The sequence below is a fragment of the Mesorhizobium sp. 113-1-2 genome (genome assembly GCF_016756475.1).
Classification (GTDB): Bacteria; Pseudomonadota; Alphaproteobacteria; order Rhizobiales; family Rhizobiaceae; genus Mesorhizobium; species Mesorhizobium loti_C.
Genome location: NZ_AP023242.1, coordinates 1,745,061 through 1,847,500, shown reverse-complemented (window position 1 = coordinate 1,847,500; position 102,440 = coordinate 1,745,061). Strand labels below are relative to the sequence as shown.

General features: G+C 63.9%; 98 protein-coding genes, 1 tRNA gene and 1 riboswitch (1 of these 100 only partly in view). Of the genes, 47 read left to right on the top strand and 52 right to left on the bottom strand.

Annotated features, from left to right (window positions below; translation table 11 throughout):
• Positions 1-1,845, top strand: partial view of a M23 family metallopeptidase gene (locus JN279_RS08910; RefSeq protein WP_202352555.1) — the 3' portion only. The gene continues 126 nt to the left of window position 1, outside the view; only the last 1,845 of its 1,971 coding nucleotides appear in the window; its start codon lies off the left edge, out of view; it ends in the stop codon at positions 1,843-1,845.
• Between the two features lie 25 nt (positions 1,846-1,870).
• Here the strand turns inward: JN279_RS08910 and JN279_RS08905 are convergent, their stop codons facing one another.
• Positions 1,871-3,445 (bottom strand): MFS transporter, encoded by a 1,575-nt coding sequence (locus JN279_RS08905; protein ID WP_202352554.1) that lies wholly within the window; start codon positions 3,443-3,445, stop codon positions 1,871-1,873.
• Between the two features lie 153 nt (positions 3,446-3,598).
• Between JN279_RS08905 and JN279_RS08900 the strand changes: the two genes are divergently transcribed.
• Positions 3,599-4,231 (top strand): TMEM175 family protein, encoded by a 633-nt coding sequence (locus tag JN279_RS08900; RefSeq protein WP_202352553.1) that lies wholly within the window; start codon positions 3,599-3,601, stop codon positions 4,229-4,231.
• Here JN279_RS08900 and JN279_RS08895 read toward each other — a convergent pair.
• From JN279_RS08895 to JN279_RS08860, 8 genes are all read right to left on the bottom strand, one after another.
• Complete coding sequence (locus tag JN279_RS08895) at positions 4,205-5,722, bottom strand: L,D-transpeptidase family protein (RefSeq protein ID WP_202352552.1); 1,518 nt, start codon at positions 5,720-5,722, stop codon at positions 4,205-4,207. The genes JN279_RS08900 and JN279_RS08895 overlap by 27 nt on opposite strands.
• A gap of 149 nt (positions 5,723-5,871) precedes the next feature.
• The gene (locus JN279_RS08890) at positions 5,872-6,234 is read right to left on the bottom strand and encodes an MmcQ/YjbR family DNA-binding protein (protein WP_202352551.1); all 363 of its coding nucleotides are present in this window, start codon (positions 6,232-6,234) and stop codon (positions 5,872-5,874) included.
• 63 nt (positions 6,235-6,297) lie between these two features.
• Complete coding sequence (clpB, locus tag JN279_RS08885) at positions 6,298-8,904, bottom strand: ATP-dependent chaperone ClpB (RefSeq protein WP_202352550.1); 2,607 nt, start codon at positions 8,902-8,904, stop codon at positions 6,298-6,300.
• 220 nt (positions 8,905-9,124) lie between these two features.
• Positions 9,125-10,072, bottom strand: a complete 948-nt coding sequence (locus JN279_RS08880) for a DUF4167 domain-containing protein (protein ID WP_202352549.1) — start codon at positions 10,070-10,072, stop codon at positions 9,125-9,127.
• Between the two features lie 310 nt (positions 10,073-10,382).
• On the bottom strand, positions 10,383-11,255 hold the full coding sequence (gene prmC, locus JN279_RS08875) for a peptide chain release factor N(5)-glutamine methyltransferase (RefSeq protein WP_202352548.1): 873 nt from the start codon (positions 11,253-11,255) through the stop codon (positions 10,383-10,385).
• Positions 11,248-12,327, bottom strand: coding sequence for a peptide chain release factor 1 (prfA, locus tag JN279_RS08870; protein ID WP_096450601.1), 1,080 nt, complete (start codon positions 12,325-12,327; stop codon positions 11,248-11,250). Before prfA ends, prmC begins: the two co-directional genes overlap by 8 nt.
• Before the next feature lie 10 nt (positions 12,328-12,337).
• Positions 12,338-14,608 carry a phosphoenolpyruvate--protein phosphotransferase gene (gene ptsP, locus JN279_RS08865; RefSeq protein WP_096450603.1) on the bottom strand — a complete coding sequence of 757 codons (2,271 nt, stop codon included), beginning with the start codon at positions 14,606-14,608 and terminating at the stop codon, positions 12,338-12,340.
• 81 nt (positions 14,609-14,689) lie between these two features.
• Entirely contained in the window at positions 14,690-15,943 is a 1,254-nt protein-coding gene (locus tag JN279_RS08860; protein ID WP_096450605.1) for an aspartate kinase, read from the bottom strand.
• 246 nt (positions 15,944-16,189) lie between these two features.
• Here JN279_RS08860 and JN279_RS08855 point away from each other — a divergent pair, with 246 nt between their 5' ends.
• Positions 16,190-18,031 (top strand): CHASE3 domain-containing protein, encoded by a 1,842-nt coding sequence (locus JN279_RS08855; protein WP_202353669.1) that lies wholly within the window; start codon positions 16,190-16,192, stop codon positions 18,029-18,031.
• A 5-nt stretch (positions 18,032-18,036) separates the two neighbouring features.
• Positions 18,037-18,333, top strand: coding sequence for an antibiotic biosynthesis monooxygenase family protein (locus tag JN279_RS08850; protein ID WP_096450609.1), 297 nt, complete (start codon positions 18,037-18,039; stop codon positions 18,331-18,333).
• Here the strand turns inward: JN279_RS08850 and JN279_RS08845 are convergent.
• Entirely contained in the window at positions 18,330-20,561 is a 2,232-nt protein-coding gene (locus JN279_RS08845; RefSeq protein WP_202352547.1) for a diguanylate cyclase, read from the bottom strand. The genes JN279_RS08850 and JN279_RS08845 overlap by 4 nt on opposite strands.
• 122 nt (positions 20,562-20,683) lie before the next feature.
• Complete coding sequence (locus JN279_RS08840; protein ID WP_202352546.1) at positions 20,684-21,253, bottom strand: putative glycolipid-binding domain-containing protein; 570 nt, start codon at positions 21,251-21,253, stop codon at positions 20,684-20,686.
• 247 nt (positions 21,254-21,500) lie between these two features.
• On the opposite strand from JN279_RS08840, the gene ubiG reads away from it, so the two are divergent.
• Positions 21,501-22,250 (top strand): bifunctional 2-polyprenyl-6-hydroxyphenol methylase/3-demethylubiquinol 3-O-methyltransferase UbiG, encoded by a 750-nt coding sequence (ubiG, locus tag JN279_RS08835; RefSeq protein WP_202352545.1) that lies wholly within the window; start codon positions 21,501-21,503, stop codon positions 22,248-22,250.
• Between the two features lie 43 nt (positions 22,251-22,293).
• On the opposite strand, the gene JN279_RS08830 is transcribed toward ubiG, so the two are convergent.
• Positions 22,294-22,806: a flavin reductase family protein gene (locus JN279_RS08830; protein ID WP_096450617.1), complete on the bottom strand. Its 513-nt coding sequence runs from the start codon at positions 22,804-22,806 to the stop codon at positions 22,294-22,296.
• A 69-nt stretch (positions 22,807-22,875) separates the two neighbouring features.
• Complete coding sequence (locus tag JN279_RS08825; protein ID WP_202352544.1) at positions 22,876-24,000, bottom strand: LLM class flavin-dependent oxidoreductase; 1,125 nt, start codon at positions 23,998-24,000, stop codon at positions 22,876-22,878.
• 110 nt (positions 24,001-24,110) lie between these two features.
• On the opposite strand from JN279_RS08825, the gene JN279_RS08820 reads away from it, so the two are divergent.
• A complete protein-coding gene (locus JN279_RS08820; protein WP_244734452.1) occupies positions 24,111-24,704 on the top strand; it encodes a winged helix DNA-binding protein in 594 nt (197 codons plus the stop codon).
• 6 nt (positions 24,705-24,710) lie between these two features.
• On the opposite strand, the gene JN279_RS08815 is transcribed toward JN279_RS08820, so the two are convergent.
• Positions 24,711-25,619 carry a DMT family transporter gene (locus tag JN279_RS08815; RefSeq protein WP_202352542.1) on the bottom strand — a complete coding sequence of 303 codons (909 nt, stop codon included), beginning with the start codon at positions 25,617-25,619 and terminating at the stop codon, positions 24,711-24,713.
• A 117-nt stretch (positions 25,620-25,736) separates the two neighbouring features.
• Here JN279_RS08815 and JN279_RS08810 point away from each other — a divergent pair, with 117 nt between their 5' ends.
• On the top strand, positions 25,737-26,222 hold the full coding sequence (locus tag JN279_RS08810; RefSeq protein WP_202352541.1) for a MarR family winged helix-turn-helix transcriptional regulator: 486 nt from the start codon (positions 25,737-25,739) through the stop codon (positions 26,220-26,222).
• Between the two features lie 4 nt (positions 26,223-26,226).
• Here the strand turns inward: JN279_RS08810 and JN279_RS08805 are convergent, their stop codons facing one another.
• From JN279_RS08805 to JN279_RS08790, 4 genes are read right to left on the bottom strand one after another with little or no spacing between them, the layout of a single operon-like run.
• Entirely contained in the window at positions 26,227-26,652 is a 426-nt protein-coding gene (locus tag JN279_RS08805) for a DUF1178 family protein (RefSeq protein ID WP_096450627.1), read from the bottom strand.
• Positions 26,649-27,515, bottom strand: coding sequence for a carbon-nitrogen hydrolase family protein (locus JN279_RS08800; RefSeq protein ID WP_202353668.1), 867 nt, complete (start codon positions 27,513-27,515; stop codon positions 26,649-26,651). The genes JN279_RS08805 and JN279_RS08800 overlap by 4 nt, the downstream gene beginning before the upstream one ends.
• A 10-nt stretch (positions 27,516-27,525) precedes the next feature.
• The gene (gene grxC, locus JN279_RS08795; RefSeq protein ID WP_095199655.1) at positions 27,526-27,795 is read right to left on the bottom strand and encodes a glutaredoxin 3; all 270 of its coding nucleotides are present in this window, start codon (positions 27,793-27,795) and stop codon (positions 27,526-27,528) included.
• Between the two features lie 26 nt (positions 27,796-27,821).
• Positions 27,822-28,622, bottom strand: a complete 801-nt coding sequence (locus JN279_RS08790) for a ComF family protein (RefSeq protein WP_096450631.1) — start codon at positions 28,620-28,622, stop codon at positions 27,822-27,824.
• Positions 28,623-28,687: 65 nt separating this feature from the next.
• On the opposite strand from JN279_RS08790, the gene JN279_RS08785 reads away from it, so the two are divergent.
• Complete coding sequence (locus JN279_RS08785; RefSeq protein WP_202352540.1) at positions 28,688-29,560, top strand: methyltransferase domain-containing protein; 873 nt, start codon at positions 28,688-28,690, stop codon at positions 29,558-29,560.
• A gap of 79 nt (positions 29,561-29,639) precedes the next feature.
• Here the strand turns inward: JN279_RS08785 and JN279_RS08780 are convergent, their stop codons facing one another.
• From JN279_RS08780 to argJ, 5 genes are all read right to left on the bottom strand, one after another.
• Entirely contained in the window at positions 29,640-29,822 is a 183-nt protein-coding gene (locus JN279_RS08780) for a Flp family type IVb pilin (RefSeq protein ID WP_095199754.1), read from the bottom strand.
• A 110-nt stretch (positions 29,823-29,932) separates the two neighbouring features.
• On the bottom strand, positions 29,933-30,250 hold the full coding sequence (locus JN279_RS08775; protein ID WP_202352539.1) for a hypothetical protein: 318 nt from the start codon (positions 30,248-30,250) through the stop codon (positions 29,933-29,935).
• Between the two features lie 127 nt (positions 30,251-30,377).
• Positions 30,378-30,800, bottom strand: a complete 423-nt coding sequence (locus JN279_RS08770; protein ID WP_095199658.1) for a (deoxy)nucleoside triphosphate pyrophosphohydrolase — start codon at positions 30,798-30,800, stop codon at positions 30,378-30,380.
• An 8-nt stretch (positions 30,801-30,808) separates the two neighbouring features.
• On the bottom strand, positions 30,809-31,561 hold the full coding sequence (locus tag JN279_RS08765) for a GNAT family N-acetyltransferase (RefSeq protein WP_096450637.1): 753 nt from the start codon (positions 31,559-31,561) through the stop codon (positions 30,809-30,811).
• A 29-nt stretch (positions 31,562-31,590) separates the two neighbouring features.
• Complete coding sequence (gene argJ / locus JN279_RS08760; protein ID WP_202352538.1) at positions 31,591-32,832, bottom strand: bifunctional glutamate N-acetyltransferase/amino-acid acetyltransferase ArgJ; 1,242 nt, start codon at positions 32,830-32,832, stop codon at positions 31,591-31,593.
• A 168-nt stretch (positions 32,833-33,000) separates the two neighbouring features.
• Between argJ and JN279_RS08755 the strand changes: the two genes are divergently transcribed.
• Positions 33,001-34,230 (top strand): caspase family protein, encoded by a 1,230-nt coding sequence (locus JN279_RS08755; RefSeq protein ID WP_202352537.1) that lies wholly within the window; start codon positions 33,001-33,003, stop codon positions 34,228-34,230.
• A gap of 21 nt (positions 34,231-34,251) precedes the next feature.
• Here JN279_RS08755 and JN279_RS08750 read toward each other — a convergent pair whose 3' ends face one another.
• Positions 34,252-35,469 (bottom strand): MFS transporter, encoded by a 1,218-nt coding sequence (locus JN279_RS08750; RefSeq protein ID WP_202352536.1) that lies wholly within the window; start codon positions 35,467-35,469, stop codon positions 34,252-34,254.
• Between the two features lie 135 nt (positions 35,470-35,604).
• Between JN279_RS08750 and JN279_RS08745 the strand changes: the two genes are divergently transcribed.
• Complete coding sequence (locus JN279_RS08745) at positions 35,605-36,204, top strand: TetR/AcrR family transcriptional regulator (protein WP_202352535.1); 600 nt, start codon at positions 35,605-35,607, stop codon at positions 36,202-36,204.
• 66 nt (positions 36,205-36,270) lie between these two features.
• On the opposite strand, the gene JN279_RS08740 is transcribed toward JN279_RS08745, so the two are convergent.
• On the bottom strand, positions 36,271-37,194 hold the full coding sequence (locus tag JN279_RS08740) for a peptidylprolyl isomerase (protein ID WP_096450645.1): 924 nt from the start codon (positions 37,192-37,194) through the stop codon (positions 36,271-36,273).
• Between the two features lie 262 nt (positions 37,195-37,456).
• Here JN279_RS08740 and secA point away from each other — a divergent pair, with 262 nt between their 5' ends.
• The 6 genes from secA to JN279_RS08710 all read left to right on the top strand — a co-directional run bounded on the left by secA (position 37,457) and on the right by JN279_RS08710 (position 46,384).
• Positions 37,457-40,189 carry a preprotein translocase subunit SecA gene (gene secA / locus JN279_RS08735; protein WP_202352534.1) on the top strand — a complete coding sequence of 911 codons (2,733 nt, stop codon included), beginning with the start codon at positions 37,457-37,459 and terminating at the stop codon, positions 40,187-40,189.
• Between the two features lie 449 nt (positions 40,190-40,638).
• Entirely contained in the window at positions 40,639-42,039 is a 1,401-nt protein-coding gene (locus JN279_RS08730; RefSeq protein ID WP_202352533.1) for a lipopolysaccharide biosynthesis protein, read from the top strand.
• Positions 42,039-43,319 carry a GNAT family N-acetyltransferase gene (locus JN279_RS08725; protein ID WP_202352532.1) on the top strand — a complete coding sequence of 427 codons (1,281 nt, stop codon included), beginning with the start codon at positions 42,039-42,041 and terminating at the stop codon, positions 43,317-43,319. The genes JN279_RS08730 and JN279_RS08725 overlap by 1 nt, the downstream gene beginning before the upstream one ends.
• A 75-nt stretch (positions 43,320-43,394) precedes the next feature.
• A complete protein-coding gene (locus JN279_RS08720; protein WP_244734450.1) occupies positions 43,395-44,267 on the top strand; it encodes a creatininase family protein in 873 nt (290 codons plus the stop codon).
• The gene (locus tag JN279_RS08715; RefSeq protein ID WP_202352530.1) at positions 44,264-45,427 is read left to right on the top strand and encodes a YncE family protein; all 1,164 of its coding nucleotides are present in this window, start codon (positions 44,264-44,266) and stop codon (positions 45,425-45,427) included. The genes JN279_RS08720 and JN279_RS08715 overlap by 4 nt, the downstream gene beginning before the upstream one ends.
• Positions 45,428-45,748: 321 nt before the next feature.
• Positions 45,749-46,384 (top strand): hypothetical protein, encoded by a 636-nt coding sequence (locus JN279_RS08710; protein ID WP_202352529.1) that lies wholly within the window; start codon positions 45,749-45,751, stop codon positions 46,382-46,384.
• Between the two features lie 243 nt (positions 46,385-46,627).
• On the opposite strand, the gene JN279_RS08705 is transcribed toward JN279_RS08710, so the two are convergent.
• The 3 genes from JN279_RS08705 to JN279_RS08695 all read right to left on the bottom strand — a co-directional run bounded on the left by JN279_RS08705 (position 46,628) and on the right by JN279_RS08695 (position 48,353).
• Positions 46,628-46,828, bottom strand: a complete 201-nt coding sequence (locus JN279_RS08705) for a hypothetical protein (RefSeq protein WP_202352528.1) — start codon at positions 46,826-46,828, stop codon at positions 46,628-46,630.
• Positions 46,829-47,071: 243 nt separating this feature from the next.
• A tRNA-Leu gene (locus JN279_RS08700) sits at positions 47,072-47,156 on the bottom strand.
• A 123-nt stretch (positions 47,157-47,279) separates the two neighbouring features.
• Positions 47,280-48,353, bottom strand: coding sequence for a DUF3616 domain-containing protein (locus JN279_RS08695; RefSeq protein WP_202352527.1), 1,074 nt, complete (start codon positions 48,351-48,353; stop codon positions 47,280-47,282).
• Between the two features lie 573 nt (positions 48,354-48,926).
• Here JN279_RS08695 and JN279_RS08690 point away from each other — a divergent pair.
• Both JN279_RS08690 and JN279_RS08685 read left to right on the top strand, forming a co-directional pair.
• Entirely contained in the window at positions 48,927-49,514 is a 588-nt protein-coding gene (locus JN279_RS08690) for a YqaA family protein (protein ID WP_096450663.1), read from the top strand.
• Positions 49,515-49,593: 79 nt separating this feature from the next.
• Positions 49,594-50,112 (top strand): disulfide bond formation protein B, encoded by a 519-nt coding sequence (locus JN279_RS08685; protein WP_202352526.1) that lies wholly within the window; start codon positions 49,594-49,596, stop codon positions 50,110-50,112.
• 401 nt (positions 50,113-50,513) lie between these two features.
• Here the strand turns inward: JN279_RS08685 and JN279_RS08680 are convergent, their stop codons facing one another.
• Together JN279_RS08680 and JN279_RS08675 are read right to left on the bottom strand one after the other, a co-directional pair.
• A complete protein-coding gene (locus JN279_RS08680) occupies positions 50,514-51,071 on the bottom strand; it encodes an HNH endonuclease (RefSeq protein WP_010911702.1) in 558 nt (185 codons plus the stop codon).
• Positions 51,072-51,199: 128 nt separating this feature from the next.
• A complete protein-coding gene (locus JN279_RS08675) occupies positions 51,200-51,841 on the bottom strand; it encodes a DNA-3-methyladenine glycosylase family protein (protein ID WP_202352525.1) in 642 nt (213 codons plus the stop codon).
• Between the two features lie 75 nt (positions 51,842-51,916).
• On the opposite strand from JN279_RS08675, the gene gluQRS reads away from it, so the two are divergent.
• Both gluQRS and JN279_RS08665 read left to right on the top strand, forming a co-directional pair.
• Positions 51,917-52,792 carry a tRNA glutamyl-Q(34) synthetase GluQRS gene (gene gluQRS / locus JN279_RS08670; protein WP_202352524.1) on the top strand — a complete coding sequence of 292 codons (876 nt, stop codon included), beginning with the start codon at positions 51,917-51,919 and terminating at the stop codon, positions 52,790-52,792.
• A 146-nt stretch (positions 52,793-52,938) separates the two neighbouring features.
• Positions 52,939-53,850 carry a DMT family transporter gene (locus tag JN279_RS08665; RefSeq protein WP_202352523.1) on the top strand — a complete coding sequence of 304 codons (912 nt, stop codon included), beginning with the start codon at positions 52,939-52,941 and terminating at the stop codon, positions 53,848-53,850.
• A gap of 126 nt (positions 53,851-53,976) precedes the next feature.
• On the opposite strand, the gene JN279_RS08660 is transcribed toward JN279_RS08665, so the two are convergent.
• Entirely contained in the window at positions 53,977-54,828 is an 852-nt protein-coding gene (locus JN279_RS08660; RefSeq protein WP_027047430.1) for a YihY/virulence factor BrkB family protein, read from the bottom strand.
• Positions 54,829-54,886: 58 nt separating this feature from the next.
• Here JN279_RS08660 and JN279_RS08655 point away from each other — a divergent pair, with 58 nt between their 5' ends.
• From JN279_RS08655 to JN279_RS08625, 7 genes are all read left to right on the top strand, one after another.
• The gene (locus JN279_RS08655) at positions 54,887-55,753 is read left to right on the top strand and encodes an SDR family oxidoreductase (protein ID WP_202352522.1); all 867 of its coding nucleotides are present in this window, start codon (positions 54,887-54,889) and stop codon (positions 55,751-55,753) included.
• A 26-nt stretch (positions 55,754-55,779) separates the two neighbouring features.
• Complete coding sequence (locus tag JN279_RS08650; protein WP_202352521.1) at positions 55,780-55,971, top strand: twin transmembrane helix small protein; 192 nt, start codon at positions 55,780-55,782, stop codon at positions 55,969-55,971.
• A gap of 19 nt (positions 55,972-55,990) precedes the next feature.
• Entirely contained in the window at positions 55,991-56,572 is a 582-nt protein-coding gene (locus tag JN279_RS08645) for a cob(I)yrinic acid a,c-diamide adenosyltransferase (protein ID WP_202352520.1), read from the top strand.
• A 31-nt stretch (positions 56,573-56,603) separates the two neighbouring features.
• Positions 56,604-57,404: a rhomboid family intramembrane serine protease gene (locus tag JN279_RS08640; protein ID WP_096450677.1), complete on the top strand. Its 801-nt coding sequence runs from the start codon at positions 56,604-56,606 to the stop codon at positions 57,402-57,404.
• Between the two features lie 235 nt (positions 57,405-57,639).
• A complete protein-coding gene (locus tag JN279_RS08635) occupies positions 57,640-58,389 on the top strand; it encodes an electron transfer flavoprotein subunit beta/FixA family protein (protein ID WP_096450679.1) in 750 nt (249 codons plus the stop codon).
• 20 nt (positions 58,390-58,409) lie between these two features.
• Positions 58,410-59,339 (top strand): electron transfer flavoprotein subunit alpha/FixB family protein, encoded by a 930-nt coding sequence (locus JN279_RS08630; RefSeq protein WP_096450681.1) that lies wholly within the window; start codon positions 58,410-58,412, stop codon positions 59,337-59,339.
• A 116-nt stretch (positions 59,340-59,455) separates the two neighbouring features.
• Positions 59,456-60,334, top strand: coding sequence for a 3-hydroxybutyryl-CoA dehydrogenase (locus tag JN279_RS08625; protein WP_013892834.1), 879 nt, complete (start codon positions 59,456-59,458; stop codon positions 60,332-60,334).
• Positions 60,335-60,361: 27 nt separating this feature from the next.
• Here JN279_RS08625 and JN279_RS08620 read toward each other — a convergent pair whose 3' ends face one another.
• The 3 genes from JN279_RS08620 to JN279_RS08610 all read right to left on the bottom strand — a co-directional run bounded on the left by JN279_RS08620 (position 60,362) and on the right by JN279_RS08610 (position 63,681).
• A complete protein-coding gene (locus JN279_RS08620; RefSeq protein ID WP_244734448.1) occupies positions 60,362-62,272 on the bottom strand; it encodes a PAS domain S-box protein in 1,911 nt (636 codons plus the stop codon).
• A gap of 217 nt (positions 62,273-62,489) precedes the next feature.
• On the bottom strand, positions 62,490-63,128 hold the full coding sequence (locus tag JN279_RS08615) for an NrsF family protein (protein ID WP_202352519.1): 639 nt from the start codon (positions 63,126-63,128) through the stop codon (positions 62,490-62,492).
• Position 63,129: 1 nt separating this feature from the next.
• On the bottom strand, positions 63,130-63,681 hold the full coding sequence (locus JN279_RS08610; protein ID WP_095199684.1) for a sigma-70 family RNA polymerase sigma factor: 552 nt from the start codon (positions 63,679-63,681) through the stop codon (positions 63,130-63,132).
• Between the two features lie 319 nt (positions 63,682-64,000).
• Here JN279_RS08610 and JN279_RS08605 point away from each other — a divergent pair, with 319 nt between their 5' ends.
• The 3 genes from JN279_RS08605 (at position 64,001) to JN279_RS08595 (ending at position 67,835) form a co-directional block, all read left to right on the top strand.
• Positions 64,001-65,008 (top strand): iron ABC transporter substrate-binding protein, encoded by a 1,008-nt coding sequence (locus JN279_RS08605; protein WP_202352518.1) that lies wholly within the window; start codon positions 64,001-64,003, stop codon positions 65,006-65,008.
• A gap of 167 nt (positions 65,009-65,175) precedes the next feature.
• Positions 65,176-66,756: an ABC transporter permease gene (locus JN279_RS08600; protein ID WP_202352517.1), complete on the top strand. Its 1,581-nt coding sequence runs from the start codon at positions 65,176-65,178 to the stop codon at positions 66,754-66,756.
• On the top strand, positions 66,753-67,835 hold the full coding sequence (locus tag JN279_RS08595) for an ABC transporter ATP-binding protein (RefSeq protein WP_096450691.1): 1,083 nt from the start codon (positions 66,753-66,755) through the stop codon (positions 67,833-67,835). The genes JN279_RS08600 and JN279_RS08595 overlap by 4 nt, the downstream gene beginning before the upstream one ends.
• 85 nt (positions 67,836-67,920) lie before the next feature.
• On the opposite strand, the gene JN279_RS08590 is transcribed toward JN279_RS08595, so the two are convergent.
• The 4 genes from JN279_RS08590 to JN279_RS08575 all read right to left on the bottom strand — a co-directional run bounded on the left by JN279_RS08590 (position 67,921) and on the right by JN279_RS08575 (position 72,300).
• A complete protein-coding gene (locus JN279_RS08590) occupies positions 67,921-69,021 on the bottom strand; it encodes a sn-glycerol-3-phosphate import ATP-binding protein UgpC (protein WP_202352516.1) in 1,101 nt (366 codons plus the stop codon).
• Positions 69,022-69,034: 13 nt separating this feature from the next.
• On the bottom strand, positions 69,035-69,949 hold the full coding sequence (locus JN279_RS08585) for an ABC transporter permease subunit (RefSeq protein ID WP_202352515.1): 915 nt from the start codon (positions 69,947-69,949) through the stop codon (positions 69,035-69,037).
• 7 nt (positions 69,950-69,956) lie between these two features.
• Complete coding sequence (locus JN279_RS08580; RefSeq protein ID WP_202352514.1) at positions 69,957-70,841, bottom strand: carbohydrate ABC transporter permease; 885 nt, start codon at positions 70,839-70,841, stop codon at positions 69,957-69,959.
• Positions 70,842-70,947: 106 nt separating this feature from the next.
• A complete protein-coding gene (locus tag JN279_RS08575; RefSeq protein WP_202352513.1) occupies positions 70,948-72,300 on the bottom strand; it encodes an extracellular solute-binding protein in 1,353 nt (450 codons plus the stop codon).
• A gap of 242 nt (positions 72,301-72,542) precedes the next feature.
• On the opposite strand from JN279_RS08575, the gene JN279_RS08570 reads away from it, so the two are divergent.
• Together JN279_RS08570 and JN279_RS08565 are read left to right on the top strand one after the other, a co-directional pair.
• Positions 72,543-73,577 (top strand): endonuclease/exonuclease/phosphatase family protein, encoded by a 1,035-nt coding sequence (locus tag JN279_RS08570; RefSeq protein WP_096450697.1) that lies wholly within the window; start codon positions 72,543-72,545, stop codon positions 73,575-73,577.
• A gap of 152 nt (positions 73,578-73,729) precedes the next feature.
• Complete coding sequence (locus tag JN279_RS08565; RefSeq protein ID WP_202352512.1) at positions 73,730-76,180, top strand: sensor domain-containing diguanylate cyclase; 2,451 nt, start codon at positions 73,730-73,732, stop codon at positions 76,178-76,180.
• A gap of 4 nt (positions 76,181-76,184) precedes the next feature.
• On the opposite strand, the gene tlpA is transcribed toward JN279_RS08565, so the two are convergent.
• On the bottom strand, positions 76,185-76,865 hold the full coding sequence (gene tlpA, locus JN279_RS08560) for a thiol:disulfide interchange protein TlpA (RefSeq protein ID WP_202352511.1): 681 nt from the start codon (positions 76,863-76,865) through the stop codon (positions 76,185-76,187).
• Between the two features lie 37 nt (positions 76,866-76,902).
• Between tlpA and argH the strand changes: the two genes are divergently transcribed.
• From argH to lysA, 3 genes are all read left to right on the top strand, one after another.
• Positions 76,903-78,303 (top strand): argininosuccinate lyase, encoded by a 1,401-nt coding sequence (gene argH, locus JN279_RS08555; RefSeq protein WP_202352510.1) that lies wholly within the window; start codon positions 76,903-76,905, stop codon positions 78,301-78,303.
• A 120-nt stretch (positions 78,304-78,423) separates the two neighbouring features.
• The gene (locus tag JN279_RS08550) at positions 78,424-78,630 is read left to right on the top strand and encodes a hypothetical protein (RefSeq protein WP_096450705.1); all 207 of its coding nucleotides are present in this window, start codon (positions 78,424-78,426) and stop codon (positions 78,628-78,630) included.
• A 69-nt stretch (positions 78,631-78,699) separates the two neighbouring features.
• Entirely contained in the window at positions 78,700-79,968 is a 1,269-nt protein-coding gene (lysA, locus tag JN279_RS08545; protein WP_096450707.1) for a diaminopimelate decarboxylase, read from the top strand.
• Between the two features lie 19 nt (positions 79,969-79,987).
• On the opposite strand, the gene JN279_RS08540 is transcribed toward lysA, so the two are convergent.
• Positions 79,988-80,290, bottom strand: a complete 303-nt coding sequence (locus tag JN279_RS08540; RefSeq protein ID WP_096450709.1) for an ArsR/SmtB family transcription factor — start codon at positions 80,288-80,290, stop codon at positions 79,988-79,990.
• A 50-nt stretch (positions 80,291-80,340) separates the two neighbouring features.
• On the opposite strand from JN279_RS08540, the gene JN279_RS08535 reads away from it, so the two are divergent.
• From JN279_RS08535 to JN279_RS08525, 3 genes are all read left to right on the top strand, one after another.
• Positions 80,341-81,282 (top strand): threonine/serine dehydratase, encoded by a 942-nt coding sequence (locus JN279_RS08535; RefSeq protein WP_096450711.1) that lies wholly within the window; start codon positions 80,341-80,343, stop codon positions 81,280-81,282.
• A 116-nt stretch (positions 81,283-81,398) separates the two neighbouring features.
• The gene (locus tag JN279_RS08530; RefSeq protein ID WP_096450713.1) at positions 81,399-83,990 is read left to right on the top strand and encodes a TIGR02302 family protein; all 2,592 of its coding nucleotides are present in this window, start codon (positions 81,399-81,401) and stop codon (positions 83,988-83,990) included.
• A gap of 53 nt (positions 83,991-84,043) precedes the next feature.
• Positions 84,044-84,415: a glyoxalase superfamily protein gene (locus JN279_RS08525; protein ID WP_096450715.1), complete on the top strand. Its 372-nt coding sequence runs from the start codon at positions 84,044-84,046 to the stop codon at positions 84,413-84,415.
• Here the strand turns inward: JN279_RS08525 and JN279_RS08520 are convergent.
• Entirely contained in the window at positions 84,394-85,275 is an 882-nt protein-coding gene (locus JN279_RS08520; RefSeq protein ID WP_096458001.1) for a LysR family transcriptional regulator, read from the bottom strand. The two genes, JN279_RS08525 and JN279_RS08520, sit on opposite strands and share 22 nt — an antisense overlap.
• 223 nt (positions 85,276-85,498) lie before the next feature.
• On the opposite strand from JN279_RS08520, the gene JN279_RS08515 reads away from it, so the two are divergent.
• Positions 85,499-86,446, top strand: a complete 948-nt coding sequence (locus JN279_RS08515) for a DMT family transporter (protein WP_096450717.1) — start codon at positions 85,499-85,501, stop codon at positions 86,444-86,446.
• Here the strand turns inward: JN279_RS08515 and JN279_RS08510 are convergent, their stop codons facing one another.
• The 3 genes from JN279_RS08510 to JN279_RS08500 all read right to left on the bottom strand — a co-directional run bounded on the left by JN279_RS08510 (position 86,447) and on the right by JN279_RS08500 (position 88,148).
• Positions 86,447-86,818, bottom strand: a complete 372-nt coding sequence (locus tag JN279_RS08510; protein ID WP_010911735.1) for a response regulator — start codon at positions 86,816-86,818, stop codon at positions 86,447-86,449.
• 119 nt (positions 86,819-86,937) lie between these two features.
• Positions 86,938-87,480, bottom strand: coding sequence for a hypoxanthine phosphoribosyltransferase (hpt, locus tag JN279_RS08505; RefSeq protein ID WP_096450719.1), 543 nt, complete (start codon positions 87,478-87,480; stop codon positions 86,938-86,940).
• Between the two features lie 23 nt (positions 87,481-87,503).
• A complete protein-coding gene (locus tag JN279_RS08500) occupies positions 87,504-88,148 on the bottom strand; it encodes a hypothetical protein (RefSeq protein WP_096450721.1) in 645 nt (214 codons plus the stop codon).
• A gap of 189 nt (positions 88,149-88,337) precedes the next feature.
• Between JN279_RS08500 and ftsE the strand changes: the two genes are divergently transcribed.
• The 3 genes from ftsE to JN279_RS08485 all read left to right on the top strand — a co-directional run bounded on the left by ftsE (position 88,338) and on the right by JN279_RS08485 (position 90,819).
• Positions 88,338-88,997 carry a cell division ATP-binding protein FtsE gene (ftsE, locus tag JN279_RS08495; RefSeq protein WP_010911739.1) on the top strand — a complete coding sequence of 220 codons (660 nt, stop codon included), beginning with the start codon at positions 88,338-88,340 and terminating at the stop codon, positions 88,995-88,997.
• Complete coding sequence (locus tag JN279_RS08490; protein WP_096450723.1) at positions 88,990-89,982, top strand: cell division protein FtsX; 993 nt, start codon at positions 88,990-88,992, stop codon at positions 89,980-89,982. Before ftsE ends, JN279_RS08490 begins: the two co-directional genes overlap by 8 nt.
• Before the next feature lie 111 nt (positions 89,983-90,093).
• On the top strand, positions 90,094-90,819 hold the full coding sequence (locus JN279_RS08485) for a YdcF family protein (protein ID WP_096450725.1): 726 nt from the start codon (positions 90,094-90,096) through the stop codon (positions 90,817-90,819).
• A gap of 8 nt (positions 90,820-90,827) precedes the next feature.
• Here JN279_RS08485 and JN279_RS08480 read toward each other — a convergent pair whose 3' ends face one another.
• The 3 genes from JN279_RS08480 to JN279_RS08470 are packed head-to-tail and all read right to left on the bottom strand — an operon-like array spanning position 90,828 to position 92,565.
• Positions 90,828-91,460, bottom strand: coding sequence for a pyridoxamine 5'-phosphate oxidase family protein (locus JN279_RS08480; protein WP_096450727.1), 633 nt, complete (start codon positions 91,458-91,460; stop codon positions 90,828-90,830).
• Between the two features lie 24 nt (positions 91,461-91,484).
• Positions 91,485-91,955 (bottom strand): nuclear transport factor 2 family protein, encoded by a 471-nt coding sequence (locus JN279_RS08475; protein ID WP_202352509.1) that lies wholly within the window; start codon positions 91,953-91,955, stop codon positions 91,485-91,487.
• Between the two features lie 58 nt (positions 91,956-92,013).
• Complete coding sequence (locus tag JN279_RS08470) at positions 92,014-92,565, bottom strand: carboxymuconolactone decarboxylase family protein (RefSeq protein WP_095204035.1); 552 nt, start codon at positions 92,563-92,565, stop codon at positions 92,014-92,016.
• A 100-nt stretch (positions 92,566-92,665) separates the two neighbouring features.
• Between JN279_RS08470 and JN279_RS08465 the strand changes: the two genes are divergently transcribed.
• Positions 92,666-93,571, top strand: a complete 906-nt coding sequence (locus tag JN279_RS08465; RefSeq protein WP_202353666.1) for a LysR family transcriptional regulator — start codon at positions 92,666-92,668, stop codon at positions 93,569-93,571.
• Between the two features lie 77 nt (positions 93,572-93,648).
• Positions 93,649-94,437 carry a lysophospholipid acyltransferase family protein gene (locus JN279_RS08460; RefSeq protein WP_202352508.1) on the top strand — a complete coding sequence of 263 codons (789 nt, stop codon included), beginning with the start codon at positions 93,649-93,651 and terminating at the stop codon, positions 94,435-94,437.
• Between the two features lie 19 nt (positions 94,438-94,456).
• Here the strand turns inward: JN279_RS08460 and JN279_RS08455 are convergent, their stop codons facing one another.
• The 3 genes from JN279_RS08455 to JN279_RS08445 form a co-directional block, all read right to left on the bottom strand.
• Positions 94,457-95,083, bottom strand: a complete 627-nt coding sequence (locus tag JN279_RS08455; RefSeq protein WP_202352507.1) for a LysE family translocator — start codon at positions 95,081-95,083, stop codon at positions 94,457-94,459.
• Positions 95,084-95,172: 89 nt separating this feature from the next.
• A complete protein-coding gene (locus tag JN279_RS08450; RefSeq protein WP_202352506.1) occupies positions 95,173-96,120 on the bottom strand; it encodes an aldo/keto reductase in 948 nt (315 codons plus the stop codon).
• Positions 96,121-96,243: 123 nt separating this feature from the next.
• On the bottom strand, positions 96,244-96,765 hold the full coding sequence (locus tag JN279_RS08445; RefSeq protein WP_202352505.1) for a gamma-glutamylcyclotransferase: 522 nt from the start codon (positions 96,763-96,765) through the stop codon (positions 96,244-96,246).
• A 152-nt stretch (positions 96,766-96,917) separates the two neighbouring features.
• Here JN279_RS08445 and JN279_RS08440 point away from each other — a divergent pair, with 152 nt between their 5' ends.
• Both JN279_RS08440 and JN279_RS08435 read left to right on the top strand, forming a co-directional pair.
• On the top strand, positions 96,918-97,916 hold the full coding sequence (locus tag JN279_RS08440; RefSeq protein ID WP_202352504.1) for a DUF2125 domain-containing protein: 999 nt from the start codon (positions 96,918-96,920) through the stop codon (positions 97,914-97,916).
• A 6-nt stretch (positions 97,917-97,922) separates the two neighbouring features.
• Positions 97,923-98,852 (top strand): sugar kinase, encoded by a 930-nt coding sequence (locus JN279_RS08435; RefSeq protein ID WP_202352503.1) that lies wholly within the window; start codon positions 97,923-97,925, stop codon positions 98,850-98,852.
• Here the strand turns inward: JN279_RS08435 and JN279_RS08430 are convergent.
• Together JN279_RS08430 and hisC are read right to left on the bottom strand one after the other, a co-directional pair.
• A complete protein-coding gene (locus JN279_RS08430; RefSeq protein ID WP_202352502.1) occupies positions 98,849-99,784 on the bottom strand; it encodes a prephenate/arogenate dehydrogenase family protein in 936 nt (311 codons plus the stop codon). The genes JN279_RS08435 and JN279_RS08430 overlap by 4 nt on opposite strands.
• A 21-nt stretch (positions 99,785-99,805) precedes the next feature.
• Complete coding sequence (gene hisC / locus JN279_RS08425) at positions 99,806-100,915, bottom strand: histidinol-phosphate transaminase (RefSeq protein ID WP_202352501.1); 1,110 nt, start codon at positions 100,913-100,915, stop codon at positions 99,806-99,808.
• Positions 100,916-101,074: 159 nt separating this feature from the next.
• Positions 101,075-101,152, top strand: a riboswitch (SAM riboswitch).
• A gap of 106 nt (positions 101,153-101,258) precedes the next feature.
• Here hisC and metX point away from each other — a divergent pair.
• The gene (metX, locus tag JN279_RS08420; RefSeq protein WP_202352500.1) at positions 101,259-102,428 is read left to right on the top strand and encodes a homoserine O-acetyltransferase MetX; all 1,170 of its coding nucleotides are present in this window, start codon (positions 101,259-101,261) and stop codon (positions 102,426-102,428) included.
• The last annotated feature ends 12 nt before the right edge of the window (positions 102,429-102,440 follow it).

Here is a 102,440-nt window from a genome sequence, read left to right as displayed (position 1 = left end):
GGCGTGACCTCGAGCGTGCTGATGGGCGTGGCGCTGTTCGCCGCCCTTGACGGGCGCCAGCAACTGGCGACCCCACCCGAGATCGCGGAACTGATCGGCCTTACCAGCAATGGCGATTCCGGCGAGGTGGCCAAGACGACCAGGCTGGTGGCGCCGCGTCAGATCGCCAAGGCCAAGGACCGCCGCCGCATGGAAGTGTCGATGGTCACCAAGGTCGGTGACCGTGATGTCATCCACACCATGCCTTTCGTGCAGATCAAGATGGCGCTCGCCGCCGGCCACACCACCAGCCGACCCTACCCGCCCTTCGACCCGATGCAGGTGTTCGGCGACGACGGCGACGATACTCCGGCGCAACCGGCGACGGCCTCCGCTGCCTCCGGCCAGATCTATGGCGCCAAGGTCGAAAGCGAGATGAGCCTGAAGACCGTCGATTTCCCCATCGAGACGGCCTCCTTCGACGAAAAGAGCGACCTGTCCGCCGACGAGGTGGAAAAAGTGGTGCGCGAAGCCGGCACTGACCTCAGCGACGGCGCCGTGCAGGTCGCTTCACTCCATTATGTCGATCCGCAGCGATTCGGCGAAGCCTTTGCCGAGTCGATGGCCGGCTCCTACGATGTGAAGATTGTGCCGGAAAACGTCTCGGTGTCGCCACGTGCTGCCACCGACGACCAGGCGCCGGCTTTCGCCGAGGAAATCATTCCCTTCACCAAGGACACCGACCTCACCGAGGCCTTTGCCGATTCGGGCTACACAGGCGACGACGCCACCGGCATGGCCGAAGCGATCGCCAAGCTGTTGAACGCGCCGACGCTCAAAGCCGGAACGGTGCTGCGCGTCGGCCTCGAGGTTCACGGCGATGCCGCCAAGGTCGTGCGCACCAGCGTCTACGACAAGACCACGCATATCGTCACCATCGCGCTCGACGATCGCGGCCAATACGTGCCGGCGCAGGAGCCGGACCCGAATCCCGAATTGCTGACCGCATTCGATGATTCGTCGGCACCGGTGGTGGTGCGCGGCAACCTGCCCAATGTCTATGACGGCATCTACCGCACTGCCTATTCCTACGGCATGTCGAAGAAGATGACCCAGCGGCTGATCAAGCTGCTGGCGTCTGGCGTCGACTTCCAGTCGCGACTCAATCCGTCGGATCGCCTCGAAGTGCTGTTCTCGCAGCCCGACGGCGACGACCAGACATCAGACGATTCCGAGCTTCTCTATGTCTCGGCGACCTTCGGTGGCACAACGCGCAACTTCTACCGCTTCCAGATGCAGGACGGCAGCACCGACTATTTCGACGAGGATGGCTCGAGCGCCGAGCAGTTTCTGCTGCGCAACCCACTGCCCAACGGGAGATTCACCTCCGGGTTTGGTGCGCGCAAGCATCCTATCCTCGGCTACGTCCGCATGCACACAGGTACCGATTGGGCCGCCCCGATCGGATCGCCAATCATCGCAGCCGGCAATGGTGTCGTCGAGAAAGCCGGCTGGGCCGGCGGCTATGGCAAGCAGATCATCCTGCGCCATGCCAATGGCTACGAGACTTCATACAATCACCAGAGCGCCTTTGCCAAAGGCATCGCGCCGGGCGTCCATGTTCGCCAAGGCCAGGTCATTGGCTATCTCGGCCAGACCGGTCTCTCCACAGGTCCTCACCTCCACTACGAGCTGATCGTCAACGGCACCAAGGTCGATTCGATGCGTGTCCGCCTGCCGGTCGGCAAAGTGCTGAAGGGCGACGACCTCGTCGCCTTCAAGCGCGAGCGCGAGCGCATCGACGATCTGCTGAAGCAGGAAGATGGCAATTCGCTGAAGGTTGCCAGCGCCAAGATCGAAGGCTGATCTCCGACCGATCCGACATGGAGAATCAGCTCCGCGACGAATCGGCCGACGATTCATCGGTGCGGCGCGACCAGGGCAATGCCTGACCCGAAACGGTCATCCAGGCGATGATTGCGGCAAGCAGGCAGAGCACAGCGGTCGTCAAGGATATGGCTGAAAAAGCCGCGTCGCTGGCGGCAAGCCGCGTTGCTTCAAGTTCGGGCGGCAAGCCTGTCGATACCGGTTCGCCAAAACCCGGAATACCCGGCCTGACGCTGGTGTCGAGCATCGTCGAATAGACCCAGGCCGCCAGCGATCCCATTGCCGCCACGGCGATCAGGCCGGCAATGCGCGAGACGGCATTGTTGATGCCGGACGCGGCCCCCGTATCCTTGTCTTCCACCGCCGTCATGATCGCGGTCGACAGCGGTGAGACGACCAGCGCCATGCCGAGCCCCATCAGCTCCATCAGCGGAAATGTCCCGGTCCAGAAATGGTGAATGCCGGAATGGGTGAGCAAGGCAAGTCCGGCGAAGGCGAAAGCCACGATCAGGCTGCCGCAGGCGATCGGGAAACGGGGTCCGATCCGATCGGAAAGCTGGCCGACCGGACCCGATAAAAGTGCAATCGATGCCGACAGTGGCAGGAAGATGAAGCCCACCTCGGCCGTGCTCAGCCCCCAGCCGGCAATCAGCAGCATCGGCAGGTAGAAGAGATTGGCCGAGAGTGCGAAATAAAGGAAGAATGTCGCGACGTTGACGCCGGCGAAGGCGCGGATTCTAAACAGCGACAGGTCGATCATCGGCTCGCGCTGCCACCGCTCGAAGGCGATGAAGGCGACGAGCAGCACAAGACCGGCGACGATGCTCGGCCCCGACATGTGCCCGCCACCCTCGGCGCTCATCGAGGTCAGCCCATAGGCCAGCGCTCCGAATGCCAGCGTCGCCAGCGCCCCGCCGCCGAGGTCGAGGCTTCGCCTTTCCGTCGCCGCGTCGGCCGGAACCCTGGTCAGCAGAAGATAGATCGACAGCAGTCCAAGCGGCAGGTTGACGGCGAAGATCGCCCGCCAGATACCGTCGCCGAAAGTCGACAGGACGAAGCCACCCAGCACCGGCCCGAGCGCCGTCGTCAGCGCCGAGGCGGCGGCCCAGATGCCGATCGCGCGGCCGCGTTCTTTTTTCGGATAGGCCTTGGCGATGATGGCGAGGCTGCCGGGCACCATGATCGCCGCACCAATGCCCTGAAGGGCGCGAAACGCGATCAGCACGACAGCATTTGGCGCGAGCGCACAGGCGAGCGAAGCTGCGACGAACAGCACAATGCCGGCCACGAAGGCGCGGCGCAGCCCGAACCGGTCGCCGGCGGCCCCGCCGGCCAGGATCAGCGCCGACAACGTCAACGCATAGGCATTGGAAATCCACTGCGCCTCGGCAAGGTTGGCACCGAGGTCGACGCGGATCGCCGGCATGGCGATGGCCAGGATGGAACCATCGATGAAGCCGAGCGCCGAGGCCAGGATCGCTGCGATCAATACGAACCGCCGCTGCGATTGCGAACAGAAGGTGCCGTTCGTGACTGGACTGATCAGCGGGACTGCGGCGGCTTCATCTGGCGAATGCATGGCACTCTGCTTAGACCGCCGCAGTGCTGGCAACAACCAGCCAGCAGCCTGCAGTCCTTGAAACCAGCCATATTGCCAGGAGACATCCTATCGGGATGCAAATGGCGGCGGCCATGCTAAGTTTTCCGGAACTCGGCAGGCGGGGAGAAATCAATGAAGCGTCCACTTGAAGCATCGCCGGAAGGACGCGGCCGCATTGTCGGCATCACCGACGGCGTCTTTGCCATCGCGCTCACGCTCATCGTGCTCGAGATCAGGGTGCCTGCGCATGAGGTTGTTCATTCCGAGCGCGATCTGCTTGCCGCGATCGCAGCACTGGCGCCACGCTTCCTGACCTATGCCCTGAGTTTCCTGACGCTGACCATCTTCTGGTTCGGCCAGCAGGCGCAGCATGGGCTGATCGCCAAATCCGACCGACGGCTTGCAACGCTGAACCTCTGCTTTCTTGCGTTTATCGCGCTCTTGCCGTTCTCGACCGATCTTCTGGCCGATTTCCTCGAATTCAGGACCGCGGTGCTGGTCTACTGGCTCAACCTGCTGATGCTCGGCGTCACCCTGTTCGCAAGCTGGTACTATGCGGAGAAGAACGGCTTTGTCGCGGAAGATGTCGACGCTGAAACGACGCGCACGGTCTATCAGCGCATCGTCAAGGCGCAGATCTTGTGGGCGATCGGTGCCGCACTGTGCCTGATCAACCCGTTGCTCAGCGTCGGCTTCATTCTGGTCGTGCAGTTGATCTATGCCGCCGCGCTGCGCGGCTCATTGCTGCGCAACGTCATCGGCTGAAGGTCCGCCGACGAACTCCACGGTGACGCCTGGCGACACCAGCTTGGCGAGTTCGCGCGCGTCCCAGTTGGTCAGGCGCACGCAGCCATGGCTTTCGGTCTTGCCGATCTTCGACGGCTCGGGCGTTCCGTGGATGCCGTAGGTCGGCTTGTCCAGGGCGATCCAGACCGACCCGACGGGTCCGTTGGGGCCTGGCGGAATGGTCAGGATCTTGTCGTTCTGGCCCTGCTTGAAATTGATGTTCGGGTTGTAGGTGTAGTTCGGGTCGAGTGCGATGCGCGACACAGCGTGAATGCCGGTGGGCGACGGCGTGTCGGCCGAGCCGATGGTGGCGGGATAGGCTGCGACCAGCTTGCCGCCCGCATCGTAGGCGTACACTTCTTTCTTGGTCTTGTCGGCGACGATGCGCGCGACCGGTGTCGAGACCAGCTTGCCGAAATTGGCGACCTTGACGATCGTGCCGGGGCTATTGAAGTCGAGGCCCTTGTTGATCGACTTCAGATAGTTCTCGTCCATGTGGAAGCGCTCCGCCAGCGCTTCGGTGACAGAGGTGTAGCACATACAGTTGAGCTGCGCCTTCTGGCCGTAGTCTTCCGGGATCGAGGCGACATAGGGGCCGGCCGCATCGTCCGCAGTGATCGTGTAGCTGGCAAAGGCGTCGCCACCGGATTGTGAAAGTGCCGCCTGGATACCGACCGTATCGGTCGACTTCAGATTGCTGCCGGTGATCTCATTATAGGCGGCCAAAGCCTTGTCGACGTTAGAGCCGAAGCGCCCGTCGATCACGCCTGGCGAAGCACCACCACGGTCGAGCAGCACCTGAAGCGCTGCGACATCCTGGCGGGCTCCCAGCGTAAGCGACGGATCGACGGCGGCCTTGCCGCCAGTGTCCGGCGGCAGGGACGACTGCGACTCCGGATTGGCCTGCTGCACGTCCGGCTGCGCTTGATCAATCGAAGCCTCGTTCAGCGGCTGGCGCTTGATGGTGCCCGGCTTTGCCGGCTGCGGCGCATCCGGATAGGTGTTGTCGTAGCTGCCGTCGTCCTGCGGCGCCGGCGGATAGGCGTCGACGGAGTTGTCGCCATAAGGGTCGGACTCATCCACCGGCGGCGGGATGACCCTGCCCTCCTCTTCCAGCTGCTTGCGGCGGAACCGCGCCATGTCTTCCGGATCGTCGAGATAGTAGCGATCATCATCGGCGGGAGCCCGGCCCAACTCGCGCAGCCTTGTCTCGCGGCGCAGCGCACGACGGTCGAGCCGTGTCCCCGGCGGCTGGATGGCGATGACCTTGCCGGTATCGGCATCGACGATGACCCGGTTGCCGCGGGCGTCGTAGTAGATGTCCAGATTTCCGTCCTGGGCAACGAGAATGCCGCCATCGTCGGCAGCGCGGACAACCCTTGGTGCATTGTCCCGCGTCGGCGCGGCAAGCGCGGCAGAAGACACAAGCCCGGCGGCAAGCGCCGAAAGGGCAAAGATCGTGCGGAACATTGTGGCCAAACTCTCCGGTCCGTAATTGCCGCCGCCCAGCATTGTTCTCTGGGCGAACCCCTTCGCCAGCAAACCAGTTAACCCACCATATGGTTCCAATATGAACCGGGCATGAAGATGGCGGTTTTCCGGCGCATCAGGAATACTAGCTAGCTTGCGAACCCCAATTCCTTGCGCGCCTGCTTCGTCAGCTTTAGCGCAACAAGGCGATGGCTCTCGCGCAAATAGTCCTTCAGCGCAGCATCATCCATGCTCTGGCTTGTCCGACGCTGGATCCATGTCATGCCGCGCGAGGCAAGATAGGGCGCGGGCCGCAGGCCCGGCTGTTCCTTCAACACATCATAGGCGATGTCGGAACATTTGAAGGTGACGAAGAGCTGCTGGCCCTGATCCCAGCCGCCGATCGCGAACACCTTGGTCCCGACCTTCCAGACATGGGCGCCGCCCCACTGGACGACGTGTTTTGTGGCGGGCAGTGAGGCGCAAAAGCCGTTGTAGTCGTCCAGCGTCATCCGCCCGCCCCCACCCTTATTGTGAAAACGCCGCGCGTCCAGGGCGGACGCGCGGCGTTGGAATCAGGCCGCCGCTTCGGTCGCGACGACCGTCGGCTTCGAGCGGAAGTTCAGCCGGTCGGAGCCGGACGTGACCTTGACGGTCGAGCCGTCGAGAATCTCGCCGAGCAAGATCTTCTCCGCCAACGGGTCCTGCAGTTCCTTCTGCATCACCCGCTTCAGTGGCCGCGCGCCATAGGCCGGGTCATAGCCCTTGGCCGCCAGCCACTCGATCGATTCGTGATCCAGCGACAGCGTGATCTTGCGATCGACAAGCAGGCTTTCCAGCCGCTTGAGCTGAATCTCGACGATGCGGTCCATGTCCTTGCGGCGCAGCCGGTGGAACAGGATCACCTCGTCGACGCGGTTGAGAAACTCCGGCCGGAACGATGCCTTGACCACACCCATCACCTCGTCGCGCACGGCGTCGACATCCTGGTCCTCGCCGAGATTGACCAGATATTCGGCGCCGAGGTTCGACGTCATGATGATCAGCGTGTTGCGGAAATCGACCGTACGGCCCTGCCCGTCGGTGAGCCGGCCGTCGTCGAGCACCTGCAAGAGCACGTTGAAGACATCGGGATGCGCCTTCTCGATCTCGTCGAACAGCACGACCTGATAGGGCCGGCGCCGCACCGCTTCGGTCAGCGCACCGCCCTCCTCATAGCCGACATAGCCGGGAGGCGCGCCGATCAGCCGGGCGACCGAGTGCTTCTCCATGAACTCCGACATGTCGATGCGCACCATGGCGCTGTCATCGTCGAACAGGAAGCTTGCCAGCGCCTTGGTCAGTTCGGTCTTGCCGACACCCGTCGGTCCCAGGAAGATGAACGAGCCGATCGGCCGGTTCGGATCCTGCAGACCGGCACGGGCGCGCCGCACCGCCTTGGAAACGGCCTGCACCGCCTCGCCCTGGCCGACGACGCGCTTGCCGATCTCGTCTTCCATGCGCAGCAGCTTGTCGCGCTCTCCCTGCAGCATCTTGTCGACCGGAATGCCGGTCCAGCGCGACACGATATGGGCGACGTGGTCGGGCGTGACCACTTCCTCGACCATGCCGGCCTTGCCGTCCTGGGCTTCGGCTTCCTTGAGCTTCTTTTCCAGTTCCGGGATCTTGCCATAGGCAAGCTCGCCGGCGCGCTGGAACTCACCCTTGCGCTGGGCAATGGCGAGGTCGTTGCGCGCCTCGTCGAGCTGCTTCTTCAGGTCGGCGGCGAGCCCGAGCTTCTGTTTCTCGGCCTGCCACTTGGCGGTGATCTCGGTCGATTCCTCCTCAAGGCCGACAAGCTCCTTTTCCAGGCGGGCGAGCCGGTCCTTCGAGGCATCATCCGTCTCGACCTTGAGCGCCTCGCGCTCGATCTTGAGCTGCATGATGCGGCGGTCGATCTCATCCAGCGCCTCGGGCTTGGAATCGACCTGCATCCTGAGCCGCGACGCGGCTTCGTCTACGAGGTCGATCGCCTTGTCCGGCAGGAAGCGGTCGGCGATGTAGCGGTTGGACAGCGTCGCCGCCGCCACCAGCGCCGAGTCGGAGATACGCACCTTGTGGTGCTGCTCGTACTTTTCCTTCAGGCCGCGCAGGATCGAGACGGTGTCTTCCACCGTCGGTTCATCGACAAAGACCGGTTGGAAACGGCGGGCAAGGGCGGGATCCTTCTCGACATGTTTTCTGTACTCATCGAGCGTGGTCGCGCCGACGCAGTGCAGTTCACCGCGCGCCAGCGCCGGCTTCAGCAGGTTCGACGCATCCATGGCGCCATCCGCCTTGCCGGCGCCGACCAGCGTGTGCATCTCGTCGATGAACAGGATGATGTTGCCGTTGGCCGAGGTGACTTCGGAGAGCACGGCCTTCAGCCGCTCCTCGAACTCGCCGCGATATTTGGCACCGGCAATCAGCGCGCCCATGTCGAGCGCCATCAGCTGCTTGTCCTTCAGCGATTCCGGCACGTCGCCATTGACGATGCGCAGCGCCAGGCCTTCGGCGATCGCCGTCTTGCCGACGCCCGGCTCGCCGATCAGCACCGGATTGTTCTTTGTGCGGCGCGACAGCACCTGGATGGTGCGCCGGATCTCGTCGTCGCGGCCAATCACGGGGTCCAGCTTGCCGGCGCGGGCATCGGCCGTCAGGTCGCGCGCGTACTTCTTCAGCGCATCATAGCCCTGCTCGGCACTCGCCGAATCGGCGGTGCGGCCCTTGCGGACATCGTTGATGACCTGGTTCAGCGCCTGCGCGATGACGCCGGCCTTGGCCAGGATGTCGGCGGTCTTGGCCGACTTTTCCATGGTGAGCGCCTGCAGCAGCCGCTCGACCGTGACGAAGCTGTCGCCGGCCTTCTTGGCCAGTTCTTCGGCGGTAGAGAACACCTTGGCCAGCGGCTGCGCCAGATAGAGCTGGCCGTTGCCGCCTTCCACCTTGGGCATCGCCTCGAGCGCCGTCTCGACACCGAGCTTGACGTCGCGGACATTGCCGCCGGCGCGCTCGATCAGCGACGCGGCCAGACCCTCGTCATCGTCGACGAGAACCTTCAAAATGTGTTCGGGGGTGAATTGCTGGTGGTTGCGGGAGAGCGCCATGGTCTGCGCGGACTGGATAAAGCCGCGCACGCGCTCGGAGTATTTCTCAAGGTTCATATCTGTCTCCTTCCGTCACCGGCCCGCTTTGCGGCACCGGATCAGATTGCGGTGACGGACCCGCCCATTCGAGCCGGATCCTGTTCAGCCGAGATATGGTGCATAGGCCATGCCGTCTCAAGACGCCTTGATATCGGTCAATGCATAATATTCCACGTCCGCCCAAACGAAAACGGCGGAGATTTCTCTCCGCCGTTCAAAGTCCTGAAATGCTGTGCGATCAGTTGTCGACGTCGACAATCACCGGCTCGGCATTGCCGCTGTCGGCAGGCGCCGCTGCCGCCTCGCCGGAATCCGCATTGTCGCTACCGCTATCGACCTGGTCGGCATTGGTGCGCGGACGGCGTGGACGGCGTGGGCGACGGGCAGCACCGCTCTCGGCGGCCGCCTCGTTAAGCTCGGCCTGGGCGGCAAGAGCCGCCGGCGAAAAGCTCTCGAACAGCGGAGCCGGCGCGGCTGCCGCAACGGTCTCGACCGGCAAACCTGGCTCTAGCTGTAGCTGTACCACCTCTGCCTGTGCGTCTGCCGGGACTGGGGCCTCGTTGCGCTGCTGCTGGCCACCTTGATCGGAGGACGAAGCAAAGTCGCGCTGGCCGTTCTGGCCGTAGCCGCCATTGGGGCGGCGATCGCGGTGACGCCCGCCATTGTTGTCGCGCCCGCCATTGTTGCGCCCGCCATTATCACGATTATCGCGGCCGCCTTCCCGGTTCAGGGCGACTTCGGCAGGCATGCCTTCGATGACCGGCTGCGGGCCGGCGCCATGGTTGGCCTGAGCATCGGAAACGTTGTTGCCGTTGTTGCCGGCATTGTCGAAGTCATCACGATCCTCATCGCCGTCATCGTCGAAATCGTCGCGATTCTGTTGCGTATTCTGGATCGGCATCTGCGCCTGCGCGGCGGCAATGATGCGATTGTAGTGTTCGGCGTGCTGGAGGTAGTTCTCCGCCATGACCCGGTCGCCGGAGCTTTGCGCGTCACGGGCCAGGGTGGCGTATTTTTCGGCGATCTGCTGAGCCGATCCACGGATCTTCACGTCCGGGCCGTTGCTCTCGTAGTTGCGCGTCAGGGGATTCGGGCCCTTGCGGTTGTTGTTGTTATTGTTGTTGCCACCGCCGCCGCCATTGTTGTTGCGACCGCGCATGCGCCTGTTCTGCTGTTGTGGCCTCATTCGACTCTCTTCATCTTGAAATTTTCGAAAACTCGTTACGAACGGTGGCGCTCATGCAGCCAGCCGTTTCGTTTCTTCACCGGCGTTCGCCCGCATCAATTGCGTTGGCGCCACGTGCCATCCTGTTCCGGTTACATCACTTGCCGGACGATTCCCGCACGAAGCTTGGGCGTCGTTTGCGCAAGAAGGCAGCTATTTCCAAGGAGGACCGAATCGCTAAGAGCACTGCCTGCTTCGTCTCATCCGGTTGAGGCGACCCTAGCCGCATTCCCCGGTATTGCCAAGCGGTTTTTTCGCACTGCGTCAAGGCTTATCCCCATTGAAAGACAAGAACCCTGTCGTTTCCGCCGAGATCACGCAAAGCAGCAGCCGATGCATAACCAGCCGCCTTGAATATATCCGTAACCTCATTGCGTTGCGTGTGGCCGATCTCGACCGCAATCCTGCTTTCGGCTTCAAGAAACCGTGCCGCCTCGGCGGCAATGATCCTGTAGGGGTTCAGCCCATCCACGCCACCATCCAGGGCCAGGCGTGGGTCGAAATCGCGGACCTCGTCCTGCAGATTTCCAATATCTCTGGAAGGTATATAGGGAGGGTTTGCGGCAATTACATGGTATCGGCCGGAAACTTTTTCGAACCAGTCCGACTGCACCGCCGTGAACCGATCGCCAAGTCCGAGTTCCCCGGCATTGCGGGCCGCCGTTGCCAGCGCGCCGGCAGCAATATCGACACCGGTGGCGGTCGCGGCTGGCACGGCACTCAGCAGCGCCAGCGCGATGGCGCCGGTCCCGGTGCCGAGATCAAGGATGCGGCAGGCGCCTTCCCGGGCGGCCATTGCCTTGACGAAGGGCAGCACAGCCTCGACCAGCGTTTCGGTATCCGGCCGCGGTTCCAGCGTTTCCGGCGACAGTGACAGGCGCAAACCGTAGAATTCGCGGTAGCCGAGGATGCGATGCACCGGTTCGCCACCGGCTCGCCGTGTCAGGGCAGCATCGATCGCGGTGATGACCGTTCCGTTGATCCTGCGCTCAGGGTCGGCAATGGCCTGCGTACGCGTCGTGCCTGAAAAATGTTCAACGATCAGCCGCGCATCGAGCGCCGGATCATCGACCCCGGCCATGGCAAGCCTGGCCCGCGCCTCCCGCAGCAGCGCTCCCAGCGCCTCGGGCAGAGGATCAGCCATCAAGGCCGATATCGGCCAGCAGCTTCGACTGGTGATCGGCGATCAGCGCGTCGATGACTTCGTCGAGCTCGCCCATCATCACCCGGTCGAGCTTGTAGAGCGTCAGGTTGATGCGGTGATCGGTGACGCGGCCTTGCGGGAAATTGTAGGTGCGGATGCGCTCCGAGCGGTCGCCGGAACCGACCTGCGACTTGCGTGATTCCGAGCGCTCCTCGTCCGCCTTGCTGCGCTCCAGGTCATAGAGCCGGGCACGCAGGATCTGCATGGCCTTCGCCCGGTTCTGGTGCTGCGACTTCTCCGCCTGCACCACCATGATGCCGGTCGGCAAATGGGTGATGCGGACCGCCGAATCGGTGGTGTTGACGTGCTGGCCGCCGGAGCCCGAGGCGCGCATCGTGTCGATGCGGATGTCTTCGGCGCGGATCTCGATGTCGACTTCTTCCGCTTCCGGCAGCACGGCCACCGTTGCCGCCGAGGTATGAATGCGCCCGCTGGCCTCGGTCGCCGGCACACGCTGCACGCGATGCACGCCGGATTCGAATTTCAGATGAGCAAACACCCCCCGGCCGGAAATGGTGGCGATGATTTCCTTGAACCCGCCGGCATCGCCGTCGCTGGCCGAAACCGTCTCGAACCGCCAGCCGCGCTCGGCGGCATAGCGCTCATACATGCGAAACAGGTCACCGGCGAAAAGGGCCGCTTCATCGCCGCCGGTGCCGGCACGGATTTCGAGGATGGCGTTCTTGTCGTCGGCAGCATCCTTGGGCAACAGAAGGACCTGAATGTCCTTCTGCAGCGCCTCGATGCGCTCCTCCACCCCGGGCAGATCCGCCTCGGCGAGGGCCCGCATCTCGGCATCGGTGCCCTTGTCGGCAAGCATCGCTTCGAGGTCGGCCTGTTCATGCTCGGCCGAGCGCAATTCCCTGACCTTGGCCACCATGTCCTGCAGCTCGGCATATTCCGATGCCATTTTCACATAGGCATCCGGCGCCGGGCCGGCCGACATCTGCGCTTCGAGCATCTCGAAACGCTTGACGACTTGATCCATACGATCGCGGGGCAAATTGACCATGGTGAGGGCGCTACAACGGGATCGAGCGGTCGTCGGCGAAGGCTTGTAGCAGCGCCCGCATCGGCAACCCCTGCGCCGGCGCCATCAGATTGTCGTCGAAGAACGCCGTCAGTTCATCCAGCGGCAATTCCGTCAGCATCGCCTTGACCGGGCCGATCGAGGCCGGCGACATCGAGATCGAACGGAAGCCGAGGCCGATCAGCGCCATCGCCGAGATCGGCTTGCCGGCGAGTTCGCCGCACAGCGTTACCGGCGTGTGGTTGCGAATGCCGGCATCGGCAATCTGCTTGAGCACGCGCAGGAACGGCGCCGACAGCGTGTCGAAGCGATTGGCCAGTTGCGTGTTGCCCCGGTCGACCGCCATGACGAACTGGAACAGGTCGTTCGAACCGACCGAGACGAAGTCGACGGCCTTCATCAATTCGTCGAGCTGGAACAGCAGCGACGGCACTTCCAGCATCGCACCCAGCTTGAGACTGGTCGGCAAATGATGGGCAAAGCGCGAGAGATGCCGTACCTCGCGGTCGATGATTTCGCGCGCCTGGGCGATCTCGCCAAGCTCGGTCACCATCGGCAGCATCAGCTTGAGCTCGCGCCCACCGCTGGCCTTCAGCAAGGCGCGGATCTGGGTGCGCAGCAACCCCGGCCGATCAAGCGTCAGGCGGATCGCCCGCCAGCCAAGCGCCGGATTCTCTTCCTGGATGGCGCCCTTGAAGTAGGGCAGCACCTTGTCGCCACCGATATCGATGGTGCGGAAAGTGACCGGCTTGCCGCGCGCCGCCTCGAGCACGTCGCGGTAGAGTTTCTCCTGCGCCTCGGCGCGCGGAAAGGTCGAAGCGACCATGAACTGCAATTCGGTGCGGAACAGGCCGATGCCGGCCGCACCCGCCTCGGCCAGCTGCGGCAGGTCGACGGCAAGCCCGGCATTCATCAAGAGATCGACCTGAACGCCGTCCTTGGTCGTCGACGGCTTCTTGCGCAGTTCGCGGTAGACCTCTTGCCGGCGGGCGCGGAACCGCACCTTTTCGGCATAGGCAGCTTCGAGATCGGATTGCGGCCGCAGATGGATTACGCCCTCTTCGCCGTCGACGATGATGGCATCGCCGTTTTCCGCCATGGAAACGGCACCCTTCATCTGGCCGGCGACAGGAATGCCCATGGCGCGCGCGACGATGACGACGTGGCTGGTGGCGGCGCCATCCTCGAGCACCAGGCCGCGCATCTTGTCGCGGGGATAGTCGAGCAGTTCGGCCGCCCCCATCGAGCGGGCGACAATGATGGCGTCCTTCGGCAGCGAGGCCGCGACATCCTCCGGCCCGCGACCCATCAGCTGGCGCAGGAGCCGGTTGGCGAGATCGTCGAAGTCGCTCATCCGCTCGCGCAGATAGGGATCGGTCATGTGCAGCATGCGCGCGCGCATGTCGCTCTGCACCTTTTCCACGGCAGCTTCCGCCGTCAGGCCGTTGCGGATCGCCTCTTCCAGGCGGCGCACCCAGCCGCGGTCATTGGCGAACATGCGGTAGGCTTCGAGCACCTGGCGATGCTCGCCCTCGAAGGCGACGTCGCGACGCTCCAGCATGTCGTCGATGGAAAGCCTGAGCGAACCGAGCGAGGTCTCGAGACGCCTGACTTCTTCCTCGCTGTCCTCGTTGAACAGATTGGTGACGACGATGCGCGGCTCGTGCAGCACGACATGGCCAAGCCCGACGCCGTCGTTGAAGGACAGGCCGGTGAAGCTGACAGGCCGGCGCAAATCGAGTTCCAGCCCAGGCCGGGTCAGCCGTGCCAGATCGCCGGTGGCGATCATCTCGGCGATCACCATCGCCGTGGTTTCCAGCGCCTCGACCTCGTCGTCGCGATAATGGCGCATGGTCTTGTTCTGCACGACCAGGACGCCGAGCGTACGCCCTGCCCTCAGCACCGGCACGCCAAGGAAGGAATTGTAGATCTCTTCCCCGGTCTCCGGCAGGTAGGCGAAGGCCGGATGCTCCTGCGCGTTGGACAGGTTGAGCGGCCTCGCGCTGGCGGCAATCGTGCCGACCAGACCTTGTCCGAGCCGCAGTTGCGCCAGGTGGACGGCGTTCGGGTTCAGACCTTCGGTGGCGTAGAGTTCGAGCACCGAATCGGCGCGCAGCACATAGAGCGAGCAGACTTCCGCGACCATGTTGGAGGCGATGTCGCGCACGATCCGGTCAAGCCGCTCCTGCGGCTCCAGCGGCTCTTGCATGAGCTCGCGGAGCCGTTTCAGCAAAACGCGCGGGCCGCTGGCCTGGTCACGCATCGCGGCTTCTTCTCCAATGAAACACTTGCCGGCGCAGTTTCCGCCGCTGCCGGCATGCGCGCAACAACTGATTCAGTCTTGCTACTGCTTATCCAGACCGTAGACGGAATGCAAAGTGCGAACTGCCAGTTCGGTGTACGGACCGTCGATCAGTATCGAAATCTTGATCTCGGAGGTGGTGATGGCGCGGATATTGATCGCCTTGTCGGCCAGCGCCTTGAAGGCGGTGGCGGCGACACCGGCATGGCTCCTCATGCCGATGCCGATGACCGAGACCTTCGACATGCCGGCTTCCGACTGCACGACATCGTAGCCGACCTCGGCCTTCAGCCGGTCAAGCACGGCCAGCGCCTTGTCGACGTCTCCGGAAGGCACGGTGAAGGTCATGTCGGTGAACTTGCCGTCCTCGGAGATGTTCTGGACGATCATGTCGACATTGATGTTGGCCTCGGCCAGCGGCCCGAAAATACCGGCGGCGACGCCAGGGCGGTCGCCGACGCGGCGCAGCGAAATCTGGGCCTCGTCCTTGGCGTAGGCAATTCCGGTGACGACCTGCTGTTCCACGATCTCTTCCTCGTCGCAAATGAGCGTTCCCGGGGGATTGAGCAAATCCCCCATTCCGGGCGCGTCGGGATCGTCGAAGGACGACCGCACGAAGGTACGCACCCTGTGCACCATGGCAAGCTCGACCGAACGCACCTGCAGAACCTTGGCGCCGAGCGAGGCCATTTCAAGCATTTCCTCGAACGAGATCTTGGCTAGCCGCCGCGCCTTGGGCTCGATGCGCGGATCGGTGGTGTAGACCCCGTCGACGTCGGTGTAGATGTCGCAGCGGTCGGCCTTGACCGCCGCGGCAATGGCGACCGCGCTGGTGTCGGAACCGCCGCGGCCAAGCGTGGCGATGCGATTGTCCGGCCCGATGCCCTGGAAGCCGGCGATGACAGCCACCTGGCCCTCGCCGAAGCGCTTGATCAGGAAAGCGCCGTCAATGTCGAGGATGCGCGCCGCGCCATGCGCGTTGTCGGTCTTGATCGGGATCTGCCAGCCCTGCCAGGAGCGCGCATGCACGCCCATGTTCTGCAAGGTGATGGCCAGCAGACCGGCCGTGACCTGTTCGCCGGAAGCGACGACCGCGTCATATTCGCGTGCGTCGTGCATCGGCGAGGCCTCGCGCGTCCAAGCGACCAGTTCGTTGGTCTTGCCGGCCATCGCCGAGACCACCACCGCCACCTCATGGCCAGCGTCGACCTCGCGTTTGACGTGACGCGCCACATTGCGGATGCGGGCGATGTCGGCGACGGAGGTTCCGCCGAATTTCATCACGATACGCGCCATGGAAGCGAAATGCCTTTGACTGAAGCCGGCCTGGAGCCGAAAACGAAGGAAAGCGCCCGGCTGGCGCCGGCCGCTGAATGCGCGGCCTCCTTAGCCAAATGCTTTGGGTTTCGCAAGGCTGGCGGCGGATTGCCGGCTTCAGGAAGACGGATATTGCCTTCCAGGCCGGCGCCGCTTACCAAATGCTGCCCGCGGGGAATTCCTTTTGGTCCGGCATAACAGATGATTGCTCGTCTTCGGCGCGCCATGCGATTGCAATCGCTGCCGCTTGCCGCCGGCTTCGCCGTGCTGGCACTGATCGTCGGCACCCGCGCCTTGCTGGTCGAGGGCCAGAGGGCCAATCGTGCCGCCGCGCGCGAGACGATCGAATACCAGGAACAGCTTTCGGAGCTGCTTTCATTGGCGCAGGATGCCGAGGCCGGCCAGCGCGGCTATCTGCTGACCGGCGAGAAATCCTACCTCGAACCGTATCAGAAGGCTGTCGATGCGATCCCGGGGCAACTTGCCCGCATCGATGCCATGACATCATCCAACGATCAGCTCGCCCCGCAGATCAGCCACATCAAGGACGCGCTGGCGCAAAAGCAGGCTGAACTGGCCGTGACGATCACGCTCTACGACAAGGGCGACGCGGCCAAGGCATTGGAACTTGTTCGCAGCGGTCAGGGCAAGGCCGCCATGGACGAAATCCGCGCCAGCATGGACACGATCCGGCGCATCGGCGCCGCCGACATCGCCGCGCGCGACGAGCACACGGACGAGGTCGAGGCCTGGCTGCGCATCGGTTCGCTGGCGGCCCTCATCGCGATCTTCCTGCTCGGCGCCTACACAATCCGCCAATCCCGCCGTCGCTTCCGCGAAGTTGTTACCGCCCAGGAAGAACTGATGCGCAAGAACATCGAGCTTGGCAACGAGATCGACACGCGCGAGAAGGCCGAATCGCAGATCCGCCAGATGCAGAAGATGGAGGCCGTCGGGCAACTGACCGGCGGCATCGCCCATGATTTCAACAACATGCTGGCGGTGATCCTCAGCGCCATGAACCTTGCCCAGCGCAAGCTGAAGCGCGGCGAGAATGATATCGAGAAATTCATCGAGGCGGCGACGGACGCGGCCAGCCGTGCCGCCAATTTAACCTCCCGGCTGCTTGCCTTCTCCCGTCTGCAGCCGCTGGCGCCGCAGGTGGTCGACACCAATCGGCTGGTGACCGGCATGTCCGATCTTCTGCACCGTGCGCTCGGCGAAGGCATCCGCGTCGAAACGGTGCTGGCGGGCGGCCTGTGGAAAACCCGCGCCGACCCCAGCCAGATCGAGAACGCCATCCTCAACCTTGCCGTCAATGCCCGCGACGCCATGGACAATGACGGCAAGTTGACCATCGAGACAGCCAACAGCCACCTCGACGAGGCCTACGCCGCCACGCATGCCGAGGTCACGCCAGGCCAATATGTGATGATCGCGGTAACCGACACCGGCGCGGGCATGTCGCCCGAGGTCATCGCCAAGGCGTTCGAACCCTTCTTCACGACCAAGCCGGTCGACAAGGGCACGGGACTTGGGCTGAGCCAGGTGTTCGGCTTCGTCAAGCAGTCGGGCGGCCACGTCAAGATCTACTCCGAACCGGGCGAAGGCACGACGATCAGGATCTATCTGCCCCGGTTTTTCGGGGCGGAGGAGCCGGCAGCACTTGCCGGGCGCGGCAAGAGCACCGCCAAGGTCACCGAAACGATCCTCGTCGTCGAGGACGACGCCCGCGTGCGTGCCGCCACGACGGACGCGATGCGCGAACTCGGCTACACCGTCATCCACGTCGGCAGTGGCCAGGAGGCCCTTCAGGAGCTGGCCGCGACACCCGGCATCGCCCTGCTTTTCACCGACATTGTCATGCCGGTGATGAACGGCCGCAAGCTCGCCGAGGAAGCGGTCGCGCGCCAACCCGGTCTGAAAGTCGTGTTCACCACGGGTTTCACCAGGAATGCCGTCGTCCACAACGGCGTGCTCGACCATCACGTGCACTTCCTGGCCAAGCCGTTCACCATCGAGCAGCTCGAGGCCAAGCTGCGCGAAGTGCTGGACGCACAGGGATAGCTGGCATGACCGAGACTTTGGAAATCGTCAATTTTCGCCTCAAGCCCGGAACCGAAGCGGGCTTTGCCGCCGGCAACCGCCTGGTCAGCGACTGGCTGGCGCGGCAACCGGGTTTCGTCAGCCGTTGCCTGGCCCGGCGGGATGATGGCGGCTGGGTCGATATCGTGCGCTGGCAGAGCCGCCAGCAGGCCCTCACCGCAGCCGGGCGGATCATGTCCGAGATCGGCGATTGCGAGGCCATGCGCGCCATCGATCCTGCCAGTGTCGACATGAAGCATGCCGAACTCGTTCTGTCGAATTAGCCCACGCTTTGGCTGGCCGTCGAAAGGTCCCATTGGGGATCAACCCTGCCCAATCCGGTAACGACGCGGTCGCGGCCGTCCGCTTTTGCCTGATAGAGCGAACGATCCGCGGCGTTGACGATCTCGACCCATGACGCGCCGAGTTCCGGGAAGGCGGACACGCCGAACGAGGCCGTGATGGTTCCAAGCGTGCGGCCGCGATGCGCCAGATGCAGCTGCTTGATCGCCTTGCGCAGCGCCTCGGCGCGCTCGGCGGCATCGGCGAGCGACGTCCCCGGCATCATCAGGGCGAATTCCTCGCCACCGTAGCGCGACACCACGTCACTTTCCCTGGCATGGTCGAGCAGCGTGGCGGCGACCTGTTTGAGCACGAGATCGCCCGCTTCATGGCCGAACGTGTCGTTGAACTGCTTGAAATGATCGACATCGAGCATGATCATCGCCAACGGCTGTTCGGAACGCTCCATGCGCCTCAGTTCGCGGCTGCTTGTTTCCTCGAGGTAGCGGCGGTTGTAGAGCCCGGTATTCGGATCGCGGATCGATTGCTGCCGCAATGTTTCGCGCAGGCGCAGATTGGCCAGGGCCAGTGCCAGTGTATCGACGACGCCGCGCAGGATCTGTTGCCGCTCGGTCAGCCAGTCCGGCCTGCCGGCGGCATCCGGTTCGCACAAATGCACGATGCCAAGCGTCTCCCCCTGCGCCGCCAGGGGCATGCAGACATAGCCACGGCCACCATTCTCGGTGATGTGGTTGCAGCGCGGCGTCAGCATGCCGGGGCCGGCCACATGTTCCTGGCCGCGCCGCAGCGCCCAGCAATCTTCCGGCGCAAACTGGCCAACGCTCGAACGCACAGCACCCCAATGCGCCATTTCCTCGACCAGATTGCGCGAGGCACTGGTCAGATACACGGTTCCGCTCAATCCGCCGAAGAAATCGGGCATGGCCGAACCGACCACGGAAAATGCCTCATGGAAGGTGACGCACGCCTGGAGCAGTTCGCCGAGCTTGACCAGGCGGGTCGTTGCCTGGGACGTTTCCTTCAGTTCGCGGTTCAGCGTCGCCAGTTCCTCGGCGCGATCGCTGACCGCCCGCTCGGCGCTGCGCAACTCACTGATATCGTTCAAGGTCAGCACGATCCCGCCGTCGGAGCGATTGAGCGGATTGCAGCTCGCAATCACCGGCAGGTACGATCCGTTCGGCTTTGCCAGCCGCACCTCGGCCTGATGCCCGCGACCCGTGGTCAGCGCCAGCTCGATCGGGGATGCTGCCTGCCCCAGCCTGTCTCCCGACAGTCCCCTTATATCGAGAACCTCAGGCCAATCCTGGCCCTCGATCTTGTCATTGCGCCGCCCGATGATCTCGGCGGCCGCCGGATTGACCGAGACGATCCGGCCATTGCCGTCGATGACGACAATGCCTTCGGCGACAGTGCGGACAATATCCTCGATATAGGTCTTCTGCTCGACGAGCTGCCCACGCGAGGATTCGAGTTCGGATGCCATGCTGTCGAACCCTCGCGCCAATTGGCCGAACTCATCATTGGAGGTCAGGCCGATACGCGCCCCGGCGTCGCCGCGCGCCAGCGATTCGATGCCGCGGTTGAGGCCGGAAAGACCGGCGCCGAAGCCGCGCAGCAACAAAAAAGTCGAGATCGCTGAGATCAACACGGCGGCTGCGGTGCACAGACCGACAAGCCAGAGCATGTTGTTGGTGCGCTGTTGGGCGGCGTGCAGCAGCGGCGTGTACTCGAACAGCACTGCGCCGACCGTCTTGCCGGCAGCATCCTTGATCGGCACCGCAACCAGGTTGATCGGCTCAGCCACATCGCCGCTGTCTTCGATGAAGTCGCGCGGCGCGCCGTCCTCGATCGTCCGGCCGACTTCATTGCCGGGATCGTGGTGGTACGGTGTGCCGATATTTTTTTCTTCGCCCGGGACGTCGGCAAGGATGACCTTGTCGTGATTGACGACAACGAGATCGCGTTTCGAGTCGCTGTGCTGCGATTTCACGAATTCGCGCAGTGCGTCCGCTCTTTCGAACAGGGAATGCGGCGCATCGGAAGCCTTGAAGGCAATCGCTTCGGCCAATTGCCGCCCGACGCTTGTCGCCTCGGCCACTGCGGCGGATCTGGTCAGCGACATCTGGGAGATTATGGCAATGCCGCCCACCAGGCCGATCAAGGCCGCGGCGCTCAACAAGGTGGCAACAATCTGGGTCTTGATCCGCACCAAGCCATCCCAATCAATGGGAAGGCAATGTACATGCCGAATCCCGCTCGTGCCTCAGGAAACCGCCAACCTCGTAAATTTGATGTTAAGGGAACCTGATCAGCCGCCCTTCCCGGACCGGGTCAGCCCGGCTGCGCCGTGGCTTTCCACAGGCCGGGATAGTCGACGACGAAGCCGTGCGGCGAGACATCGAGAATCTCTTCATAGCCGAACATAGGCGCGCTGTAAGCGTAGCGGATTGCGTCGAGACGCCGATAGCTCTGCTCGAGAAGCACCATCTCGAGCGCGGGGAAACTCAGATAGGCGGCTGGAGCGGGTGTCGTCTCCCCGATGCCGAGGTTAAACCGGCGGATCGCCAGCAGGTTCGATGCCGGCGTGAAGCCGAGGTCGACATCGACAAGGCCGGCAACGCCCCGCTGAGGCTCGCCGTTCAGCATCCACGCGCCGTCGGCTCGTCGTTCAATGGCGTAGTACAGCTTGCGCATGCCGAGAAAACCATCAACCCGCGCCGATCGCGTGTGCCAGCCGGCGTCGCAAATCACCGCATAGGCAAGGCAGCATGGCTTGTCGTCCTGGGCGAAGATGGCCTGTCCCTCGAGGCTGTGCCCACCATCGGCTTGCGAAAGCAGGCAGGCGTCGTGGCCCTCCACATCCAGCCGGCGCCAAAGGATCGAAGCCGTCGTGACCGTCATCGCCCACTCCTCGAATGCAAAACGATGCCTTTCATTCGCCCACCAGGCCAATTGTATTTCACTACCGCACGCGGCAACTGACATGCCCTGACAGGATGCATCGCCCTGTCGGCACAGGAAAATTGTTGCCTTGACTTTCCGTCTCCCACGCCCGACTTCCTAGCGCTCTGAAGCAATCCCAGGAAAAGTGTGTAACGGCTTTCCCACAGGAATTACGACAAATCAAAGAGCTCTAGGAGACCAACCCATGCCAGAGCCCCGACGGTCGACGATCGATGCCGGAGAAGTGGAGCGCTTTTCCGCCCTTGCCGCCGAATGGTGGAACCCGAACGGCAAGTTTCGGCCGCTGCACAAATTCAATCCGGTCCGGCTTTCCTATATCCGCGACCAGATCGCGGCGCGCTTCGGCCGTGACCCGCGTGCCGCGCGGCCGTTCGAGGGACTGCGCATCCTCGATATCGGCTGCGGCGGTGGTCTTTTGTGCGAGCCGATGGCGCGGCTTGGCGCCGAGGTCGTCGGAGCGGATGCCTCCGGGACAAACATCGAAGTGGCGAAACTGCACGCGACCGAAGGCAATGTAAGCGTCGACTACCGCGCCACAACTGCCGAGGACCTCGCCGACGCCGGCGAGACATTCGACGTCATCCTCAACATGGAAGTGGTCGAGCATGTCGCCGACATCGACTTGTTCGTCGCCAAATGCGGACAGATGGTCCGGCCCGGCGGCATCATGTTCGTGGCCACCATCAACCGCACGCTGAAGGCGCTGGGTCTCGCCATCATCGGCGCCGAATATGTGCTGCGCTGGCTGCCGCGCGGCACGCACCAGTTCAGCAAGCTGGTGCGCCCGGAAGAGCTGGAAAAGGCGCTCGGCGGCGCCGGTCTGACCATCATCGACCGCACGGGCGTCACTTACAATCCGCTTGCCGATCGCTGGGCGCGGTCGAAGGACATGGACGTCAACTACATGGTGCTGGCGGAAAAAGGATCGGTCTGACCACGTTCGCGGAATTCGCGCCGAGGACGTGTCGAGATTCGGGTCAGGCCGAATCGAGCGGCCGATAGCCGCCCCGCCAGTAGATCAGCGCCTGGCCGGCATCGTGGGTGCGCACCGCTTCGACCGAACCGATGACAATGGAATGCGTGCCGCGGTCGATCATTTCGTCGAGGCTGCAGTCGAAGGCGGCCACCGCGTCCGAAAGCAGCGCGGCTCCGGTCTTCAGCGTCACCCATTCGGCGCCCTCATAGCGGTCCTTGCCCTTGATGCCGCCAAAGCCGGAGAACCGCTCCGCCACGCGCTGGTGTTGAGGTCCGAGCGAATTGACGCCGAAATGGCGGTAACGCTCTATCACCGGCCAGGTCGATGACGATCGGTTGACGCAAGCGATCACCTTGGGCGGCTCGGCCGACAGCGAGACCACCGAAATGACGACAAGGCCGGAGCGGTCGTCACCGACGCCGGCGGTGATGACGCTGACATTGCCGACGATGAGCCGCATGGCGGCGCGGAAGTCGGCGACGTCGACCGGCCCCTCTCTCGAGACTGTGGACATAACATCCTCCTTTGCAGCCTGGACGCAATTCCGGACGGAAAACCGTTTCACACTTTTCCTGGAATTGCTCTAAGCCGCCGACTGCATCGCGGCCGGCGCGATGCGGATGCCTCTCTGTTCGAGAATGGGTAGCACGGTGTCGCGGAAATAGGGGAACTCCTCGGCATAATCGACGAAGGACAACGTCGAGCCGCGAAACCCGGCCTCATGCAGAGCGGTGATCCCGTCGGCGACCTGCTCGGGCGTGCCGGTGAGCGGGAAGCCGCCATGGCCCGCCGCCATGCGGTCGCGAATGAGCGCCAAGAGATCATGCGGAAACGACTGCGCATGGGCGAACTGCAGCCGCACCAGATTGTCGACCGCCGCCCAGTCGGCATTGCTGCGGCCGAAATGCTCCAGATAGTCCATGGCGTCCCTTTCGGTCGGCCGGCACACGACATGGGCGAAGGTCAGCACGTCGACATCGCTGCCGGCGGCCCTCGCCTGCTCCTTCAGCGCAATGATCTCATCCCTGGAGCGCGCCAGATCGATCGCCGGCGTGAACAGGAAATCGGCATTGCGGACCGCGAATTTGCGGCCCTCATCAGACCCGGCGGCGTTGAGGATCGGCAGCCGCGAGGACGGGCGCGGGTCGCCAAGCACGTTTTTGAGCTTGAACCAGGTGCCGTCCCAGTCGAAGGCCTCCGTACGGCTCCATAGCGCCTGGACGATATCGAACCATTCCTGGGCATAGCCGTAGCGCGTGACGTGGTCATCGGGCAGCGTCAGCCCAAGCGCCTCATATTCCGGCTTGTTCCAGCCGGCGACGATGTTGAGGCCGATGCGGCCACGGCTGATCTGGTCGATGGTCGCCAGTTGCTTGGCGACGACGACGGGATGGTTGGCCGCGGTGTGGGTGGTGGCGAAAACCGTGATGTTGCGGGTGAGCGCCAGAAGCCCGGCCGCCCAGGTGATCGTTTCCAGCACATTGCCGTGGAAATTGGTCTCGCCGCCATAGCCGATCCAGCGCGCGATCGGCAGCATGAAGTCGATGCCGGCCTCGTCGAGCAGATGCGCCAGCCGCAAATTGTTGTCCCAGGAGCTGACCCAGCGCTCGGGCACCTTGGTGACGGTCATGCCGCCGGAACAATTTGACGCGAAAGTGCCGAGAAAGAAGGGCTGCGCATGACGCGCGGTCTTGTCGAGCATGCTCATAGGTGACGTTCTCCTCATTTTTGCTTATAATTTATGATAGAAAGTCTATCATAAATCCATGTAGACGCAATCACCGGGATCAGCGCATGTTGGTCGTGGGGAACAGACAGATGAACGATCGGCGCAAATCATTGGAAACACAGGCCGAGCTGCTGGATCGCGGCTGGCATCTGGCGCGCACGCCGCTGGAAATCGACGTCACCGAAGTGGAGTACGCGCTGATGCGCTCCTACGAGGCCTTCGGCCATTGGCAGGCCGAATGCCTTGCTACGGTGATCGAGTTTTCCGCCAGCGGACCCGAGAACGCGCTGCTCCACATTATCCGGATGAACGACCGCCCGAAAAGCGTGCGCGATCTAGCCCAGATGACCAACCGCGACGACATTCCCAACATCCAGTACAGCCTGCGCAAACTGCTCAAGGGCGGTTTGATCACCCGCACCGGCAGCGGCAGGGCCGGCGTCACCTATGAAGTGACGCCGCTCGGGCATCGCGTGACAGACCGCTACGCCGACATCCGCTCCGTCCTGCTCATCGATGCCGTGACGCGCATTCCCGAAATGGCTGACAAGCTCGAAGATGTCGCGCGCACGCTCGAGCTGATGACCGGCATCTACGAACAGGCGGCGCGCGCCGCTGCCACGCACCGCCGCCGGCATCCAAGGCCGGAGCCCGGCGGCGATGCCGGCGGCGGAAAACTTTGAAGACGTTTACGCAGGCTGCAGCTTCGCGATGGCCTGACTCTGCGCCTTCGTGGTGACGAAGACACCGGCGGTGATGACGACGGCGCCGGCCCAGGTCAGCAGCTGATAGTGCTCGCCAAGGAAGATCGTGCCGGCAACGAGCCCGACGGCGGCGGCCACATAGCCGATCTGGCTGAGATAGACCGGGCCACCGACCGCCTGCAGCCGGAAGAAGAAGGCGAACATCGCCGACGCGGATGCGACCTGCGCAACGACGACCAGCGGCACGGCACCGAGCGGCGCGAAGGCCTTGACGCCGAACAGGGCAAGAATGCCGGCGAGCAGCAGCGTCGCCGACGCCAGATGGCTGCCAACGGCAAGCTCGATCGGCCCGGTATCTTCCGGCCAGTCGACGGTGCGGTAGATGTTGCCGGCCGCAAGGCTGACTGGGATCAGCAGGCCGAGCGCCACCCAGAACAGATCGGCCGGCTGGCCGGCCTCGCCGCGCGTCACTGCCACCATGACGGCGCCGACGAAGCCGACGGCAATACCGACAATGCCCAGCATGTTGGGGCGCCGGACGCGCAGCAGGATCGAAAACAACAGCGTGATGACAGGCGACAGCGTGAACATGATGCCGGTGTAGCCGGCGCCCAGATGCGGGATGGCCGAGAACATCAAGAGATTGGGGACGGCATAGGACACGGCCGCTGTGACGAAGAAATAGCGCAGTTTGTGGGGGGTGGGCCGGATGCGCTGACCGCGTGCCAAGAGCACGCACAAAAGCACGCCGCCGGCGCCGAGCGAGATGACGAAGGCCCAGACCATGGCCGGCACGCCGGCCGCCGTGGCGAGCTTGCCGAAGGGCAGCGTCAGCCCGAGCAGGCCGCCAGTGACGACCAACAGGCCGAGCGCCGAATCCCAGAGAATATTCATCGGATGGTCGCGTCACTCAATTGCGAAATTTGGCACTTGCCGCGCTTGGTCGGCTCTGTATCTTGAGGTAAGATAATACAAAGATTCTTAACGTCAAGATATTTAACGGTGAGACAGATGGATCGCGCGGCAAAAGCGATCGAGCAGTGGAAACGGGAGCGGCCGGACCTGGATGTCTCGCCGATGGGCGTGCTCGGGCGGCTGAACGAGGCCTCGTCGCTGATCGCGCGTGATCGACTCGCTCCGCTGTTTGCTCGATTCGGATTGCAGGCCGGCGAGTTCGACGTGCTGGCGACGCTGCGCCGCTCCGGAGCCCCTTACGCGCTGACGCCGACCGCTCTTTACGAAGCGACGATGGTGACGTCGGGCGCCATGACCAACCGGCTCGACCGGCTGGAGAAGGCCGGATTGATCCTGCGCGGCCCGCACCCCAATGACCGGCGCGGTATTGTCGTGCAACTGACCGAAAAAGGGCTCGCCTTGATTGATGAGGCCGTGACCGCCCACGTCGCCAACGAGCATGAAATCCTCACCTGCCTCACCGGCGCCGAGCGGGAGACGCTGGCTCAGCTGCTAGGCAAATTGATCGAAAGCGTGAGCTGATCGCTCAGTTCCGTTCGTCGGGAAAACTCGGGATCGGCATGAAATCGACGCCGTCGTCCGCCAGGCCCTTGGCCTCTTCCAGCGTCGCTTCGCCATAGATGCCGCGTGGGTCGGTTTCGCCGAAATGGATTTTTCGCGCTTCCTCGGCGAATTTGTCGCCGACATAATCGGCATTCTCGCGCACCTTCTCGGCCATCGCCTTCAGTTGCGCCAGGGCCTGCTTCTGTGCCTCGCCCATGGCGAGCGCTATGGTCTCCTGCTTGCGGGCCGTCGAAACGGCGGGCGCCATCAGAGCCTTCTGCACCTTGTGCGAGCCACAGCTCGGGCAATCGACAAAGCCACGCTTCTTCTGGCTGTCGAAATCGTCATTGCTGCGGAACCAGCCCTCGAACTCGTGCTCGTTCTCGCAGATCAGGGAAAAGCGGATCAAGAGGCTGCACCCCGCAGAAGCGGCGCGTCCACCGCGCCGGCATTGATGGTGAAATCCCGCGCATTCTTCAAATTGGGGATCTTCTTGCGCGCAGCAAGCGACTGTGCGGGGTCGATCACGGCGACGATCACGGCGGGCTCGTCATGCGCGGCTTCGGCGATGATCCGGCCCCAGGGATCGACGATCAGCGAATGGCCAAACGTCTCGCGGCCGTCCTCGTGCAGGCCGCCTTGCGCGGCGGCGACGACAAAGGCGCCGTTCTCGATCGCGCGGGCTCTGAGCAGCACATGCCAGTGCGCCTCGCCGGTCTGGCGGGTGAAGGCGGCGGGCACGGTCAAAACATCAGCGCCGGCCAGCGCCTCGGCGCGGAACAGTTGCGGGAAACGCAGGTCGTAGCAGACCGCAAAACCCAGCTTGGCGCCCGCAACCTCGGTCACGACCGCCTCCGTGCCTGGCTCATAGGCGGCGGATTCGCGCCAGCTTTCGCCATTGTCGAGATCGACGTCGAACATATGGATCTTGTCATAGGTCGCGAGCGTCGCGCCATCCGGACCGAACAACAGCGCCCGGTTGGCGAGCTTGCCGTCGGCGCGCAGAATGGCGGTCGAGCCGATATGCAGGAAGACGCCGAGTTCACGCGCCAGTCTGTGCGCGGTCGCGACGATGATGTCCTTGTCCTCGGAGGTGAAGGAGGCTGCACGCGCTTCCTTGTCGCGGATCAGCGCCCCGGTCATTTCCGGCGTCTGGATGTAGGTCGCGCCCTGGCCGGCTGCCTCACGCACCAGCCGTTCGAGATCGACCGCATTGCGCTCGGGGCTTTCGCCTGAACGCATCTGGACCGCCGCAGCCTTGAAAACACCCATCATCACGCCCTCAAATCGTTGCGCCGTTGGCGAGCAGTCTGTCCAGCCGGCCTTCGGCCTCCAGCTCGTGGAGGTCATCGCAGCCGCCGACATGCGTGTCGCCAATGAAAATCTGCGGAAAGGTCGTGCGGCCGTGAGCGCGCGAAATCATCTCCTGGCGCAATTCCGGCGAGAACGAAGCGTCATGCTCGGTAAAGGCGACGCCCTTGCGCTCCAGCAGCCGCTTGGCCGCCGTGCAATAGCCGCACATCATGCGTGTATAGATCGTGACATCGACCATGACGAATTTCCGCTTTCGTTGCCGACTTATATAGTCGCGGACTCGTCCGCCCGAAAGTCCCCCGGCAACACCCGCGCAAAGGTCAGCACATCGACGGCCGCCGCACCTCCTTTTTTCAGCGCCTTGGTCGCCGCACGCACCGTGGCGCCCGTGGTGTAGACATCGTCGATCAGAAGCACCCTGCGGCCGGCGATCTCGATTTCCGCCTCGGCCGGCACGCGGAAGGCGGCCCGCACATTCTCCTCGCGCTCCTGCCGCTCCAGCCCGACTTGCTGGCGGGTGAGCTTTACGCGCCGCATGGCGGAAGGCGCGAAAGACAGCCCGCTGAGCTCGCAAACCGCGCGCGCCAGTTCCGCCGACTGGTTGAACCGCCGCCGGAAAAAACGCCGCCAGTGTAGCGGCACCGGCACCACCACATCGGCCTCGGCGATGAGATCGGCGCCGGCGCGCACCATCCAGCGCGCCATCCAAGGGGCGAGATCGGTACGATCCTGGTATTTCAGCCCTTGCACCATCTGGCGGGCGACGCCGGAATAGGCGACGGCCGCCCGTGCCCGTTCGAAGGGCGGCGGATCAGCGATCGCCTCGGCCGACAAAAAGCCCTCGCCCATATGATGGGTGAACGGCGTGCCCATCACCGGGCACCAGGGCCGTTCCAAAAGCCGCAGCTTCGGCCAGCAGGCTCCGCACAGCACGCCGGGCTGCGAGACATGCCGGCGGCAGCCGGCGCAGACCGGCGGAAACAGGATGCGCGCAGGCCAGCCGAGAGCCGAGCGGGTGAGGTTCCTGATCCCGATGGACTTGATCTTGGACATGGGATCGGCCACGTGGTTGGTCCTGCGCACCGTGTATACCAAGTATATCAGGGCGTGGACAAACAAGGATCCGCCCGTTGCACCCGATAATGGATACCGATCTCTGGCTGGCGCACAAGCGGCGCGCGCTCACCCATCCGGTCGACGGCGCCGATTTCCTCATGAACCGCGCCGTCGAGGACCTTGCCGACCGGCTGGGCGCCGTCGAGCGCCGGTTCGGCAAGGCGGCGGTGCTGTTTTGCCAGACGCCGGCCGCGGCCGCTGTGCTCGACGCGAGCGGCAAGGTGACGGATATCGTCCGTGTCGAGACGGACGCGGCTTTCCTGAATGGTGCCGCCGGCCTGGTCGCGCCGCTGGAAACCGTGCCGTTCGAGCCGCAAAGTCTCGATCTGGCGGTGTCGCTTCTGTCGCTGCAGGCGATGAACGATATTCCTGGCATGCTGATCCAGATCCGCCGCGCGCTGCGGCCGGATGGCCTCTTTCTCGGCGCCTTTGCCGGAGCCGGCACGCTCAGCGAGTTGCGCGAAAGCCTGCTTGCGGCCGAGACCGAGCTCTACGGCGGCGCCAGCCCGCGCGTCATCCCCTTCACCGACGTGCGCGATGCCGGCGCGCTTTTGCAGCGCGCCGGTCTCGCTCTGCCGGTCGCCGATGTCGAGACAGTGACGGTGCGCTATGCCAATCTGTTTGCCCTGATGGCCGATCTGCGCGCCATGGGTGAAACCAGCGCGCTTGCCGATCGCAGCCGGCGGCCAGGCACGCCCCGGCTGTTTGCCCGTGCCGCGGAAATCTACGCTGAGCGGTTTTCCGACCCCGACGGCCGGATCCGGGCAAGTTTCTCGATGGTCTGGATGTCCGGCTGGGCGCCCGATGCGTCGCAGCAGAAACCGCTGAAACCCGGTTCAGCCAAGGTCTCGCTGAAAGCTATACTGGAGGGTTCCGGCGAATCCTGATGCATGTCGCCCAAAAGTGACCTCGGTTTTGGGAAGACGACATGCATAAAAACGCTTTAGGCGGCCGTCGCGATTGCGATCAAGGCGATGCAAAGGCGTTCGCAAGCCTGCTGGTGTTGTCGCTGAACAGCCAGGTGATCTGGTTGAAAACCTGGCCGATGCCGCCGATGATGGTCAATGACAGCACACAGACGATCAGGGCATATTCGACGGCAGTAGCGCCGGTCTCATCAGTCAGAAAACGCAGCAGCACTGTTTTCATCACCTCGATCCCCATTACCAGGACCTTACCGCCGATCTGTTAAGAAAGGTTAACGGCAAAGGCTTAACAGGCGGTGAAACGGCCGCCCTTTCGCGAATATCTTAACCATGTCAGCAGTCGCCGCTGGTCTTGCCGTCGGAGCCGATGATGCAGACCGAACCCGGCTGCGCCTGCAGCACGCTGCGGCGCACCGTATAGGTGCTGCGATGGCTGATCGAGCCGGTGGCCGCCATATCGAGACCGCCGGGAAAATCATCCCGCGCCGATTGCGAACGCGTCTGGCTGTCGAGGAAAGGGGTCGCTATCAGCGCCAGCGCCACCGCGGCCGAGCCGAACAGCAGCGCGACGCGCAGGATGCCCATGCCCGCATCGGCGGCACGGAAGCTGCGGTCGGGCCGGATCGTATCCCAATCCTTGTCCAGGCTCATCCTATCGCTCCCCAGCCAATTGGCGACGCGGCCGCGAGGACACGGCCATGCATCAATTTTTCATGATGAGATAAATCTTCCATTAACGCTGGCTGATATGAATCGTGGTCCGGTCCGTCGCCGCCCCTCAGAGCAGGTCGATGAGGAACGGGATCAGCGGCGCGTCGGCCGGCGGCATCGGATAGTCGCGCATCTGCTTGGGCCGCACCCATTTCAACGCCTGCCCTTCCCGGGGCTGGGCGATGCCGCGGAAGCGGCGGCAGACGAACAGCGGCATCAACAGATGGAAGTCGTCATAGGAGTGGCTGGCGAAGGTGAGCGGCGCCAGGCACGGGATCTCGGTCTCGATGCCGATCTCCTCATGCAGTTCGCGGATGATGCATTGTTCCGGCGTCTCGCCGGGCTCGACCTTGCCGCCTGGAAATTCCCACAGGCCCGCAAGCTGCTTGCCCTCCGGCCGCTGCGCCAAAAGCACGCGGCCGTCGGCATCGACCAGCGCGCAGGCGGCGACCAGCAGCAGGCGCTTGCCGGTATTGGCCAGATCATTCATGCCCTATTTCACTCATGACCAGGCGGCCGACGATAGTGGTAGCGATAGACTTCCTCGAAGCCGAGCGACCGATAGAGCGCCAGCGCAGGCACATTGCCGGCCTCGACCTGCAGCCAGGCTTCCCGCGCGCCGCGCAGCCGCGCCCATTTCAGCGCCGACAGGATCAGGTTGCGGCCATGGCCCTTGTTGCGCGCCGATCTGTCGGTGGCGACCTCGAACAGGCCCGCGAGATCGCCATCATGCACGCAGATCAGCGTCGCCAGCGGTTCGACCCCATCTTCGAGCGCGAACAGCCCGGCCTCGGGCTGGATGGCGCCGATGATCTCGGACAGGCCGGGCCGCAGCGAAACATCAGAGCCGTTGACCTTGAGCAACGCACCGATGAAGCGGCTGATGTCCTTGAGCGGAATCTGGTCCATCGCGGCATCGAGCTGGGCGTCGGCCAGAGGCAGCCGCATGACCAGCGATTCGTCGAACCGGCTCCAGCCCTCTCTGTCGAGATGGCTGGCCAGATCGGGGCCAGACAGCGGCGACATGCGGAACGTCAGCGGCCTGCCATAGGCATCGAAACGGCGGCTGGCCCGGCCGATGCGGTCAGCGATGTGCTGGGTGTCGCCGGGATCGAGCGGATTGACCGAATTCAGCCGCTTGGCCGGATGGCCGGCCGTCAGCCGCACCACCCAGGTGCCGTCATAGTGGACGGCGGCCGCCGGCCAGGCGCGAAAGCCGGCCGCCTCGTAGCGGCGCACGATCGCAAGCATGCTTGCCGGATGCCTGGAAGCCAAAACCGTCAGCTCCGATAATCGCCGTTGATGGCGACGTATTCCTTGGTGAGGTCGCAGGTCCACACCGTCGCCTTGCCGCGGCCGATGCCGATATCGGCGCGGATGCGGATATCGTCGCGCTTCATATAGGCCGAGGTCTTTTCTTCCGAATAGGCCGGGTCGCGCTCGCCCTCATGCGCCAGCCTATTGTCGCCGAACCAGATCGACAGCCGGTCGCGGTCGGCCGGCTCGCCGGCTTTGCCGACGGCCATGACCACGCGGCCCCAATTGGCGTCCTCGCCGGCGACCGCCGTCTTGACCAGCGGCGAATTGGCGATCGACAGCGCGATGCGCTTGGCCGAGCGAGCCGATTTCGCGCCGGTGACGGTCACTTCGACCTGCTTGCGGGCACCCTCGCCGTCGCGCACCACTTGCAGCGCCAGCGACTTCAGCACCTTGCCGAGCGCCCGGCGGAACTGGCCGAGCCGGGCATCCTTGGGGTCGGTGATCTCGGGTGCGCCGCGCTTGGCGGCCTTGCCGGTGGCGAAGATCAGCAGCGTGTCGCTGGTCGAGGTGTCGCTGTCGACAGTCACCGCGTTGAACGTCTTGGCCGTGCCGCGCGACAACAGGTCCTGCAGCACAGGGGCGGCGATCGGCGCGTCGGTGGCGATGAAGGACAGCATCGTCGCCATGTCGGGGGCGATCATGCCGGCGCCCTTGGAAATGCCGTTGATGGTGACATCGGTGTCCCCAAGCTTGACCGTCTGCGTCGCCACTTTCGGATAGGTGTCCGTGGTCATGATGGCCTTCGCCGCCTCGGTCCACAGGTCCGGCTTGCCGTCGCTGACCAGTCCGGCGAGCAGATGGCTGAACTTGGTCGTGTCGAGTGGTTCGCCGATGACCCCGGTCGAGGCCAGGAAAACCTCACTTGGCGTGCAGCCGGCGGCCTTGGCCGCCGCCTCGCCGGTCAGCGCGGTGGACGCGCGGCCTTTCTGGCCGGTGAAGGCATTGGCATTGCCGGAATTGACGACCAGCACCCGCGCCTTGCCGGCGGCAAGGTTTTGCCGGCAGAAATCGACCGGCGCCGAGGGGCATTTCGACTTGGTGAACACACCGGCGACCGCGGTGCCGGCATCGAACACCATGGCCAGGAGGTCGGTGCGGTTCTTGTACTTTATCCCCGCTTCGGCGGTGGCGATGCGCACCCCTTCGATGACCGGCATCTTGGGGTATTTCTTCGGCGCGAGCGGCGAAATCGTCGTGGACATGGGGACCTCGGGCGGGAAAATCGCAAGGGAAGGCCGGTTTGCCCGATACGGCGCGCGGGCGCAAGGGCGTTTTCGCCGCGCCTGCCGGGGCAGCGAACCACGCCGGATTAAGCCTGCATTTCAAATCTGTTGGCGTCGCCGGGGCCTGTGGCGCTATGATTACGCCCCATGGGCAGGCTTGCGATCCTCGCATGGGCATTTCTGGGACTTCTGCTGCTGAGCGCCGACGCTGAGCCGGCGCGGCGCGTGGCGCTCGTCATCGGCAACGGCACCTATGCCGAGGCCGGGACGCTGGCCAATCCGGTCAACGACGCGCTCGACATCGCCGACAAGCTGCGTTCCATCGGTTTCGAGGTCATCGAAGGCAACGATCTCGGCAAACGCGAGCTCGAACGCAGCATCGGCGAATTCTCCGATGCGCTCGAAGGCGCCGGCGTCGGGCTTTTCTACTATGCCGGCCACGGCCTGCAGCTCGACGGCCGCAATTACATCGTGCCGGTCGACGCCAGGCTCGACATGCCGGTGAAACTGCAGCTCGAAGCCGTGCCGATCGACGAAGTCCTCGACATCATGGAGCAGCAGACCAAGGTCAGCCTGGTGTTTCTCGACGCCTGCCGCAACAACCCGTTTGCCCGCAGCTTGAGCCGCACCGCCACCACGCGTTCGGCGACGGCGCTGGCGGGCCTGGCGCAATTCGATTCGACGCGCGGCTCGTTCATCGCTTTTTCGACGGCGCCGGGTGCGGTTGCCATGGACGGCACCGGGCGCAACTCGCCCTTTGCCGCAGCGCTTTTGCGGCATATCGCCGAACCCGGCCAGAGCATCAACGACATGATGATCGCGGTGCGCCGCGACGTCGTTTCGCAAACCCGTGAAGGCCAGCGTCCCTGGGAACAGGGCTCGCTGCTCGAACGCTTCGAATTCGTCCCGGGTGAAGGGCCCGCTCCGGAGCCGAAGCCGGCGGCTGAGCCAGCACCAGCCTCGCAGGTCGCGGCGCTGGAGCGCTCCGTGGGTGACGACAAGGCTTCGATCGAAAAATTCCTGCGCCGAGACTATCTGACGCCCGACACCAGGACGATGGCTGAAACGGTCAAACGGATCTACGGCTCGTCCGCCACCATTTTCGGCACGCGCTACGACGCCGATGCCATCGTCAAGGTGAAGACCGACTGGTTCGCGCAATGGGCCTCATGGTCGCTCGGGCTGGAACCCGGCAGCCTGGAGATCACGCCGCATGGCGAGGACCGCACTGAGGCCGCCTTCGCCATGCGCTACGACTATGTGCCGAAGGACAAGTCGGCGGCCCGGCTGACCGGCAAGGCGCGCGTCACGCTCGGGCTGGTCAAGGCCGAAGGTGGATGGCGCATCGAGTCCGAAACCTCGCAAGCGATGCAATGATAACCCTATCCGGGTGCGAATTCACGCGCGCTGGCGCGACATGAATTCGGTGGCGAAACAGAGCAGTGCCGCAGCCGGCAGCGCCAGGCCGATCCAGGACACCAGCGGCCAGCCGGCTTGCGCATACGCCCAACCGCCGACAGCCGAGCCGATCGCGCCGGCGATGAAGAACGTCGCCATGTAGAGCCCGTTCAGGCGGCTGCGATGCGCGGCGCCGAGCGCGAACAGGTCGCGATAGCCGAGGACAAGGTTGGTCTGCACACCGAAGTCGAGCACGATTGCCGCGACGACCAGCAGCGCCAATGAAAGCGTCGAGCCGCTGCGGGCGATGTGGGTGATGAGAAACGCGACAGCGACACACAACATGGCAAAGGCGGTTGCCGGCCGGCCCCATCCGTGGTCGGCAACCCTTCCGGCGAGCGGCGCGGCGATTGCGCCGGCGACGCCGGCCAACGCGAACAGGCCAATGCCGCGCTGCGTCAAGCCAAAATCAGGCCCGGCCAGCAGCAGCGGCGTCGTCGTCCAGAACAGGCTGAAAGCCGCGAACAGGAACGCCTGGTAGAGAGCCCGCCGCCGCAGCACCGGCGTCGTGCGCGCAATATGCACCATGGACGCCAACAGCGCGCCGTAGCTCAGACGCGCTGTCGGCACGCGCCTGGGCAGCGCAAACCGTAGCACCGCGATCAGCAGGATCATGACGGCGCAAGACGTGAGGTAGACCACATGCCAGGACGACAGCGCGGTGATGAAGCTGGAGAACGGCCGCGACAGCATGATGCCCAGCAGCAATCCCACCGAGACATTGCCGACCACGCGGCCACGCTTGGCTTCGGGCGCCAGGTGCGCCGCATAGGGGATAAGCGTCTGCACCGCGACCGAGCCAAGGCCGACAAACAGCATCGCGGCCAGAAAAGCCGCTGGCTGCGTTGAAATCGCCGCACCCAGCAAGGCAAGCGTTGCAACGGCGAGGATGCCAAGCACGAGCCTGCGGTTCTCCATGAGGTCGCCAAGCGGCACGATAAACAGCAGACCCACCCCGTAGCCGATCTGGGCCATCGTGACGATCAGGCCCGCCGCATGTGGCGGCAGGCCAAGTTCAGCGCCGATCGGGCCGATCAGCGGTTGTGCATAATAGATATTGGCGACAATCAGCCCGCAGGCGGCGGCCAGCAAAAAGGTCATCCAGTTCGAAATCGTCGTCTCGGCGGGTGCGGAGCCGGGTGAGATAACAACCGTCATGACGATCTCCATCGGAACGAAACGTTTCGTTGAATAGAACGAACCGTTCCGTTTCGTCAAGCGATGATGTATGACCATCTCGATGTGTGAGCATCTCTTGGCAGCGGCGCAAACCGCTTTGGGAGGAACGGCTAAATGAGCGAAATCGCCGATCCGGCACGCAAATCGATTGGCGCCAGGCGCAATCCCGACAGCGCCGAAGCGATTCTGGAGGCTGCCGAAGCCGTGCTGATCGAGGCCGGCTATGCCGGCTTCTCGATCGAGGCGGTGGCGCGGCGTGCGCGCGCCGGCAAGCCGACCATCTATCGTTGGTGGCCGAGCAAGGCGGCGCTGCTGCTCGAAGTCTACCAGCGCCAGAAGCGCGTCGACATTCCTGATACAGGAAGCCTGGAGGAGGATCTCGTCGGCTTCCTGATCAATCTTTTCACGCATTGGCGCGAGACATCGTCGGGCAGTGTTTTCAAATCGCTGATCGCCGAGGCGCAGTCGGATGAAACCGCGGCCGCGGCCCTGGCCGGCTATGCCGGAGCGCGCCGTACCCACACCGGCCAGATCATCGAGCGCGCCAAGGCACGCGGCGAGATCGCCGGCGATATCGATCCGGGTGTGGTCGCCGATCTCATCGCTTCCTACGCCTGGCGGCATCTCTTGACCAACCGGCTCGACGAGCCTGAGGCGACGATACGCAAGATGGTCCGCTATCTCCTGCGAGGCATAGCGGCATCAGGCAGATAATGGCGGCCAACAAAAAGGGCGCGGCAACCCTTGGCTGCCGCGCCCTTTTGAAAAAATCGTTCAGGCTTACTTGCCGGCTTCCATCGTATCGACGGCCTGCTTCAGCTTGGCGTCGGGGATCTCGACCTTGGCGCCGGCGCGCAGCGACTTGACCAGCGCGAAATACTTGTCGCGGATGACCGCCTGCTTGGCCTGGTCCTTGACCTCGTCGAAGGCCGGCGGCTGCTTGGCGCGCTTGTCCTCGAGCTTGATGACGTGCCAGCCGAACTGCGTCTGCACCGGCTGCTTGGTGTATTTGCCGACCTCAAGCGCGAAGGCGGCCTTGTCGAACTCCGGCACCATCTGGCCAGGTCCGAACCAGCCGAGGTCGCCGCCATTGGACTTGCCCGAGGGATCGCTGGTGTGCTCGTTGGCGAGCTTCTGGAAGTCGCCGCCGCCGTCGAGCTGCTTGATGATCGCCTCAGCCTCTTCCTTCGTCTTCACGAGGATGTGACGGGCATGCACCTCGTTGACCGGCGGCGTGTTGGCGATCTCCTGGTCGTAGCGGGCGCGGATCTCGGCGTCGGTGACCTTGTTGACGACACCCTTCTCGACCATCTCGCCATGCAGCGCGCGCTGCTGCAGGAACGCCATGCGGCGCTGGAAGTCGGGATCCTTGTCGAGGCCGTCGGTAACGGCCTTGGCGGCCATCACGCGGATTTCGATGGCCGCCGAAAGGGCCGCGGCGCGGCGCTGCTCGGGCGGCAGTTGCGCGAATTGCTGCGACAGCTCGCCTTCGGCAAGCACCAGATCGGCTTCGGTCAAGGGCTGGCCGTTGACCGTGGCGACCACGGCGTTCGGGTCGACCGGTGCAGCCGCCGGTGCCGCGGCGGCATCGGCCGGAGCAGCGGGAGCGGTCTCCTGCGCCATGACAGGCGACAGGCAAAGAGCCGACAGGCCGAAGGCCAGACCAAGGCTGGCAAGCGACGCACGGCGGAACAACAAGGGCATAAGGATGACTCCGGGGAAGGATTGTAAGGAGGGGTGGCTTCCAGATCAGCCAGATTGTGGCGGAATTTGGCGCGACCGGCAGGGCCAGCGCGGCGTTGACATCAGTTGAGCCCCCTCTTATCTGTCCAACGACTTTGCGTCCAGAACCGTTTTCCGGGCGCTTTTTGTGTTTGCCCGTATTCAGGCGGTGCGTTCACGCGGATGTGATGGGGCCGGCCGGCGCTCGTCTGAAGATTGAGAATTCTATCGAAAGGACCATTGGATGGTCAGTCTCGGCGGTCTCGCCCGTAAGGTTTTCGGTTCCTCCAACGACCGTCGGGTCAAATCGACCCGGCCCCGCGTCGAGGCGATCAACGCCATGGAAAACGAGATGCGGGCGCTTTCCGACGCCGAACTCGCCGGGCGTACGGAAAAATTCCGCCAGGACATTGCCAATGGCGCCAGCCTTGAAGACCTTCTGGTCCCGGCTTTCGCCACCGCCCGCGAGGCCGCGCGCCGCGTGCTCGGCATGCGCCCCTTCGACGTCCAGCTGATCGGCGGCATGGTGCTGCACAATGGCGGCATCGCCGAGATGCGCACCGGCGAAGGCAAGACCCTGGTCGCGACGCTGCCGGTCTATCTCAATGCGCTGGCCGGCAACGGCGTCCATGTCGTCACCGTCAACGACTATCTCGCCACCCGCGACTCCGAATGGATGGGCCGCGTCTACAAATTCCTCGGCCTCTCGGTCGGCGTCATCGTCCATGGCCTCTCGGACGAAGAGCGCCGCGTCGCCTACGCCGCCGACGTCACCTACGCCACCAACAACGAACTCGGCTTCGACTATCTGCGCGACAACATGAAGTATGAGCGCGCCCAGATGGTGCAGCGCGGCCACAATTACGCGATCGTCGACGAAGTCGATTCCATCCTGGTCGACGAGGCGCGCACGCCGCTGATCATTTCCGGTCCGCTCGAGGACCGTTCGGAAATGTACAACACCATCGACACCTTCATCATCCAGCTGCAGCCGCAGGATTATGAGATCGACGAGAAGCAGAAGACCTCGATCTTCACCGAGGAAGGCACCGAGAAGCTGGAGAACCTGCTGCGCGATGCCGGCCTGTTGAAGGGCGAGTCGCTCTACGACGTCGAGAACGTCGCCATCGTCCACCATGTGAACAACGCGTTGAAGGCGCACCGGTTGTTCCAGAAGGACAAGGACTACATCGTGCGCAACGGCGAGATCGTGATCATCGACGAATTTACCGGCCGCATGATGCCGGGCCGCCGCTATTCGGAAGGCCTGCACCAGGCGCTGGAAGCCAAGGAGCATGTGGCGATCCAGCCGGAGAACCAGACGCTCGCCTCCGTCACCTTCCAGAACTACTTCCGCCTCTACAAGAAGCTGTCCGGCATGACCGGCACGGCGCTGACCGAGGCCGAGGAATTCGGCAACATCTACGGTCTCGAAGTCACCGAGATCCCGACCAACCTGCCGGTCATCCGCAAGGACGAGGACGACGAGGTCTACCGGACGGTCGAGGAGAAATACAAGGCGATCGTCAAGGAGATCCGCGAAGCCAGCGCCAAGGGCCAGCCGACGCTGGTCGGCACCACCTCGATCGAGAAGTCCGAGCAGCTGGCCGAGCGCCTGCGCAAGGAAGGTTTCAAGGATTTCGAGGTGCTGAACGCCCGCCACCACGAGCGTGAGGCGGCGATCGTCGCCCAGGCCGGCAAGCCCGGCGCCATCACCATTGCCACCAACATGGCCGGCCGCGGCACCGACATCAAGCTCGGCGGCAACGCCGAAATGCGGATCGCCGACGAACTGGGCGACATGCCGGAAGGCCCCGAGCGCGAGGCGCGCGAAAAAGAGATCTACGCCGACGTCGAGCGCCTGAAGGAAAAGGCGCTGGCCGCCGGCGGCCTCTACGTGCTCGCCACCGAGCGCCATGAATCGCGCCGCATCGACAACCAGTTGCGCGGCCGTTCGGGCCGCCAGGGCGACCCCGGCCGCTCGAAATTCTTCCTGTCGCTGCAGGACGACCTGATGCGCATCTTCGGTTCCGAGCGCATGGACGGCATGCTGCAGAAGCTCGGCCTCAAGGAAGACGAGGCGATCATCCACCCGTGGATCAACAAGGCGCTGGAAAAGGCGCAGAAGAAGGTCGAGGCGCGCAACTTCGACATCCGCAAGAACCTGTTGAAATATGACGACGTCTCCAACGACCAGCGCAAGGTGGTGTTCGAACAGCGCATCGAGCTGATGGACGGCGAAGGCCTGACCGAGATCATCGCCGAGATGCGTGAAGGCGTCATCGACGAGATCGTCGCCAAGGCGATTCCCGAAAACGCCTATGCCGAACAGTGGGATGTTGCGGGGCTGAAGGCCGAGGTCGCCGAATTCCTCAATCTCGACCTGCCGGTCGACGAATGGGCCAAGGAAGAAGGCATCGCCGAGGACGACATCCGCGAGCGCATCACTGCCGCCGCCGACGCCGCCGCCAAGGAGCGCTCCGAGCGCTTCGGCCCCGAGGTGATGACCTATGTCGAGCGCTCCGTGGTGCTGCAGACGCTCGACCATCTGTGGCGCGAGCACATCGTCAACCTCGACCATCTGCGCTCGGTCGTCGGCTTCCGCGGCTACGCCCAGCGCGATCCGCTGCAGGAATACAAGGGCGAGGCGTTCGAGCTGTTCCAGGCGATGCTCGGCAATCTGCGCCAGGCCGTCACCGCGCAGCTGATGCGCGTCGAGCTGGTCCGCCAGGCCGCCGAAGCCCCGCCCCCGGAAGCCCCCGACATGTTCGGCACCCATATTGACGGCACTACCGGCGAGAACGATTTCGAAGGCGGCGAAACCGCCCTCCTGGTGCGCCAGGAGCAGAACACCGTCGTCGCCCCCGAAGACCGCGACCCGAACAACCAGGCCACCTGGGGCAAAGTCGGCCGCAACGAAGCCTGCCCCTGCGGATCGGGGAAGAAATACAAGCACTGCCACGGGGCATTTGCGTAAGGACGCGCGCTCTTCCTTCTCCCCGTCACTATACGGGGAGAAGGTGCCCGAAGGGCGGATGAGGGGCGGCGCTGAGGTCGCGATTGGCGGCGCTAAAATCCGGCGAATGTCACCTCATCAACGGTCATCGCACCGCAAAAGTCGCGCACGACGCTGCGCCGACCGAGCCCTTGCTACGCTTGCATTGAAACAGCACGTGGAATGACAGCTGGTTGACCCGCACCCGGCGTTCTCTCGCCATTCGTCATGCCACCGGAACATCAAAAACGCGCTCGCCGCGCACCAGCGGCCTGCCGGCCCTCCGCTATGGCTCCGGGCGTTCGTCGCTCGAAAAGCCAAATCGTTGGCTTTTCGTCCGCTGCGCGGACCGCTCCTCACCCAACCGTTTCTTAATGTGTCTCCGCTACACCAAAGCCTGAAAAAGAGGCGGAAAACGGAGAGAGATCGGGGTGCGCTTTTCCGCGGCCACGACTGCCGGGCGGTTCTTGCCGCAGCGTTTGGCGCTGCGCGTCGAACCGTTGCTTGGCCGCATCGACGCCGTGCTGTTCACCGCCGATGAACGTGGCGAGGCCGGCCGCATGTCGGTCATCGCCTTCTCCATCCGCATCGTCAGCGCCGTCATCGCCTTCATCAGCCAGGTGCTGATGGCGCGCTGGATGGGCTCGTTCGAATACGGCATCTTCGTGCTCGTCTGGGTGACGATGGTCATCGTCGGCAACCTCGCCTGCCTCGGCTTCCACACTTCGGTCATCCGTTTCATCCCCGAATACCGCGAGCGCGGAATGATGGACGAACTGCGCGGCATCGTCGTGGCCAGCCGCCTGTTCGTGCTGATCGCCTCGACCATCATCGCCGGGCTCGGCGCGCTCGGCGTCTGGCTGGCGGCGCCCTGGATCGAGAACTACTACGTGATCCCGTTCATCCTCGGCGTCATCTGCCTGCCGATGATCGCGGTGTCGGATCTGTTGCAGGGTCAGGCCAGGGCGAACAGCTGGGCGCTTTTCGCTTTGTCGCCGACCTATCTGATACGGCCGGTGCTGATCTTGCTGTTCATGGCGCTGATGCTCTATGCCGGCTACGCGGCGGACGCCAGGACGGCGATCTTCGCCTCGATCGCCGCCACCTATGTCACCACGCTCGCGCAGCTGATCGGCGTCACGCACCGCATGGAGAGGCAGATCCCAGCCGGACCGATGAAAGTGCATTTCGCGCAATGGTTCATCGTCTCGCTGCCGATCTTCCTGGTCGAAAGCTTCTTCTTCCTGCTGACCAATGCTGACGTGCTGATGGTCGGCGCCTATATGAACCCCAACGACGTCGCTGTCTATTTCGCCACGGTCAAGACGCTGGCGCTGGTGCATTTCGTCTATTTCGCGGTCAAGGCCGGTGTCGCCCAGCGCTATGCGCAGTTCACCCATGGCGAGCCGGAAAAGCTTGCCGCCTTCGCCCGCGAGACAGTGTCGTGGACTTTCTGGCCGTCGCTGCTGATGGCGCTGCTGGTGCTGGTGCTGGGCAAGCCCATGCTGGTGCTGTTCGGCCCCGAATTCACATCAGGCTATCCGCTGCTGTTCCTGCTCGTCTTCGGCGTCGTGGCGCGTGCCGCCGTCGGCCCTTGCGAAAGCCTGCTCACCATGAGCGGCAACCAGAACATCTGCGCCGCCGTCTATGCCATGACGCTGGCCTTCAACATCGGCCTCAACGTGGTGCTGATCCCGATGTTCGGCCTGTGGGGCGCGGCCATGGCCACCGCCTTTGCCATGATCTTCGAGGCCAGCGCACTGTCCTTCACGGTCTGGCGCAAGCTCGGCATCGTCATGGCGATCTTCGTGCCTGCCAAAGGAGTAGCCTGATGGCCGCCATCCCGTTGCTCGAGGAAACCAGCGGCGGCACCGCCGGCGCCATGGTGTCCGGCCTTGCCGGACTGGCGCGCGACCCCGACCCAGCCCATATCGAAATCCTCGCCAACAACCGCCCGGAGCGCAAGCTTGCCATTTATCCGGCGTCCGCCGGCTTCGACCTGGTCGAGGAGCTGGATTATCTCTGCGCCCGCACCATCGAGCCGAACGTCTTCTTCAACCCGCGCTTCCTGGCGCCCGCAATGCCCCGGCTGGAGGATCGCGAGGTGCGGCTGGCGGTGATCCGCGACGGCGACGAATACCGCAACCGGCTGCGCCTGCTGGTGCCGATCTCGGAGGAGCGTCCGGTGGTGCCGCTCGGCGTTCCGGTGATGCGCACCTGGGCAAGCCCGTTCGGTCCGCTCGGCACGCCGCTGATTGACCGCGACGATCCGATCGGCGTCGTCGAGGATTTCTTCTCGATGCTGTCGCGCCCGCACCTCAAGATGCCGAAAGTCCTCGTGCTGCCCGACATCAGGCTCGATGGTCCGGTGGCAAGCCTGCTTGACTCCGTGGCCGAGACGCGCGGCCTGACGCTGGTCACCACCGGTCAGACCTCGCGACCCGTGCTGCAGAGCGAACTCGACGGCGACGACTATCTGAAGGCATCGCTGCGTTCGCACCACTATCGCGAGTTCCGCCGCCTGAAGCGGCGCCTTGCCGACCAAGGCAGGCTGGAGCATGTGGTGGCGCGCGGCCCCGAAGAAATCCGCCACGCCATCGAAAGTTTTCTGACGCTGGAAGCGTCCGGCTGGAAGGGCCGCGAGCGCACCGCCATGGCGATCGACCGCTTCCGCGCCGCCTTTGCCCGCGAGGCCGTGCACCGGCTCGCCGAGCAGGACATGTGCCGCATCCATTCGCTGACGCTCGACGGCCGCACCATCGCCTGCCTGATCGTCTTCGTCGAGGCCGGCGTCGCCTATACCTGGAAGACCGCCTATGACGAGACGCTATCAGCCTATTCGCCCGGCACGCTGCTGATGATCGAGGTCACCAGGCAGCATCTCGACGATCCCAACATCATGATGACCGATTCCTGTGCGGTGCCGGACCATCCGGTGATGAGCAGGCTGTGGAGCGAGCGCAAGCCGATCGGCACGCTGGTGATCGGGCTGACGCCGGACGCCGACCGTCTCGCCCGCCAGGCCGCCTCGCAGCTGCATCTCTACCGCGAGACCCGCAACATGGCCCGCCTGCTGCGCAACCGCATGAAGAGCCTGCTAAGACGGCGGTAGACCATGATCGCGAACTTCCGCGGCTGCAGGCACCTTGCCGAGCCCCCTGCCCCTCACACAAATGGCGCAACAACAATGGACGGGCGTCCGCGGTTCAGCGCGACATATGGCGCAAAGGCTGGAACGATCGCACGGTTCGCAGGCACCGCCATCGGCCTCTGGCTTCTGTCGGGTCTGGCATCGACTGCGAACGCCGCCAATACATCGGTCTTCCTTGAGGACCAGACCTGGACCGAACTGCGCGATCGGATCGGCGCCGGAACGACGACGATCATTGTCCCGATAGGTGGCACTGAACAGAGCGGCCCCGCCATGGCTTTGGGCAAGCACAATGTGCGGGTAAAGTTCCTGGCTGAAAAAATAGCCGGCCAATTGGGCAACGCGTTGGTCGCGCCCGTGATCTCCTATGTTCCGGAAGGAACCATCGATCCGCCGACCGCCCATATGCGGTTTCCCGGCACGGTCACCGTCAGCGACAAGACTTTCGAGGAGCTGCTCGAATCCGCGGCCCGCAGCTTCAAGCTGCATGGCTTCAAGACCATCGTGCTGATCGGCGACCATGGCGGCTATCAGGCCGACGAGCGCCATGTCGCCGATCGCCTGAATACCGAATGGCGCAAAAGCCCGGTCCGGGTGTTTGCGGCGCTCGAATACTATCAGATCACCCAGGGCGCCTATGTCGACAAGCTCCTGTCGGCCGGCGCGACGTCGTCGGAGATCGGAACGCATGCGGGACTGGCCGACACGTCGCTCATGCTCGCCATCGACCCGTCCATGGTGCGCAAGGATCGCCTTGCGGCCGCCCCGAAGCTCAATGCCGGCGACGGCGTCTATGGCGGCGACCCGACACGATCATCAGCCGCGTTCGGCCAGCTCGGCGTAGACCTGATCGTCAACGGAACGACCGAAGCGATCCGCAGCTTCATCGAAAAGCAGCAGCCCAAATGACCAAGGCATATTGGTGGTTCACGAGCCTATGCGCGCTGCTCGTGTTGTTGTTCGCGTCGGTATTGGCTTCTGCCGGCTCGTGCCCGGAAGATTGCAGCGAGCCGCCGCCCCACGCTCCGATCAATATCTACAGCCAGACAACTTCCGATCATTTGAGCCCGGCGACGGCAGGCGCGCTGCCACGTGTCTATGTTCCGAACCGCTCGTCCAACAGCGTCTCGGTCATCGACCCCGTGGCGCTCAAGGAAGTCGACAGGTTCCCTGTCGGGAGCAAGCCGCAGCACGTCGTTCCGTCCTGGGATCTTAAAACGCTCTGGGTCGCCAACAACGCCAGCGGCACCAGCAAGGGCAGCGTGACATCAATCGACCCCAAGACCGCCAAGCCGGGCCACGAAATTTCGGTCGACGACCCCTACAACATGTATTTCATGCCTGACGGAAGTTCGGCCGTCATCGTCGATGAAGCCTACCAGCGGCTCGACCTGCGCGATCCGCAGACGATGGCGCTGAAATCGACGATACCGACACCTACCTGCCCGGGTATCAACCACGCCGATTTTTCCGCCGACAATGCCTACGCCATCTTCACCTGCGAATATGGCGATGGCGGCCTGTTGAAGGTGGACCTGAAAAACCAGAAGGTGCTCGGCCACCTCGCTCTGTCGAAGATGGGCATGCCACAGGACGTCAGGCTCTCTCCCGACGGCAAGGTCTTCTATGTCGCCGACATGATGAACGACGGCGTGTTCCTGATCGACGGAGACAGCTTTTCCGAAATCGGCTTCATCGCCACCGGCATCGGAACGCACGGATTTGTCGTGAGCCGTGACGGGACGAAGCTCTATGTTTCAAACCGGGGCTCGCACAAGATGGAGCAAGGCCGTGCAAAGGGGCCGGGCAGCGTCACCGTCATCGATTTCGCCACGCGCTCGGTCGTCGCGCAATGGCCCATACCAGGTGGCGGCAGCCCCGACATGGGCAATGTCAGCGCCGACGGCAAGCAATTGTGGCTGTCCGGCCGCTTCGACAGCGAGGTCTACATGATAGACACGACCTCGGGCGCCGTGACGAAAATCCGGGTCGGCGTCGAGCCTCACGGCCTGACGGTCTGGCCGCAGCCCGGCAGATACTCGCAGGGCCACACCGGTAACATGCGATAGGCATCTCGACCGCGAAGACGCGCGAAACAACCGCCTGATGCCGCTCCGTCGTCCAAGGCAATAAAACCGTTCTCATCGAAGAGGTTCTTGCCGCCGCCGCCTCGCTTGTGTGGCCAAACCGCATCGCCGATTTCCTGCCGAGAGCCGTTTGGACAAAGCCGTCCAGACGAATGGCACATCGTCACATAACTGTAGTAGCGCGCGCCTAGCTAAATCGCCGCCACATCCCAACGCGCCGCTCCATCCCGATGCGCCGCCACATCTCGAGGAAAGACCATGCTTTTGCGCACCATCATCGCCCCATTGGGCGTTTGCTTATCCATGGCCACATCGGCCTTTGCAGCCGACCTGGTCGAAGCCCCGCCACCGGCAGCGCCAACCTGGACGATCGCAATCGAGGGGGACCCGGAATTCTACGCCATCGACAATGGCAGCAACACCGCCCGGTCGCTTGCCGACACCTATTTCAAGCTCAGCGTTTCGCACAATTTCGACAACAACTTCGTCGGCGGGATCTTCATCCAGCCGACCTTCAAGACCGGCGGAAAGTCGCAGTACTACGCCGAAGCAAGCCTCGGCTACAAAATCAAGGTCACGGATGCCTTCAGCCTGACCCCCAGCCTCGGGCTCGGCTACACCTGGCACGATACGGGCATCATCAAGGACGACGACGCCAACGCGAATGTTCCCTACTACACCCTGTACATCGCGGGCGATTGGAAGGTCTCCAAGCAGTGGACCTGGAACGTCTTCAACTTCCGCTACCGCAATGCCTTCAGCACCACCTGGGAGACGCCGAAGCTGGCGACCGGCGTGACCTACAACATCGACTCCACCAACGCTGTCTATGCTAGCGTCGGCTATTCCTGGAAGAAGACCGACACGACTTCGGCGCCCTACAACGATCTCGCCGGCGACAAATGGAACATCGGGATCGGCTATAAGCATTCGCTCTGAGCGGATTGACGAGAGTTAAGGCTTGGCTTTGGCACAGGCCTTCATCCATCTGTCAGTTGCATCCGGAGCGGCGAAATCCACCGCTCCGGACAGCCCGAACCGGCAACGCGCAGTTCAGACGGTGCACCTTGGCGGCGCGCTGAGCCGAAATCTGTGCCAGTCCTCTTTCGCCAAGGCTTCCGAGGACACTCCTTCGTCTGACAAGCCTTGGATGGCCTGCCATCCGAAGCTCGAAGAGCGAAGCTACCAGCCAAAGCGGACTATCTGGGAAAGGTTCGCAATGTCGCCATAGATCATCGAACCTTTCACGAGAATGCATTTGTTGCCGAGAACTTTGAAAAGCGGGCTCGATGCAGCGCAAACCGGTCGGTCTTTGTCCTTGGCTTCGGCATAGCCGATGCTGATAGCTAGGACAGCGATAGCAACGAGTGTCGTCTTGCTCATATTTGCCCACCCAAGCCAGCGAGCCTCCGCAGACCGGAGGTAAGTCGCGAGCCATGCGTCCAAAATAGCACTGGCGCATGTTGGGCTTCATCCATCAATTGGATGAGGCGGGACCAGTCCCATTCCATCGAATGAACGGCGCGTCGTCGCCGGTGAAGTTGTCCCACCGGATTCAGAGCTTGAAAAAAATGGGGGGCAAAAACAGGCAAAAAACTGAACAAAATCAGCGCCTGAAAAATAGGGTGGTGCCCCTAGCCGGGATCGAACCAGCACTCCTTGCGGAACTCGATTTTGAGTCGAGCGCGTCTACCAATTCCGCCATAGGGGCTCAGGCCGGGCGGCCTGGATGGGCGCGGACTATACGGTTGGAGGCCTGTTCGTCAACTGGCCAATTGCCGACGATCCCGGATACCGCCAGATTTCGCCGCTGGTTTCCGTGATAGCGATGCCTCTAGAAATCGACGGAGAAGACCAGGGGGCCGCCATCGCACATGCCGTCGGACAGGACCAGAATTTTAAGGCGATGCGGCTCATCGCTGAGCACGGCAATGCCTTCCGGTTTGATTTCCTTATCGTCACAGCCCGCGCCGTCGCGGAGCGCGACCCCTGACAGGTCAAGTTCGGTCAACAATTTGGGCGTGGCCTTGCCGCCGTCATCATGCGAGCCATCCCACAGGCTGAAGGTCCATGTTGGCGGAGACGTACCAGCGCTCAGCTCCGCATCTCCTGGCCCGGCAAGGACCAGGATACCGTCCTTGACGGCTGCCAGATCACGGATGCCGCGCCCCTTGCCAACCTCTAGATTGGTCAATTCGGGCGAGGCGGGTTCATTGGCGAACAGGGCCTTCTTGTCGAGAGCCAGAATTGGCGCGTAGCCGGCGCTCGCCGGTCCCCGAAAGCCCAGATACAGCTTCGGCCCCATGACGGCCATACCTTCCATGTCCACGCCTTGGCCGTCCTTAAGACAGTCGTCGAGATGCTCTTTAACGCCCGAAACGGCAGCAAAAACCTTGGCCAGCCCGGTGGCGTCGGTGATATCGCTTATCTTGCCATTGGCGTCTGTCAGAACGGCTCCGCTGGCCGGATCATAACCGATGCGGAGCAAATGGTGGCTGGCCGGATTGAACTCGCAGCTTTCGCGCTTGCGGGCGTGTGAGCCAAGCAGATAGTAAAACCCACTGTCCGCGGCAGCCGCCTCGGCGTCCATCTCCGCGCCGTCCAGCGGCAAGTCGAGTGGCTTTTCGTCCACCGCGAAGGATCCGTCTCCCAACAGGATCGTGCGCGTGGCGGAACCTTCATCCAATGCCAGCAGGCATCTTTGCGGAGCCGGTTGAACCGCACAGGCGATTCCACTCACTGACCGACGCGTCTTCTTCTTGAACGGCAAGCCGGCCTCGCTCTGCCAAGGCCCACCGACTGGCGCCAGGGACCCGGCGGATGCGGCATGTCCGATCATGGCACAAGCAGCCACGATCAGCCATTTTTGCACATACCGTCGATACGTCATGCCTTCGACCCGCATCATATGTAGGAACCTCCCCCATCGTCCGAGGGCAACTTGCAAATCGCAAGATGTCCATTCTCCCTCCGCGCCGCAAAGTCCAAAATAGATGTCGCCATTTTCAACCGATCGACCGCGTTGCTCACGCAAACCGCCTTTCTCAACAATAGAGATGCTGCGCTGCAATACTAAAAGAATTTCTGCGTGACATCGACTTTATCCCTATTTTGGATACTTGCAATGCATTGGCATTTATTTCGCTTAGCAGCGCCGAGTGAAGCAGCAGGCCCTCTGGAAAGCCATGTGGTGCTCTATCAAATCATCCCTTCGAAGGCGCTGGAGCCCGTTTCGGGAAAATCCGACGCCCCACTCAACGGAGACTCGTAGCCGCATGTTCGATTTGAGAGCCAGGCGCGCGGATGCGACCAATCTTCGCCTTTTGATTTCGTGACTGTGCTGCCATTGTGCAGCGCGGAAAATCTTTCTAGACAGGCGGCGCATGCAGCATGGCGCATCTGAAGGATGGCCGCGCACGGTTTGGGTCTTGTTTCACCCCAGGCATCTGCGCACTTTTGGGCGACACGCATAGGAGAGCCGATGCTTCGCGGACTGTACGACTGGACCCTGTCGCTGGCGGCGCGCAAATCCGCCGAATGGTGGCTGGCCTTCATCGCTTTCGTCGAGAGTTCGGTGTTCCTGGTGCCGGCCGATGTGCTCTATCTGCCGATGGCGCTGTCGCGGCCGGATCGCGCCTATCGCTATGCGCTGATCGCCACCGTCGCCTCGGTGCTGGGCGGCATTGCCGGCTGGTTCATCGGTCACTACGCCTATGAGGCGGTGGCAAGGCCGATCCTCGAATTCTACGGCAAATATGACGAGTTCGAGCAACTGCGCGTCTCGTCGGGCGTCGGCTTCATCATCCTGATGCTGATCACCTCGGGCGCGGCGCACCTGCCGCCGATCAAGGTGGTGACGATCCTGTCCGGCGTCATCGGCGTCAATCTGGCGCTGTTCATCGCGCTGGCCATCGTGGCGCGCGGCGCCCGTTTCCTGCTCTTGGCGTGGCTGTTGCGCCGCTACGGCGAGTCGATCCGCGAGTTCATCGAAAAGCGCCTCGGCCTGATCGTTGGCGCCGCGGCGGCTGCCCTGATTTTGCTCTATATCGTCGTCAAATACGCCCTCTGAGGCCTCGTCAAAACCGGGTAACGGTTTTGAGACGGGCAAGCGGACCTAGCGGGCGGCGAACTCAATGGACGAAAGACCCATGACAGCGACCATGAATGCCGATACCGGACGCCAGCGGACGCGAACCGCCCTGTTTCTCGCCGTCGCCATGGCCGCGACCGTTGGTTCGGCGCTCTGCTTCCAGTACATTGGCGGCTATATCCCCTGCCACCTCTGCCTGGAACAGCGCACCCCCTACTATATCGGCGCACCGCTGATGGTGCTGGCGGTGATTGCCTCTATGCTGCGCGCGCCGGCCTGGCTGACGCGTGGCCTGCTGGGCATTGGCGGCCTGCTGATGCTCTACGGCCTCTATCTCGGCGTCTACCATTCCGGCGTCGAATGGCAGTGGTGGGCCGGCCCGACCGATTGCACGGCGGGCGCCGGCCCGGTCGACACCGGCGGCAAGGGCGTGCTCGACGCGCTCGACAAATTCGTGCCGCCCTCCTGCGACAAGGCCGCGCTGCGCATCCTGGGCCTGTCGCTGGCCGGCTGGAACGCCATCGCCAGCCTGATCCTCGCCGCCGTCGCCTTCCGCGGCGCGCTGGCCCGCGATTGATCAAATTCGATTGAGTCGCACGGCGCAGGGTTCGAGCAAAATTCGGTAGGCTGAGTCGCGTGGCGCGGCTTTCGACGGACGAGCCAGGTGGTTCCCCCACTCCGTCTCGGCTTCGCCGAGCCACCTTTCCCTCGATCGACGGGGTAGAGGAAGGGCGCGAGCCTGTTGTAGCCAGCGCTCGTCCGACAGGCTCTCTACTCCAGGCCGCCAACAGGCTCCCTTCCTCTCCCTCCGGAGGGGGGAGAGGTGGCGCTGCGAAGCAGCGACGGAGTGGGGAAGCCGGTCGTCAAATGCGAAGCCGCAGATAAGTGAGCACGGCCAAGCTGGTCCGATAAGTGCGTGAGCACCGGAAGCGCAGAAAGCTGCGTCAGGCGGCCAGCATGGCGAATTTCTGCCGAACTCTATGGCTCCAGCTCGACATCCCAGTAGAGATAATCCATCCAGCTTTCATGCAGATGGTTCGGCGGGAACAGGCGGCCGTTGTTGTGCAGATCATGCACGGTCGGCTGATAGGGCTTCTGCAGCGGCCACATCTTGGCGTGCGCTGGCATCATGCCGCCCTTCCTCAGATTGCAGGGCGAGCAGGCGGCGACGACATTCTCCCAGGTCGTCGCGCCGCCACGATGGCGGGGGATGACATGGTCGAAGGTGAGGTCGTCGGGCGTACCGCAATATTGGCACTGGAAGCGGTCGCGCAGGAAGACGTTGAAGCGGGTGAAGGCAGGATGCCTTGACGGCTTCACATAAGCCTTCAGGCTGACCACGCTCGGCAGCTTCATCGAGAAGGTCGGCGAGGACACCGCATGCTCGTATTCGGCGACGATGTTCACCCGATCGAGGAACACCGCCTTGATGGCGTCCTGCCAGGACCAGAGCGACAAGGGGTAATAGCTGAGCGGACGGTAATCCGCATTCAGCACCAGTGCTGGAAGCCCATCCGGAGATACGGCAACCGTCACGTGTTTACCTCCTTGGTTCTAGACCCGAACGGCGCGGATACTGTAAGCCCGACATGACAGGGATGTGAAGCGGATTGTGGTTCGCGCGACGTGCCAAAAAAGCATGATTTTTATGCTTTTTTGCGGATTCAGGCGGGCGGTGCGGCGTCCCTGCCCCTGGTTTCGCGATAATAGGACCAGAAAAGCCGCGATGCGACACCTCGCCACGGGCTCCATGATTCGGCCAATGCGATCAGTGTTTTCTCCGGCGGACGCGGGTCGATGCCGAGCGCATGGCCGACCGCCGTTTGCAGCGCGACGTCGCGCGCGGGAAAAATGTCGGGGTGCCCGGCGGCGAACAGGAGGTACACTTCCGCCGTCCAGGGACCGATACCGGGCACCGCCGTCATCGCCGTGATCGCTTCCTCTGCATCGAGCGAACAGAGGTGATTGAGGTCGAGCCCGTCGGCCACGGCCTGGGCAATCGCGATCAGGCCGCGCTGCTTGGGCCGCGACAGGCCGGCCTCGCGAAACATGTCCTCGCCGGCGGCCAGGATCGCCTGCGGCGTCAGCGGATCGACCAGCTTCGTCAGCCGGCCGAATATGGCATCAGCACTCGCCCGGGAGACCTGCTGCGAGACGATGATCGAGGCGAGGCTCCTGAAGCCAGGCTCGGAGAGCCGCAGCGGCACTTCGCCGGCCATGCCACGCACCTTTTCCAGGCGCGGGTCGATGATGCAAAGCGCATCGAGCCCGCGCGCAATGTCGTCCAGTGAGGCGATGCGTTGCATGGTATCCTTGTCCGCGAATGTGCCGCAAAGTAGCAACCGCCGAAACCGCAGCACAACCCGATTGCCGCCTGAGACATGACGCTCCTGACATTCCGCTTCGCGCCCAGCCCCAACGGCGAACTGCATCTCGGCCACGCCTATTCGGCGCTGCTCAACCAGAAGCTGGCAAAGGCCGGTGGCGGCCGCCTGCTGCTGCGCATCGAGGATATCGACACCACGCGCTGCACGCCGCAATTCGAGGCGGGCGTGTTTGCCGATCTGAAATGGCTGGGGCTCGGCTGGGAGGAGCCGGTGCGCCGCCAGTCCGAGCATTTCGCCGAGTACGAGGCGGTGCTCGACCGGTTGATCCAAGAAGAACTCGTCTATCCCGCCTTCATGAGCCGTGGCGAGATCAGGGCCTTCATCGCCGACGGCGAAAAGCGCGGGCGCGACTGGCCGCGCGATCCCGACGGCGTGCCGCTCTACCCTCCGTCCGACAAGGCGTTGAGCGTGAGCGAGCGCAAGCGGCGCATCGCCGAAAATGCGCCCTTCGCCTGGCGGCTGGATATCGGCGCCGCCATGACGCGTGTCGGCAGGGACCTCACATGGACCGAGTTCACCGATGAGACGCTGTCCGCGACCCGTTCGGTCGAAGCGCGCCCGCAGGACTGGGGCGACGTGATCGTGGCGCGCCGCGACATCCCGACCAGCTACCACCTCGCCGTCATTGTCGACGACGCGCTGCAAGGCGTCAGCCATATCGTGCGCGGACAGGACCTGTTTTCCGCCACCGGCGTGCAGCGCCTGCTGCAGGAACTGCTTGGGCTGCCGCAACCCGCCTATTTCCACCATCGGCTTATCCTCGGACCGGACGGGCGAAAACTATCGAAGAGCCTTGGCGACACCGGCCTTGCCAAGCTGCGCGGGGCCAGCGCTAGCCCCGACGATATCAGGCGAATGGTCGGACTTTGACGGCTGCGAGATCGGGAGAACCACCCGCAGAACCCGCCACCGATTGAATTCCCGTGATGCATGGATCAATCGTTTCGTTTTGCACGCCGGGTTGAACGGGACTAGAGCAACGCCACAGTTCTCACCAGCGTCGCGGTCTCCCGAAAATGCACAGCATCAAGCGGTTCATCCCCGCCACCTTCGTCGTCCTGTGGGCGACCGGCTTCATCGGCGCGCGCTACGCCATGCCGTGGGCGGAGCCGTTCACCTTCCTCGCCGCCCGTTTCGTCATTGCGGCCATCTTGCTGGCTGTGCTGATGCCCGTCCTAGGCTCGAAACGAGCCACCCGAAAGGAAGCGCTGCACGCCACCGGCGCCGGCGTGCTGATGCATGGCGTCTATCTCGGCGCCGTCTTCTGGGCCATCCACAGGGGCATGCCGGCCGGGTTTTCGGCCCTGATCGTCGGCCTGCAACCGCTGATCACGGCCGTCCTGGCCGGCAAGTTCCTGGGCGAGGCCATCCTGCCGCGCCACTGGCTTGGCCTCGGCATCGGCCTGATCGGCATCGTCATCGTGCTGTGGCCAAAGCTTGGCGCGCTGGGCGGCGGCGTGACCGCGGCGACACTGACCGCCTCGCTGCTCTCGGTGCTCGGCATGAGCGCCGGCACGATCTGGCAAAAGCGCTTTGCTTCCGGCGGTGACCTCGTGGCGGCGACCATGTGGCAATATGTCGGCGGCGCCGCGCTGATGATCCTGGCCGCGCTCGCCTTCGAAACACACACCGTCATCATCAACGGCGAACTGATCTTCGCCATGGCCTGGCTGGTGCTGGTGCTGTCGCTCGGCGCCATCTTCCTTTTGATGGTGATGATCCGCGACGGCGAAATGTCGAAAGTCGCCTCGCTGTTCTACCTGGTGCCGGCGGTGACGGCGATCATCGCCTGGGCGCTGTTCGACGAACAGCTCAACGCGCTGCAGATCGTCGGCATGGCGATCACCACCTTCGGCGTCGGCCTGGCGACGGCGCGGCAGGCCAAGGGGAGAGCTGTGGGGCTGGGAACTGAGGAACTGAAGAATTGAGGAATTGAAGAAAAAGCGGCCATATCTGGCGCTGTGTGCTCGTTCCTCAGTTCCTCAATTCTTCAGTTCCTCAGTTCCTCAATTCTCCAGTTCCTCAGTTCCTCAATTCTCCAGTCCCTCATTTCCTCACCCAACCCGCGCCCGCGCCTCCAGATAACGGCTGATGGCAGCGTTGAGCTCGCCCCCAAGGATGAAGATCGCCGAGACGATGTAGAGGAAAACCACCGCGATCATGATCGAGGCGAGACCAGCATAAGTCGTCACATAGGACGAGAAATGGTCGAGATAGGTGGCAAACATCGTCGAACCGATGAGCCATGCCGCCAGCGTGAAGACGATGCCGGGCACGAGCGAGACGAAGCGGCGCTTGCCGGCAGGTAGCCAGTAATGCACGGCAAACAATCCGCCGATGATGACGGCTGAGGCAATGACGTAACGCCACAGCGTTATCGTGCCGGTATAGGGCTTGATCCATTCGAAATGCGCTTCCGCCAGCCGCGCCAGCAAGGGTGCGAACACCAGAAGCACACTGATCGCCAGGAACCCGGCCGTCGCGATCAGCACGAAGAAGATGCTCTGCACCCGGCGATAGATGATGCCGCGCGTCTCCGTGACGCGATAGGCGCGGTTGAGCGACGTGCGCAGCGCCTCGATGCCGTTCGAGGCAAAGTAGGCGGCAAGCAGCACGCCATAGGTCAACAGATCGGTGCGCCGGACGGTCAGCACGTTCAGCACCTCATGCGCGATCGGCTTGGCGATCTGATCCGGCCAGGTGTCGAAGACCAGGTGCACGGCCGTGTCGGCAAAGGCCTGGGCGCCGAGGAAGCTGCCCAGCGTCGTGGCGAAGATCAGGAACGGAAACAGCGCCATCAGCGAGGTGATCGCCAGATGGCTGGCCATCGCCCAGCCGTCATCGGTGTTGAAATGACCGAGCGCGTCGTAGAGCACGCGGCGCAGGGCGACAATATTCCGCAGCAAGGACGCGCGCTCCCTTCGATTGTCTCGACGCCGCGAATATGGGAAGTGAATGCGGCAAATGGCAACCCTGAGTCAAACCACGAATTCTCCAGCGACCGAGTTGCGCACCATCATCATCACCGGTGCGTCCTCAGGCATAGGCGCCTATTGCGCGCGAGCGCTGAAGGCCGAGGGCTGGCGCGTGTTCGCCACGGCGCGCAAGCCGGAAGACATCGCCGCCCTCGAAACGGACGGCATCGAGGCTTTTTATCTCGACTATAGCGAACCGGACTCGATCGCCGCTTTGGTGACTTCAGTGCTCGAGCGCACGGGCGGAAGGCTGGACGCGCTCTTCAACAACGGCGCCTACGCCCAGGCCGGCGCCGTCGAAGACCTGTCGGTGGCAGCGCTCAAGGAGCAGTTCGAGGTCAATTTCTTCGGTTGGCATGATTTGACCAGCCGTCTCGTGCCGGTGATGCGCCGCCAGCGCCAAGGCCGCCTCGTCCATTGCTCATCGATCCTTGGTCTCGTGCCGGTACGCTTTCGTGGTGCCTATTCGGCATCCAAACATGCACTCGAAGCGCTGATGCTCTGTCAGCGCCAGGAATTGGAAGGCAGCGGCGTCCATGTTTGCCTGATCGAACCGGGGCCGGTGAAATCGAAGATCGCCAGCAACGGCCTGCCCTGGTTCCTGAAAAACATCGACATCGAGAATTCCGTGCACAGCGCCGACTATGCCGCGCAGTTGGAGCGGCTGCGCGCCGGCGGCAGCCAGTCGGCTCTGAAGCCTGGGCCGGAAGTGGTCCACAAGGTTCTGCGCCATGCACTTCTGTCGCGGCGCCCGCGCCCGCACTATGTGGTAACGGTGCCGGCCAGGATCGGCGCCGCACTCAAACGCGTCCTGCCTGCATCGATACTCTACCGCCTGATGGCCAAACGCGCCTGAACGCGAAAACAACTGGAAACGCAACAATGGCAACCGTCTTCAACATCCTCGCCATTCTGGTCATGGCCGCCGTGGTGATCGTGCTGATCCGAGGCCTCATCAACATGATGCGCGGCGGTTCCGGCGTCACCTCGAACAAGCTGATGCAGGCACGCGTCATGCTGCAGGCCGTGGCGCTGATGCTGATCCTGCTGGCCGTGTATTTCACCCGCAAGTGAGGGCTTTCGGAGAGGCGATGTGGTCAAGCTCAACAAGATCTACACCCGCACCGGCGATGACGGCACGACGGGTCTCGGCACCGGTGAGCGGCGGCTGAAATCCGATCTGCGGGTCGATGCCTACGGCACGGTCGACGAGGCCAATGCCTGCATCGGCATGGCACGCGTGCACACGGCGCAGACCCACCCGGCGATCGATGCCATGCTATCGCGCATCCAGAACGATCTCTTCGACCTTGGCGCCGATCTGGCCGTACCTGACGACGGCAAGCCGCTTGGCTATGAGCCGCTGCGCATCGTGGCCACGCAGACCGACCGCGTCGAAAAGGACATCGACCTCCTCAACAAGGATCTGCAGCCGCTCAAATCCTTTGTGCTCAACGGCGGCACGCCGGCGGCGGCGGCGCTTCACCTCGCCCGCACCGTGGCGCGGCGGGCCGAACGGCTGATGGTGGCGCTGGCTCAAGACCCGGGCGAGCACGTCAACCGCGATGGGCTGAAATACATCAACCGCGTCTCGGATTTCCTGTTTGTCGCCGCCCGGGCGGTCAATGACAATGGAAATGCCGACGTGCTATGGGTTCCCGGCAAGAACCGCTGAACGGACCATAAAGCGGAGGGGCCAGGCACGCATGTTCATCCCGCTTTACGACACCAACAGGCTGCGCCACATCCGCCTGCAATATGTGACGATCGGCCTGATCGTGGCCAATGCGCTGGTCTATTGCGCCACGGCACTGGGCGGCGAGAACTTCACCAATGCCGCCGTGCTTGGCCTCGGCTTTATTCCGTCGGTCGTTCACAACACGGCCGAGCTTGATCCTCGGTTCATCATCATTCCGGAAAGCCTGAGCTACCTCACCTATTCGTTCCTGCATGCCGATATCTTCCACCTTGGCGGCAACATGCTGTTCCTGTGGGTGTTCGGCGACAATGTCGAGGACGCGCTCGGCCACACCCGCTACCTGATCTTCTACCTTCTGTGCGCCATCGCCGGCGCCGCCTTCCAGGGCCTCGTCGCCTGGAATTCGCAGGTGCCACTGATCGGCGCCTCCGGCGCCATCGCCGGCGTGGTCGTCGCCTACCTGATCCTCTATCCCAGGGTGAAGGTCTGGGTGCTTGCCTTTGCCCGCATACCACTGCGCATTCCGGCCTTCATCCCGCTTATCCTGTGGGTGCTGTTCCAGGTCTTTATGTTCGCCGCTGGTGGCGAGGACCAGATTTCCTGGGCCTGCCACATCGGCGGCATCATTGCCGGTGCCGTGCTGGTGCTGGTCCTGCGCAGCCGCGGCGTGCCGCTTTTTGCCGGTGCCGACGAGGATACGGTGGTTCCCACATCAGACCAGCCGCCGGTTGCCGCCGAACCAGCGGCGCCTGAAGCGCCGGCCACCACGACGCGCTGGGGCCGGGGAAACCCTTCTGGCCTAAACTGAACCGATTTGAGCCGCTTTCAGCGTATTGACGGCGGGGGTTGCCCAAACTACGGAAACGTCTCCGTCTGAGCCCCAAGGCTGTTAAGGAGCAGCCCAAGACGGGCAAAGACCAGAATTTCCATCCGGCCAGAATTCCGTCTGGCCGGAATTCAGTCAGGAATGTCGGCTTTCGACAACTCAGAAGGGGCGCAAGCTGTTATAGCGCGCCCAACTAGCGTGAAGAGGTGACAGGCAAATGAAGATCCTTGTGCCCGTGAAGCGGGTTGTGGATGCGAACGTCAAGGTTCGCGTGAAGGCTGATGGTTCGGCGGTGGAACTGGCCAACGTCAAGATGGCGATGAACCCGTTCGACGAGATTGCGGTGGAAGAGGCGATCCGGCTGAAGGAAGCCGGCAAGGCCGAGGAAATCATCGTCGTCTCGATCGGCCCGCAGCAGGCGCAGGAGACCTTGCGCACCGCGCTCGCCATGGGCGCCGACCGCGCCATCCTGGTCAAGACCGACGAACAGACCGAGCCGCTCGGCGTTGCCAAGGTGCTGAAGGGTGTCGTCGACGCCGAACAGCCCGGCCTCGTCATCCTCGGCAAGCAGGCGATTGACGACGACTCGAACCAGACCGGCCAGATGCTGGCGGCCCTGCTCGGCTGGGCGCAAGGCACCTTCGCCTCCAAGGTGGTGCTCGACGGCGACAAGGCCAAGGTGACCCGCGAAGTCGACGGCGGCCTGCAGACGGTGGAACTGAAGATGCCGGCGATCATCACCGCCGATCTTCGCCTCAACCAGCCGCGCTATGCCTCGCTGCCCAACATCATGAAGGCCAAGAAGAAGCAGCTCGATGAAAAGAGCCCGGCCGACTACGGCGCCGACGTCAAGCCGCGCCTCAAGGTCATCAAGACCGAGGAGCCGGGTGGCCGCAAGGCAGGCGTCAAAGTCAAGAGTGTCGCCGAACTGGTCGACAAGCTCAAGAACGAAGCCGGCGTGCTCTGAGATCGGAAGGAACAGATAAAATGACCATTCTCCTCATCGCAGAACACGACAACGCCAGCCTTTCCGACCAGACCGCCAAGGCGCTTTCGGCCGCCCTGCAGATCGGTTCGGACGTGCATGTGCTGGTCGCCGGCAAGGGCGCCAAGGGTGCGGCCGACGCCGCAGCCAAGCTCAAGGGCGTCAGCAAGGTGCTGCTCGCCGAAGCCGACGAGCTCGCCGAGCGCCTCGCAGAACCGACGGCCGCACTCGTCGTGTCGCTGGCCGGCGGTTACGACACCATCATCGCCCCCGCGACCTCGTCGGGCAAGAACGTCGCGCCGCGCGTCGCGGCCCTGCTGGATGTCGCGCAGGTCTCCGAGATCATCGAAGTGGTCTCGCCGGATACGTTCAAGCGCCCGATCTATGCCGGCAACGCCATCCAGACCGTGCAGTCGACCGACGCCAAGAAGGTCATCACCGTGCGCACGGCTTCCTTCCAGGCAGCGCCCGAGGGCGGCTCGGCCGCGGTCGAGACCGTCAAGGCGGCGGCCAATCCCGGCCTCTCCTCCTTCGTCGAGAACAAGCTGTCCGAGACCGACCGTCCGGAATTGACCTCGGCCAAGATCATCATCTCGGGCGGCCGCGCGCTCGGCTCCTCGGAAAAATTCCAGGAGGTCATCCTGCCGGTCGCCGACAAGCTCGGTGCCGCCGTTGGCGCGTCCCGCGCCGCAGTCGATGCCGGCTATGCGCCGAACGACTGGCAGGTCGGCCAGACCGGCAAGGTCGTCGCTCCGGATCTCTACATCGCGGTCGGCATCTCCGGCGCCATCCAGCACCTCGCCGGCATGAAGGATTCCAAGGTTATCGTCGCCATCAACAAGGACGAAGAGGCGCCGATCTTCCAGGTTGCCGACTACGGCCTCGTCGGCGATCTCTTCGTCATTCTGCCGGAGTTGCAGAAGGCGCTTTGACGCTCTCTGACAAAGCGTATTAAATGCTTGGGGTGGGGTAGACGAAGTCGCCCCGCCCTTTTAGTTTGCACCGCACAAAAAGCAGGCTGCAAAAGCCTTTGGACGGGATCGGTGTAATGAGCAAGATCGAGACGATCGGCATCATCGGCGCAGGCCAGATGGGCGGGGGTATCGCCCATGTCTCCGCGCTATCGGGCTACAAGGTGCTGATCTACGATATTTCGCCCGACCGCATTGAAAAGGGCATTGCCACCATCAGCGGCAACATGGCCCGCCAGGTGGGCTCCGGCAAGCTCGACGAGAAGCTGCGCAACCAGGCGATGGCGCGTATTGCCTCGGCACCGGCGATGGCCGATCTCGCCGGCGCCGATCTGGTGATCGAGGCGGCAACCGAAGACGAGACGGTCAAGCGCAAGATCTACGCCCAGCTCTGTCCGCAGCTCAACCCCGAAGCCATACTGGCGACCAACACCTCATCGATCTCGATCACGCGGCTTGCGGCACAGACCGACCGGCCGGAGCGCTTCATCGGCATACATTTCATGAACCCGGTGCCGCTGATGAAGCTGGTCGAACTGGTGCGCGGCATCGCCACCGAGGACCAGACCTTCGAAGCAGCGAAGACCTATGTGAAGCAGCTCGACAAGACGATCACGGTCTCGGAGGATTTCCCGGCCTTCATCGTCAACCGCATCCTGTTGCCGATGATCAACGAGGCGATCTACACGCTCTATGAGGGTGTCGGCTCGGTCGATGCCATCGACACGGCCATGCGGCTGGGCGCCAATCATCCGATGGGACCGCTGCAGCTGGCCGACTTCATCGGTCTCGACACCTGCCTGTCGATCATGCAGGTGCTGCATGACGGCCTGTCGGATTCGAAGTACCGCCCCTGCCCGCTGCTGGTCAAATATGTCGAGGCCGGCTGGCTCGGCCGCAAGACCGGGCGCGGTTTTTACGACTATCGCGGCGAGCACCCCGTTCCGACGCGCTGAGCCTTACGATCTTCGGGAAATCTCGCCTCAGGAGGCTGCGGCAAACGGCTCTGGCTTGTCGTCGGTGAGCCTGTCATCCGGCGCCACGGAAACGCATCCGCGGCCGGCAGCCTTGGCCGCGTAGCAGGCGGCGTCGGCCCTTGCGATGATCTCGTCCGCCTCGCCGCAATGGCCGTTGATCGCCGCCAGCCCGATGCTGGCGCCGATCGCATGCGGTCGGCCATCCCAGGTGAAGTTCAGGCCGGCTATCGCATCGATGATGGAGCGTGCCGCGATCCTCGCGCCCGCGGTCGAACCCGATTTCAGGACGACCGCGAATTCGTCGCCACCCAGGCGCGCGACGATGTCTTCAGGCCCGAGCACGCCGCGCACGGCCTCGGCGACCCGCTTCAGCAGGGCGTCGCCGGCGGCGTGCCCGCCAGTGTCGTTGACCAGCTTGAAATGGTCGAGGTCGATGAACATGAACTGATGGCCGCTCCCGGCCGCCGTGCCGTCCTTGCGCGCCTGATCGACCAATCCCTCCATGGTGCGGATAAAGCTCGAGCGATTGGCAAGGCCGGTCAGCGCATCATGCGCGGCGGCATGGGCAAGCTGGCGCTGCAGGGCGCGCGCATCGGTGAAGTCCTGGAAGACGATGACCAGCCCGCAGAATTCGTTGCGCTCGTTTATGATCGGCGACACGACCTGGCGGATGCTGCAGCGCGTATCATCGCGGCGGATCAGCACGGCGCGGCTGTTCTGGTCGGAAGGCGCCTCCGCGCCGATCGCCGGCCGTGTCACGCCGATCCTGTGACCTGTCTCCTCGTCGACCGCCCAATAGACATGACCGAGCGTCTTGCCGAGAGCCGCTTCCCCGGAAACGCCGGTCAGCTTCTCGGCAACCGGGTTCATGAAGGTGACGCGGTTGGCCGCATCGGTGCAGATGACGGCATCGCCGATCGACTGCAGCGTCACCCGGAGGCGCTCCTTCTCGTCGGCCAGCATTGCCGCCGACAGGGTCAGGCGCTCTTCGGCCTCCTTGCGCCGGGTGATGTCGGTCAGGCTGCCGATGGCCCTGATCAGGCGCCCGTCCCCGTCGCGCTCGATGGCCTTGCCACGGTCGAGGATCCAGACCCAGCGGCCATCCTTGTGGCGCATCCTGAACTCGGCCTCGAAAAACTCCGTCTTGCCGGCGAGATGCTCGCGATCCGCCTCGGCGACAGTCTCGCGGTCGTCGGGATGGATCATGGTCAGCCAGCGATCCGGATCGCCGTCGAGTTCGCCATCCGCATAACCCAGCATCTTGACCCAGGTCGAGGAATAGGTCGTGCCGCCTTTGCGCACGTCGAGATCCCACACGCCCTGGCCGGCGCCGGCGAGCGCGAAATTCCAGCGCGTTTCGGCCTCCGCGATGCGCGCCTCGGCCTGCTTGCGCGCGTCGATGTCCTCGATCTGCGAGACGAGATAGAGCGGGCGCCCGCTTTTCTCGTCACGAATGACGGAACCGGCGAGATGCGCCCAGACAGCTGTGCCGTCCTTCTTGAGGTAACGCTTTTCGAACTGGAAGGCGTTGACCGTGCCGGCTTTGATGCCTTCCATGGTTTCCCGCCCGATATGCAGGTCGTCAGGATGGGTGATCTGGAAAAAGGTCAGCGCCTCGATCTCTTCGCGGTTGTAGCCAAGCATTGAGGCGAAGGCCGGATTGGTTTCGAGAATGCGCCCGTTCAGCCCGACGATGGCGATGCCGATCGCCGAATCCTGCATGGCCTGGCGGAAGCGCTGCTCGCTCTGCGCGATCTGCCGCCTGTCGTCGGAGATGCGAATGACAAACAGCCCGGCGAGGAAAAGCGCGCCGCCCGCAATGGCGACGGATATCTGAAGACAAAGTCTGAGTGCCTCGGCGCCAAGGTCCAGCCGCGACGGCACGACCGAGGCCACCGCGACGGCGAGGCCGGCCACAAGCAGCGCCGGCGCTGCATGTTTGTGGAACCTGATGGGTCCTGGTAATCTCACGATCCGTGCCACCCCCGTGGGCAATCGCTTTTTCCCGTTAAAACCCTGAAGGATCGATTTTAAGGAAAGGTTGCGCTGGGGGTACTGGTGACATGGACAACCGGCAAACAATTGCCGGCATGATTAAGGATCGGTATTCGCGGGTGTAGCCGCCGGTATCCTGCTACCAGCGCACGAACAACCGCCCGCCAAGCGCACCAAGCAAGGCCAGCGCTGCGATCGCGATCGTGTACCAGGTGGCGACGAAAAGCGGCGAATCGTCGAAACAGTGCGCGGCATAGAAGGTCGCCGCCAGCCCGCCGGCGAGCAGCCCCGCCACCGCGCCAGCAAGCACCGGCCGTGTCGGCGCGCCGTAGCGCAGCATCCACAGGAAGATGGCCAGCGGGCCGATACCGATCAGCGGGATGAAGCCCATGCAGATCATCATGTTGGAACCCACCATGCGCGTGCCCCACAACGCCTCCGGCACCATGAAGAGTTCCAGCACCACCGCCACGGCCACCAGCAGCGGCGCGGCCAGCATCCCTGCCATCGCCCAACGTGTCGAGGCACCCGGCGTCGACAAAGCGCGAATCAAGGCGAAGGCGCTGACGGCCAGCACGATGGTGAAAACGAACTTGGAGAGGAACCGCATCGTGTGCGCGGCCACCATGAAGTCGGGGCGCGGGCCGATCGTCAGCAGGAAAACGACTGCCGCGATGACAATGGCCGCGCCGGCAGCCAGCCACCAGGCCGAGCGCAAAGGCATCGCCTTGCTGTTTGCATCGGCGTCGAGCGCCTTGATGAGATCCTCGGTCCTCATGTCACTCCCGCCCAAACCGGCCCTGCCCGAATCGCTTGGCTATGGCGGCAAGCCCGCGATGCAGCGACACACGCACCGCCGTCTCGCTGATGCCGAACTTCGCTGCCGTTTCGCCGATCGAGCGGCCTTCCACCGATACGGCCGAGACCACGGAGCGCTGCGCCGGCGGCAACCCGTCCAAGGCCCGGTTGATGTCGCGCTCGCTGACGGTTTCGGTCTCCGGCTCGGCGAAGGTTTCGGCGATATCGTCGACATCGATCTCGATGCGTCGTCCACGCCGCCGGAACGCATCGATCAGCTTGAAGCGGGCGATCGCATAGATCCACGGCAGCACCGGCGCATCCTGGCGCCAGGTATGCCGTTTCACATGAATGGCCAGCAAGGTTTCCTGCACGACATCCTCGGGATCGACCCCGCCCTGCACGATCTTGCGCCGGACAAAACCGCGCACCAGCGCGGCAATCCGGTGCAGAAAGTCGGCGTAGGCCCTTTCATCTCCCGCGATCGCGGCCCGTAACAGCCGGGAAAGCTCGGCCTCGTCCTTGCCGCTCACAAGAGTTCACTCCCCCGATTTTCGTGTCTCGGCACTGATTTGTTACGTGGCCGGCGAAATAATGTCCAAGCCAAACTACGGGCAAATCACGAAAGTTTGCGGGTCCTGAAGGCGCCGCCGCATACCGGGTCACCTTACAGGCCTTGCGATCCAGTTTCGCGAGAAACCGTCGATCCAGGCCGCCATCACATGGAATTGTCCGCTTTGCGTCGACCTTTGCGCCTCAGCGACCGATTGAAGCAGATCAACAATGTTGACTATGCCTGTCAGGTATCGATAGGTGCAGCGTGCAAAGACCAACGATGTCGAGGATGACGCCATGAAATTCACCCTTTCCGCCCTTGCTGGGGCCGCCGCACTTGCAATCAGCCTGGCTGCCTGTCCGGCGATGGCCGAGGACGCCGGCATCATCGTCTACAACGCCCAGCACGAAAGCCTGGCCAAGGAATGGGCCGAAGGGTTCACCAAGGAAACCGGCATCAAGGTCACCTTGCGCAATGGCGGCGACAGCGACTTCTCCAACCAGATCGTCGCCGAAGGGGTCGCCTCGCCCGCCGACGTGTTCCTGACCGAGAATTCTCCGGCCATGGTGCTGGTCGAGAATGCCGGCCTGTTCGCGCCGGTCGACGCCGACACGCTGGCTCAGGTGCCGCAGGACTACCAGGCCGCCAGCGGCAAATGGGTGGGCGTGGCCGCGCGCAGCACCGTCTTTGCCTACAACACGACCAAGCTCAAGGCCGACCAGCTGCCCAAGTCGTTGCTTGACCTCGCCGATCCGAGCTGGAAGGGCCGTTGGGCAGCCTCGCCCTCGGGCGCCGATTTCCAGGCCATCGTCAGCGCGTTGCTGCAGCTCAAGGGTGAGGCCGCCACGGCGGACTGGTTGAAGGCCATGAAGACAAACTTCACCGCCTACAAGGGCAACAGCACCGTGATGAAGGCGGTCAACGCCGGCGAGATCGAAGGCGGCGTGATCTACCACTATTACTATTTTGGCGATCAGGCCAAGACCGGCGAGAACAGCAAGCACGTCGCGCTGCACTATTTCAAGAACCAGGATCCGGGCGCTTTCGTCTCGGTCTCCGGCGGCGGCGTGCTCGCCTCGAGCAAGCATCCGAAGGAAGCCCAGGCGTTCCTGAAGTTTGTGACCGGCAAGGGCGGCCAGGACGTGCTGAAGAACGGAAACTCCTTCGAATACGCGGTCGGCAAGGGTGCAGAGTCCAACCCGAAGCTGGTGCCGCTGGTCGATCTGCAGGCGCCGAAGGTCGATCCCACGACGCTGAACTCCAAGAAGGTCACCGACCTGATGACGGCAGCCGGCTTGCTTTAGTTGCCGTTCGTCCTGATAAGGACGTCAGACCGTGCTCCCGCGGGACTTCCGCGGGAGCGTTTTGTTTTCGAGATGGCATTCGTCGATGACGACACGCTGCGTTCCTGGCCGCGATCGCGGTTCTTCAATTGCTGCCGCTGGACGGCAGCGGCACGGCGTCTGACCTGATGCAGTCCGCCGTTGATCTCACGCGCCCGGGCTTGCCGCCGAAGATGCGCAGAAGGCCGCAGCGGCGGGCGGCACCTTGGCTTGTCACTGCCGCTGTTCTCGTCTCGCTGCTCGCCCTTGTGCCGCTCGCCTTCATCATCTGGATCGCGGTGCAGACCGGTTGGGAAACTGTCTCCGCACTGGTCTTCCGGCCGCGTGTCGGCGAACTGCTGGTCAACACCACGCTGCTGGTGCTGCTGGCCGTGCCGATCGCCATCGTGCTGTCGGTCGCGCTGGCCTGGCTGACCGAGCGCAGCGATCTGCCCGGCGCCAGGCTGTGGGCCTGGCTGTGCGTGGCGCCGCTCGCCATTCCCGCTTTCGTGCACTCCTATGCCTGGATCACCATGGTGCCGGGACTGCACGGCCTGTGGGCCGGCGTACTGGTGTCGTTGATCGCGTATTTCCCCTTCCTCTATCTGCCGATATCGGCGGCGCTGCGCCGCCTCGATCCGGCCCTGGAGGATGCGGCCGCAGCCCTTGGCCTGGGCCCCTGGCGCGTGTTCTGGCGTGTCGTGCTGCCGCAACTCAGGCTCGCCATCTGCGGCGGCTCGCTGCTGGTCGGGCTGCATCTGCTGGCCGAATACGGCCTCTACGTCTTCATCCGCTTCGACACCTTCACGACTGCGATCGTCGACCAGTTCCAGTCGACCTTCAACGGACCGGCCGCCAACATGCTGGCCGGCGTGCTGGTGACCTGCTGCTTCGTGCTTCTGGGCCTCGAAGTGCTGGTGCGCGGCGAGGAGCGTTACGCCCGTGTAGGCTCCGGCGCGGCGCGCTTCCAGCAGCGCACAAGCCTCGGCCGCGCCACCATTCCGAGCGTGGCCTTGCTTGTCGTCACCACGCTGCTGGCGCTTGGCGTGCCGTTCGTCACCATCAGCCGCTGGCTCATCGCCGGCGGTGCCGATGTCTGGCGTCTCGACGAGATCGGCCTGGCGCTCGGCCAGACGCTGTTCCTGGCACTTGCCGGCGCGCTGCTCGCCACCATCGCCGCCATGCCGATGGCCTGGATCTCGATCCGCGCGCCGGGACCGTTGCAGCGCCTGCTGGAGGGTTGCAACTACATCGTCGGCTCGCTACCGGGTGTCGTCATCGCGCTGGCGCTGGTCACCATCACCGTGCGCATCGCACTGCCGCTCTATCAGACGCTGTTCACCATCCTGGTCGCCTATGCACTCATGTTCCTGCCGCGTGCCCTGGTCAGCCTGCGCGCCTCGATCGCCCAGGCCCCGGTCGAGCTCGAGCGTGCCGCGTCCAGCCTCGGCAGGCGTCCGCTCAACGCGCTGTGGTCGACGACCATCCGTCTGTCGGCGCCGGGTGCGGCGGCCGGCATGGCGCTGGTGGCGCTCGGCATCATGAACGAACTGACCGCGACCCAGATGCTGGCGCCGAACGGCACCCGCACGCTGGCGATGGCGTTCTGGTCCTACAGCGGCGAGATCGACTATGCCTCGGCGGCTCCTTACGCCTTCATCATGGTGGCGATGTCGCTGCCGCTGACCTGGCTGCTCTATGTCCAGTCGAAACGGATGGCCGGACGATGAGCTTTCTCGAAATCAAAGGCCTGCACAAGCATTACGGCCCGGTCGCAGCACTCGCCGGCGTCGACCTCAATGTCGCCAGCGGCAGCCGTACCGCAATTGTCGGCCCCTCCGGATGCGGCAAGACGACCCTACTGCGGCTGATCGCCGGCTTCGAGGCGCCGGACCAGGGCAGCATCGTGCTCGACGGCGTGGTGCTGGCCAATGGCGGCGCCGCCGTCCCGGCGCATCGCCGCGGCATCGGCGTGGTGGCGCAGGACGGCGCTCTGTTCCCGCATCTGACCATTGCAGACAATATCGGTTTCGGTCTGGGCCGGGGCGAGGACAAGCGCACCGAGCGCATCGTCGAACTCGCCTATATCGTCGGGCTGGACAAGGCGATCCTCAGGCGCCGCCCGCACGAACTCTCCGGCGGCCAGCAGCAGCGCGTGGCGCTCGCCCGCGCCATGGCGATGAAGCCGAGGCTGATGCTGCTCGACGAGCCGTTCTCGGCCTTGGATACCGGCCTGCGCGCCTCGATGCGCAAGGCCGTTGCCGAACTTCTGGAGGCGGCCGGCATCACCACCATCCTGGTGACGCATGACCAGGCCGAGGCGCTGTCCTTCGCTGCCCAAGTGGCGGTGATGCGCGACGGCATATTCTCGCAGGTCGGCACGCCGCGCGATCTCTACCTCAAGCCGAAGGACAGGATGATCGCCGAGTTCCTCGGTGATGCCATCATCCTGCCGGCAAGCATCTCGGGCGGCTTCGCCAGTTCGCCGCTGGGCCGCATCGCCGTCGACACGTCGGACAGCCGCGATGTCGCCCGCATCATGTTGCGGCCGGAGCAGATCGGGCTGAAACGCACATCGCGGGAGGGCATGTCAGGCACCCCTGACATGCTGTTCGGCGAAGTGACGGAGTCCGAATTCGCCGGCTCGACATGCACGATCGCGGTGCGGCTCCTGAACAACGCCGATCCGCCGGACGCCGCCGCGATCGGCAACACGCCGCTGATCCTGCGCAAACCGGGCATGGATGCGCCGGCGGTCGGCGAGATCGTGCGGCTCACCGTTTCGGGAAAGGCACATGTGTTCGCCTGAAGGTCTGACGGCGCTGCGCCCGGCATGCAGTGGCGCGATCGCGCGATGATGCGTTTTCCGTATTCGGCTCAGCGAGGCTCGAGAATCAGAGTGCCGGCTCGCGCACGGACGCCTTGAAGACATCGAGGCGGCTTCCTGTCTCCGACGAGAAGAAATGCATGTCCTCCGGCGAAAACTTCAGGCCTACCGGGCTACCGGGCTCGGGGTGGATGGCCTCCGACGTCATCACCGAAAACGGCGCGCCGTCGAGATCGACATAGACGACCCGCCCCGCGCCCAGTTCCTCGACCAGGTCGACGGTCGCATTGAGCGCGCCCGCCGTGTCGGGCGCCACCAGGCGCACGGCTTCAGGTCGGATACCCATCGCGACCTTGGTGCCGACCGGCAGGCCGGCCCGTGCCATCGCCAGTCGGCGGCTGCCACCGAGCAGCGACAGCCCGTCGAGCTCGACCGTGCCTTCCAGAATGTTCATGGCCGGCGCGCCGACAAAGGTGGCGACGAAGCGGCTGGCCGGACGGGTATAGATTTCGCCTGGTGTGCCGACCTGCTCGACGCGGCCGCCATTCATCACCACCAGCCGGTCGGCCAGCGTCATTGCCTCGACCTGATCGTGGGTGACGAAGACGGAGGTGGCGTTCAGCCGGCGATGCAGCTTGCGGATTTCCGAGCGCATCTGCACGCGCAGCTTGGCATCGAGATTGGACAGCGGCTCGTCGAACAGGAACACCTTCGGCTCGCGGATCATGGCCCGGCCCATGGCGACGCGCTGTCTCTGGCCGCCGGAAAGCGCCATCGGCTTGCGGTCGAGCAGGTGTTCGAGCTCCAGCGTACGCGCGACCGCCTGGATGCGCTGGGTTCGCTCGGCCGAGGGAACCCCGGCGACCTTGAGCGAATAGCCGATGTTCTGCGAAACACTCATATGCGGATAGAGCGCGTAGTTCTGGAACACCATGGCGCAGCCGCGCTCGCGTGGTTCCAGTCTGTTGACCACCGTGCCGTCGATGGCGATCGTGCCGTCGGAAATGTCCTCCAGCCCGGCGATCATGCGCAGCAGCGTGGACTTGCCGCAGCCCGACGGTCCCAGGATGACGACGAATTCGCCCGAGGCGAAGTCGAGGTCGACGCCGTGCACGACCTGCGTCTTGGCATAGTTTTTCTTGACGCCGCGTATGGCGATGGAGGCCATTGTTTGTCTCCTGTTATTTTTCGGTGGCGATCAGGCCGCGCACGAACCAGCGCTGCATGAGCACCACGACGATCAGCGGCGGCAGCATGACGATAAGCGTTCCGGCCATGGCGATGTTCCATTCCGGAACGCCGCCGACATTGGGGATCAGCTGCTTGAGTTCGGTGACCGCGGTCGCATGCGACTGATCGGTGGTGATGAGCAGCGGCCACAGATACTGGTTCCAGGCCCACAGGAACATGATGGTGCCGAGCGCTGCCATATTGTTGCGCGACAGCGGCAACAGGACATCGATGAAGAAGCGCAGCGGACCGGCGCCGTCCATGCGCGCGGCCTCGGTCAGCTCGTCTGGAACGGTCAGGAAGAACTGCCGGTAGAGGAAGGTGCCAGTGGCGGTGGCGATCAGCGGCAGGATCAGGCCTGGATAGGAATTGAGCATGCCCAGGTTGAGCGCGACATGCACGCCCGAGACTTTTTCGATCAGCCAGGAAATCCCGGTCAGGTCCAGGATCGCCTGATAGGGCTCAAGCACGTTGGCAACAACCGCGTAGGTCGGCACGATGCGCACTTCGAGCGGCAGCATCAGCGTGATGAAGATCAGCCAGAAGATCAGCATGCGGCCGGGATAGCGGAAGTAGACGATCGAGAAGGCGGTGAGTGCCGAGATGATCACTTTGCCGGCGGCGACGCCTGTCGCCATGATGAAGCTGTTGAGCAGCTTGGGACCGAGATCGGCCGTCGTCCAGGCGGTCTTGATGTTGACCCAGAAGTCGCTGCCCGGCAGCAGTGACATAGGCACATCGTTGACATCCTTGAGGTTGTGGGACGCCGCGACGACGACGACCACGAACGGCGCAATGCAAAAGACGAAGCCGATGAACAGGATCAGATGCGTGAAGAAATTCAAGAACGGTGTGCGCTCGACCATGTCCATCTCACCTGTAATGCACGCGCCGCTCGATGAAGCGGAACTGGAAGATGGTGAGCACGATGATGAGCAGCATCAGGATGATGCTCTGCGCGGCGGCTCCTGAATAATCGAGGCCTTTGAAACCGTCTGAATAGATCTTGTAGACCATCAAATTGGTCGCGTTGGCCGGACCGCCTGATGTCATGATGTCGACGATGCCGAAGGAGTCCTGGAAACTCTCGGTGATGTTGATGACCAGCAGGAAGAAGATGGTCGGCGTGATCAGCGGAAACTGGATGTCCCAGAAACGCCTGATGACGCCGGAACCGTCCATCGCGGCGGCTTCGATCAGCGAACGCGGGATGGCCTGGAACGCGGCGAGGAAGAAAATGAAGTTGTAGCCGACATACTTCCACGAGAAGGCGACGATGATCGAGGCCATGGCGTCGGTGCCGTCGAGGCCGGGATCCCAGAAGCCGGGCCAGACCTGGTTGACGACGGCCATGAAGCCGGCTTCCGGCGCCAGGATGAAGCGAAATGCCATCGCCAGCGCCGGTGCGGCGATGCCGTAGGGCCAGATCAACACCACGCGATAGAGCCGCGAGCCGGCGAGCTGCCGGTCGGTCAAGGCGGCGAGCAGCAGCGCGATGAACATCGCAAGACCGGTGCTGATGCCGGCAAAGACAAGGCTGGCGGTGATCGAGTTCCAGTAGTCGGCGTTGGACAGGATCGAGCGGAAATTGTCGAGCCCGACCCAGATGTTGCCGCCGCCCCAGGGCTGCTGCAGCGTCAGCGACCAGTACACGGCCTGGCCTGCCGGCCAGTAGAAGAACGTGAAGATCAGGAGGAGCTGCGGCACCGCGAAAAGGATGCCGATTCTCCATTTGCTGAAAGTGACGCGTTTTTCCATCGATCCGCCGATGCTGTTGAACCGCCAGTCCGCTTTCACAGCCGAAGACTAGATGTGAAATGGCCGCCCGTCGATTCTCGACGGACGGCCGTTCCGCTATCCTGGATTAGGGCAGGGTCTTGCCCGGATAGGTCTGCTGGAAGCGATCGAGGATGGCGTCGCCATTCTTGACCAGCGTATCGAGGCCTTCCTGGACGCTGACCTTGTTGGCGAAGATCGCCTGCATCTGCGTGCCGAATTCGGCGCGGATCTGGGTGAAGTTGCCCAGGCGCACGCCACGGGTGATTTCGGTCGGCTCGGACGCGGTCAGGCTGGCGATGGCAGTTTCACGGCCCTTATAGGGCGCCTTGTCGTAGAAGCCGCTGGACTTCATGTAGTCGAAACCCGACTTGGTCACCGGGATGTAGCCGGTGTTGGTCGACCAGAACAAAGCCGTCTTGGGATCGTGGATGAAGTTCAGGAACGCCGCGGCGCCCTTGTATTCCGCATCCGACTTGCCGGAGAGAACCCACAGCGACGCGCCGCCGACGAGCGAATTCTTGCGCTCGGTGCCGGCATAGACCGGCAGTTCGGCGACATCCCAGTGCATGCCTTCCTTCTGCGTCTTGCCGACGGTGCCGTGGTCGCCGACCGAGGTCATGATGACCTGACAGGTGCCTGAGGCAAAGGCCTGGACCATATCCTGGCCGAGGTCCTTGGATTTGATCTTGATCAGGCCGGCGTCATACCATTTCTTGAGATCGGTGACGTACTGGACGAACTTGGTCTTGTTGACTTCCAGGCGCGCATCGAGGCCGTCATAGCCGTTGTTCTTGGTGGCGATCGGCTGATTGTGGATGGCCGAGAACTGCTCCATCAGCTGCCAGCTCTCGTTGGCCGAAATGTTGATGGCCATCGGGCATTCATAGCCGGCATCCTTCATCGCCTTGAGGTCGGCGCCGACATCTTCCCAGGTCTTCGGCGCTTCGGTCTTGCCGATCTTGGAGAAGGCGTCCTTGTTCCAGTACAGCAGCGCGGTCGAGGAATTGAACGGGAAGGACAGCATCTCGCCCTTCGAGGTGGCGTAGTAGCGCGCGATGCCGGGGAAATAGTCGGCATAGTCGATCTTGTAGCCGTTTTCTTCCATCAGCTTGTCGGCGGGCTTGTAGGCGCCCGACAGCATCATGGTGGCGGTGCCGACATCATAGACCTGGACGACGGCGGGCTGCTTGCCGGCGCGGAAGGCGGCGATGGTGTTCTGCAGCGTGGCGTCGTAATTGCCCTGGCTGGTGCAGACGACTTCATAGTCGGTCTGCGAGGCGTTGAAGTTCTTGCACAGCGTGTCGACGACGCGGGCGAGATCGCCCGAAAGACCGAACCAGAAATCGAATTTTACCGGCTCTGCAAAGGCAGGCATCGCCAGCGCGGTGCTGAGCGCGCCAGCGGCAAGGGCAGCAAAGCCCCGCTTGATCATGGTCATGGTTTTCCCTCTTAAGTGGCTGGTGACAAGGGTCTTGCGCAAGTCCTTGCCCGCTCTCTTAGAGAAGGTATGTGACAGTTCTGTTGTGGGCCTCCGGCCTTTGCACAGCTGCTCGCTCCTCTCCCTCGGCGGCTTGGCCGGCATCAAAACGTCACACCGGCGTCCTAGGTAGCTAGGGCGACTGTCGGGCACGTAAAGACCATGATCCGCCGCTATCATTATCCGGCTAAAGGGGTGACGAAATGCTGGTGCAGCAGCTGACGCATGTGTCCATCGCCGACAGGCAGGCGATGCGCGAGGGCCCGCGCGACAGCGCCACCCATCTGCGGCATGCCGCCGCCATTCCGGCTCTCGGCCAGATCGAAATCGGCGGCAAGGCATCGCGCGGGAGCGCCGGCGAGAGCCTGAAGGTGGTGACCTGGAACGTCGAGCGGCTGCGTCATGTCGATGCCATCGCGGCGACGCTTGCCGCGCAGGCTCCCGACATCCTACTGTTGTCCGAAGTCGACCAGGGCATGGCGCGCTCCGGCAACGGCCATCCGCTGCGCACACTGGCCGACCGGCTCGGCCATGCCTTCGCCTACGGCGTCGAGTTCGTCGAACTTGGCGGTGGCAACGAGGCCGAGCGTTCGGCCACCGGCGAGACCGCCAATGCGGAAGGCTTTCACGGCAATGCCGTGACCAGCGCTGTCCCGCTGCTCCGCCCCTTCCTGGTTCGCCTCGATGCCGCCGGCGGCTGGTTCCGGCCGGAACGCGGCCAGCCGCGCATCGGTGGGCGCATGGCGATCGGCGGCCAGGTGCAGATCGGCAACCGCAGGGTGACGGTCGTCTCGGTGCATCTGGAAAACCGTACCGATCCGGCCGGCAGGGCCATCCAGACGCGCCACCTCCTCGACGCCATCGACAAATATGATCCGGAAGCGCCGGTGCTGCTCGGCGGCGACTTCAACACGTTGACCGCAAGCCATGAGGAGCGTCATGGCGATCCGGCGGCCTGGCTGGCGCGGGTCGCGGCCGAACCGGGCCGGCTGATCGATGTGGAACGCCACGAGCCGCTTTTCGCGGTTCTCGCCGAAAGCGGCTTTGACTGGCAGGCCGCCAACAACCTTGACCTGCCCACCCAGCGGCGTGAGCCCGGGACGCCGGTCGGCCGCATCGACTGGTTCTTCACCCGCGGCCTCCTGGCCAGCGCGCCTGCCACTATCGCCGCCATATTGCCGAACGGCAGTCCGAGTTCGGATCATGAAGCCCTGGCGGTGACCATTCGCCTGAAATAGCTGGCCTCAGCCGGAAAAAGCCTGTCATCCCCGCAGCCATTTTGCGCCGGGAAAGCACGCTACGGTTGCAGCCGACTTCATCGATCCTTCAACAACCAAGCATTATTCAGTCATATTTCGTCTTTTATTTCCAATCGGCTTGGGGAAATAAGATGTTGACTGTCTACAATTGCATCGTGAACCAGCACGATCTGAGACTGGTCGCACTTGCCGCGCTGATCTGCGGGATTTCCTGTTTCTCTGCTGTCAGTCTGCTTCGCCACATCAGCCGCTCTACAGACCGGAATCGGCTGGCCTGGCTGATGATCGCGGCCACTTCGACCGGTTTCGGCATCTGGGCAACGCATTTCATCGCCATGCTTGCATTCACGCCGGGCATACCCAGTGCCTACGATCCCTGGCTCTCCGTGCTCTCGCTCGCCGCCTCGGTCGCGCTGACGGCGGCCGGCATGTGGATCGCCACCTTGCGGGACGAGTTCGAGTGTCGTCTCGTCGGCGGCGCCGTTCTGGGCGGCGGTATCGCGGCCATGCACTATATCGGCATGGCGGCATTCGAGGTTCAGGGCCGGATCGAATGGAACCTGTTGCTTGTCGCCGTTTCCTTGCTGGCGGGCGTAGTGCTTGCGGCGCTGGCGCTGCATGTCGTTCTGCGCCGTCCCTCCTTGGCAGCAACATCCATCGGCGCGGTGCTGCTGACGCTGGCGATCTGCATCTTGCATTTCATCGCCATGGGGGCCGTCTCGATCTTCCCCGATTCCTCGATCGTCATATCCGAATACACGATCGAGCCGACCTCGCAGGCTTTCGCGGCCGCCGCCGCCACGCTGGTGATCCTGGTGCTGTCGGCATCGGCGCTGTGGATCGATTTGCGCTTCCGTCGCCAGAAGCTCGAGGTCGACCGCATGCACGGCCTGGCCAATGCCGCCGTGGAGGGCCTGATCGTCTGCGACGGCAACCGCATCGTCAGCGCCAATGACAGCATGGGCAAGCTGACCGGCACGCTGGCCGCGACATTGAACGGCATGGAGTTGGGCGAGATCTTCGACGAACGCACAGCAAGCGACGCGGCGAGCGTGGAAGGCCAGCCGTGGGAGGCGGAGTTGAGGAACCGCGACGGAACGCGAATTCCCGTCGAACTGATCGCCCGAAGCATCGACTATTGCGGCAAGCCCCACAACGTCATTGCCGTTCGCGACATTCGCGAGCGCAAGAAGGCGGAAGAGGAGATCCTTCGCCTCGCCCATTTCGACCCGCTGACGGGACTTGCCAACCGCCGCTCCTTTTCCAGCCGTCTCGACGCGGAAATCGCATCGATGAACCGGAACGCCAATGCCGACAAGGGCGCCAAACCCCGGCATCTCGCGCTTCTGCTGTTCGACCTCGACCGTTTCAAGGAGGTGAACGACCTTTACGGGCATGGCGCCGGCGATGCGATGCTGCAGAAGGTGGCGACCTGCGCTGCCGGCGTTCTGCGCCACGGCCAGTTGCTTGCGCGCCTCGGCGGCGACGAATTCGCCATCATCGCCCCCAACCTGCCCGACCCGCAGGCAGCGGGCCGCATTGCGGGGGCGCTGCTCGCCGCAATGCGTGAGGAGAACCGGGCCGCGGCTGGCGGCGGGCTGGTCTCGGCCAGCATCGGCATCGCGGTCTATCCGCTCGATGCCGAGGACCAGACCAGCCTGATCAGCCATGCAGATACGGCACTTTATCGCGCCAAGACCGAAGGCCGGGACACCTATCGCTATTTCGAGGCATCGATGGGCGCCGACGCCCGCGACAAGCGCATAATGGAGCACGAATTGCGCCAGGCCGTGGTGCGCGGCGAGTTCTACCTCGTCTACCAGCCGCAGAAGGAGATCAGCAGCGGCAGAATGGTCGGCTTCGAAGCCCTGATCCGCTGGCGCCATCCCGAACGCGGTGACGTCTCCCCAGCAATATTCATTCCGGTGGCCGAAGACAGCGGCGCCATTGGGCAGATCGGCGACTGGGTGCTCGACGCCGCCTGCGAGGAAGCCGCCCGCTGGGAAAATCCGCTGACGGTCGCCGTCAACGTCTCCGCGGTCCAGCTTCACAATCCCAATTTCAGCCGCAAGGTCCACGAGACCCTGCTGAAGACAGGTCTTGCCCCGACAAGGCTGGAACTTGAGATCACCGAAACCGCGCTGGTGAAGGACATGCCGCGTGCGCTGGCAACCCTGCGGCAGGTCAAGTCGCTTGGTGTGCGCGTGGCCATGGACGATTTCGGAACCGGCTATTCCTCGCTTTCCAACCTGCGCGCCTTCCCCTTCGACAAGATCAAGATCGACTCGTCCTTCATCAAGGCAGTCGACACCAACGGTCAGGTCGCAGCGATCGTGCGCGCCGTGCTGGGGCTGGGGCGCGGCCTTGGTCTGCCGGTTCTTGCGGAAGGCGTCGAGACGCTTGGCGAGCTGAAGTTCCTGGATGCGGAAGCCTGCGAGATCGGCCAGGGCTACTATCTCGGCAAGCCGGCACCCATCGAAGCGTTCGACGACCTGACCGGCCACGGCAAGCGCACTCCGGTGCGCGCCGACAGTCGGGATGGCAGTCTCGTATTGCTCAAGCCAAGCGTGCGCTCAGCCTAGTCGCTTACGATCCGAGTGCCGTCTCGACCAGCCGCCTGGCATCCGGCCCCGACCATTCGGCCGGGCCGTTCATATGGGCGATCAGGCAGCCTTCGCCGTCGATCAGCATGGTGACGGGAAGGCCGAGCGCCAGGCCGCGCGCCTTGAGGTCGTTGAACAGTGCCACCGTCGAATCCCGGTAGTAGCCGAGCGCCTCGACGCCGGTGTCCTTGAGAAACTTCTTCGGCTTCACATCGTCACCGGCATCGACATTGACGGCGACGACCTGAAAGGCGTCGCTGCCTTTCTCCTTCTGCAGCGCATCGAGCGCCGGCATTTCGGCGCGGCACGGCGCGCACCACGTCGCCCAGAGATTGAGCAGCACCGTCTTGCCGGCATGGTCGGCGATCGTCATCGGCTTGCCGTCCGGACCATTGAAGGCAAGGCTCTTCATCGACTGCGGCGGATCGGCGGGCAAAAGCGCAGCGACCTCGCCGGTGGCGGCGGCGGCGATCTTCTTGGCGCGGTCGCTCTTGGCCGCGCAGGCGACGTCATCCTTGCTGCCGCCGACCGCCGCCTGGGCCGGTGCGTTGTTGCCAGACCGGCTCTCGCTGACATATACCGCGACCGCGCCGGCCAGCGCTCCCGCCACCAGGGCGGCGAGGATCAGGCGCGGGGCCGGGAAAAATCTGTTTCCGTCTGCCATTTTCTCAAAACTGCTCCGAAGCACGGGTTTTATAGCGATGAGCGACAAGAAGACCAGCAACCAGATGTGGGGCGGACGATTTGCCTCGGGTCCGGCCGCGATCATGGAAGCGATCAACGCGTCGATCTCGTTCGACCGCAAACTTTACGCGCAGGACATCCGCGGCTCGATCGCCCATAGCGAGATGCTGGCGCAAACGGGCATTATTTCGGCGGCCGATCAAGAAAAAATCGCTCACGGCCTGAACACGATTCTGAAAGAGATCGAGGCTGGCAGCTTCGAGTTTTCGACTAAGCTCGAAGACATCCACATGAATGTCGAGGCCCGCCTCGCCGACCTGATCGGCCAGGCCGCCGGCCGCCTGCACACCGCGCGCTCGCGCAACGACCAGGTGGCGGTGGATCTGCGGCTTTGGGTCAAGGACGAGTGCTTCCGCGTCGCCGAGGCGCTGAAGGGGCTCATCTCTGCATTGCTGGAGCGGGCCGAGGAGCATGCGGCGACGGTGATGCCGGGCTTTACCCATATGCAGGCGGCGCAGCCGGTGACCTTCGGCCACCATTGCATGGCCTATGTCGAGATGTTTGCGCGCGACCTGTCGCGCGTGCGCGATGCCATCGAACGCATGGATGAGAGCCCGCTCGGTGCTGCCGCGCTTGCCGGCACCAGCTTCCCGATCGACCGCCACCAGACCGCCAAGGCGCTCGGCTTCCGTGAGCCGATGCGCAATTCGCTGGACAGCGTTTCCGATCGCGATTTCGCGCTGGAGTTCCTCGCCATGGCGGCGATCTGCGCCACGCATCTGTCGCGGTTGGCCGAGGAGATCATCATCTGGTCGACGCCGCAATTCGGCTTCATCAGGCTGTCGGACTCGTTTTCCACCGGCTCCTCGATCATGCCGCAGAAGAAGAACCCCGACGCCGCCGAACTGGTGCGCGGCAAGACCGGCCGAGTCAACGGCCATCTGGTTGGCTTGCTGACGGTGATGAAGGGCATGCCTTTGACCTATGGCAAGGACATGCAGGAAGACAAGGAATCGGTCTTCGATGCCGCCGAGACGCTCGACCTGATGCTGGCGGCGATGACCGGCATGGTCTCGGACATGGCGGTCAACGCCGCCGCGATGAAGAAGGCCGCCGGTTCCGGCCACGCGACCGCGACCGACCTCGCCGACTGGCTGGTGCGCACGCTCGGCCTGCCGTTCCGCGAGGCGCATCATGTCACCGGCCGCGCCGTGGCGCTGGCCGAGGAAAAAAAGGTGAGCCTGGAGAAGCTTTCGCTGGAGGACCTGCAGTCGATCAACCCCGGCATCACATCGGATATTTTCTCGGTGCTGGCGGTGCAGAACTCGGTCAAGAGCCGCACCAGTTTCGGCGGCACCGCGCCATCGGAAGTGAGGAAGCAGATTCGTTACTGGAAAAAGCGACTGGCGAAAGGCTGATGCCCCGATATTGCCACCGGCAATATCACGGATATTGCAGCCGGCAATATCCCGGGGTGCAATACGCCGAGAACTCGGTTAAAAGCGGCGGCTGACAAAACGTTTCGGACGGATGGATCGATGACCGGAAGCAGGATTTTGGTGACGCTGACGCTGCTGGCGGCGATGGCCGCCGTGACCGCCTGCGGCCGCAAGGCCGGTCTCGACACGCCCTATGAAGCCGCCGAACAGGCGCGCAAGGATGCCGAGAGGGCCAAGCAGCCGCTGCCGCCGGAGCCGGAAAAACCGGTCAAGGACAAGAAATTCATCCTCGACCCGCTGATCTAGAACCGATCAGATCGGGTTTGGTCTTCTGAACCCGATCTCGTCGCGCTCCAACTTTCCGGAACCACTCTCGTGAACCATTTCGACTACCGCGACGGCGTGCTGCATGCCGAGGACGTGGCAATCCCCGATATCGCCGCACAGGTCGGCACGCCGTTCTACTGCTACTCCACCGCCACTTTGACCCGGCACTACCGCGTGTTCGCCCAGGCCTTTGCCGGGCTCGACACGCTGGTCTGCTACGCCATGAAGGCCAATTCCAACCAGGCCGTGCTGCGGACGCTGGCCAGGCTCGGCGCCGGCGCCGACGTGGTCTCGGAAGGCGAATTGCGCCGGGCGCTGGCCGCCGGCGTCCCGGCCAGCAAGATCCTGTTCTCCGGCGTCGGCAAGACCGCGCGCGAAATGGACTTTGCGCTGGAAGCCGGCATCCTGTGCTTCAACGTCGAGTCGGAGCCTGAACTTGAGCTTCTGTCGGCCCGCGCCGTCGCGCTCGGCAAGGTGGCGCCGATCTCGCTGCGCATCAATCCCGATGTCGACGCCAAGACCCACAAGAAGATCTCCACCGGCAAGGCCGAGAACAAGTTCGGCATTGCCTGGCAGCGGGCGCGGCAGGTCTATGCTCGGGCAGCGACGCTTCCGGGCATCAAGATCACCGGCATAGACACCCATATCGGCAGCCAGATCACCGAGTTGCAGCCCTTCGACGACGCCTTCGCCCTGCTGGTCGAGCTGGTCGGCGCGCTGCGCGCCGATGGCCATGCCATCGATCATGTCGATCTCGGCGGCGGGCTGGGCATTCCCTATCGTGTCGACAACAACCCGCCGCCCTTGCCAGATGCCTATGCCCAGGTCGTCAGGAAGCATGTCACCAAGCTCGGGCTGAAGGTGATGTTCGAGCCGGGCCGGCTGATCGTTGGCAATGCCGGTATCCTTGTTTCGGAAGTGATCTTCGTGAAGGAAGGCGACGCCAAGAATTTCCTCGTCGTCGACGCCGCCATGAACGATCTGATCCGGCCGACGCTCTACGATGCCTTCCACGACATCAGGCCGGTCGTGCAGCCGCCGGCCGACACGCCTCGCATGATGGTCGACGTGGTCGGCCAGGTCTGCGAGACCGGTGACTATCTCGGCCTCGACCGTGACTTGCCCAGGCTGAAGGCTGGCGATCTGGTTGCCGTCTCCACGGCCGGCGCCTACGGCGCCGTGCAGGCCGGCACCTACAACACCCGGCTATTGGTGCCCGAGGTTCTGGTCGACGGCGATCGTTTCCACGTCGTGCGTCCGCGCCTGACCTATGACGATCTGATCGGGTTGGATTCGGTGCCCGACTGGCTTGCGTAGAAGCCTCCGTCCGGCGACGCTACAGCCGGTTCTGGAGGAGCGCCCTTGTGTCGGCGATCCTGTCTTCGTCGCGGCGGTAGAACGTCCATTGCTTGATGCGCTTGGGCCGCAGCAGGCCGGCCTGGGTAAGCACGCGCATATGCTCGGAGAGCGTCGCTTGCGTGATGCCAAGCTTCTCGGCGATCAGCAGCGCGCAAACGCCGTCCTCGACCAGGTCGCCGTCGGCCTGGGCCGGGAAATGCGCGCGCGGATCCTTCAGCCAGTCGAGGATCTGCAGCCTGCGTTCGTTGGCGATCGCCTTGAAGACATCAACCTCTTGCATTTAGCCATTTTGCCAAGTTACTAATTACTGTCAATCCCGAGGAGATCGCCATGTCGCAGGGCAACACCGTCACGCGCGAGCGCATTGCCGCGATGGAACCGCGCATCCGGCCCTATATCAGGCACACGCCGGTGCTGCACGTCGACATGGCCGACTTCGACCGGCCGTCGCTGGCGGTCGACCTCAAGCTCGAATGCCTGCAGCATTCCGGTTCGTTTAAGGCGCGCGGCGCCTTCACCAACCTGCTCGAACGGCCGGTTCCCGCAGCCGGCGTCGTCGCCGCCTCGGGCGGCAATCATGGCGCCGCCGTCGCCTATGCCGCCATGCGGCTTGGCCACAAGGCGACCATCTTCGTTCCCGAAGTGAGCCCACAGGCCAAGCTGGACCGCATTCGCGGCTATGGCGCAGACCTCGTCGTCGGCGGTGCTCGCTATGCCGAGGCGCTGGCCGCCAGTGAACGTTTCGCGCAGGAAACCGGCGCCTTGCAGATCCACGCCTTCAACCAGGAGGAGACGCTGGTCGGCCAGGGCACGCTCGGGCTCGAGATCGAGAACGACTTGCCTGAGATCGACACGCTGCTCGTCGCCGTCGGCGGTGGCGGCTTGATCGGCGGCATCGCCGCCTGGTATGCCGGCCGCATTCGCATCATCGCCATCGAGCCGGAGGGCGCGCCGACGCTTCATCGCGCCTTCGAGGCCGGCCATCCCGTCGACGCCCCGGCGGAAGGCATCGCCGCCGATTCGCTGGCGCCGAAGCGCGTCGGCGAAATGATGTTCCCGATCGCCGAAGCCTTCGTCGAACGCTCCATCCTGGTCAGCGACGACGACATCATCGCCGCCCAGAAGGCGCTGTGGAACCGGGTGCGCATCATCTCCGAGCCGGGTGGAGCTGCCGCCTTCGCCGCGATCCTGTCCGGCCGCTACACGCCGGCACCTGGCGAACGCGTCGCCGTGCTGGTCTGTGGCGCCAACGCAAACCCCGCCAATTTCTGATTGCAACCAGTGCGGCGAGCTTCACGTTTTTTGAAAGCGCCTCGCCTTTGCCGTGTTTGCTGGTATTCTTCGAGTCGTGAGGATCGGGCTATCCCGCCTGATTCCAGGAAGGGCCGATGACGCAACGACCCACCTCTAGCGATCGCGGTCTCGCCGGGCGCCTTGCGCTCAGCCGGCTGGCGACGCGGGTCTCGATGATGGTTGAGCGCGGCTGGCCGTTGCTGCTGCCGCTGATCATTGTCGCCAGCCTGTTCCTGAGTATCTCCTGGTTCGGCGTTTTCTCGCGGCTGCCGGATGTGGTGCGCATCGGCCTTGTCGTCGCGTTCGGCGTGGCGGGGCTGGCGGCGCTCTATCCGCTACGCTTCTTCCGCCTGCCTGGTGCCGCCGAGGTCGATCGCCGCATCGAGGCCGCAAACAAACTGCTGCACAGCCCCGTGCTGGTGCAGGCCGACCGGCCAAGCGGCAAGGAAAGCAGCTTCTCGCAGGCGCTGTGGCGCGAACACCAGAAGCGCATGGCGGCAAGGCTCGATAGCCTCGGCGCCGACCTGCCGCGCACCCGCGTGCCGGAGCGCGACCCCTGGGCGCTGCGCGCCGTGGCCGCACTCCTGCTCGTCACCGCCTTTGCCTTCTCCTTCGGGCCGACCGGCGGCAGGATAGCCGACGGCTTCAGCGCCCACGGCGCGCACGATGCCGTGCCGCCGCGCATCGATGCCTGGGTGACGCCGCCCGCCTACACCGGCAAGCCGCCGGTCTTCCTGACCGCCGACGCCAACCAGGCGACGCCGACATTTCATGTCCCCGAGGGCAGCGATGTCTCCTTGCGTGTCACCGGCGGCTCGGGCGAGGAAACGCTCGCCTATGCCGACAAGGATGGCAATGCGCGCACCATCGACCCGGCCGGGCCGCAGGCCGCCACCGCCAAGCCTGCTGCAATCCCGGCGGCGCCAGCCAAGATACGCCAGTTCACGGGCAAGCTGACCGGTGACGGCACGCTGACGCTGAAATCGGGTGAGGATCAACTCGGACGCTGGGCCTTTGCCGTGATCGCGGACAAGCCGCCGCAGATCCGCTTCGTCGGTGAGCCCAAGCGCGCCGCCAATGGCGCCTTCGAACTCAACTACCAGATCGACGACGATTATGGCGCGGCCACCGCCAAGGCGGTCTTCGAACAGGCCGACCCGCAGGCGCCGGGTGCACACCCGCTCTACGGCCCGCCCGACATGCCGCTGGCGCTGCCGCGCCGCGGCGGCAAGTCGAATGCCGCCAAGACCACCAAGGACCTGACCGAGCATGTCTGGGCCGGCAGCAGCATCAAGCTGACGCTGGTCGCCACCGACGACGCCGGCCACACCGCGTCGAGCGAGACCAAGACGCTGGTGATGCCGGAGCGGCCGTTCGCCAACCCGCTGGCGCGGGCGGTGATCGAGCAGCGCCGCTTGCTGGCGCTCGACGCCAATGCGAGGCCGCGCGTGCTCGACCTGATCGACGCCATCACGCTGCGGCCCGAAGACACCTTCGACAACATGTCCCACTACCTCGCCATCATGAGCGCGCGCAGCCGGCTGAAGCTGGCCGGCAACGACGATCAGTTGCGCAGCGAGGTCGCCTATCTCTGGGAAATCGCGCTCGGCATCGAGGAGGGCAACCTCTCGGCCGCGGAGAAGCGGCTGCGCCAGGCGCAGCAGGCCCTGCAGGACGCCATCAAGAACGGCGCCAGCGACCAGGAAATCGAAAAGGCGATGAAGGAACTGCGCGAGGCGATGAACCAGTTCCTGCAGGAATTCGCCGAACGCGCCAAGCAGAACCCGAACGCGCCGCAGATGCAGCAGAACGGCCAGGAACTGCGCCAGAGCGACATCGACCGGATGATGGACCAGATCGAGAATCTGGCGAAGTCGGGCGACCGCGACAAGGCGCAGCAATTGCTGTCGCAGCTGCAGGACATGATGAACAATCTCCAGGCCGGCCGTCAGCAGCAGGGCGGTGAGCAGGACAGCCAGATGCGCCAGCAGATGGACAAGCTCGGCGAGATCCTGCGGCGCCAGCAGGAGATGATGAACGACACCTTCCGTATGGACCAGATGCAGCGTGGCGAGCGTCAGCGCGGAGAGAACCGCGACGAGCAACTTGGCCAGGGCGGCGGCGAGAACCAGGACAAACCCGGCGTTGGCAAGGACCGCGATCCGCTCGCCAGGCCGAAGCCGATGACGCCGCAGGAATTCGCCGATGCGCTGAAGCAGCTTCAGGAAGGCCAGGGCCAGCTGAAAAGCGATCTCGATAGGCTGAAGAAGAGCCTCGAAGGCATGGGCATGGAGCCCAATGAAGGATTTGGCGAGGCCGGCAAATCCATGGGCAATGCCGAGCAGGCGCTTGGCGAGGGCCAGGGCGACGAGGCCGTCGGGCACCAGGGCCGGGCGCTCGAGGCGCTGCGCAAGGGCGCCAAGGACATGATGAAGCAGATGCAGGCCATGCAGGGCGACCAGGGCGGCAGCCAGGAAGGCGGGCGTCAGCAGAATGCCGACCGCGACCCGCTCGGCAGGCCGCGCGCCAGCCAGGGTCCCGATTTCGGCGATTCGGTGAAAGTCCCCGACGAGATCGACGTCCAGCGCGCCCGTCAGATCCTTGAAGCGATCCGCAAGCGGCTCGGCAACGCGCTCAGCCCGGATATCGAGCGCAGCTATCTCGAACGGCTGCTTGAGCTGAAATAGGGACCGCCGCCCCCAGGCCCTGCCCGACCCCCCTCCCGAACGGTTGCAACACCATGCCGAAGCTCGGTACTGTCACGCCCATCCTGCGCATCTTCGATGTGGCCAAGGCGCATGAATTCTACGTCGATTTTCTCGGTTTCGAAGTGCAGTTCGAACACCGTTACGCAGACAATACGCCGCTTTACACAGGCATTTATCGCGACGGCTGCGTCTTGCATCTAAGCGAACATCATGGCGACGGCGCGCCGGGCTCTCATCTCCGGATCGAGACGACCGACATTGCGGGTCTCCACCACGAGTTGACCGAAAGAAAGTACCGCTTTGCCAGGCCGGGGTTGGAGGAGACCCCTTGGAAGACGAAGGAGGTCACGGTCGCCGACCCGTTCGGCAACCGCCTGACCTTCTATGAGGATGTCAGGGACTGACCTTGCCTGTTGACGAACGCCTCGCGGATCGCCTCCTGCATACCATCGATCGCCTCGCCTGACGCGTTCGGGCTGCGATGCATCACCACATTGGACGAATCGATGTCGCCGAACCCGTCGGCCGACGTCAGTTCACGGCAACCGTCCGGGATGTTGCTGCGCGAGATCGGCGCGATCGCCAACCCCGAGGTGACCGCAAGCTTCAGACCACCGGTGGTGTCGCTGGTATAGGCGACACGATAGGCAAGCCCGCGCTGCTCCAGCGACTTGATGGCGAAGTCCTTGCACCAGCTGACCCTGTTATAGAGCGCGATCGGCACCGGCCGTTCCTCGTGCATGTGATGCAGCGTCGACGTCACCCAGACCGTCGGGTCGTGCATCAGCACTTCGCCGCCGGCCGGATCCTGCCATTCGAACACCACGCATAGATCAAGTTCGCCGGCGGCGAGCGCCGCCAGCTGCGCCTCCGAATGCGCGTAGCGTACGGTGACCTCGACCTTGGTGTGACGCTTCGAGAATGCGCCCAGCGCGCGCGACAGGATGGCGTGGCCATATTCCTCCGGAATGCCGATGCGCACCGGCCCGCCGAGCGGCGGCGCCGCCATCGACGCCGCCGTTTCGTCGAGCAGCGAGACGATGCGGCGGGCGTTGACGATGAGCTCGACGCCACGCCGCGTCAGCGCGACACCGCGCGAGCCGCGCTCGAACAGGCTATCGCCGACCAGCTCTTCAAGTTTCTTCATCTGCATCGACACGGCCGACTGTGTGCGGCCGGCCTGCTCGGCCGCCCTGGTGAAATTGCCGGCCTCGGCAATGGCGACGAAGGTGCGCAGGAGATCGCTGTCGAGGGTCGGGCGCATGCTATCCATCATAAGCAGATTTGATCGCTGGCATCATTCCAATTCGTTTGCAACATGTCAAACGCCGGACGATAGTTGCCTCACCCATTGGATATGCGGCTGCGAAATCGGCCGCGGACCAATCAAAGAGTCCTCACTCGTGCCCGCTGCCCGAAACGGTGGCGGGTTCTTTTTGCTCCGCAGGCGAAAGCTTCGGACCACACGCGCAGGAGCCGGAACGCAGATGCAGAATAGGATGGTGCGTGGCATCCTGAGCCTGTGTCTGGGCGTGCTGGTGTTCTCGCTGCAGGACCCGCTCGTCAAAGCCGTGTCGAGCGGTTACCCGGTGACCGAAGTGATGGCGATCCGTTCTATCATCGCCTTGCCGATCCTGATCGTCCTCGTCCACGCCGATGTCGGGCTGTCGGCAATCCTGTCGAAGCGGTTCGGCTTGCTGACAATCCGCGCCTTCATCCAGTTCAGCTCCTACACCGTGTATTATCTGGCCATTGCCGCGCTGCCGCTGGCCGACGCGGTGGCGCTCTATTTCATGGCGCCGCTGTTCATCATGGCGCTGGCCGGGCCGTATCTTGGCGAACGCGCCTCATGGCGAACGCTGGCGACCGTGCTGATCGGACTGCTAGGCGTCATCGTTATGGTGCGCCCCGGCGCCGGCCTGTTCGACTGGGCCGCGCTGTTGTCGCTCGGCTCGGCGGCGCTCTACGGCTTCTCGCAGCTGATGGCCCGCAAGATCGGCGATACCGAATCGTCCACCGTCATGGCCTTCTATCAGAACGGCGCCTATCTCATCGGCGCGGCCGTCGTTGCCGGCACATTCCACCTGGCCGGCATAACCCACGCCGTCCACCCCAGTGTCGAATTCCTGGTGCGGCCCTGGATATGGCCGACGCTGTCGGATTTCCTCAAAATGGCCGCCTGCGGTTTCGTCGCCTCCGCCGGCATGATCCTGCTGTCGCAGGGCTACCGGCTGGCGCCGGCCAACCGCGTCGCCACCTTCGAATACACCGGCATTCTGTGGTCGCCGCTGTGGGGTTTCCTGTTCTTCGCCGAGGTGCCCAGGTCGACGACCGTGATCGGCGCGGCGCTGATCATCGGCGCCGGCCTGCTGGCGCTCAACACCGGGCGGCGCGTGAGTACAGCGCCGGTGCTTGCCGTCAGAGATCCAGCCTGATCAGGCGAAACAGATCAGCGCCCGTTCGACGCGCGAGCGGATTTCGGCCAGCGTGAAGGGCTTTTGCACGACATCGAGGATGATGCCGTTCAATTCCTCGGCGCGCTCACGCTGATCGGCATAACCGGTCATCAGCATGATCTTCATCGCCGGGAAAAGGGCCGCCGCCGCGATCGCCATTTCGATGCCGTCCATCTCCGGCATGCGGATGTCGGAGACGACGAGATCGTAGCCACCATGCGCGGCGCGGATCAGCGCCAGGCCTTGGGCGCCGTCGGCGGCGATATCGATTGCGTGGCCGGCGCGTTCGAGCGCGCGGGCTGCGAGGGTGCGGACGGATTCATCGTCCTCGACGATCAGAAGCTTTGCCATGGCCGGCAATTTGGCCGCGAAAAGTTGACTTTTCCTGAAAGTGCCCAGCGCCCGACCGGGCTAATTTTTCCGCCGTCGTTAAGGCCTTTTTCAGAACTTGTCGGCTGAAGGCAACGGCTTCACGCATCGCCTTTAACGACACCCACGAACGGCAATTCACGGAAGGCGTGCGCGACGTCCATGCCATAGCCGACGACGAAATAATCGGGGCAGTCGAAGCCGACATAATCGGCGGTGAGCGCCGTCTGGCGGCGCATGCGCTTGTCGAGCAGCACGGCGATGGCGCAGCTTTTCGCACCGCGCGACAGCATCAGGTCGCGGGTGAAGGTCAGCGTCTTGCCCGATTCCAGAATGTCGTCGATCAGCAGCACGTCGCGGCCGGCGACCTCATTGTCGATGTCGCGCAGCACCCTCACCTCGCCGCTGGTGGTACCGGCGCCATAGCTGGAAATGAAAATGAACTCGACCTCGGGCGACAGGCCGACATCATGCATGGCGCGGATCAGGTCGGCGGCGAAGATGAACGAGCCCTTCAGCACCGAAATCACCAAGAGATCGTGATAATCGTGCCCGGCGATCTCCTTGGCGAGTTCGAGATTGCGGCGCGCAATCGCCGATGCCGAAAACAGGACTTCGATGTCCTTGTCGCGTACGATTGGCATTGCTGGTCTTCCCCGGTGATCGCCTATGGGGCGAAAGTAACCAAAACGGTCCTTACGCCGTTCTTAGGCACGTCGAGGCGGCTGGCAAAGCCGAATCTTTCGCCTGATGCCAGCGAATGGCCGGATGTCCCCAACGTATAGCGGGTCGTGCGCCCGTCATTGCCGGTCACGCGGATTTCGAGCGGCGGCATTGTCGCCGGCCCCATCCCGTCATTGGCGGCCTCGCCATCGACGAACAGCACCGGATTGGCGCCCGAGACGTCGACGCGCGAGGTGACGCCCGAAATGGTCAACGCCGACGCCTGCGCGCCGGACAGGAACGGCGCCTGGCGCACCAGCGCATGACCGCCCGAAACCCAGAAGGCGGCAAGGGCGGCGCCGATACCGACCATCCAGAAGATCGGCCCGCCGCGCACGGCCGGCGGCCGTTCCGCCGGCGGTTCCGGCTTGCGCAGCATGTCCATGCCCTCGATGGACGGCGTGACAATCAGGCGCGGCGGCGGTGAAACGCTTCCCACGGTAGGGGCAAGGCGCGGCATCACTTCATAGTCGGCATCGACGATATCGGCCGCTGGGCCGCGCATGATCCGGTCCACCACGGCAATTGCCGGGGCATCGGTCATGATTTCGCCGGAAACCGGGCGCGCGGTTCGTTCGTCAGCCATCATGGCCCCGTTATTGCGCGTGTTCGCTTTTCGTTTCTTTTGCGTAAACAAAAATGGTTAACGCTTCCCCACCGGAGCCCTCGTGACGCGCCGAAACAACCCAGGAATTAACCGCCGGTTAACCATGCCGGCCGATGGTCTTTTCGCAGAACAGGCAGGCCTAGAGCTGCCAGGAATTTCAGGTCGTCGAAATTGATTCGCTTCGAAAATGTCGGCCTCCGCTATGGCATGGGTCCGGAAATCCTCCGTGACATCTCCTTGCATATACCGGAGCGCTCCTTCCAGTTCCTGAGCGGACCTTCGGGCGCCGGCAAGACGACGCTGCTGCGCCTTCTGTTCATGTCGCTGAAGCCGACGCGTGGGCTGATCACCATTTTCGGCAAGGACCGCTCGCGCATCTCGCGCACCGAACTGCCGCATCTGCGGCGCCGCATCGGCGTGGTGTTCCAGGATTTTCGCCTGCTCGACCACATGACCACCTATGAGAATGTCGCGCTGCCGCTGCGCGTGCGCGGGCGCGAGGAAGCAAGCTACCGCACCGATGTCACCGAGTTGTTGAAATGGGTGGGGCTGGGCGAGCGCATGCATGTGCTGCCGCCGGTCCTGTCGGGCGGCGAGAAGCAGCGCGCCGCCATCGCCCGCGCCCTGATCGAGCAACCGGAGATCCTGCTGGCCGACGAACCGACCGGCAATGTCGATCCGCCGCTGGCGCGGCGCCTGCTCAGGTTGTTCATCGAACTCAATCGACTGGGCACCGCCGTGGTGATCGCCACCCACGACCTCGGCCTGATGGAACAGGTCGACGCACGCCGCATGATCCTGGCCGGCGGAAGGCTGGACATCTATGACTGACCTGTCCGCCGAACATCTTGAACAGCATGAGCAGGACGCCGAGGCGGCCGAGGCAAGGCCGCGCGCCCAGCGGCGTATGGCGCCGATCGTGCCGGCGCAGAACATCGCCGGCCGGGCGCTCGTCCTGGTCATTGCCATCATGACCTTCCTGTCCTGCCTGACCTTCGGCGCGGTGACGCTGGTGCGTGACACCGCTTCGGTCTGGGAGAACCAGATTTCGCGCGAGGCAACGATCCAGATCAAGCCGGCAGACGGCGTCGACATGGAAGCCGCCCTTGCCCAGGCCTCGCAGATCGCAGGCGAATTCCCCGGCGTGAAATCGACAAGGATCATCGACCGCGAGGCGACCGCGAGGCTGCTGGAGCCGTGGCTCGGTTCAGGCCTCAACATCGACGAGCTGCCGGTGCCGCGCCTGATCATCGTCACCATCGACGAGAACAGCCCGCCCGACTTCGCCGCCATGCGCGCCGCGATCACGCCGAAACTGCCAAGCGCCTCGCTCGATGATCACCGCACCTGGGTCGACCGGCTGGTGGCCATGGCCCGCACCACAGTGACCATCGGCATTGCCGTGCTGGCGCTGATGCTGTCGGCGACAGTGCTGACCGTTGTCTTCGCCACCCGCGGCGCCATGGCCGGCAACGGCCACATCATCGAGGTGCTGCATTTCGTCGGCGCCGAGGCGGCTTTCATTGCGCGTGAATTCCGCCGGCATTTCCTGGTCACCGGCATGAAGGGCGCGGCCGCCGGCGGTGCGGCGGCGGTCCTGGTCTTCATCGTCTTTTCCTGGTGGTCGTCGCGCAACATGGCGACGCCGCAGGCCGACCAGGCAACCGCTTTGTTCGGCAATTTCGCCATCGGTTCGGCGGGCTATCTCGGCGTCGTCCTGATGGTTCTGGTGATCGGCGCACTGACGGCGGCAACCTCGCACGCCACCGTCGTCGCCTATCTCAGCGACATCGACGTTCGCCAACCCGACGCATGAAAAAGGGGCATGCCTTGGCGAGGATGGAAGCAAAGTGATCACGGATGGAGAACCGGCGTAACGCAAATTGCGTCTTTTACCTACCAAAGGCCGCATTTCGGGATTAACCATATGGCTATGGACGTGCGGGATTCGACCGGGACGGTTGGACAGATGCCAGTGGTGGTCGCGCGTCTGCGCGACCATAGCGGGATTAGCCGTTTAAAGACCGCGCTGCGGATATCCGCGCTTTCTCTTCTCGTCCTTGCAACGTTGTTTGCCGGCGGCTTCGGCTGGTTCGCCAACAAGGTTGCCCATCTGACCACGCCCGCCAATCCGCAGAAGGCTGATGCCATCATCGTGCTCACCGGCGGCCAGTCGCGCCTCGACGCCGCGATGGATCTGCTGGCGTCCGGCAAGGGCGAGCGGCTGTTGATCAGCGGCGTGCATCCTTCCGCCAGCCGTCGTCAGCTCCAGGTCGCGACCGGCGGCGACAAGAAATTGTTTTCCTGCTGCGTCGACATCGACCGCGCCGCGCTCGACACGATCGGCAATGCCGAGGAAAGCGCCAAATGGGTCGAAAGCCATGCCTACAGCACGGTGATCCTCGTCACCAACAACTATCACATGCCGCGCAGCCTGCTGGAAATGGGCCGGCTGCTGCATGGCGCCAAGCTGGAGCCCTATCCAGTGGTCAATTCCAACCTCGACAATGGCGGCTGGCTGACCAAGCCACGGGCGTTGCGTGTGCTGTTCACCGAATACACCAAATATCTCCTGGCGCTGGCGCGCGGCATCGTGCCGGTGAAGCAGACTCCCGACGGCGTCGCGCTGGCCGAGACCGCGGCCGGCGGCTGATCCAGATATCAGTCTTTGGCGGCAGCGCCTGACATCCCCTTGAGACGCGCAACCTCCTGTTCGAGTTGCTGAATGCGTCTGTCCCGCTCGCCAAGCGCTGCAGCCACGTCAGCCGCCTCGAAGCGCTGCGGGATGTGTTGCGGGCAGTTGGAATCCCAAGCCGAGACCGTGAACAGGATGACCTGTTCTGGACGTGCCTTGTAATCTTGCGGCATCAGCTTCGCCATCAACTCGGCATCGCCTTCGACGACGCGCGCCGTACCCCAGATCTTGATGCGCTGGCGCAGCATGTAGTCGATCAGGAACAGGAAGGCGCGTGGATTGTCCGCCAGATTGCCCTGCGTGATGAACTGCCTGTTGCCGGAAAAATCCGCGAAGCCGATCGTCTTTTCGTCCAGCACCTTGAGAAAGCCGGCCGGCCCGCCACGATGCTGGATATAGGGTTGGCCATCGCCATTGGCCGTCGACAGGAAGACGCTGGTCTGCATCTCGATGAAAGCGGCAAGGTCCGGCGTGATGACGGCTTGCCAGCCACCACGCTCCTCGACCCGGGCGTAAGACTGGCGCGAACCCTTGCGCGCCTGGATCGCCTTGACGGTCGGCGTGAAGGCGACGTCACTGGTGAAAGCATGCGCGTTCATCGAAAGCCTCCTTGCGGGATGGCGCTAGAGCCCGAGCGCCGACAATGTCGGGTGATCATCCGGGCGGCGCCCGAGTGGCCAGTGATATTTGCGGTCGGCTTCCGCGATCGGCAGGTCGTTGATGCTGGCGATGCGCAGGCGCATCAGCCCGTGCTCGTCGAACTCCCAGTTCTCATTGCCGTAGCTGCGGAACCAGGAGCCGCTGTCGTCGTGCCATTCATAGGCGAAGCGCACGGCGATGCGGTTGCCGTGGAAGGCCCAGACCTCCTTGATCAGCCGGTAGTCGAGCTCGCGGCTCCATTTGCGCGTCAGGAAGGCCTGGATGGCATCGCGGCCTTGCAGGAATTCGGCGCGGTTGCGCCAGCGGCTGTCGGTCGTATAGGCGAGCGCGACCCGTGCCGGATCGCGCGAATTCCAGGCATCCTCGGCCATCCGCGCCTTTTGCGCTGCGGTCTCGGCGGTGAAAGGCGGAAGCGGCGGGCGGCTTTCAGACATGGGAATCCTCTACGGTATGAAGGGCGGGACCGGCGGACACCGCCAGCCCTTTCCGGATTCACGCAGCATCGCGGACAGAAACAACCGGAAAATCGATCTCGGTCTGGGCAACTTCATTGATATAGTTGGTCCAGACGTTCAGGGCGACATGCTGGACGATCTCGACGATCTGTCCGTCGTCATAACCCGCCAGCCTCACGGCAGAGAGATCCTCATCGCTGACATGCCCGCGGCTCTGCGCAACCTTGGCGGCAAAACGCACCGCCGCGGCGGCCTTGGGGTCCGTGGAGCCACCGTGGCGGTTGGCGAGCATTTCGGCATCGTCGAGCCGGGCGAGGTTCTTGCCAAGGTAGGTGTGTGCGGACAGGCAGTAGCTGCAGCCATTGATCTCGGCGACCGCCAGCGCAATGCGCTCGCGTGTGGGTGCAGGCAACCGACCCTTGGCCAACGCCCCCGACATGGCGACATAGCCTTCGAGCGCGGCTGGACTGTTGGCGACCATGCGAAACAGGTTCGGCACGACACCAAGCTGCTTCTCGACAGCCTGCAGCACGGGTTGCGTTGCTGTGGGAGCAGCGGCGATGGACGATGGCGTGGTGATGCGCGGCATTGCGATTTCCTTGTTGGTCACGCCGCTTATTTGCACTCTTCCACTTGCCGGATGTAGATGGCATATTTGCAATCAATCCTTCCAATTTCCGGAAGAAACGATGGATCGCCTCGAGGCCATGTCCCTTTTCGTCGCGACGGTGGAGACCGGTAGCCTTTCCGCCGCCGCACGCCGTTCGGGCGTTCCACTTGCGACCGTCAGCCGCAAGATCTCCGATCTGGAACGGCATCTGCAGACACGTCTGCTGAACCGCTCGACACGCCGGCTGACGCTGACCGACGCGGGCGACGCCTATCTTGCCGCCTGCCGCCGCATTCTCGACGAGGTCGGCGAGGCCGAACGCGTCGCCGGCGGCGAATACAGCGCTCCGACCGGCGAACTGATCATCACCGCGCCGATCGTCTTCGGCCGGCTTCACGTGCTGCCGATCGTCACCGCGTTCCTCTCCACCTACCCGCAAGTGGATATCCGCCTGACGCTCGGCGACAGGATAAGCCAGTTGGCGGAGGAGCATATCGATCTCGCCATCCGTATCGGCCGGCTGCCGGACTCGCGCATGCTCGCGACCAGGGTCGGTTCGATCAGGCATGTCGTCTGCGCAAGTCCGGCTTATCTCGCCGAGCACGCGGCTCCGAAAACCCCGAAAGACCTTGAGACGCACAGCTGCATCACCTTCGAAGGCCTTGGCTCACTCGCCACATGGACCTTCTCAGTGGAAAAGGCCGACGTTCCCGTCCCTGTCCGCTCCAGGCTCCGGGTCAACACCGCCGAGGCAGCGATCGATGCCGCTATTGCAGGTGTCGGGATGACGCGCGTGCTTTCCTACCAGATCGTCGCTGCTGTGCGCTCAGGGACACTCTGCCCGGTACTCGGGGAATTCGAACCGGAGCCGTGGCCGGTAAACCTGGTGCACGCCGGCCAGGGCCGGCTACCGGTGAAACTGCGCGCCTTCCTCGATTTCGCCGCCCCACGCCTGAGGGAACGTCTAGCACAGGCGACCTGGTAGAGTGAGCCGCATCGCCCTGTTTCCTTTTTGCCGCTGCTTGGTGTAACCAACGCACACCTCCTCACCGGACCTCCCCCATGCTCTATGTCAGATCGCTGGCGTTCAACTTCGTCTTCTACGTCAATCTGATCGTCCAGATGATCCTCTGGACCCCGTATTATTTCCTGTCGCCCCGCCACCGTGCCTGGTTCGTGCCGAAATTCTGGTCGCGCAGTTGCATGTGGCTCTATGACAAGATCGCAGGCACCAAGAGCGACATCACCGGGCAGGAAAATCTGCCCGAAGGCTCCTTCATCCTGGCGCCCAAGCACCAGTCCTTCTGGGACGCAATCGCCTTCTTCCCCTTTCTTCAGGACCCGCTCTACATCCTCAAGCGCGAGCTGACCTGGATCCCGTTCTTCGGCTGGTACATCATGAAGATGCGCATGATCCCGGTCGATCGCGGCAGCCGCTCCAAAGCCCTGAAGGCTGTGGTCGCGGCGACCAAGGCAGAGATGGCGCGCAACCCACGCCAGCTGATCATCTATCCCGAGGGCACGCGCCGGGCGCCCGGCGACGAGCCGGCCTACAAATACGGCATCGTCGAAATCTACGCGCAGCTCGGCGTTCCGGTGGTGCCGGTCGCCCATGTCGCAGGCCTCTATTGGCCGCGCCGCAAGTTCCTGCGGTACCCCGGCACCATCAGGGCGCGTTTCCTGCCGCCGATTCCGCCGGGCCTCGGCAAGGACGAGTTCATGACGCGGCTGATCGGCGAGACGGAAGCCGCTTGCGACCAGATGCTCGTCGAGGCATCCCGCGCGCCCAACCCTCCGGCCTTCCCGCCGACTGCGGTGAAGCGGCTGCGGGAGCTCGGCGCGAAGGCCTGAAGGCCCTTCGGCCAGGCAATCAGCCGTAGACAGCCAGGACCGTGGTCAGCACCAGCGTCGCGGCGAAGACCAGATTGATGATGCGCGAGGCAACAGGCCTGCGCAGGAAGCGCGCGAACGCGGCACCGCCAAGCAGCCACACCGCATGGATGACAACGATCATTCCCGCCAGAACCGTCAGCTTCAGCCATAGGCCAAGCTCGACACCGCCCTGGGTAGACGAGGCGCCGGCAAACACGGCGGCGATCGCCACATAGGCTTTGGGGTTGGCGACCGCCAGCAGAAACCCGGCCAGCCAGGTCGGGCGCGAAGCCTCGGCCGTGCGTGCCGCCAGCGGCGGCGCCGTGGCGATCTTGAAAGCGAGATAGAGAATGTAGGCGGCGGACGCGACAACCAGCACTGTCGCCAACCTCGGCATCGACCCGAGTACCGCCATGATCCCGGTCGCCACGACCAGCAAGACGGCGGTCGTGCCAACAACGATCCCCAAGGTGTAGCGCAGCGAATCGCGCAGGCCGAAGGCGGCGCCGACAGCGGTGACGCTCATCGTTGCCGGACCTGGACTGCCCATGACCACAGTGGCGGCCAGTACCAGCGCCAGCAGCGGTCGCCAAAGCTGCGGCTGCGAAAGAAGCGGCTCCGTCATTGCACCCTCTGCCTTGCCACGAGCGAAGGACGCTATGGCAAGACAGGAGCGTGGTCTTGGACGTTCGTGCGTAGAGTGGGGCCGAAGCCTCAGCTGCTCGCCCGATCGAGCTCTGCCATGTCGTCGGCGGTCAGTTTCAACGAAGCCGACTTGATCAGGCTGTCCATCTGCTCAGGCTTGGTGGCGCTGGCGATCGGCGCGGTGACACCCGGCCGCGCGATAACCCAGGCAAGCGCCACTTCCGCCTGCCTGGCCGAATGCCTGGCCGACACCGCGTCGAGCGCTGCCAGGATGCGCATGCCGCGCGCGTTGAGATAGTCCTTCACCCCGCCGCCGCGCTCGCTTTGGCCAAGATCGGCTTCGCTGCGGTATTTGCCACTCAGGAAACCCTTGGCCAGGCTAAAATAGGTGATGACGCCGATATCCTCGGCCACGCAGAGATCGCGCAACGGCCCATCGAAGGACGAGCGGTCGTAGAGATTGTATTCCGGCTGCAAAACCTCATAACGCGGCAGGCTGCGCAGGCTCGCCACATCGAGCGCGGCGCGCAACTGGCCCGCGTCGAGGTTCGAGCAGCCGACATGGCGGACCTTGCCCTTGGCGAGCAGTTTTTCATAGGCGCCGAGGGTTTCCTCGTAGGGCGTGGTCGGATCCGGCCAGTGCGACAGATAAAGGTCGATGACATCGGTCCGCAGCCGCTTCAGCGAGGCATCGACGGCCTTTTCGATATAGGCGGCGGACAGGTCCTTGTGCCCCTGCCCCATATCCGAGCCGACCTTGGTGATCACCACGACCTTGTCGCGGTTGCCACGGTCCTTCATCCAGCTGCCGATGATGGTTTCCGATTCGCCGCCCTTGTTGCCCGGCACCCAGCGCGAATAGGCGTCGGCCGTATCGATGGCGTTGAGACCGCCGCCGACGAAGCGGTCGAGCAGGTCGAAAGAAGTCTTCTCATCGGCGGTCCAGCCGAAGACGTTGCCGCCCAGAACCAGCGGCGCGATGGAAAGGTCGGTGCGACCGAGACGGCGTTTCTGCAAGACGGATCTCCGTGATGATTTCGACCGGGCGGAAGCCGCCCGCTGGTTGGGTTCGGGGCCTAAGCTAGGTCTTGCCTCGCCGAGGTCAAAGGCCTGGCCGCGTTTTTCCGCAGAGCCAGCGCTTCACAAAGGCGCTATCCCCCGTGCCACTTCTTCCAGCCAATGGTCGCGGATGCCTAGCGCCTCCAGATGCTTCAGCGTGCTGAGAACGTAATCCTCGTTGCCGCCGGATTGGCCGACCGCGCCGCGCACCACCGCCGCCGCATGCGCGGCGTCCAGCCCGCCGGCATATTGCTCATGCTTGCGGTCGACGATGTAGGCCACCGCTTCGACCGTTCCGCGGCCGTCGAGGCGGACCTTGAGCGTGCGCTCGAGATAGACTGATGTGACGAGTTCGCGCTCGCGCAGATAGGCGATGACCTCGTCGCGCAATTCGCCGGGCACACGGAAAGCCAGGCCGACACAGGAGCCGCCATGGTCGAGGCCGAGCACCAGTCCGGGCCGCTGGCGCGTGCCGCGGTGCACGAAGGAATAGACGCAGAGCGAGCGGCGGTAGCCGTGCAAATGGGCGCGCCGCGTCTCGACATGCGCGAAACCCGGCCGCCAGATCAGCGAGCCATAGCCAAACACCCAAAAATCGCCCATATCGCCGCGCCTGATTGCAAAAAGAATGGCACCACCGCACCGGAACCGGTGTTTTTTCCGTCCGTCCCCGGCTACCTATTCGCCAATGTCTACCTGGTTGTCGGAATCGAAGGTCCGTCCACCAACATCCATGCGTTAATGAGAGCCAAAGCATGACGTCAAGTGACGAACGCCAACCAAAGTCCCGCCGCGGCCTGTTCTGGCTTGTGGCGTTCATCGTTGTGCTGTTCGCCATTTACAGCGGTGGCTGGTTCTACCTGGCCAACAGGGTCAGGGCTGAAGCCGACAAGGCGGTCGCCACGCTCAACAAGGATGGCGTCCAGGCCGGCTGCGCCAATCTCCAGGTCAGCGGCTATCCCTTGAGCTTCTCCGTCTCCTGCGACAACCTCGCCTACGAGGACGATGCCAGGAACATCGCGGCTTCGGCCGGCTCCTTCAATGCCGTCGCCCAGATCATCCAGCCTTTGTCGCCGGTCGCCGATCTGCGCGGCCCGCTCAGGACCTCCGTCCCCGGCATGGTGCCGCTGTGGATCGACTGGGACAATCTGCAGGCCAAGGTCAAACTATCATGGCCGCTGCCGCAGCGCATCGCGCTGCAGGCGGAAGGGCTGTCCGGGCAGACCGATCCGGCCGACGACACCGATCCGGTGGAACTGTTCAGCGCCGGCAGGGCCGCCGGCCAGCTGCAGCCCAATGGTCAGGACGTCGACTACATCGGCAGCTTCACTGATCTGGAGATCGACCCGGATGCGATCGGCGGGCGCGTGCTGCCGGCGCTCGATGCCAGCGGCGACGCCACGCTGAAGAATGGTGTCGCGCTGATTGGAATGCAGGTGAAGAGCCTGCGCGGCCAGAAGGTCGAGATTCGCAACCTCGATCTGTCCTCCGGCACGGCACGGGTCACCGTTTCCGGACCGCTGTCGGTGGACGCTGAGGGTCTGGTCGACGCCGATCTGATGATCCGGATCAAGGATCCCAAGGCCGTGGCAACCATCCTTGCCGGAGCCATACCCGAGCAGAAGAATGCGATCGAGCAGGGCTTTGCCGCGCTGGCTATGCTCGGCAGCGAACCGTCGATGCCGCTGAAAGTCATCAAGGGCAAGGCCTCGCTCGGCTTCATCCCACTCGGCAAGATCAAGCCGGTGCAATAACCGGCCATGGCAAAACCCCCGAGGCTCCTCAGCGTCGGCGCGCTGACGCTGGACACCATCCTGCGTGTCGAGACGCTGCCCACGCATCAGGGAAAGTTCATCGCCGCCGATGGCGTGCAGATCGCTTCCGGCATGGCGACGAGCGCCGCCTGCGCCGCGCATCACCTGGGCGCCGACGTGTCGCTATGGGCGAGCGCCGGCGACGACCCGGTCGGCGATCAGCTGGTCGCCGGAATCGAGGCCGAGGGTGTCGACTGCAGCTATGTCCGCCGCGTCAGCGGCGCGCGCTCGGCATTGGCCTCGATCCTGATCGACGCCCATGGCGAGCGCATCATCGTGCCTTTCTACGACAGGCTGGCCCAGACCGATCCCGAGGCTTTGCCTTTCTCAGACATCACGGCATTCGATGCCGTGCTGGCCGACGTGCGCTGGCCGGGTGCAGCGACACTTGCCCTCAAGGCGGCGCACGCCGCCAACCGGCCGGCGATCCTCGATGCCGATACCGCGCCGCTGGCGGTGCTGGAGCAGCTGCTGCCGCTGGCCTCGCACATCGTCGCCTCCGAGCCGGCCGTCCGTATCATATGCGGCCATGCGCTGGATCTTGAGACCGCCTGCACCGACATGGCCTCCCGCACCGATGCCTTCGTCGCGATCACCGGCGGCGCGGCAGGCACCTGGTGGTTCGATCGGGCAGCGGGATCATCCCGTCATGTCGTGGCGCCAAAGATCAAGGCGGTCGACACGCTGGCGGCGGGTGATGTCTTCCACGGCGCCTTTGCCGTCGGGCTGGCCGAAGCCATGCCGGTCGAACAGGCCTTGCGCTTCGCCAGTGCCGCCGCCGCGCTCAAATGCCAACGCTTCGGCGGCAGGCTCGGCGCGCCGGACCGGGCCGAGACGCTGGCGATGGTCGCGGCAACCTGGCCCGAAACAGCCTAGTTCTTCGACGGGTGCTCGACCGCCTGACGGCCAAAATCGGGCACATCGATGTCCTGGCCGGCCTCGATGATCGAGCGGCGCACGGCGCGGGTGCGGGTGAACAGGTCGAACAGCTTGTCGCCGTCACCCCAGCGGATCGCCCGCTGCAGGAAGGCTAGATCTTCCGAAAACCGCGCCAGCATCTCGAGGATAGCGTCCTTGTTGTGCAGGCAGACATCCCGCCACATGGTCGGGTCGGAGGCGGCCAAACGCGTGAAGTCGCGAAAGCCGGAGGCGGAATATTTGATGACTTCCGTCTTGGTCACCGATTCCAGATCGTCGGCGGTGCCGACGATGTTGTAGGCGATGATGTGCGGCAGATGCGAGACGATGGCCAGCGTCATGTCGTGATGCTGCGGATCCATCGTGTCGATGTTGGCGCCACAGCGGCGCCAGAATTCCGACAGCCGCTCGAGCGCATCCGGATCGGTGTCCGGCAGCGGCGTGAAGATGCACCAGCGATTGTCGAACAGATCGGCAAAACCGGCATCCGGTCCGGATTTTTCCGTGCCCGCCAGCGGATGGCCGGGAATGAAATGGACGCCGTCAGGCACGTGCGGCTGCATCTGCGCGATGACGGAGGCCTTGGTCGAGCCGACATCGGTGAGGATCGCCCCCTTCTTCAGCGCCGGCGCGATTTCCTCAGCCACCGCGCCGGACGAGCCGACCGGCACCGAGACGATGACCAGATCGGCATCGCGGACCGCTTCCTTCGCGTCGGTCGTGTAGGAATCGCCCAGTCCAAGCTGCTGCGCCCGCTTCAGCGTCGCGGCGCTGCGGGTGGAGATGGCGACGTGACCGGCCAGGCCTTCGCGCCGGATGACACGGGCCAGCGACGAGCCGATCAGGCCGATGCCGACCAGCGCGATCTTTTCGAACATCGGTGATGTCATGGTGTGCAGCTTTCGGGCGTTCTAACTTTTCAAGAATGTCGTGAGCGCGGCGACAACGCCGCGATTGGCCTCTTCGGTGCCGACTGTCATGCGTAGCGCGTTGGGAAAGCCGTAGCCGGAAACGCGCCGCAATATGTAGCCCCGCGCGGTCAGATAGTCGTCCGCTGCAGCCGCCGAATGCTTCTGATCGTCGGGAAAATGAATGAGCAGGAAATTGCCGACGCTGGGCGTCACCCGCAGCCCGAGCCCGGTCATTTGTTCGCTCAGCCAGGCGAGCCAGGTCTCGTTATGCGCCACGCTGCGCTCGACATGGGCGCGGTCGCGGATCGCGGCGATACCAGCCTCGATCGCCGTCGCATTGACGTTGAAGGGACCTCGCACGCGGTTGATGGCGTCGACAATGTGCATCGGGCCATACATCCAGCCGATCCGCGCTCCACCGAGGCCGATCTTGGAGAAGGTGCGCGTCATCACCACGTTCTCGGCGTCGCCGACCAGCTCGATGCCGGCCTCATAGTCGTTGCGGCGGACATATTCGGCATAGGCCGCGTCGAGCACCAGCAGCACATGCCTGGGCAGGCCGGCATGCAGACGGCGCACTTCCTGGAACGGCACATAGGTGCCGGTCGGGTTGTTGGGGTTGGCCAGAAACACGATTTTCGTGCGCGGCGTGACGGCGGCCAGAATCGCATCGATATCGGCGCGCTCCTCGGTCTCCTTGACCGCGATCGGCGCCGCGCCGGCCGACTGAATGTAGATCTTGTAGACCATGAAGGCGTGTTCGGTGAAAATGGCCTCGTCGCCGGGCGCCAGATAGGTCTGCGCCAAAAGGCCGAGGATCTCGTCGGATCCGTTGGAGCAGATGATGTTCTGCGCGTTGAGGCCATGCACCTCGGCGATCGCCTCGCGCAGCCGCCTGGCGGTGCCGTCGGGATAGATATCGAGCCTGGCGGCAACCTCACGCGCGGCCTCGATTGCCTTCGGTGACGGGCCGAGCGGATTCTCGTTTGACGACAGCTTGTAGACCTTGGCGACACCGGCGGGTGCGGCGCTCTTGCCTGGCACATAGGCGTCTATGTCCATGATGCCCGCGCGCGGGGTTGGACGTGCCTGATCCGGTGTCTGCGTCATGTTGTAAAAATCCGTCGAGAACGCCTCATCCGAGGCCGCAGCGGAAATACAGGCCATGGCCGGCAATGTCGAGAGGTGGCAGTGGGGCAGCAGCCGGGCGCAGATGCCGGTCCAGACAGCCGGCATTGACGGCAGGGCAAGCGAGTTCTAGAAGGGCAGCGACAGTTCCGTGGTGATTTGGCCGGTCGGCTTGCAGCCACGTTAAACAATTCGCTAAAGGGCCGTTTGCGTGACGTAACCGGCTTTGCGAATGGCAATGCCGGTTTTTTATTGTCCGCGGCCGGCCGGACGGAAGCATCAGCGGCGACTTTTCGCCTGATGTGATGCAGCAAGTGAGACGAGAATGGCCGCTCTGCGCGCAGGAAAGACCAACAACGAGGCCGACCAGCCGTCGAGCCCGGTGTTGCGCTTCGGGGCGGACAAGCCGCTCAAGCTCGACGCCGGCACGCTTTTGTCGCCGTTCCAGATCGCCTACCAGACCTATGGCACGCTGAACGATGCCCGCTCCAATGCCATCCTCGTCTGCCATGCGCTGACCGGCGACCAGCATGTCGCCAGCACCAATCCGGTGACCGGCAAGCCGGGCTGGTGGGAGGTGCTGATCGGCCCCGGCAGGATCATCGACACCAACCGTTTCTTCGTCATCTGCTCCAACGTCATCGGCGGCTGCCTGGGCTCCACCGGCCCGGCCTCGACCAACCCCGCCACCGGCAAACCCTATGGGCTCGACCTGCCGGTCATCACCATCCGCGATATGGTGCGCGCGCAGCAGATGCTGATCGACCATTTCGGCATCGAGAAACTGTTCTGCGTGCTCGGCGGCTCGATGGGCGGCATGCAGGTACTGGAATGGGCGTCGAGCTACCCCGAACGCGTCTTTTCGGCGCTGCCGATCGCCACCGGCGCGCGTCACTCCTCGCAGAACATCGCCTTCCACGAGGTCGGCCGGCAGGCGGTCATGGCCGATCCAGACTGGCATGGGGGCAAATATTTCGAGCACGGCAAGCGCCCGGAAAAGGGCCTGGCGGTGGCGCGCATGGCTGCCCACATCACCTATCTCTCGGAAGCCGCCCTGCACCGCAAATTCGGCCGCAATCTGCAGGATCGCGACCACCTGACGTTCGGCTTCGATGCCGACTTCCAGATCGAAAGCTATCTGCGCCACCAGGGCATGACCTTCGTCGACCGCTTCGACGCCAATTCCTACCTCTACATGACGCGGTCCATGGACTATTTCGACATTGCCGCTGACCATGGCGGCAGGCTGGCGGACGCCTTTGCCGGAACCAAGACCCGCTTCTGCCTGGTGTCGTTCACATCGGACTGGCTGTTCCCGACGGAAGAAAGCCGCTCCATTGTGCACGCGCTCAACGCCGCCGGTGCCTCGGTGTCCTTCGTCGAGATCGAGACCGATCGCGGCCACGATGCCTTCCTGCTCGACGAGCCGGAACTGTTCGCCGCCATCAACGGCTTCATCGGCTCGGCGGCACGGGCAAGAGGACTGAGCGCATGACCACGGAAAATT

Coding starts and splice junctions, on each gene's coding strand:
- JN279_RS08905 (WP_202352554.1), bottom strand. CDS start 3,445: ATGCATTCGCCAGATGAAGCCGCCGCAGTCCCGCTGATCAGTCCAGTC.
- JN279_RS08900 (WP_202352553.1), top strand. CDS start 3,599: ATGAAGCGTCCACTTGAAGCATCGCCGGAAGGACGCGGCCGCATTGTC.
- JN279_RS08895 (WP_202352552.1), bottom strand. CDS start 5,722: ATGTTCCGCACGATCTTTGCCCTTTCGGCGCTTGCCGCCGGGCTTGTG.
- JN279_RS08890 (WP_202352551.1), bottom strand. CDS start 6,234: ATGACGCTGGACGACTACAACGGCTTTTGCGCCTCACTGCCCGCCACA.
- clpB (WP_202352550.1), bottom strand. CDS start 8,904: ATGAACCTTGAGAAATACTCCGAGCGCGTGCGCGGCTTTATCCAGTCC.
- JN279_RS08880 (WP_202352549.1), bottom strand. CDS start 10,072: ATGAGGCCACAACAGCAGAACAGGCGCATGCGCGGTCGCAACAACAAT.
- prmC (WP_202352548.1), bottom strand. CDS start 11,255: ATGGCTGATCCTCTGCCCGAGGCGCTGGGAGCGCTGCTGCGGGAGGCG.
- prfA (WP_096450601.1), bottom strand. CDS start 12,327: ATGGTCAATTTGCCCCGCGATCGTATGGATCAAGTCGTCAAGCGTTTC.
- ptsP (WP_096450603.1), bottom strand. CDS start 14,608: ATGCGTGACCAGGCCAGCGGCCCGCGCGTTTTGCTGAAACGGCTCCGC.
- JN279_RS08860 (WP_096450605.1), bottom strand. CDS start 15,943: ATGGCGCGTATCGTGATGAAATTCGGCGGAACCTCCGTCGCCGACATC.
- JN279_RS08855 (WP_202353669.1), top strand. CDS start 16,190: ATGCGATTGCAATCGCTGCCGCTTGCCGCCGGCTTCGCCGTGCTGGCA.
- JN279_RS08850 (WP_096450609.1), top strand. CDS start 18,037: ATGACCGAGACTTTGGAAATCGTCAATTTTCGCCTCAAGCCCGGAACC.
- JN279_RS08840 (WP_202352546.1), bottom strand. CDS start 21,253: ATGACGGTCACGACGGCTTCGATCCTTTGGCGCCGGCTGGATGTGGAG.
- ubiG (WP_202352545.1), top strand. CDS start 21,501: ATGCCAGAGCCCCGACGGTCGACGATCGATGCCGGAGAAGTGGAGCGC.
- JN279_RS08830 (WP_096450617.1), bottom strand. CDS start 22,806: ATGTCCACAGTCTCGAGAGAGGGGCCGGTCGACGTCGCCGACTTCCGC.
- JN279_RS08825 (WP_202352544.1), bottom strand. CDS start 24,000: ATGAGCATGCTCGACAAGACCGCGCGTCATGCGCAGCCCTTCTTTCTC.
- JN279_RS08820 (WP_244734452.1), top strand. CDS start 24,111: ATGAACGATCGGCGCAAATCATTGGAAACACAGGCCGAGCTGCTGGAT.
- JN279_RS08815 (WP_202352542.1), bottom strand. CDS start 25,619: ATGAATATTCTCTGGGATTCGGCGCTCGGCCTGTTGGTCGTCACTGGC.
- JN279_RS08810 (WP_202352541.1), top strand. CDS start 25,737: ATGGATCGCGCGGCAAAAGCGATCGAGCAGTGGAAACGGGAGCGGCCG.
- JN279_RS08800 (WP_202353668.1), bottom strand. CDS start 27,515: ATGGGTGTTTTCAAGGCTGCGGCGGTCCAGATGCGTTCAGGCGAAAGC.
- grxC (WP_095199655.1), bottom strand. CDS start 27,795: ATGGTCGATGTCACGATCTATACACGCATGATGTGCGGCTATTGCACG.
- JN279_RS08780 (WP_095199754.1), bottom strand. CDS start 29,822: ATGAAAACAGTGCTGCTGCGTTTTCTGACTGATGAGACCGGCGCTACT.
- JN279_RS08775 (WP_202352539.1), bottom strand. CDS start 30,250: ATGAGCCTGGACAAGGATTGGGATACGATCCGGCCCGACCGCAGCTTC.
- JN279_RS08770 (WP_095199658.1), bottom strand. CDS start 30,800: ATGAATGATCTGGCCAATACCGGCAAGCGCCTGCTGCTGGTCGCCGCC.
- JN279_RS08765 (WP_096450637.1), bottom strand. CDS start 31,561: ATGCTTGCGATCGTGCGCCGCTACGAGGCGGCCGGCTTTCGCGCCTGG.
- argJ (WP_202352538.1), bottom strand. CDS start 32,832: ATGTCCACGACGATTTCGCCGCTCGCGCCGAAGAAATACCCCAAGATG.
- JN279_RS08755 (WP_202352537.1), top strand. CDS start 33,001: ATGGGCAGGCTTGCGATCCTCGCATGGGCATTTCTGGGACTTCTGCTG.
- JN279_RS08750 (WP_202352536.1), bottom strand. CDS start 35,469: ATGACGGTTGTTATCTCACCCGGCTCCGCACCCGCCGAGACGACGATT.
- JN279_RS08745 (WP_202352535.1), top strand. CDS start 35,605: ATGAGCGAAATCGCCGATCCGGCACGCAAATCGATTGGCGCCAGGCGC.
- JN279_RS08740 (WP_096450645.1), bottom strand. CDS start 37,194: ATGCCCTTGTTGTTCCGCCGTGCGTCGCTTGCCAGCCTTGGTCTGGCC.
- secA (WP_202352534.1), top strand. CDS start 37,457: ATGGTCAGTCTCGGCGGTCTCGCCCGTAAGGTTTTCGGTTCCTCCAAC.
- JN279_RS08725 (WP_202352532.1), top strand. CDS start 42,039: ATGGCCGCCATCCCGTTGCTCGAGGAAACCAGCGGCGGCACCGCCGGC.
- JN279_RS08720 (WP_244734450.1), top strand. CDS start 43,395: ATGGACGGGCGTCCGCGGTTCAGCGCGACATATGGCGCAAAGGCTGGA.
- JN279_RS08715 (WP_202352530.1), top strand. CDS start 44,264: ATGACCAAGGCATATTGGTGGTTCACGAGCCTATGCGCGCTGCTCGTG.
- JN279_RS08710 (WP_202352529.1), top strand. CDS start 45,749: ATGGCCACATCGGCCTTTGCAGCCGACCTGGTCGAAGCCCCGCCACCG.
- JN279_RS08705 (WP_202352528.1), bottom strand. CDS start 46,828: ATGAGCAAGACGACACTCGTTGCTATCGCTGTCCTAGCTATCAGCATC.
- JN279_RS08695 (WP_202352527.1), bottom strand. CDS start 48,353: ATGATGCGGGTCGAAGGCATGACGTATCGACGGTATGTGCAAAAATGG.
- JN279_RS08690 (WP_096450663.1), top strand. CDS start 48,927: ATGCTTCGCGGACTGTACGACTGGACCCTGTCGCTGGCGGCGCGCAAA.
- JN279_RS08685 (WP_202352526.1), top strand. CDS start 49,594: ATGACAGCGACCATGAATGCCGATACCGGACGCCAGCGGACGCGAACC.
- JN279_RS08675 (WP_202352525.1), bottom strand. CDS start 51,841: ATGCAACGCATCGCCTCACTGGACGACATTGCGCGCGGGCTCGATGCG.
- gluQRS (WP_202352524.1), top strand. CDS start 51,917: ATGACGCTCCTGACATTCCGCTTCGCGCCCAGCCCCAACGGCGAACTG.
- JN279_RS08665 (WP_202352523.1), top strand. CDS start 52,939: ATGCACAGCATCAAGCGGTTCATCCCCGCCACCTTCGTCGTCCTGTGG.
- JN279_RS08655 (WP_202352522.1), top strand. CDS start 54,887: ATGGCAACCCTGAGTCAAACCACGAATTCTCCAGCGACCGAGTTGCGC.
- JN279_RS08650 (WP_202352521.1), top strand. CDS start 55,780: ATGGCAACCGTCTTCAACATCCTCGCCATTCTGGTCATGGCCGCCGTG.
- JN279_RS08640 (WP_096450677.1), top strand. CDS start 56,604: ATGTTCATCCCGCTTTACGACACCAACAGGCTGCGCCACATCCGCCTG.
- JN279_RS08635 (WP_096450679.1), top strand. CDS start 57,640: ATGAAGATCCTTGTGCCCGTGAAGCGGGTTGTGGATGCGAACGTCAAG.
- JN279_RS08630 (WP_096450681.1), top strand. CDS start 58,410: ATGACCATTCTCCTCATCGCAGAACACGACAACGCCAGCCTTTCCGAC.
- JN279_RS08625 (WP_013892834.1), top strand. CDS start 59,456: ATGAGCAAGATCGAGACGATCGGCATCATCGGCGCAGGCCAGATGGGC.
- JN279_RS08615 (WP_202352519.1), bottom strand. CDS start 63,128: ATGAGGACCGAGGATCTCATCAAGGCGCTCGACGCCGATGCAAACAGC.
- JN279_RS08605 (WP_202352518.1), top strand. CDS start 64,001: ATGAAATTCACCCTTTCCGCCCTTGCTGGGGCCGCCGCACTTGCAATC.
- JN279_RS08600 (WP_202352517.1), top strand. CDS start 65,176: ATGCAGTCCGCCGTTGATCTCACGCGCCCGGGCTTGCCGCCGAAGATG.
- JN279_RS08595 (WP_096450691.1), top strand. CDS start 66,753: ATGAGCTTTCTCGAAATCAAAGGCCTGCACAAGCATTACGGCCCGGTC.
- JN279_RS08590 (WP_202352516.1), bottom strand. CDS start 69,021: ATGGCCTCCATCGCCATACGCGGCGTCAAGAAAAACTATGCCAAGACG.
- JN279_RS08585 (WP_202352515.1), bottom strand. CDS start 69,949: ATGGTCGAGCGCACACCGTTCTTGAATTTCTTCACGCATCTGATCCTG.
- JN279_RS08580 (WP_202352514.1), bottom strand. CDS start 70,841: ATGGAAAAACGCGTCACTTTCAGCAAATGGAGAATCGGCATCCTTTTC.
- JN279_RS08575 (WP_202352513.1), bottom strand. CDS start 72,300: ATGACCATGATCAAGCGGGGCTTTGCTGCCCTTGCCGCTGGCGCGCTC.
- JN279_RS08570 (WP_096450697.1), top strand. CDS start 72,543: ATGCTGGTGCAGCAGCTGACGCATGTGTCCATCGCCGACAGGCAGGCG.
- JN279_RS08565 (WP_202352512.1), top strand. CDS start 73,730: ATGTTGACTGTCTACAATTGCATCGTGAACCAGCACGATCTGAGACTG.
- tlpA (WP_202352511.1), bottom strand. CDS start 76,865: ATGGCAGACGGAAACAGATTTTTCCCGGCCCCGCGCCTGATCCTCGCC.
- argH (WP_202352510.1), top strand. CDS start 76,903: ATGAGCGACAAGAAGACCAGCAACCAGATGTGGGGCGGACGATTTGCC.
- JN279_RS08550 (WP_096450705.1), top strand. CDS start 78,424: ATGACCGGAAGCAGGATTTTGGTGACGCTGACGCTGCTGGCGGCGATG.
- JN279_RS08540 (WP_096450709.1), bottom strand. CDS start 80,290: ATGCAAGAGGTTGATGTCTTCAAGGCGATCGCCAACGAACGCAGGCTG.
- JN279_RS08535 (WP_096450711.1), top strand. CDS start 80,341: ATGTCGCAGGGCAACACCGTCACGCGCGAGCGCATTGCCGCGATGGAA.
- JN279_RS08530 (WP_096450713.1), top strand. CDS start 81,399: ATGACGCAACGACCCACCTCTAGCGATCGCGGTCTCGCCGGGCGCCTT.
- JN279_RS08525 (WP_096450715.1), top strand. CDS start 84,044: ATGCCGAAGCTCGGTACTGTCACGCCCATCCTGCGCATCTTCGATGTG.
- JN279_RS08520 (WP_096458001.1), bottom strand. CDS start 85,275: ATGCGCCCGACCCTCGACAGCGATCTCCTGCGCACCTTCGTCGCCATT.
- JN279_RS08515 (WP_096450717.1), top strand. CDS start 85,499: ATGCAGAATAGGATGGTGCGTGGCATCCTGAGCCTGTGTCTGGGCGTG.
- JN279_RS08510 (WP_010911735.1), bottom strand. CDS start 86,818: ATGGCAAAGCTTCTGATCGTCGAGGACGATGAATCCGTCCGCACCCTC.
- hpt (WP_096450719.1), bottom strand. CDS start 87,480: ATGCCAATCGTACGCGACAAGGACATCGAAGTCCTGTTTTCGGCATCG.
- JN279_RS08500 (WP_096450721.1), bottom strand. CDS start 88,148: ATGATGGCTGACGAACGAACCGCGCGCCCGGTTTCCGGCGAAATCATG.
- JN279_RS08490 (WP_096450723.1), top strand. CDS start 88,990: ATGACTGACCTGTCCGCCGAACATCTTGAACAGCATGAGCAGGACGCC.
- JN279_RS08485 (WP_096450725.1), top strand. CDS start 90,094: ATGGCTATGGACGTGCGGGATTCGACCGGGACGGTTGGACAGATGCCA.
- JN279_RS08480 (WP_096450727.1), bottom strand. CDS start 91,460: ATGAACGCGCATGCTTTCACCAGTGACGTCGCCTTCACGCCGACCGTC.
- JN279_RS08475 (WP_202352509.1), bottom strand. CDS start 91,955: ATGTCTGAAAGCCGCCCGCCGCTTCCGCCTTTCACCGCCGAGACCGCA.
- JN279_RS08470 (WP_095204035.1), bottom strand. CDS start 92,565: ATGCCGCGCATCACCACGCCATCGTCCATCGCCGCTGCTCCCACAGCA.
- JN279_RS08465 (WP_202353666.1), top strand. CDS start 92,666: ATGGATCGCCTCGAGGCCATGTCCCTTTTCGTCGCGACGGTGGAGACC.
- JN279_RS08460 (WP_202352508.1), top strand. CDS start 93,649: ATGCTCTATGTCAGATCGCTGGCGTTCAACTTCGTCTTCTACGTCAAT.
- JN279_RS08455 (WP_202352507.1), bottom strand. CDS start 95,083: ATGACGGAGCCGCTTCTTTCGCAGCCGCAGCTTTGGCGACCGCTGCTG.
- JN279_RS08445 (WP_202352505.1), bottom strand. CDS start 96,765: ATGGGCGATTTTTGGGTGTTTGGCTATGGCTCGCTGATCTGGCGGCCG.
- JN279_RS08440 (WP_202352504.1), top strand. CDS start 96,918: ATGACGTCAAGTGACGAACGCCAACCAAAGTCCCGCCGCGGCCTGTTC.
- JN279_RS08435 (WP_202352503.1), top strand. CDS start 97,923: ATGGCAAAACCCCCGAGGCTCCTCAGCGTCGGCGCGCTGACGCTGGAC.
- JN279_RS08430 (WP_202352502.1), bottom strand. CDS start 99,784: ATGACATCACCGATGTTCGAAAAGATCGCGCTGGTCGGCATCGGCCTG.
- hisC (WP_202352501.1), bottom strand. CDS start 100,915: ATGACGCAGACACCGGATCAGGCACGTCCAACCCCGCGCGCGGGCATC.
- metX (WP_202352500.1), top strand. CDS start 101,259: ATGGCCGCTCTGCGCGCAGGAAAGACCAACAACGAGGCCGACCAGCCG.